The 115,343-nt window shown below is 47.3% G+C and carries 101 protein-coding genes, 6 tRNA genes and 1 riboswitch (2 of these 108 cut by a window edge); of the genes, 58 read left to right on the top strand and 49 right to left on the bottom strand.

Features of this window, described 5'->3' with window-relative positions; translation table 11 throughout:
* Window positions 1-447, bottom strand: the 5' end (the start) of a protein-coding gene (locus tag CIK99_RS00960; protein ID WP_094378847.1) for a PP2C family protein-serine/threonine phosphatase. The gene continues 723 nt to the left of window position 1, outside the view; the window shows 447 of its 1,170 coding nt (coding positions 1-447); its start codon is at window positions 445-447; its stop codon lies off the left edge, out of view.
* 328 nt (window positions 448-775) lie between these two features.
* Between CIK99_RS00960 and htpG the strand changes: the two genes are divergently transcribed.
* The 3 genes from htpG (at window position 776) to CIK99_RS00975 (ending at window position 3,195) form a co-directional block, all read left to right on the top strand.
* Entirely contained in the window at window positions 776-2,833 is a 2,058-nt protein-coding gene (gene htpG / locus CIK99_RS00965; RefSeq protein WP_094379077.1) for a molecular chaperone HtpG, read from the top strand.
* 173 nt (window positions 2,834-3,006) lie between these two features.
* Window positions 3,007-3,080: transfer RNA gene (locus tag CIK99_RS00970), tRNA-Arg, on the top strand.
* 41 nt (window positions 3,081-3,121) lie between these two features.
* Window positions 3,122-3,195: transfer RNA gene (locus CIK99_RS00975), tRNA-Arg, on the top strand.
* Between the two features lie 102 nt (window positions 3,196-3,297).
* On the opposite strand, the gene queF is transcribed toward CIK99_RS00975, so the two are convergent.
* From queF to CIK99_RS01010, 7 genes are all read right to left on the bottom strand, one after another.
* The gene (queF, locus tag CIK99_RS00980) at window positions 3,298-3,756 is read right to left on the bottom strand and encodes a preQ(1) synthase (RefSeq protein ID WP_094378849.1); all 459 of its coding nucleotides are present in this window, start codon (window positions 3,754-3,756) and stop codon (window positions 3,298-3,300) included.
* An 11-nt stretch (window positions 3,757-3,767) separates the two neighbouring features.
* Entirely contained in the window at window positions 3,768-4,463 is a 696-nt protein-coding gene (locus tag CIK99_RS00985; RefSeq protein ID WP_094378851.1) for a queuosine precursor transporter, read from the bottom strand.
* Between the two features lie 79 nt (window positions 4,464-4,542).
* The gene (locus CIK99_RS00990; RefSeq protein WP_094378853.1) at window positions 4,543-5,526 is read right to left on the bottom strand and encodes a calcium/sodium antiporter; all 984 of its coding nucleotides are present in this window, start codon (window positions 5,524-5,526) and stop codon (window positions 4,543-4,545) included.
* Window positions 5,527-5,531: 5 nt separating this feature from the next.
* Entirely contained in the window at window positions 5,532-6,104 is a 573-nt protein-coding gene (gene purN, locus CIK99_RS00995) for a phosphoribosylglycinamide formyltransferase (protein ID WP_094378856.1), read from the bottom strand.
* Window positions 6,097-6,525 carry an RNA-binding S4 domain-containing protein gene (locus tag CIK99_RS01000; protein WP_094378858.1) on the bottom strand — a complete coding sequence of 143 codons (429 nt, stop codon included), beginning with the start codon at window positions 6,523-6,525 and terminating at the stop codon, window positions 6,097-6,099. The genes purN and CIK99_RS01000 overlap by 8 nt, the downstream gene beginning before the upstream one ends.
* 77 nt (window positions 6,526-6,602) lie before the next feature.
* Complete coding sequence (pth, locus tag CIK99_RS01005) at window positions 6,603-7,172, bottom strand: aminoacyl-tRNA hydrolase (RefSeq protein WP_094378860.1); 570 nt, start codon at window positions 7,170-7,172, stop codon at window positions 6,603-6,605.
* Window positions 7,172-7,768, bottom strand: a complete 597-nt coding sequence (locus tag CIK99_RS01010) for a 50S ribosomal protein L25/general stress protein Ctc (RefSeq protein ID WP_094378862.1) — start codon at window positions 7,766-7,768, stop codon at window positions 7,172-7,174. Before CIK99_RS01010 ends, pth begins: the two co-directional genes overlap by 1 nt.
* A 232-nt stretch (window positions 7,769-8,000) precedes the next feature.
* On the opposite strand from CIK99_RS01010, the gene nusB reads away from it, so the two are divergent.
* The 6 genes from nusB (at window position 8,001) to CIK99_RS01040 (ending at window position 14,736) form a co-directional block, all read left to right on the top strand.
* Window positions 8,001-8,957, top strand: coding sequence for a transcription antitermination factor NusB (gene nusB / locus CIK99_RS01015; protein ID WP_094378864.1), 957 nt, complete (start codon window positions 8,001-8,003; stop codon window positions 8,955-8,957).
* 56 nt (window positions 8,958-9,013) lie between these two features.
* The gene (gene yajC / locus CIK99_RS01020; protein WP_094378866.1) at window positions 9,014-9,340 is read left to right on the top strand and encodes a preprotein translocase subunit YajC; all 327 of its coding nucleotides are present in this window, start codon (window positions 9,014-9,016) and stop codon (window positions 9,338-9,340) included.
* A gap of 85 nt (window positions 9,341-9,425) precedes the next feature.
* Window positions 9,426-10,331 (top strand): CdaR family protein, encoded by a 906-nt coding sequence (locus CIK99_RS01025; protein ID WP_254047676.1) that lies wholly within the window; start codon window positions 9,426-9,428, stop codon window positions 10,329-10,331.
* A gap of 4 nt (window positions 10,332-10,335) precedes the next feature.
* Window positions 10,336-10,920, top strand: a complete 585-nt coding sequence (coaE, locus tag CIK99_RS01030) for a dephospho-CoA kinase (protein WP_094378870.1) — start codon at window positions 10,336-10,338, stop codon at window positions 10,918-10,920.
* Window positions 10,921-10,936: 16 nt separating this feature from the next.
* Complete coding sequence (locus CIK99_RS01035; RefSeq protein ID WP_094378872.1) at window positions 10,937-11,380, top strand: DUF5606 domain-containing protein; 444 nt, start codon at window positions 10,937-10,939, stop codon at window positions 11,378-11,380.
* Window positions 11,377-14,736 (top strand): AAA domain-containing protein, encoded by a 3,360-nt coding sequence (locus CIK99_RS01040; RefSeq protein ID WP_094378875.1) that lies wholly within the window; start codon window positions 11,377-11,379, stop codon window positions 14,734-14,736. Before CIK99_RS01035 ends, CIK99_RS01040 begins: the two co-directional genes overlap by 4 nt.
* A 106-nt stretch (window positions 14,737-14,842) precedes the next feature.
* On the opposite strand, the gene CIK99_RS01045 is transcribed toward CIK99_RS01040, so the two are convergent.
* Window positions 14,843-15,316, bottom strand: coding sequence for a cytidine deaminase (locus CIK99_RS01045; protein ID WP_094378877.1), 474 nt, complete (start codon window positions 15,314-15,316; stop codon window positions 14,843-14,845).
* A gap of 88 nt (window positions 15,317-15,404) precedes the next feature.
* Between CIK99_RS01045 and CIK99_RS01050 the strand changes: the two genes are divergently transcribed.
* A complete protein-coding gene (locus CIK99_RS01050; protein WP_094378879.1) occupies window positions 15,405-16,310 on the top strand; it encodes a glucosaminidase domain-containing protein in 906 nt (301 codons plus the stop codon).
* Between the two features lie 34 nt (window positions 16,311-16,344).
* Here the strand turns inward: CIK99_RS01050 and CIK99_RS01055 are convergent, their stop codons facing one another.
* The 6 genes from CIK99_RS01055 to CIK99_RS01080 all read right to left on the bottom strand — a co-directional run bounded on the left by CIK99_RS01055 (window position 16,345) and on the right by CIK99_RS01080 (window position 22,784).
* Window positions 16,345-17,055 carry a LytTR family DNA-binding domain-containing protein gene (locus CIK99_RS01055; RefSeq protein WP_094378881.1) on the bottom strand — a complete coding sequence of 237 codons (711 nt, stop codon included), beginning with the start codon at window positions 17,053-17,055 and terminating at the stop codon, window positions 16,345-16,347.
* Window positions 17,030-18,082 (bottom strand): sensor histidine kinase, encoded by a 1,053-nt coding sequence (locus CIK99_RS01060; RefSeq protein WP_094378883.1) that lies wholly within the window; start codon window positions 18,080-18,082, stop codon window positions 17,030-17,032. Before CIK99_RS01060 ends, CIK99_RS01055 begins: the two co-directional genes overlap by 26 nt.
* A gap of 17 nt (window positions 18,083-18,099) precedes the next feature.
* Complete coding sequence (locus CIK99_RS01065; RefSeq protein ID WP_094378885.1) at window positions 18,100-19,338, bottom strand: ABC transporter permease; 1,239 nt, start codon at window positions 19,336-19,338, stop codon at window positions 18,100-18,102.
* 32 nt (window positions 19,339-19,370) lie between these two features.
* The gene (locus CIK99_RS01070; protein WP_094378887.1) at window positions 19,371-20,123 is read right to left on the bottom strand and encodes an ABC transporter ATP-binding protein; all 753 of its coding nucleotides are present in this window, start codon (window positions 20,121-20,123) and stop codon (window positions 19,371-19,373) included.
* A 33-nt stretch (window positions 20,124-20,156) separates the two neighbouring features.
* On the bottom strand, window positions 20,157-21,329 hold the full coding sequence (locus tag CIK99_RS01075; RefSeq protein WP_094378889.1) for an efflux RND transporter periplasmic adaptor subunit: 1,173 nt from the start codon (window positions 21,327-21,329) through the stop codon (window positions 20,157-20,159).
* A gap of 69 nt (window positions 21,330-21,398) precedes the next feature.
* Entirely contained in the window at window positions 21,399-22,784 is a 1,386-nt protein-coding gene (locus CIK99_RS01080) for a TolC family protein (protein WP_254047677.1), read from the bottom strand.
* Window positions 22,785-23,072: 288 nt separating this feature from the next.
* On the opposite strand from CIK99_RS01080, the gene CIK99_RS15095 reads away from it, so the two are divergent.
* Window positions 23,073-23,143 (top strand) — tRNA-Cys (locus CIK99_RS15095).
* 220 nt (window positions 23,144-23,363) lie between these two features.
* Here CIK99_RS15095 and CIK99_RS01090 read toward each other — a convergent pair.
* Window positions 23,364-25,679, bottom strand: coding sequence for a transglycosylase domain-containing protein (locus tag CIK99_RS01090; protein ID WP_094378893.1), 2,316 nt, complete (start codon window positions 25,677-25,679; stop codon window positions 23,364-23,366).
* 172 nt (window positions 25,680-25,851) lie between these two features.
* Between CIK99_RS01090 and pyrB the strand changes: the two genes are divergently transcribed.
* The 3 genes from pyrB to glyA all read left to right on the top strand — a co-directional run bounded on the left by pyrB (window position 25,852) and on the right by glyA (window position 28,643).
* Window positions 25,852-26,799, top strand: coding sequence for an aspartate carbamoyltransferase (gene pyrB / locus CIK99_RS01095; RefSeq protein WP_094378895.1), 948 nt, complete (start codon window positions 25,852-25,854; stop codon window positions 26,797-26,799).
* A gap of 9 nt (window positions 26,800-26,808) precedes the next feature.
* A complete protein-coding gene (pyrI, locus tag CIK99_RS01100) occupies window positions 26,809-27,267 on the top strand; it encodes an aspartate carbamoyltransferase regulatory subunit (RefSeq protein WP_094378897.1) in 459 nt (152 codons plus the stop codon).
* A 95-nt stretch (window positions 27,268-27,362) separates the two neighbouring features.
* Window positions 27,363-28,643 (top strand): serine hydroxymethyltransferase, encoded by a 1,281-nt coding sequence (gene glyA, locus CIK99_RS01105; protein WP_094378899.1) that lies wholly within the window; start codon window positions 27,363-27,365, stop codon window positions 28,641-28,643.
* 101 nt (window positions 28,644-28,744) lie between these two features.
* Here glyA and CIK99_RS01110 read toward each other — a convergent pair whose 3' ends face one another.
* Window positions 28,745-29,992: a DUF4861 domain-containing protein gene (locus CIK99_RS01110; protein WP_094378901.1), complete on the bottom strand. Its 1,248-nt coding sequence runs from the start codon at window positions 29,990-29,992 to the stop codon at window positions 28,745-28,747.
* Window positions 29,993-30,236: 244 nt separating this feature from the next.
* Between CIK99_RS01110 and CIK99_RS01115 the strand changes: the two genes are divergently transcribed.
* Complete coding sequence (locus CIK99_RS01115; protein ID WP_254047678.1) at window positions 30,237-31,028, top strand: gliding motility protein GldB; 792 nt, start codon at window positions 30,237-30,239, stop codon at window positions 31,026-31,028.
* Here CIK99_RS01115 and CIK99_RS01120 read toward each other — a convergent pair.
* The 3 genes from CIK99_RS01120 to CIK99_RS01130 are packed head-to-tail and all read right to left on the bottom strand — an operon-like array spanning window position 30,977 to window position 35,463.
* Complete coding sequence (locus CIK99_RS01120; protein ID WP_094378903.1) at window positions 30,977-31,930, bottom strand: TIGR01212 family radical SAM protein; 954 nt, start codon at window positions 31,928-31,930, stop codon at window positions 30,977-30,979. The two genes, CIK99_RS01115 and CIK99_RS01120, sit on opposite strands and share 52 nt — an antisense overlap.
* A 1-nt stretch (window position 31,931) precedes the next feature.
* Window positions 31,932-34,784 (bottom strand): excinuclease ABC subunit UvrA, encoded by a 2,853-nt coding sequence (uvrA, locus tag CIK99_RS01125; protein ID WP_094378905.1) that lies wholly within the window; start codon window positions 34,782-34,784, stop codon window positions 31,932-31,934.
* A 13-nt stretch (window positions 34,785-34,797) separates the two neighbouring features.
* Window positions 34,798-35,463 (bottom strand): gliding motility-associated C-terminal domain-containing protein, encoded by a 666-nt coding sequence (locus CIK99_RS01130; protein WP_254047679.1) that lies wholly within the window; start codon window positions 35,461-35,463, stop codon window positions 34,798-34,800.
* A gap of 94 nt (window positions 35,464-35,557) precedes the next feature.
* Between CIK99_RS01130 and CIK99_RS01135 the strand changes: the two genes are divergently transcribed.
* The 3 genes from CIK99_RS01135 to CIK99_RS01145 are packed head-to-tail and all read left to right on the top strand — an operon-like array spanning window position 35,558 to window position 39,050.
* Window positions 35,558-36,700 (top strand): peptidoglycan-binding protein LysM, encoded by a 1,143-nt coding sequence (locus CIK99_RS01135; protein WP_144007852.1) that lies wholly within the window; start codon window positions 35,558-35,560, stop codon window positions 36,698-36,700.
* 42 nt (window positions 36,701-36,742) lie between these two features.
* Window positions 36,743-37,498: a porin family protein gene (locus CIK99_RS01140; RefSeq protein ID WP_094378911.1), complete on the top strand. Its 756-nt coding sequence runs from the start codon at window positions 36,743-36,745 to the stop codon at window positions 37,496-37,498.
* 28 nt (window positions 37,499-37,526) lie between these two features.
* Window positions 37,527-39,050 carry a peptide MFS transporter gene (locus CIK99_RS01145; protein WP_094378913.1) on the top strand — a complete coding sequence of 508 codons (1,524 nt, stop codon included), beginning with the start codon at window positions 37,527-37,529 and terminating at the stop codon, window positions 39,048-39,050.
* Here CIK99_RS01145 and CIK99_RS15560 read toward each other — a convergent pair.
* The gene (locus tag CIK99_RS15560; protein ID WP_144007853.1) at window positions 39,019-39,225 is read right to left on the bottom strand and encodes a collagen-like protein; all 207 of its coding nucleotides are present in this window, start codon (window positions 39,223-39,225) and stop codon (window positions 39,019-39,021) included. The two genes, CIK99_RS01145 and CIK99_RS15560, sit on opposite strands and share 32 nt — an antisense overlap.
* A 7-nt stretch (window positions 39,226-39,232) precedes the next feature.
* Here CIK99_RS15560 and CIK99_RS01150 point away from each other — a divergent pair, with 7 nt between their 5' ends.
* The 4 genes from CIK99_RS01150 to CIK99_RS01165 all read left to right on the top strand — a co-directional run bounded on the left by CIK99_RS01150 (window position 39,233) and on the right by CIK99_RS01165 (window position 46,405).
* Complete coding sequence (locus CIK99_RS01150) at window positions 39,233-41,329, top strand: M3 family metallopeptidase (RefSeq protein WP_094378915.1); 2,097 nt, start codon at window positions 39,233-39,235, stop codon at window positions 41,327-41,329.
* Between the two features lie 330 nt (window positions 41,330-41,659).
* Window positions 41,660-43,018 carry an undecaprenyl-phosphate glucose phosphotransferase gene (locus tag CIK99_RS01155; protein ID WP_094378917.1) on the top strand — a complete coding sequence of 453 codons (1,359 nt, stop codon included), beginning with the start codon at window positions 41,660-41,662 and terminating at the stop codon, window positions 43,016-43,018.
* 144 nt (window positions 43,019-43,162) lie between these two features.
* On the top strand, window positions 43,163-45,661 hold the full coding sequence (locus CIK99_RS01160) for an LruC domain-containing protein (RefSeq protein ID WP_158215864.1): 2,499 nt from the start codon (window positions 43,163-43,165) through the stop codon (window positions 45,659-45,661).
* 531 nt (window positions 45,662-46,192) lie between these two features.
* Window positions 46,193-46,405 carry a hypothetical protein gene (locus CIK99_RS01165; protein WP_144007854.1) on the top strand — a complete coding sequence of 71 codons (213 nt, stop codon included), beginning with the start codon at window positions 46,193-46,195 and terminating at the stop codon, window positions 46,403-46,405.
* Between the two features lie 140 nt (window positions 46,406-46,545).
* Here CIK99_RS01165 and CIK99_RS01170 read toward each other — a convergent pair whose 3' ends face one another.
* Complete coding sequence (locus CIK99_RS01170; protein WP_158215865.1) at window positions 46,546-47,985, bottom strand: fimbrillin family protein; 1,440 nt, start codon at window positions 47,983-47,985, stop codon at window positions 46,546-46,548.
* An 8-nt stretch (window positions 47,986-47,993) separates the two neighbouring features.
* Window positions 47,994-48,371: a hypothetical protein gene (locus tag CIK99_RS01175; protein WP_094378925.1), complete on the bottom strand. Its 378-nt coding sequence runs from the start codon at window positions 48,369-48,371 to the stop codon at window positions 47,994-47,996.
* Window positions 48,372-48,923: 552 nt separating this feature from the next.
* On the opposite strand from CIK99_RS01175, the gene mobV reads away from it, so the two are divergent.
* Window positions 48,924-50,564 (top strand): MobV family relaxase, encoded by a 1,641-nt coding sequence (gene mobV, locus CIK99_RS01180; protein ID WP_094378927.1) that lies wholly within the window; start codon window positions 48,924-48,926, stop codon window positions 50,562-50,564.
* Here mobV and CIK99_RS01185 read toward each other — a convergent pair whose 3' ends face one another.
* The 12 genes from CIK99_RS01185 to CIK99_RS01240 all read right to left on the bottom strand — a co-directional run bounded on the left by CIK99_RS01185 (window position 50,565) and on the right by CIK99_RS01240 (window position 61,655).
* Window positions 50,565-51,425 carry a toprim domain-containing protein gene (locus tag CIK99_RS01185; RefSeq protein ID WP_094378929.1) on the bottom strand — a complete coding sequence of 287 codons (861 nt, stop codon included), beginning with the start codon at window positions 51,423-51,425 and terminating at the stop codon, window positions 50,565-50,567.
* A gap of 346 nt (window positions 51,426-51,771) precedes the next feature.
* A complete protein-coding gene (locus CIK99_RS01190; protein ID WP_094378931.1) occupies window positions 51,772-53,058 on the bottom strand; it encodes a DUF3987 domain-containing protein in 1,287 nt (428 codons plus the stop codon).
* A 192-nt stretch (window positions 53,059-53,250) separates the two neighbouring features.
* Window positions 53,251-53,583, bottom strand: coding sequence for a hypothetical protein (locus CIK99_RS01195; RefSeq protein WP_094378933.1), 333 nt, complete (start codon window positions 53,581-53,583; stop codon window positions 53,251-53,253).
* Entirely contained in the window at window positions 53,580-54,740 is a 1,161-nt protein-coding gene (locus CIK99_RS01200) for a site-specific integrase (RefSeq protein WP_094378935.1), read from the bottom strand. Before CIK99_RS01200 ends, CIK99_RS01195 begins: the two co-directional genes overlap by 4 nt.
* 2 nt (window positions 54,741-54,742) lie before the next feature.
* The gene (locus CIK99_RS01205) at window positions 54,743-55,009 is read right to left on the bottom strand and encodes a helix-turn-helix domain-containing protein (protein ID WP_144007856.1); all 267 of its coding nucleotides are present in this window, start codon (window positions 55,007-55,009) and stop codon (window positions 54,743-54,745) included.
* A 345-nt stretch (window positions 55,010-55,354) separates the two neighbouring features.
* Window positions 55,355-55,442 (bottom strand) — tRNA-Ser (locus CIK99_RS01210).
* Window positions 55,443-55,487: 45 nt separating this feature from the next.
* Window positions 55,488-56,075: a YigZ family protein gene (locus tag CIK99_RS01215; RefSeq protein WP_094378939.1), complete on the bottom strand. Its 588-nt coding sequence runs from the start codon at window positions 56,073-56,075 to the stop codon at window positions 55,488-55,490.
* 3 nt (window positions 56,076-56,078) lie between these two features.
* A complete protein-coding gene (locus tag CIK99_RS01220) occupies window positions 56,079-57,326 on the bottom strand; it encodes a DUF1015 domain-containing protein (protein ID WP_094378941.1) in 1,248 nt (415 codons plus the stop codon).
* A 3-nt stretch (window positions 57,327-57,329) separates the two neighbouring features.
* Window positions 57,330-58,244 (bottom strand): NAD(P)-dependent oxidoreductase, encoded by a 915-nt coding sequence (locus CIK99_RS01225; protein ID WP_094378943.1) that lies wholly within the window; start codon window positions 58,242-58,244, stop codon window positions 57,330-57,332.
* An 83-nt stretch (window positions 58,245-58,327) separates the two neighbouring features.
* Window positions 58,328-59,395, bottom strand: coding sequence for a 3-phosphoserine/phosphohydroxythreonine transaminase (serC, locus tag CIK99_RS01230; RefSeq protein WP_094378945.1), 1,068 nt, complete (start codon window positions 59,393-59,395; stop codon window positions 58,328-58,330).
* Window positions 59,396-59,531: 136 nt separating this feature from the next.
* The gene (locus CIK99_RS01235) at window positions 59,532-60,851 is read right to left on the bottom strand and encodes a DEAD/DEAH box helicase (RefSeq protein WP_094378947.1); all 1,320 of its coding nucleotides are present in this window, start codon (window positions 60,849-60,851) and stop codon (window positions 59,532-59,534) included.
* Complete coding sequence (locus CIK99_RS01240) at window positions 60,852-61,655, bottom strand: MBL fold metallo-hydrolase (protein ID WP_094378949.1); 804 nt, start codon at window positions 61,653-61,655, stop codon at window positions 60,852-60,854. It lies immediately after the preceding gene.
* A 100-nt stretch (window positions 61,656-61,755) separates the two neighbouring features.
* Between CIK99_RS01240 and CIK99_RS01245 the strand changes: the two genes are divergently transcribed.
* Window positions 61,756-62,202: a hypothetical protein gene (locus tag CIK99_RS01245; RefSeq protein WP_094378951.1), complete on the top strand. Its 447-nt coding sequence runs from the start codon at window positions 61,756-61,758 to the stop codon at window positions 62,200-62,202.
* Here the strand turns inward: CIK99_RS01245 and CIK99_RS01250 are convergent.
* Window positions 62,168-64,381 (bottom strand): BamA/TamA family outer membrane protein, encoded by a 2,214-nt coding sequence (locus CIK99_RS01250; protein WP_094378953.1) that lies wholly within the window; start codon window positions 64,379-64,381, stop codon window positions 62,168-62,170. The genes CIK99_RS01245 and CIK99_RS01250 overlap by 35 nt on opposite strands.
* An 86-nt stretch (window positions 64,382-64,467) precedes the next feature.
* Between CIK99_RS01250 and CIK99_RS01255 the strand changes: the two genes are divergently transcribed.
* Window positions 64,468-65,256, top strand: coding sequence for an RNA methyltransferase (locus CIK99_RS01255; RefSeq protein ID WP_094378955.1), 789 nt, complete (start codon window positions 64,468-64,470; stop codon window positions 65,254-65,256).
* Between the two features lie 16 nt (window positions 65,257-65,272).
* On the opposite strand, the gene hisB is transcribed toward CIK99_RS01255, so the two are convergent.
* Window positions 65,273-66,343 (bottom strand): bifunctional histidinol-phosphatase/imidazoleglycerol-phosphate dehydratase HisB, encoded by a 1,071-nt coding sequence (gene hisB / locus CIK99_RS01260; protein WP_094378957.1) that lies wholly within the window; start codon window positions 66,341-66,343, stop codon window positions 65,273-65,275.
* Window positions 66,344-66,345: 2 nt separating this feature from the next.
* Window positions 66,346-67,320, bottom strand: a complete 975-nt coding sequence (locus tag CIK99_RS01265; protein ID WP_094378959.1) for a hypothetical protein — start codon at window positions 67,318-67,320, stop codon at window positions 66,346-66,348.
* Window positions 67,321-67,400: 80 nt separating this feature from the next.
* On the opposite strand from CIK99_RS01265, the gene CIK99_RS01270 reads away from it, so the two are divergent.
* The 19 genes from CIK99_RS01270 to CIK99_RS15105 all read left to right on the top strand — a co-directional run bounded on the left by CIK99_RS01270 (window position 67,401) and on the right by CIK99_RS15105 (window position 84,040).
* The gene (locus tag CIK99_RS01270) at window positions 67,401-68,384 is read left to right on the top strand and encodes a Gfo/Idh/MocA family protein (protein WP_094378961.1); all 984 of its coding nucleotides are present in this window, start codon (window positions 67,401-67,403) and stop codon (window positions 68,382-68,384) included.
* Between the two features lie 18 nt (window positions 68,385-68,402).
* The gene (locus tag CIK99_RS01275) at window positions 68,403-69,497 is read left to right on the top strand and encodes a DUF4421 domain-containing protein (protein ID WP_094378963.1); all 1,095 of its coding nucleotides are present in this window, start codon (window positions 68,403-68,405) and stop codon (window positions 69,495-69,497) included.
* Window positions 69,494-70,357 (top strand): N-acetylmuramoyl-L-alanine amidase-like domain-containing protein, encoded by an 864-nt coding sequence (locus tag CIK99_RS01280; protein ID WP_094378965.1) that lies wholly within the window; start codon window positions 69,494-69,496, stop codon window positions 70,355-70,357. The genes CIK99_RS01275 and CIK99_RS01280 overlap by 4 nt, the downstream gene beginning before the upstream one ends.
* Window positions 70,358-70,401: 44 nt before the next feature.
* Complete coding sequence (locus tag CIK99_RS01285; RefSeq protein WP_094378967.1) at window positions 70,402-70,785, top strand: YkvA family protein; 384 nt, start codon at window positions 70,402-70,404, stop codon at window positions 70,783-70,785.
* Between the two features lie 4 nt (window positions 70,786-70,789).
* Complete coding sequence (gene yihA, locus CIK99_RS01290) at window positions 70,790-71,404, top strand: ribosome biogenesis GTP-binding protein YihA/YsxC (RefSeq protein WP_094378969.1); 615 nt, start codon at window positions 70,790-70,792, stop codon at window positions 71,402-71,404.
* The gene (gene abc-f / locus CIK99_RS01295; RefSeq protein WP_094378971.1) at window positions 71,405-73,192 is read left to right on the top strand and encodes a ribosomal protection-like ABC-F family protein; all 1,788 of its coding nucleotides are present in this window, start codon (window positions 71,405-71,407) and stop codon (window positions 73,190-73,192) included. It abuts the gene before it with no gap.
* 43 nt (window positions 73,193-73,235) lie between these two features.
* A complete protein-coding gene (gene recR, locus CIK99_RS01300; protein ID WP_094378973.1) occupies window positions 73,236-73,838 on the top strand; it encodes a recombination mediator RecR in 603 nt (200 codons plus the stop codon).
* Between the two features lie 10 nt (window positions 73,839-73,848).
* On the top strand, window positions 73,849-74,271 hold the full coding sequence (locus CIK99_RS01305; RefSeq protein WP_094378975.1) for a hypothetical protein: 423 nt from the start codon (window positions 73,849-73,851) through the stop codon (window positions 74,269-74,271).
* Window positions 74,268-75,455 carry a glycosyltransferase family 2 protein gene (locus CIK99_RS01310; protein ID WP_094378977.1) on the top strand — a complete coding sequence of 396 codons (1,188 nt, stop codon included), beginning with the start codon at window positions 74,268-74,270 and terminating at the stop codon, window positions 75,453-75,455. The genes CIK99_RS01305 and CIK99_RS01310 overlap by 4 nt, the downstream gene beginning before the upstream one ends.
* A complete protein-coding gene (locus CIK99_RS01315; RefSeq protein ID WP_094378979.1) occupies window positions 75,452-75,955 on the top strand; it encodes a GNAT family N-acetyltransferase in 504 nt (167 codons plus the stop codon). The genes CIK99_RS01310 and CIK99_RS01315 overlap by 4 nt, the downstream gene beginning before the upstream one ends.
* A gap of 73 nt (window positions 75,956-76,028) precedes the next feature.
* Window positions 76,029-76,105, top strand: a tRNA-Asp gene (locus tag CIK99_RS01320).
* A gap of 29 nt (window positions 76,106-76,134) precedes the next feature.
* Window positions 76,135-76,208: transfer RNA gene (locus CIK99_RS01325), tRNA-Asp, on the top strand.
* A gap of 262 nt (window positions 76,209-76,470) precedes the next feature.
* Window positions 76,471-77,739, top strand: coding sequence for a phosphoglycerate kinase (gene pgk / locus CIK99_RS01330; RefSeq protein WP_094378981.1), 1,269 nt, complete (start codon window positions 76,471-76,473; stop codon window positions 77,737-77,739).
* Window positions 77,740-77,875: 136 nt separating this feature from the next.
* Window positions 77,876-79,192 carry a serine--tRNA ligase gene (serS, locus tag CIK99_RS01335; RefSeq protein ID WP_094378983.1) on the top strand — a complete coding sequence of 439 codons (1,317 nt, stop codon included), beginning with the start codon at window positions 77,876-77,878 and terminating at the stop codon, window positions 79,190-79,192.
* A gap of 39 nt (window positions 79,193-79,231) precedes the next feature.
* Complete coding sequence (locus tag CIK99_RS01340) at window positions 79,232-81,607, top strand: bifunctional dihydroorotate dehydrogenase B NAD binding subunit/NADPH-dependent glutamate synthase (protein WP_094378985.1); 2,376 nt, start codon at window positions 79,232-79,234, stop codon at window positions 81,605-81,607.
* 63 nt (window positions 81,608-81,670) lie between these two features.
* The gene (locus tag CIK99_RS01345; protein ID WP_094378987.1) at window positions 81,671-82,039 is read left to right on the top strand and encodes a DMT family protein; all 369 of its coding nucleotides are present in this window, start codon (window positions 81,671-81,673) and stop codon (window positions 82,037-82,039) included.
* Window positions 82,036-82,779 carry a tRNA 2-thiocytidine biosynthesis TtcA family protein gene (locus CIK99_RS01350; protein WP_094378989.1) on the top strand — a complete coding sequence of 248 codons (744 nt, stop codon included), beginning with the start codon at window positions 82,036-82,038 and terminating at the stop codon, window positions 82,777-82,779. The genes CIK99_RS01345 and CIK99_RS01350 overlap by 4 nt, the downstream gene beginning before the upstream one ends.
* A 161-nt stretch (window positions 82,780-82,940) precedes the next feature.
* Window positions 82,941-83,867 carry a beta-1,6-N-acetylglucosaminyltransferase gene (locus tag CIK99_RS01355; RefSeq protein ID WP_094378991.1) on the top strand — a complete coding sequence of 309 codons (927 nt, stop codon included), beginning with the start codon at window positions 82,941-82,943 and terminating at the stop codon, window positions 83,865-83,867.
* Window positions 83,867-84,040 carry a hypothetical protein gene (locus tag CIK99_RS15105; RefSeq protein WP_158215866.1) on the top strand — a complete coding sequence of 58 codons (174 nt, stop codon included), beginning with the start codon at window positions 83,867-83,869 and terminating at the stop codon, window positions 84,038-84,040. The genes CIK99_RS01355 and CIK99_RS15105 overlap by 1 nt, the downstream gene beginning before the upstream one ends.
* A gap of 26 nt (window positions 84,041-84,066) precedes the next feature.
* On the opposite strand, the gene CIK99_RS01360 is transcribed toward CIK99_RS15105, so the two are convergent.
* From CIK99_RS01360 to CIK99_RS01390, 6 genes are all read right to left on the bottom strand, one after another.
* Window positions 84,067-85,047, bottom strand: a complete 981-nt coding sequence (locus CIK99_RS01360; protein WP_094378993.1) for a glycosyltransferase — start codon at window positions 85,045-85,047, stop codon at window positions 84,067-84,069.
* Window positions 85,048-85,053: 6 nt separating this feature from the next.
* Window positions 85,054-86,181 (bottom strand): glycosyltransferase family 4 protein, encoded by a 1,128-nt coding sequence (locus tag CIK99_RS01365; protein WP_094379083.1) that lies wholly within the window; start codon window positions 86,179-86,181, stop codon window positions 85,054-85,056.
* A gap of 14 nt (window positions 86,182-86,195) precedes the next feature.
* Window positions 86,196-87,242 carry a glycosyltransferase family 2 protein gene (locus CIK99_RS01370; RefSeq protein ID WP_094378995.1) on the bottom strand — a complete coding sequence of 349 codons (1,047 nt, stop codon included), beginning with the start codon at window positions 87,240-87,242 and terminating at the stop codon, window positions 86,196-86,198.
* Window positions 87,243-87,244: 2 nt separating this feature from the next.
* Window positions 87,245-88,264 (bottom strand): stealth family protein, encoded by a 1,020-nt coding sequence (locus tag CIK99_RS01375; protein ID WP_094378997.1) that lies wholly within the window; start codon window positions 88,262-88,264, stop codon window positions 87,245-87,247.
* Window positions 88,265-88,543: 279 nt separating this feature from the next.
* The gene (gene glf / locus CIK99_RS01385) at window positions 88,544-89,686 is read right to left on the bottom strand and encodes a UDP-galactopyranose mutase (RefSeq protein WP_094379002.1); all 1,143 of its coding nucleotides are present in this window, start codon (window positions 89,684-89,686) and stop codon (window positions 88,544-88,546) included.
* A gap of 18 nt (window positions 89,687-89,704) precedes the next feature.
* The gene (locus CIK99_RS01390; protein WP_094379004.1) at window positions 89,705-90,553 is read right to left on the bottom strand and encodes a glycosyltransferase family 2 protein; all 849 of its coding nucleotides are present in this window, start codon (window positions 90,551-90,553) and stop codon (window positions 89,705-89,707) included.
* Between the two features lie 138 nt (window positions 90,554-90,691).
* Window positions 90,692-90,791, top strand: a riboswitch (TPP riboswitch).
* Window positions 90,792-90,887: 96 nt separating this feature from the next.
* Between CIK99_RS01390 and CIK99_RS01395 the strand changes: the two genes are divergently transcribed.
* From CIK99_RS01395 to CIK99_RS01425, 7 genes are all read left to right on the top strand, one after another.
* On the top strand, window positions 90,888-91,664 hold the full coding sequence (locus CIK99_RS01395) for a thiazole synthase (protein WP_094379006.1): 777 nt from the start codon (window positions 90,888-90,890) through the stop codon (window positions 91,662-91,664).
* Window positions 91,665-91,723: 59 nt separating this feature from the next.
* Window positions 91,724-91,921 (top strand): sulfur carrier protein ThiS, encoded by a 198-nt coding sequence (gene thiS, locus CIK99_RS01400; RefSeq protein ID WP_094379008.1) that lies wholly within the window; start codon window positions 91,724-91,726, stop codon window positions 91,919-91,921.
* 97 nt (window positions 91,922-92,018) lie between these two features.
* Window positions 92,019-93,155, top strand: coding sequence for a 2-iminoacetate synthase ThiH (thiH, locus tag CIK99_RS01405; protein ID WP_094379010.1), 1,137 nt, complete (start codon window positions 92,019-92,021; stop codon window positions 93,153-93,155).
* Complete coding sequence (gene thiD, locus CIK99_RS01410) at window positions 93,131-93,955, top strand: bifunctional hydroxymethylpyrimidine kinase/phosphomethylpyrimidine kinase (RefSeq protein ID WP_094379012.1); 825 nt, start codon at window positions 93,131-93,133, stop codon at window positions 93,953-93,955. The genes thiH and thiD overlap by 25 nt, the downstream gene beginning before the upstream one ends.
* A complete protein-coding gene (locus CIK99_RS01415; RefSeq protein ID WP_094379014.1) occupies window positions 93,934-94,563 on the top strand; it encodes a thiamine phosphate synthase in 630 nt (209 codons plus the stop codon). Before thiD ends, CIK99_RS01415 begins: the two co-directional genes overlap by 22 nt.
* A complete protein-coding gene (gene thiC, locus CIK99_RS01420) occupies window positions 94,553-96,130 on the top strand; it encodes a phosphomethylpyrimidine synthase ThiC (protein ID WP_094379016.1) in 1,578 nt (525 codons plus the stop codon). Before CIK99_RS01415 ends, thiC begins: the two co-directional genes overlap by 11 nt.
* Window positions 96,127-96,657 carry a thiamine phosphate synthase gene (locus tag CIK99_RS01425; protein WP_094379018.1) on the top strand — a complete coding sequence of 177 codons (531 nt, stop codon included), beginning with the start codon at window positions 96,127-96,129 and terminating at the stop codon, window positions 96,655-96,657. The genes thiC and CIK99_RS01425 overlap by 4 nt, the downstream gene beginning before the upstream one ends.
* A 4-nt stretch (window positions 96,658-96,661) precedes the next feature.
* On the opposite strand, the gene CIK99_RS01430 is transcribed toward CIK99_RS01425, so the two are convergent.
* Window positions 96,662-97,522 carry a YitT family protein gene (locus CIK99_RS01430; RefSeq protein ID WP_158215867.1) on the bottom strand — a complete coding sequence of 287 codons (861 nt, stop codon included), beginning with the start codon at window positions 97,520-97,522 and terminating at the stop codon, window positions 96,662-96,664.
* Window positions 97,523-97,688: 166 nt separating this feature from the next.
* On the bottom strand, window positions 97,689-100,322 hold the full coding sequence (clpB, locus tag CIK99_RS01435; protein WP_371590809.1) for an ATP-dependent chaperone ClpB: 2,634 nt from the start codon (window positions 100,320-100,322) through the stop codon (window positions 97,689-97,691).
* Window positions 100,323-101,439: 1,117 nt separating this feature from the next.
* Here clpB and CIK99_RS01440 point away from each other — a divergent pair.
* From CIK99_RS01440 to CIK99_RS15850, 4 genes are all read left to right on the top strand, one after another.
* A complete protein-coding gene (locus CIK99_RS01440) occupies window positions 101,440-102,033 on the top strand; it encodes a LemA family protein (RefSeq protein ID WP_371590810.1) in 594 nt (197 codons plus the stop codon).
* A gap of 101 nt (window positions 102,034-102,134) precedes the next feature.
* The gene (locus CIK99_RS01445; protein ID WP_144007857.1) at window positions 102,135-103,013 is read left to right on the top strand and encodes a YgcG family protein; all 879 of its coding nucleotides are present in this window, start codon (window positions 102,135-102,137) and stop codon (window positions 103,011-103,013) included.
* Between the two features lie 65 nt (window positions 103,014-103,078).
* Window positions 103,079-104,725 (top strand): fumarate hydratase, encoded by a 1,647-nt coding sequence (locus CIK99_RS01450; protein ID WP_173805284.1) that lies wholly within the window; start codon window positions 103,079-103,081, stop codon window positions 104,723-104,725.
* Window positions 104,726-104,961: 236 nt separating this feature from the next.
* Window positions 104,962-105,090 (top strand): hypothetical protein, encoded by a 129-nt coding sequence (locus tag CIK99_RS15850; protein WP_256387379.1) that lies wholly within the window; start codon window positions 104,962-104,964, stop codon window positions 105,088-105,090.
* Window positions 105,091-105,209: 119 nt separating this feature from the next.
* Here the strand turns inward: CIK99_RS15850 and CIK99_RS01455 are convergent, their stop codons facing one another.
* From CIK99_RS01455 to hflX, 3 genes are all read right to left on the bottom strand, one after another.
* Window positions 105,210-108,116, bottom strand: a complete 2,907-nt coding sequence (locus CIK99_RS01455; protein WP_094379027.1) for a pitrilysin family protein — start codon at window positions 108,114-108,116, stop codon at window positions 105,210-105,212.
* Between the two features lie 101 nt (window positions 108,117-108,217).
* On the bottom strand, window positions 108,218-110,023 hold the full coding sequence (locus CIK99_RS01460) for a DUF4954 family protein (protein ID WP_094379029.1): 1,806 nt from the start codon (window positions 110,021-110,023) through the stop codon (window positions 108,218-108,220).
* A gap of 37 nt (window positions 110,024-110,060) precedes the next feature.
* Complete coding sequence (gene hflX, locus CIK99_RS01465) at window positions 110,061-111,311, bottom strand: GTPase HflX (RefSeq protein ID WP_094379031.1); 1,251 nt, start codon at window positions 111,309-111,311, stop codon at window positions 110,061-110,063.
* 139 nt (window positions 111,312-111,450) lie between these two features.
* Between hflX and CIK99_RS01470 the strand changes: the two genes are divergently transcribed.
* From CIK99_RS01470 to CIK99_RS01480, 3 genes are all read left to right on the top strand, one after another.
* Window positions 111,451-111,990, top strand: coding sequence for a hypothetical protein (locus CIK99_RS01470; protein WP_094379033.1), 540 nt, complete (start codon window positions 111,451-111,453; stop codon window positions 111,988-111,990).
* Between the two features lie 53 nt (window positions 111,991-112,043).
* Complete coding sequence (locus CIK99_RS01475) at window positions 112,044-113,660, top strand: ABC transporter ATP-binding protein (protein ID WP_094379035.1); 1,617 nt, start codon at window positions 112,044-112,046, stop codon at window positions 113,658-113,660.
* A gap of 107 nt (window positions 113,661-113,767) precedes the next feature.
* On the top strand, window positions 113,768-115,343 hold the 5' portion of the coding sequence (locus tag CIK99_RS01480; RefSeq protein WP_094379037.1) for a thiamine pyrophosphate-dependent enzyme. It continues 47 nt past the right edge of the window; 1,576 of the gene's 1,623 nt are visible here — the first part of the coding sequence; its start codon is at window positions 113,768-113,770; the stop codon falls past the right edge of the window.

A 115,343-nucleotide genomic window follows, 5' to 3' on the forward strand; every position in this document is an offset into this window, starting at 1 on the left:
AACGGCAAGGTCGCTCTTTATCGATACCAGTTGTGTGTGCTCCTGTTGCGATTTCCTGACGAACTCTATCTCCTCTATCGCCTTCTCAATGGTGCGTGAGAGGTCGTCAAGGTCGATGGGCTTGGTGGCGAAGTCGAACGCGCCGTTGTTCATGGCCGAGCGTATGTTGCCCATGTCGCCATAAGCAGATACCATGATGCACTTCAGTGCGGGGTTTCTCATCTCGTTGATCTTTGTGAGCAATGTGATTCCGTCCATCTCCGGCATGTTGATGTCGCTGAGGATAATGTCGAAATCCTTTTTCTCGAGCATCATCTTTAGAGCTTCGAGACCGTTGTGTGCAAAGCTGAATTCATATTCACCTTTCCTTATTTTCCTTCTGAAGTATTGCGTGAGTAGGATCTCCAAGTCGAGCTCGTCGTCAACGCTTAATATCTTTACTGCCATATTTCGAAGATTATTGTTACTATTCGAGTTGATATTTTTTTCTCTGCAAAGTTAATACATTTATTGTAATATGCAAAGAAAAGACGCAAAAAAATCTGTTTTGTATCAAAAAAACTCTAAATTTTCACTTTTGTATAGTTTTCAGCAAGCATTTGGTAATGAGAAGGGGAGTGATTGCGGTTATCAGACTGCCATTTTGTCAGTGATGATAGTCGTTAAACACATCTTCCTATCGTTTGGCATGATAGTTGCTATGGACGATATCGGAAGAGTAAGCACAGCCTTTCTCTTCCAGAAAACAAATAACAAATATAAAACAAATAAAGACATGCAAAAAGGAAATATTGGGGTTACTACAGAAAACATTTTCCCCGTAATAAAGAAATTCTTGTATTCCGACCATGAGATCTTCCTGCGTGAGATGATCTCGAATGCCGTAGATGCGACACAGAAGATGAAGACTCTCTCTGAGAGAGGTGACTTCAAAGGTGAACTTGGAGACCTTACCGTAAGGGTGAGCGTAGATAAGGAGGCAAAGACCATCACCATCAGCGACCGTGGTATCGGTATGACAGAAGAAGAGATCGACAAGTATATCAATCAGATAGCTTTCTCGGGAGTCAACGATTTCCTTGAGAAATATAAGGACAACGCGAACAATATCATAGGCCATTTCGGACTTGGCTTCTACTCGTCGTTTATGGTCAGCGATAAGGTGGAGATCATAACACGAAGCTATAAGGATGGTGCCAAGGCTGTGAAATGGAGCTGCGACGGCAGTCCGTCGTACGAGATAGACGGTGCAGAGAGGGATAGCCGCGGTTCGGATATCGTGCTCCACGTGTCGGACGACTGCAGCGAGTATCTTGAAAAGGCAACCATCGAGGGTTTGCTCAACAAATACTGCAAGTTTATGCCAGTGCCAGTGGCTTTCGGCAAGAAAACAGAATGGAAGGACGGTAAGCAGGTGGATACCGACGAGGATAATGTCATCAACAACGTAGAACCACTTTGGACCAAGACTCCGAGCACGCTGAATGACGAGGACTACAAGTCGTTCTATCGCACGCTCTACCCAATGCACGACGAGCCGATGTTCTGGATACACCTCAACGTGGATTATCCATTCAATCTTACGGGAATCCTTTATTTCCCACGTATTAAGTCAAATCTCGACTTGCAGCGCAACAAGATACAGCTCTACTGTAATCAGGTGTTTGTTACAGACCAGGTGGAAGGCATCGTGCCAGAGTTCCTCACACTGCTCCATGGCGTCATCGATTCACCAGACATCCCACTTAACGTAAGCCGTTCTTATCTCCAGAGTGACAGGGATGTGAAGAAGATCTCTACATATATCACAAAGAAAGTCAGCGACCGCCTGCAGAGCCTTTTCAAGGAAGACAGGAAAGGATTTGAGGAAAAATGGGACGATCTGAAACTCTTCATCAACTATGGTATGCTCAGCGACGAGTCGTTCTACGACCGTGCCAAAGACTATGCCCTCTTTAAGGATGTTGACGGAAAGTATTTCACCTACGATGAGTACCGCACTCTCATCAAAGAACAGCAGACAGACAAGGACGGACAGCTCGTATATCTTTATACGACAGACAGTGAGGAGCAGTATTCGTATATCGAAGCTGCAAAGGTGAAGGGCTACAGCATACTGCAGTTTGACGGACAGCTTGACACGCCGACAGTATCGATGTTTGAGCAGAAGTTTGAGAAGAGTCACTTCACACGTGTTGACGCTGACATCATCGACCGTCTTATACATAAGGAGGACGACACAAAGGAAACCCTCGACAACGACAAGAAAGACAATCTCATGACGGTGTTCAAGACACAGTTGCCAAAACTCGAGAAAGCTGAGATATATGTCGATGTAGAAGCAATGGGCGAGAGCCAGCAGCCGGTGGTCATCACCCAGAGTGAATATATGCGACGCATGAAGGATATGAGCAAGTATCAACAAGGTATGGGCTTCTATGCACAGATGCCTGACTCATACAGCCTAGTGCTTAACAGCGATCATCCACTGGTGAAGAAAGTGCTTGCCGATTGTGAGGAGAAAACCGCAGAAGCACTCAAGCCAATTGTCAGCGAAATACGTGGACAGGAAGCGAGACTTGCCGCACTCAACCAGGTACAAGACAAGAAGAAGCCTGAGGAAATAACAGAAGAAGAGAAAAAAGACTTGAGCAACACACAGAAGGCACTGCAGGATGAGAAAGACAAGAAACTCGATGTAATTAGTAAGTATGCCAAGGGAAATAGTATCGTACACCAACTTATCGACCTCGCACTGCTCCAGAATGGTATGCTGAAGGGAGCCGCTCTCGATGCCTTCCTCAAACGCTCAGTAGAACTCATAGAAAAGTAATTATTGACACATATTACTGCATAAATAGTGAATAAAACCGATAAAAAGGCTCGTTTTCTCATGGAAACGAGCCTTTTTTGGGGGTGTTTTAGAAAAAAGTGAGAAAAAAATTTGGTTGTTTCGAAAAAAGTCAGTACCTTTGCACCGCAATTAAGGAAAGAGGGACTTTCAACGGTTCCGTAGCTCAACTGAATAGAGCATCTGACTACGGATCAGAAGGTTGTGGGTTTGAATCCCGCCGGAATCACTTGAAGTGAACTCGAAGTACAAAAATTGACATTAAGGATTGGTTCCGTAGCTCAACTGAATAGAGCATCTGACTACGGATCAGAAGGTTGTGGGTTTGAATCCCGCCGGAATCACTTGATAAAGCCAAGAAGTCATTTTGACTTCTTGGCTTTTTGTTGTATCATTGTCAGAAACAAAAAGCTGCGATAGAGGGTTGTTTATCGCAGCTGACAGAATTATTCATGAATAGCCAAACGCTGGTTGGCGAGTGCCTCGTATTTCGTTCCGGGACGACCATAGTTAGCGTATGGATGGATGCTGATACCGCCTCGCGGGGTAAACAGTCCCACCACCTCGATATACTTCGGATCCATAAGGCGAATGAGGTCTTTCATTATGATGTTTACACAGTCCTCATGGAAGTCGCCATGATTACGAAAACTGAAGAGATAGAGTTTGAGACTTTTGCTCTCGACCATCTTGACGTCAGGGATATAACGGATGACTATTTCCGCAAAATCAGGCTGACCGGTAATGGGGCAGAGGGAGGTGAACTCTGGACAATTGAACTTTACCCAATAGTCGTTCTCCTGATGCTTGTTGATGAATGTCTCCAATACATCAGGTGCATAGTCCATGGAGTATTTAGTGTTGTTGCCTAAAGCATGTAGGTCTTCGTTTTTTCTTGTTTCCATATGAGTGGATATTATTCTTTGAATTCCTTGATCTTGAAAATGTTGTAGTCGATATTATCGTCGAACGTGTCCTCGTCCTCATGTCGCTTGGTGATGCGTACCACCTGAATAGTGATAGGGAGAGCAATGAGTTCGTACAATGTCTTTAGCACCACCTGTGAAAGCATGAGCACGGGAAGCTCGCTTCCAGGAATAACGCCCCAAAACGCGATAGGGAAGAAGATGAGCGAATCTGCCGTCTCGCCAAAAATGGTGCTGAGGATTGCACGACGCGAGAAATGCCTTCCTTCAGATGAGATCTTCATGCGACTCATGACATAGGCATTGATGAAAGAGCCAATGATGAAAGCAAGGAAAGAAGCAAACACGATGCGCGGGGCAAGTCCGAAGATAGCGTGGAAACCCTCTTCGTTGTCCCAATAAGGTGCTCCTGGGATGGCATCACACAAGGCGCCAAACATGACAAAGATGAAGTTCATGGCGAAGCCATACCAGATGAGCAGTCGTGTTTTGGAATAGCCCCATACCTCACATACACAGTCGTTAATGATGTATGAGACGGGGAAGACAAGCAGTCCGCCAGTGATGCTGATGGGACCGAAAGACATTTGCTTTGTTCCGAGTACGTTTGCCGTGATGAGGCAAACGCAGAAGAGCATGCCGAAAAGCATAAAAAGCACGCTCACTTGACGTTTTGTACTTTTCATTTTGTTGTTTTTTAAAGGAGGTTAGACAATGACTCCTATTAATGAATACTAAATATCTCCGAAGAGACTGATTAATTATTTATATGTTGCTAAGAAGATAAGCCATATATGTTGCGAAGCCGAGGGTAAGTATGCCACCTTCCCATCGTTCCACTGTGAGTTTAGTCTTGGAGAAGAGCCACAGCACAAGCATTGAGACAACCATGGTGAGGATGTCGATGATGTTGATGCCGTTGATCTGCATAGGGCAGATGACTGCCGTGGAGCCGAGAATGGCAAGGGTGTTGAACACGTTGCTGCCAATGACGTTGCCAATGGCTATGGCGGAGTTGCCTTTCTTTGCCGCCACCACACTGGTGGCTAACTCGGGAAGCGAGGTGCCTCCGGCCACGATGGTTAGACCTACTATGCTTTCGCTGATGCCGAGCGTCAGTGCCACGTAGGAGGCCGAGCTGACGAAGAGGTTGCTGCCGAAGATGAGCATTGCCAGTCCGCATATGAAGAAGGTGATGTTCTTCATGAGATCAAACAGGCTATTGTCTCTTGACTGTAGCTGACTGTCTTCGTGTTGTGTGGCAGTCTTGGCTTTGTTCTTGCGTGCCATGCGTAGGGTATAGTTCATGAAATACATGAACACGGCGAGGAGCACGATGCCGTCGAGACGGCTGATGCTATTTCCCGATAGTGATATGGCGGGACGGTCTATGCAGAGCACGAGCAACATTATGGCAGCAACGATAGCCCAGACCATATCTTTGTTCACGGTGACGCGTGTCACATTTATGGGTGCTACCATGGCGGTGACGCCAACGATGAGCAGTACATTGAAGATATTGCTGCCGACTACGTTGCCGACAGCCATATCGGGAGTGCCGTTGAGTGCCGACATTAGGCTGACGAAGAACTCTGGTGCCGATGTACCAGCAGCCACGATGGTGAGTCCAATGACTATCTCGGGTATGTTCATCCTTCTTGCGAGTGCCGAGGCACCGGCTGTCAGTCTGTCTGCTCCGTAAAGCACGATAGATATACCTATTATTATATATAATGAGTTGAGTAGCATGGATACTATGATTGTTGGTTAATGACACGTGAGATGATAGTGGGGAAATGTTCTTTCTCCAAGGCATGTACCTTTTCGGCAATGTCGTCAGGGGTATCATCGGGCGAGAGGGCGGTGGTTGCTTGGAAGATAATCTCTCCATCGTCGCACTGTTGGCTGACATAGTGAATGGTAATGCCTGTGACAGTATCGCTGGCTGCTTTTACGGCCTCGTGTACGTGCCTGCCATACATGCCCTTGCCACCATATTTCGGCAATAACGAAGGGTGGATGTTGACGATGCGACGCGGAAAGGCGTTGATGAGCCACGAGGGAACCATCAGCAGAAAGCCAGCGAGGACGATGAAGTCGATGTCGTAACGGCGTAGCAAAGCCATCATGGTGTATTCGTCGTTAAAGTCGGATTTTGTTACCACATGGCATGGGATGCCAAGGAGTTTGGCGCGTGTCACTACAAAAGCATCTGCCTTGTTGCAAACGAGCAGTGCCACCTTTGCTGACAAGTCGGTGAGGAAGTGGCGGGAGATATTCTCGAAGTTGCTCCCGCTGCCAGAGGCAAAGATTGCGATATTAGTCATCGTCGTCCTCCCAATCGTCAAAGTCGAAGCCCTCCATGGCAGGATCGATGAATGCGTCGAGTGAGCGGCGTTCCTTCTTAGTGGGTCTGCCAGTGCCTCGTGCCCTGTCAACAAATCCGCTTATCCGGTTCATCTCGAGCAGTTCATACTGGTCGGGAGTGGTGACATTCTCATAGATCTCAGGCAACAGTTTGGCTCCCACTCTCATCTCGATGGCTTTAAGAACCTTGAAAGAGTAGGTGACGGGAGGTTTTCTTACTGCCACCACCTCGCCCACCTTCACAGGGCGTGATGGCTTGGCATTGACCCCTTGTATGGTGACGCGTCCGTTCTTGCATGCGTCAGCAGCTATGGAACGTGTCTTGAAGATTCGTGCAGCCCAGAGCCACTTGTCTATTCTTGCTTCGTTGTTGTCTGCCATAAAAATATTTTTCAAGTTATGAATGTGCTTTACCCCTATACGGTCAGTTTTCTCTCTTGCTGTCAGAATATGTTGAGCTATTTTTTCTTGTTGAATGCATTCATGGTGAAATCGACACCCGAGAGCACAAAGCTCCTGATAATGTCGCATGCTGTGTCGAACTTTGGTTCGAGAACTTTCATCTCTTCCTCGTTGTATTTCCCCAACACCCATTGTATTTGCATGCCCCTTTCAAACTCGTTGCCAATGCCTACGCGAAGACGGCTGTAGCGGTCGGTGCCCAACACTGACTGGATATGCCCCAGTCCGTTATGTCCTGCATTACTTCCTGAAGCCTTCAGTCGTAGTGTGCCAAGAGGGAGGGCGAGGTCATCGACGATGACGAGTAGTCGCTTTATGTCGATATTTTCCTTGTTCATCCAGTATCGTACGGCATTACCGCTAAGGTTCATATACGTGCTTGGCTTGAGCAGTATAACCTTACGTCCCTTTATGGATGTCTCAGCGACAAAGCCATAGCGCTTGTCGTCGAAAACAATATTGGACGCTTCTGCAAAAGCGTCCAATATCATAAAACCTGTATTGTGACGGGTCATATCGTATTCATCGCCGATATTGCCCAATCCCACAATCAAGAACTTGTCCATTACTGAGCTGCAGCAGCGGCGGCAGAACGAGATGCACGTGTAGCCTTCACAGAGCATACAACAACGTCGGCCGGTGTGGAAAGAGTAAGACCCTCGAAGCTCAGCTCGCCCACCTTGATGCTCTTGCCGAGCTGGAGGTTGGTGACGTCTATGTCGAGGTGCTCAGGGATAGACTTGTAAGGAGCAGTAACGTTGATCTTGCGGATAGAGAGGTTGATACGACCACCGTCGCGAACACCCTGTGCGAGACCATTGAGCCTAACAGGAATACCGATGGTGATAGGCTTCACCTCGTTAACCTCATAGAAGTCAACATGGAGGAGGGCGTCAGTTACCGGGTGGAACTGGAGTTCCTTCATCACTGCTACATGCTGCTCGCCATCGATGTCGAGGTTGACAACATAGATATGAGGAGTGTAAACCACCTTGCGGAGCTCGCTCATTGGGCAAACGAAAGACATTGCCACTGGATGTCCGTTCTCGTCCTTCTTCTCACCGTAGATGTTACATGGGATAAGACCCTGCTTGCGCATCATCTTTGAGGCTTTCTTGCCAAGGTCGTTGCGCTTCTGACCTGATACGTTAATTTCTTTCATTTTAAATGATAATTGTGTTACTCTAAATTAAGTGTTTTTTCTTGTTGCCTAATTCACCATCACACGAAATAAAATCCCGATGTGCTTGAAAAAGCGGTGCAAAGGTACTCATTTTTCTTCATTCTGGCAAGTAAAACATAAAAAAATGCAATATTTCTGCATAATATTTGCTTAATAAGGGAAAAATGCCTAAATTTGCACCACGAAAAAAAGAAAGATACAAAAAAACAGTATGATTAATCGAGAATTGATAAGAGTAAAGATAGTGCAGCTTACTTATGCTTACTATCAGAACGGAAACAACAATATCGACGCTGCTGAGAAGGAGCTGTTGTTTAGCCTTTCGAAGGCTTATGACCTTTATAATTATATGCTGTCGCTTATGGTGGCAGTGACAAAGGAGGCCAAGGAATACTGGAACGTGATGGAGAGAAAAGCCCGTCGAGAGGGCTTTGACCGACCTTCGTCGAAGTTTGCAGACAACCGTTTTGTGCTGCAGCTGGAAAACAATCGTATGCTCAACGAATTCCTGGAAAGCAAGAAAATGTCGTGGGATAACCATGCAGACTTTGTCAAACGCCTGTACGGACGCATTCGCGAGGCTCAGTTCTACAAGGACTATCTCGACAACCGTGAGGACAATTATGAGTGTGACAAGGAAATATGGCGTAAGATATACAAAGCCTTTATCAAAGACAACGACGAGATAGACGAGATGATAGAGGACGAGAGCCTATATTGGAATGACGACAAGGAAATTGTTGACACCTTTGTCATAAAGACCATAAAGCGGTTTGAGGAGAAAAACGGAGCAAAACAGCCACTTTTGCCTGAGTATGATAGTGATGACGATCGCGATTTCGCAAGAAAACTCTTCCGTGCCTCCATTCTCCGTGCCGACGAGTACCAAAGATACATGAATGAAGCGTCGCGCAACTGGGATTTCAGTCGTTTGGCATTCATGGACGTTATACTCATGCAGATTGCTATAGCCGAGATGATGACTTTCCCCAATATCCCCATTAACGTCACCATTAATGAGTTTGTAGAACTTGCCAAGCTCTATAGCACATCTCGTAGCGGAGGATATGTCAACGGCATGCTTGATGCCATAGCACATAACCTTATAGAAAGTGGTCGCATGATAAAAGCTATGCCACAGCAGAGGGATGAAGAGGAGATGCAATGAAGCGTCACACCTATTTTAATATAAAAGAAAACAAAATATAAAATAATTACGGTAATATGACAGTATTGGTTTTGGCCGCACAGGCTGGCGGCGCAAATGGTGGCGGCATGAGCATGCTGCTGATGATGGTGGCCCTCTTTGCCATCATGTGGTTTTTCATGATTCGTCCACAACAAAAAAAACAGAAAGAGATACAGAAGTTCCAAAACTCGCTTGCCGAGGGAATGTCGGTGGTCACTGGAGGTGGCATATATGGCACCGTGAAAAGGGTTGACATAGCCACTGGCATTGTCGATGTGGAAATCGCCAAGGGCGTGACAATACGCGTCGACAAGGGATACGTGTTTAAGGATGCTTCCGCTAACCAACCAGGAGCGAAATAATACGTTGATGAGTATAGGGCACACTATATCCCGAAAGGTCAGGGATTTCCTATTCGCTGCAGTGAATGGGGAATTTCTGATTTTTTTGTTCTTTTTCGCACTCGCAGGTGTCTTTTGGCTCCTCATGTCGCTCAACGAGACATTAGAAAGAGAGATAAAGGTACCAGTGAGACTGGTTAATGTGCCCGATAATGTGGTGCTTATGAGCAACGAGACTGACACGGTGAAGCTGACCTTGCGCGACAAGGGACTGGTGCTCGCAGGATATGTCTATGGTGACGGATTGAAGCCTATTAATCTCAATTTCAAGGCTTATGCCAAAGACTCGGCTGGCTATGTCGCGCTGCCTATGGCAGAGATCAACCGTTTGCTGTATCTTCAGCTCTCAGCATCTACTAAGATCGTACAGACCAAGGGCGACAAGTATGAGATTTACTACAACTACGGACTATCGAAAAAGGTTCCTGTGAAGTGGAAAGGAACTGTAGAACCCGAACACCTCTATTTCATCTCAAACGTGGATTACAGTCCTGACAGCGTCACCGTATATGCCTCGGCTAAGCTCCTTGAGACAATAACCGAAGCCCATACGGAAGATCTCTCAATCAGCAATTTCCGAGATACACTAACTGTTGGAACTCGCATAACCAAGATGAGAGGAGTGAAATTCATTCCAGAGAAAGTAAACGTGAGGTTTATGACTGATGTGCTCACAGAAGAAAGTATACACGACATACCGATCGAGGGTATTAATGTGCCAAACGGTAAAGTGCTTCGCACCTTCCCTGCAAAGGTGAACGTTAGGTTTGTCACTGGTGTTAGCCAATTCAGGAAACTCACAAAAGAAGACTTCAAAGTCGTGGCTGACTATGACGAGATAGCAGACGGTAAAAAAGAGAAATGTACCGTACAGCTGCGTTTAGTCCCACATGGGGTGTCGAGGGCGACGCTCAACGTACAACAAGTGGATTACCTCATAGAAGAAGATTAAGCAGATGACAGATTATCCAAAACAAAAACCTGCCTCGGTGGCAATAACCGGCGGCATAGGAAGCGGGAAAAGCTATGTCTGCAGTAAGCTGAGACTGAGGGGTATTGACATATACGATTGCGATTCACACGCCAAGACCATCATCGCCACCTCAAACAAGATACGACAGAGGCTGACAAAACTAATAGGGAAAGACACGTTCCTTCCTGACGGGAGGATGAACAAGGCATCGGTGGCAAACTTCCTATTAGCTTCGAAAGAGAATAACGATGCCATAAACGCAATTGTGCATCCCGCAGTGGCTGAAGACTTCTTGACGTCAGATGTCAGATGGATGGAGTGCGCAATTCTTTATGAATCAGGATTCGACCGGCTCGTGGAGAAAATAATCGCCGTAGTAGCACCCGAAGAGGTGCGCGAGGAGAGGATTATGCTACGTGACGGAGTCAGCCGTGACAAAGCTCGCGACTGGATAGAGAGGCAGATGCCGCAACAAGAAGTGGCAGAAAGAGCCGACTATACGATAGTCAACGATGGCCTACAAGATGTGGACCATCAAATAAACGAAATATTAAAAGTACTTTTATAAACTTATATAAACAACAATGTTACAGACAATTTTAGCCATTTCCGGTAAGCCCGGACTCTACAAATTGGTTTCAAGAGCCAAGAACAGCTTGATAGTGGAAATACTTGACGAAACACACCGTCGTTTGCCAGCATTCGCTGCTGACAGGATAACGTCACTTGCTGACATAGCGATGTACACCGACGGTGATGATGTGCCACTCGGAAAGGTTCTCGAGAACATGAAGCAGTTGGAAGAATCCAAAGAGGCATCGATAAACTATAAGAAAGCCTCTGGTGACGAACTTCGCGAATATTTCGCTAAGGTATTACCCAATTTCGACCGCGAGCGTGTGCATGTCAGCGACATAAAGAAACTCATTCAGTGGTATAATATTCTCGTGAATAACGGAGTGACCGACTTTGAGAACGAGATGCAGCCTACTCCAGGTGACAACATCGACGATCGTCAGGAGGCGTGAGCGGGAAGTTTGGATATACAGCCGAAGAATATTTCGGCATGATTGGCGATGCCGTCGAGAGGCTTGACACCTCCTCGACGGCATCGTTGCGCTCTTTCTATGCCTCTATAGACAAGGTTGCAAGACTCGCGGTGACACAACGTGTGGCCGACTACGACATCGCCTTTGCCGCAGGTACATTCGCAAAGGCAGACTATTTAACAAAACAACTGTCCATTGACCGTTTCGTATATCGTGACTTCAACGAGGCACGAAATATCATACGTCATATAGATAGATATACAGATGAACTGCAACATCTTTGGGCGCATGATGCAAAGGCAGTGGCAATGTTTGTAAGTGCTATTTACAATGGCGCCGAGATACCCGAAAACCTAATGCGTAGCTTTCCTGTTTCTCCACGGAGACGGGAACAACAGAAACTGCTTGCCACTAAGATGCGTGTCGCTGTCGTTGGAGTAAAAGATGACGTTATTGTCGCAACCTTAGAAACGACGGGCGAAGAGGTGAGCGTGATATGTCGCGAGACACAACGCTACCTGCTGAAATTGGTGAGCGAGGGAAACCAAATGAACCTTGTGTTGCCACGACGGTCAAGACAAAGGGACGATGCACTGGAGGCAGAACACATCATACTTCATCCCGATCTTCTCGTCAATGTCACCACCATTGCTTCTTGCTTCGAAGACTATGCCACCGACGCCCGTATCTTCTATTTTAACAAGATAAAACCATCGCAAAACACAATACACACACTGCTCGGTAATTTCGCCGGTATGATGCTTGATGACACTATACACCATATAGACACCACATATGCAAAGAGTATCTTGCGCTTCTGTCGCGACAACGCACTTGCTGTGGTCCAATGTGCATCAGCTCTCGGTACAGACTTTCATACTCAGGCACAGAAGCAACTAAGACATATCAAGTACGTGATAGACAAGGTGATGCCTGCAGAGGTGAATGGATTCGACTCACGACAGGTGATCCTTGAACCCTCGTTCGTCTGTGAGATGCTCGGCGTTCAAGGACGTATGGATATGCTACAGATAGACTTTCGGGTTCTGGTAGAGCAAAAGGCTGGAAAAGGCGTCTTTGGCTATGGAGACCATCCCGGCGAACCACCAAGACAAAAGACCAAACACTACGTCCAGCTATTGCTCTATATGGCAGTGCTGCATTACAGTTATAATATCCCACAAACCGACATATTCTCATTCCTGCTCTATTCAAGATATGACAAGAGCCTTCTCCAACTTGGTGCAGCACCTGCACTGCTGCAAGACGCCATACGCATACGTAACCAGATAGCGTGGAGCGAGTATTACCTCGCAGATGGCGGTTTCGACATCTACGAATGTCTCTCTTCTTCCAGCATCCAGCCTCATGCTACGGCAAAGAAATTCTATGACACATATATAGCCCCTGCCCTCGACGAGATAACAGATCCTATAAGGAAGGCGTCACCCGAGCTGAAAGCTTATTTCAAGTGTTTCATGACATTTGTTCAGAAGGAGAGCGTACTTTCACGTACCGGCACTGTAACACGCGACGATGACGGATCTGCGCAGCTATGGCTACTGTCTGCTGAGGAAAAGGCGGAAGTAGGTAATATTTTTTATAAACTAATACTTGATGCACATAGCTGTGAGACAAATAGTTATGGGGCGGTGGAATATGTCACACTACGCTTTCCTGAAGACAACAGACAAGACACTTACACCTCTTCGTTCCGCAACGGCGATATGGTCATCTTTTATCCTTATCCAAAGAAAGCCATGCCCGACGCCCGACGCACAATGGTGTTCAGAGCCAATATCATTGACATCTCGCTCGAAGGCATTCGTCTCGGACTGCTCGACCCGCAGACTCATCCAGATGTCTTCCTCAACCGCTACAACTCACTATGGGCTGTGGAATATGGAGCAGGAGAGATATCCTCAGGAGGACTTTATGTGGTTCTTCATTCGCTGCTCTCAACCACAGACAGCCGTTGTCGTCTTCTCCTTTCGCAACGCCGACCCATCATAGATACGTCGGTAAGTCTTATTGGTGATTATGGTGACTTTAACACGCTTGTATTACGAGCTATGCAGGCACGTGACATGTTTCTCGTCATCGGTCCTCCGGGTACGGGCAAGACCTCTTTTGCTATGCTCAACATACTGCGCGAGGAACTACTTTACGAGACATCGTCAGTGTTGTTATTGTCATACACCAACCGTGCAGTAGATGAGATGTGTGGTAAACTTGTTGAACAGGGTATCGACTTCTTGCGGATAGGCAATAAGATGGCTTGTGATCCAGCGTACAGAGAATATATGATCGACGAGAAAGTCTCGTCATGCAGCCGTCTTGACGATATCGTTGAATTGGTGATCAAAGCAAGAGTGGTATGCGCCACGGTGTCAACGCTTAACTCTCATCAGGAACTACTCTCCATGCGCCATTTCTCGCTAGCTATCGTTGATGAAGCGTCACAGATACTTGAACCGCATATCGTTGGTTTGCTGGCGGCATGCTGCACGGAAGATGGCGAGGAATCAATAGGACGTTTCGTGCTTATCGGCGACCATAAGCAGCTACCGGCCGTGGTGCTGCAAAGCAAGGAAGAGACCATCGTTACTAACCCGCTGCTTACCGCACTCGACATACGTGACTGCCGCCACTCCTTGTTCCAAAGGCTGTTACGACGCTATGTCTCGTGTCCCGATGTCACAGCCATGCTTACTCGTCAGGGACGTATGCATCGCGACATAGCAGAATTTCCCAGCAAATGTTTCTACTCTGGACTTCTTCAACCCGTACCACTTAGCCATCAGTTGCGGGAACTACCTTATCCAGATGAAGAGGCAGACCCATGGACAAAGCTATTGCTGAAGAGTAGGGTAGTGTTTGTCAATGCTCCCTTACCAAAGAGTTCACCTTCCGATAAGGTAAATACCGTCGAGGCTGATATCATTGCAGAGATGACGGTTGCCGTATATCATCTTTCACCCGATACCTTCTCGTCGAAGACCACTGTAGGTGTGATTGTACCATATCGCAACCAAATAGCTACAGTGCGAAACGCCATAGACCGTCATGGTATATCTGAGCTCCATGATATCACCATTGATACAGTAGAGCGTTATCAAGGTAGCCAGCGAGATGTCATCATCTATGGCTTTACTGTACAGCATCGCTATCAGCTCGAGTTCCTTACTGCCAACGACTTTGTCGAAGATGGTGTCATCATTGATCCGAAGCTCAATGTGGCCATGACTCGTGCACGTGAGCATCTCGTTCTTGTTGGTCATGCTCCTTTACTCATAAATGATGAAGTGTTTGCAAGGCTAATACAGCAATTGTAAGTTTCGCCACGGAAACGTGGCGGAACTCCCGGAACTGCCGGTTTCTCCGGAATTTCCAGGAATTCCGGTTTTTCTTGATTTTCCAGAAATTCCGGAACTTTTGACATCACATAAAACTCTCAAACGAGAGAGGCATGAGGCAGGTGATACCTTCTATTATATAAGTGTGGGCAGAGCCGTAGAGTAGGATGCGGAGAGGAATACGGTATCGAGTCTCAGTCTCTATCATTGCTTGACGGCACATACCACACGGACTGATAGGCTCGGTGGTGAAACCATTTGAGTCGCGTGCAGCAATGGCGATGGAGGTGACTGCGATGTCAGGGTGGCTGGCACCTGCAGCAAATAAGGCAGAACGCTCGGCACACATGGTGACTCCAAAGGCTGCGTTCTCTTGGTTACAGCCGACAATGATGCTTCCGTCAACAAGTCTCACAGCAGCACCTACATTAAAACGAGAATATGGTGCGTATGACTTGTCGGTTTGCCTCATGGCATGCTCAATAAGTTCACGGTCAGCAACCGATAATTCGCTTATCTGCGCCACCTGAATAGTAGTTGAAATAGTCTTGGTTTCCATAATAATCCTAATTTTCTTGCAAAATTAATAAAAAAGTTCATTATCCTCATATTTTTTCATTATTTTTGCACACAAAAAGTATATCCGAATGAAAAATCATGTTTTACTGCTGTTTCTCATTATCCATTCTGCTGTTTATGGACAGATGAAATGGAACTCAGCATATCAGCAATATATAGACCAATACAAGGATCTCGCCATCGAACAGATGAAGCGCTACGGCATTCCTGCGAGCATCACGTTAGCCCAAGGCGTGTTTGAGTCTGGAGCGGGGAGAAGTGCTTTGGCAAAGAATGGCAATAATCACTTTGGTATAAAGTGTCACGGATGGCAAGGACGCAAGCAATATGCTGACGACGATGCCCGGAACGAGTGTTTCCGGGCATACGAGACGGTGTATGATAGCTTTGAGGACCATTCACGTTTTCTTGCCAACAGTAAGCGTTATAGTCCACTTTTCCGTCTGAAGACAACAGACTATCATGGATGGGCGCGTGGACTGAAGGAATGTGGCTATGCCACCAATCCTCGTTATGCCGACAAACTCATAGACCTCATTGAACTCTATAAGCTCAATAAATACGATCATGCGCGTAGCTACGACCATTTCATGGCTTCAAAGTCGAAAGACAAGGCCATCGTCGGGCAGTTACATCCCATTTACAAGTTCAATGAGAACTACTTCTTAAAGGCTCGTAGTGGAGATACCTTTGTCACGATAGGCAAGGAAGTGGGTATCAGCGGTCATCGACTGGCCAAATATAACGAGCGTAGCTTCAACGACCGTCTTGTTGAGGGCGATATTGTATATCTGAAGAAAAAAGCAAAACGTGCGCCAAAGAACTACAAGGATCGTTTGCACTATGTGCGTGCAGGAGAGTCGATGTACTCCATCTCTCAACTCTATGGCATTCGTCTGAAGTATCTCTATAAACTTAATAATATGAGACCCGATGATAACATTACGGTAGGTGACGGCTTGCGTCTGAGATAATGTTGTACTTTTGGATATGGCGTCTGAGGTAGGATTATGTCAACGTGAAACGTTCGAGAATCTCGTTGATATTGTCCTTGTAGCTATCGGATATAGGTATATATGTATCGCCAAATACGAAGCGCATGCGGTCGATGAGACGCACTTTTGACGTGTGTACAATAAACGACCTATGGGTACGTATGAACTCTGGACGAGGCAAGTAATCCTCAAGCGTTTTCATGTTCATCAGCGACATTATTTTCTCGCCGTTTTCGAGATAAATTCTCACATAGTCTTTCAGACCCTCAATATACAGAATGTCGTCGAAGCTAATCTTTACCAGTTTGTAGTCGCTCTTTACAAACATGAACCGATTTTGTTGGTAGTTGTCAATCTTAGTAATGCGGTTGAACCAGTCGAGTGCTTTTTGTGCCACTTTGATAAAACTCTCGTAGCTTATGGGTTTCAGCAGATAGCCCAGGGCGTCATTCTCATAGCCTTCGAGAGCATATTCGCTGAAGGCGGTGGTGAAGACGATTCGTGTTTCCTTCGGCAGCAGTTTGGCAAATTCCAGTCCGCTGAGTTCAGGCATCTGTATGTCGAGGAATAATACATCGACGGGCGTTTCTCTCAAGGCTTTGATGGCACTGATGGCACTATTGTATCCTCCTGTAAGGTTGAGGAAGGGCGTACGGTTAACGTAGCTTGTCAGTAGTTCTACGGCGAGTGGTTCGTCGTCAATTATTGCACAGTTTAGTGTCATGGATAATTATTGTTGATAAATATTCGTTATTTGTTGTTTCACGTTTCCATTCATATTTGCCGGGGTAGATCAGCTCAAGTCGTCGTTTCACCTGTCGCAGACCTATTCCATGTCCGCTATTGTCAGACTTAGGTTTGGGGTAGTTGCTGTTACGTATGGTACATGCAATATGCTTGTTATCAGCTTCTATATGAATAAGGATAAAGCTGGGCTCTGTGGTACTCACTCCGTGTTTGAATGCGTTTTCCACGAGCGAAATGAATATCATTGGCGCAATATTCGCCTGACTGTTGGGTGCGATGTCAGTTGTGAAGCTCACTCTTACATTCTTTGCCAGTCTGATGCGCATTAGGCTGACATAGTCGTCGAGAAATTTCACCTCGTCAGTGAGGCTGATGAAAGGCCGTTCGTTGTCATAGAGAACATGTCGCAGTATTCGGCTCAGTTCGTCGATAGCTTTTTGCGCTCTCGACGCGTCGATAGCAGTGAGTGCATAGATATTGTTAAGCGTATTGAGCAGGAAGTGAGGGTTGATCTGTGCCCTAAGGTTTTTCAGTTCCGCCACGGTTTTCGCCTGTTCTGCCTCCTTTCGTTCGTCCTCGGCCTTGTGTAGTTGTTTTCCCAAGCAGATGGCTGTTGACATAACTGCAGACATCACGAGGTTTATCACGTCTTTGACAATAAATACCAGCGACGAGGGTCTGTCGTGAGTCTTAGGTGGATTTCCGTGTGCTATGCCGAAGAAGCTCATGCAATGCGTTATCCACAGTTGTATTGCGAAGCTCAGCGTAAGTATGATGGCAACGTTGTACACGAAGAACAACGACCGTTTTCCGCCGAAATAGTATTTTGGCACGAGGACAAAGTAGTTGACGTAAAACACAATAACCAATGTTGTCTGTGCTACGCTGAAGAACAAGTATCGTGTGATATTGAAATCACCTGCTCGTCCTGACATCATCATTGGCGTGAGGAAAATAATCACCCACGCCATGAGATGCAGTGCAAATTCAATTTTCTTATTCATATATCAATGCTTCATTCCTATTCATATCTCAATGCCTCTATAGGATCCAACTGAGCTGCTTTTTTTGCGGGATACCATCCGAAAAAGACACCTGTGAGCGTACATACGGCGAAGCTCATAAGTATCGTCCATCCCTCGATGACGATAGGCCAGTGTGCAGCTGATTTTATCAGATATGACGCTCCGATGCCGAGCATCACTCCTATGATTCCACCTGTGACGCTGAGCATAATGGCTTCAATGAGGAATTGGTTGAGGATGTCAATTCCCCTTGCTCCCACACTCATTCGGAGTCCGATCTCACGTGTACGTTCGGTGACGCTTACATACATGATATTCATGATGCCAATGCCGCCCACCACGAGCGAGATGCCTGCCACGCATCCGAGAAGAATGGTAAGCATGTCTGTGGTGGAAGTCATCATCGACGACAGTTCCTCTTGTGAGCGAATGTTGAAGTCATCCTCGTCAGCGATGGTGGTCTCCGTCGCGTCGCACAGTTTGTGGTTACGTCGCAGTATGGTTGTAATCTGATCCGTTGCTTTCTCGGTCACTCCCTCAGTAATGGCGGAGCACTGTATGCCGCCGAGATATGTCTGTGCGAGAATACGTTTCATTACCGACGTGTATGGAGCCAATACGAGGTCGTCTTGGTCCATGCCCATGGAGTTGTAGCCCTTTTTCTTCAGCACTCCGATCACGCGGAATGGTATGCTGTTGAATCTCACTGTTTTTCCTATAGGGTCTCCTCCGTTGGGGAAAAGGTTATCTACGACGGTCTGTCCGAGTATGCACTCCTTCGCGCTTGCCTTGATATCTGCGTCGGTAAACATATCGCCGTCAGCCACGCTTATCTGACGTATCTCCATGTAGTCTTGGTTGACGCCGTAGATGGTAGAGGGGGCGTTCTCGTTGCCGTATATGAACTGTCCACTTTTGTTCACCACGGGACTGATAGCTTTGATATACGTACACTCGTCCTTGATGCTCTCGTAGTCGTTCATCTTCAGCGTCTCCATCGAGGATGCGTCTTGCCTTACGCCTCCACGCCTGTCAGCTCCCGGTCCAATCATTATCATGTTAGAGCCCATCTCCGCAATGTTTGCCTGTATGCTTTTCTTCGTGCCTTGTCCCACTGCAAGCATAGTGATGACCGAAGCGATGCCGATGATGATACCGAGTGCAGTCAGGAACGAGCGTGTCTTGTTGGCAGCGATGGCTCTTACGGCTATTTTAAATAAATTTGAGTAGTTCATAATTATCTTCCTTGAGTTATGTTCATGCTCTGCTATTCGTCGGTAGATGCGGGTAGTGCAGCAAGTCCCTCTGCAGCAGTGAGTATATTGTTGTTCACCTCGTCGCTAATCACCTTGCCGTCGCGCAGCATGATATTACGGCTCGAGTAGCTGGCGATGTCGGGGTTGTGGGTCACGAAGATGATGGTGCGTCCTTCGGCATGTAGTTTCTGGAAGAGCACAAGAATCTCAAACGATGTACGAGTGTCGAGATTACCTGTAGCCTCGTCAGCGAGGATCACAGCAGGGTTGTTCACCAGTGCACGTGCTATGGCCACACGCTGCATCTGTCCGCCCGACATCTGGTTAGACTTATGATAGAGACGGTCTCCCAGTCCCACTGCCTTCAAGGCTTCAATGGCCCTTTGGTGGCGTTCTTCCGCACTGACACTCGAGTTGTACATCAGTGGCAGTTCCACGTTCTCCACGCTGGTTGTTTTTGCCAGAAGGTTATAGTTTTGGAAGATGAATCCGATTTTCCTGTTTCTCAGTACAGCTCTTTGTGAGCGCGACATAGTCCTTACAGGAACTCCGTCGAGGATATATTCCCCGCTCGAAGGAGTATCGAGACATCCCAATTGGTTGAGTAGGGTTGATTTTCCCGAACCCGACTTACCCATGATGGTGACAAACTCACCCTCGTGTATTTTGAACGATACGCCCCTGAGGGCATGGACAGTCTCCTCTCCCACAATGAAGTCCCGTCTGACGTTCTGCAGTTCTATTACAACTTTCTTTTCTGTCATAATTCACTATGTGTTATGTGAGATGGATGATGTCTATTTCTTCTTTCCCGGAGGGCCAGGAGCGAACGGCGAGCGTTCCTGTGTCTCAGGCATTCCTGCAGGAGCCAAGTTTATCTCTTGTATTCCTGTAATCACAGTCATTCCCTCGTTGATGCCCGAGATAATTTCCGTATTGATGCCATCGGTCATACCAATCTGTACTGCATGAGCCTTGATAGTGTTGTTTTCCATGGTCCATACTTTGTTTTTCCCTTTGATATCCACAATTTTCATCTTGCCAACGGTCCCTTGGGTTGGAGTGAATCTAAGTGCTTTGCTTGGTACGCTCAGTACTCCCTGTCGTTCTGCGGTGAAGATGGTGACGTTAGCCGTAAGACCTGGCTTTAGCTTAAGGTCGTTGTTTGGTGCGCTGATCACCACCTCGTAAGTCACCACATTGTTTGTCGTAGTAGCTTCCTGTCTCACTTGCGTCACCTCTCCCTCAAACTTGTCGTTAGGATATGCATCCACAGTGAACGTCACCCTTTCTCCTTCTCTTACATCGCCGATGTCAGCCTCATCCACATCGGCAATCACACGCATGTCGGTGAGATTTTTGGCAATTGTGAAGAGCTCAGGGGTGTTGAAGCTGGCAGCTACTGTCTGTCCCTCTTCCACTGCCTTCGACAGTACCACTCCATCTATGGGCGATGTGATGGTTGCATATCCGAGGTTTGTCTGTGCCTTTGTTACCGACTCCTTGGAGGTAGCCACTTGCTGTCGAGCTTTTTCGTACGATAGTCGTGCAGTCTCGAAGTCGTCGGTGCTGACGAGCCCCTTAGAGTATAGCGTCTGGTATCTGCGGAAGTTGTCGTTTTCGTATTTGAGAGTGCTCTGTGCGCTTGCCAGATTAGCCTTTGCAGTATTGAGCTCGCTGATGAGGTTAGTCTTGTCGAGCTCAGCTATCACCTGTCCTTTTTTCACCACGCTGTTGTAATCCACAAAGAGCTTGCTGACGATACCCGACACCTGTGTACCCACAGTGACCGATGTCACAGGTTCTATAGTACCAGTAGCGGTAACGCTGTTTTGGATGTTTGTCTTGGTTGCTTTGTCGGTGTTGAACTCAATTTCGCGTTCTTTCTTGTCACCAGAGAGCATCCACCATGCTATGGCTGCAATAGCTATTGCTCCAGCCACGAACCATATTTTGCTAATTTTCTTCATATTGTATTTTTTTAATTTCGTAATTATTTTATAAGTATATATGGAGTTAATTATTCAACTCCCGTAAGCCTACAATTCCCCTTCTTCTCCATTGTAGAACTTCAGCATCTGAATATCGAGAATAGTCATATACTTGCTTTGCAGTTTGTTTTGCTGAGCGTTGACAAGATTGTTTTTGCCTGTCATCAGTTCCACTATGTTTTTCAGTCCCAACCTAAACTGTTCGCTCAGTAGGTCATAGCTTGTCTGCATGCTTTCCACGCTTGCAGTGGCGGCGATGAATTTCTGTTGGTTGGTGTTTGCGTCAATCCAGTATCCCTCGATGGTAGAGTATAGGGTCTTCCGTTTGTTCTGCAGGTCGAGTTCCGCGTTTATCACGTTTAGCTGCGCTTTGTTTACGTTGGTCTTCGTGCTGCGGTTGTCGAATAGAGGAAGACTGACAGATAGTCCAGCCATGCCGTCGAAGTTAGTCTTCATCTGTTTTCCCCAATCGTTAGAGTTCATCGACGTGGTGCTTGTTCCGAGACTTGCGTTGAGGCTTATCTGTGGCAATTTCCCTGCTTTTGCAATCTTCACTCCCAATTTTTGGTTTTCTATGGCGAGCAGTCCGCTGGCTATCTCCGGTCGTGTGGCGAGTGCGTTGTCATACACGGTCTGCAGTGAAGGTATGACCTGTAGTGCACTCTCGTCGCTTTCTTCGGTCACATACACGTCAAACTCCACGTTGGCGTCGAGTTCTAATATCTGTCTGAGCTGAGTCTTGGCTTTATCCACCTGTGCCTGTGCGCTAACGATATTATATTCGTCCTGTTTGGTCTGGGCGGTAAGTTGTGCGAGGTCGGCTTTCGACATCTTTCCCACCTCCACCATCTCGCGTCCTCTTTCCTCGTTTTTCTTGCTTGTCTCAAGAGTCTGTTGGTTAACCTTTATCGCTTCGTTGAGGTAAAGAATCTGTACGTAGAGGTCAGCGATCTGTTCTTTCAGGGCATTGGCGTTTGTGGCAGAGTCGAGTTCCGCCTTTTCCAGTGTCATCCGATTTTGTTTTATGGTGTTTCTGTTTCGGTTACCATTCCACAGTGTCCATTGGCTGCTGATCGAGTAACTGCCGTTGTAATACGTCTTGTTGACGTTGTTCACTACGGTACCGTTGGTCACGGTGCTCATACCGCTGTTCATCCATGGTTTCCATCCCACCGACTGGTTGGTCGATGCAGACAGTGTAGGGAGTAGTGCCGCCTTCGACTGCATTACGTCCTCCTGTGCAGAAAGGATACTAACCTGATTTTTCTTCAGGCTGATATTGTTTTCCATTGCGTGACGAATGCAGTCCTTTAATGTCCACACCTTCACGCCCTCGGCAGCTTCGTTAGCCAACCTGGCCTCTGCTGTCTCCTCTGCGCTGATTGTTGCAGGAGGCAACAGTATTGACATGATGATAAGATATTTTATATTCATACTTGATATTTGTTTGTCGCTGCAAAATTCGGAATAAATCGTGAAAAAAACAAATATAATAGATGGTTTCTTTAAGTTAGTAGAGATAATACCCCTTTTTTCTCCTATCTATTTCTTCTCGTTCACGTTTGTTAACTATGATTCTTACCATATCTTCATTTAACTGAAGAGCCTTTACATATATAATAAGGTGTAAGGAGGAAAAAACTCATGATGCGAAAAAAAGTGTAGAAAAAATTTGGTGGAATGAAAAAAATATAGTACCTTTGCACTCGCAAACAAGAACAAGGTACCTTGGCCGATCGGTTAGGTAACGGTCTGCAAAACCGTGTAGAGCAGTTCGACTCTGCTAGGTACCTCGAAATATTAGGAGTTAACCCGCAAGATTTTCTTGTGGGTTTTTTGTATATATAGATATAAAGCGTGCTATGATTCTTCTTGCTGCATTCAAGGTGATGCCATTACTCAACAGCTGTTTCCTTGCTGCCAACGTGACTATAGTAAACCTTTTATTCTTATAAAAAAAGAGAAGCTGCTTTCCCTGAAAAAACAGTGTGAAGCAGCTTCTCCTATAAGTCATCATTCATACACCTCTTCGATGTCGTTGTAGTCGATGGCGTCGAAGTCTGACTGCTCGCAGGGATTATATCCCTCGGGCAAGTCGAAGATAGCGTTTTCGTTGTATCCGAGTCTGCTGTCATTATACACCTTCCTCATGTAATATGCCCAGATGGGCAATGCCATGGTGGCACCCTGTCCCATCTGCATGGAGTCGAAATGAATGTCACGGTCGTCTCCACCGACCCATACACCGCTGACAAGTGTAGGTGTGACGCCCATGAACCATGCGTCGCTATTATTGTTGGTGGTGCCGGTCTTTGCAGCTATCTCACCCTTGAAGTTATGGCGGAAACGCAGACGTCCGGCTGTACCTCCGTCCACGACACCCTTTAGCATGTATAGCATCTTGTTAGCGCTTTCCTCGCTTATCACCTCATTCATTCTTGGCTGGAATTGGGCGATGACATTTCCGTCGTTGTCCTCAATCTTAGTGACGAAGAGTGGGGCAGTGCGAATGCCATGATTGGCGAAGGTGGTATATGCACTCACCATCTCGGCTACAGTGAGGTCGCAAGGACCGAGACAGAGCGACATGGAGGGATGTATGTCAGGACTATTGAAGCCATATTCCCTGAGCAGTGTGACGAAAGCCTGCGGACTGAGCTTGCTCATTAGGTAGGCGGTTATCCAGTTGTTAGACTGCGCCAGTCCCCATTTCAGAGTGACGTTCTCGCCGTATCTTCTTCTGCTGGAGTTGCGTGGAGTCCATCGTTGTCCTGCCACGATATATGTCTGTTGCACATTTGGCGCAAGGTCGCATGGCGAGAATCCGTTTTCCATGGCAAGAGAATAGAGGAATGGTTTGATGGTCGAACCCACCTGTCGTCGTCCCTCCACACACATGTCGTAATTAAAATGCACGAAATTCATGCCTCCCACGTATGCCTTCACTGCTCCGTTCTGTGGTGACATGCTCATGAATCCGCATCTAAGGAACGACTTGTAGTATTTTATCGAGTCAATGGGACTCATGGTTGTGTCCACCTCACCGTGATAAGTGAAGATGCTCATCTTAGTCGGCGTGTTAAACGCCTTGTGTATCTCGTCGTACGACGCGCCGGCCTCTTTCATTAGACGGTAGCGTTCACTCTGTTTTACCGAGCGTCCCATGATGTCGTTATACTGACGGGCTGTAAGACGACCGGAGTAAGGAGCATTAGACTTCCCGCGGTTTTCCGTGTTGAAAGCTGGTTGCAGGAATTTCACCACATGTTCGTAGCATGCCTCTTCGGCATAGCGTTGCATGCGCGAGTCTATGGTGGTATAAACTTTCAGTCCGTCGGTATATACATTATAGGGTTGTCCGTCTTTCTTTTTGTTTTTGTTACACCAGCCATAGAGTGGGTCGTTTATCCAGTTGATAGAGTCTTGTACATATTTGGCCATGTTCCACTTTGGATAGTTAGACTTCTCAGGATATTTTGCCATCATATATCTCCGCAGGAAGTCGCGGAAGTAAGCAGCAATGCCGTCCTTATGGTCAGCTACGTGGAAGTTAAGGTTCAAGGGCTGAGCGGAGTATTTTGAGTATTCGTATTCCGACAGGTATCCAGCCTTAAGCATCTGTTGCAGCACCACGTTGCGTCTGTCCCGACAACGTTCTGGATGTCTCACTGGGTTGAAGTATGACGGGTTCTTGCAGAGTCCAATGAGTGTGGCAGACTCAGTGACGGATAGATCCTTTGGCTCTTTCCCGAAATAAGTGTTTGCCGCCGTCTTTATTCCCACTGCATTATGCAGGAAGTCGAAATAGTTGAGATACATGGCAATGATCTCGTCTTTGGTGTAGTTTTTCTCCAACTGTACGGCAATCACCCATTCAATGGGTTTTTGCAGCGCACGTTCAGTGACACTTGCCGCCTTTCCAGAGTAGAGCTGTTTGGCCAGCTGTTGGGTGATGGTAGAACCGCCGCCAGCATTTTTCTGTCCGAGTATGCCACGTTTTATGATGGCACGTGCGAGCGCCTTGAAGTCTATGCCAGAGTGCTCGTGGAATCTGACGTCCTCAGTAGCGACGAGAGCCTTGATGAGAGATGGTGCGAGTTGGTCATAGTCAACACACACACGGTTCTCTTTGTTGTAGTTCCATGTGCCCATGAGTTTCCCGTCTGATGAATACACCTGAGTGGCGAATCTGTTAATGGGATTCTGCAGGTCCTCGATGGGAGGCATGTAACCTATCCATCCCTCTGCAATGGCATATACCGCACCGGCAATAGCTGTCACCGTCACTATCAGCAATACCCACAGGAAGTGAACTATTTTTCTATCCATTTTTTGTTATTTCTGTTGTTTTGAGTGTATTTTTATTGAAAAGACAGTGCAAAAATACTCGTTTTTGTTCATATACCGAAAAAATATCGATATTTTCTCTGATTTTTTTGTGATAAATGGGAAAATATGTGTACCTTAGCGGTCGAAAAAGAACAAAACATAAAAAATCGTGATGGAAAAGCATAATTTTGTCACTATTGCCAATCTCACTCGTGAGAAGATTTTGTACATGATTGAGATGGCACAGGAGTTTGAGAAGCACCCTAACAGGGAACTGCTGAAAGGGAAGGTTGTCGCCACGCTCTTCTTTGAGCCATCGACACGCACCCGACTGAGTTTCGAAACCGCAGCCAATCGTCTTGGCGCACGCGTCATCGGTTTTGCCGACCCGAAGATTACCAGCGGGACGAAGGGAGAGACACTGAAGGACACTATCCTCATGGTCTCGAACTATGCCGATGTGATAGTGATGAGACACCACATAGAAGGTGCGGCCCAGTATGCCTCTGAGGTAGCACCAGTACCCATTGTCAATGCAGGAGACGGAGCTCACCAGCATCCTTCCCAGTGCATGCTCGACCTTTATTCGATATACAAGACACAGGGCACACTCGACAATCTCAACATCTACCTTGTCGGCGACCTTAAATACGGTCGTACTGTTCACTCGCTCATCATGGCGATGAGGCATTTTAATCCCACATTCCATTTCGTGGCACCAAAGGAGCTCTCCATGCCCAACGAGTACAAGATCTACTGCCGTGAGCATGGTATAAAGTTCCAGGAACATACGGCATTCAACGAGAAGGTGATTGCGGATGCCGACATATTATATATGACTCGTGTGCAAAAAGAGAGGTTCTCCGATCTCATGGAATACGAACGCGTGAAGGATGTGTATATCCTCAGACGCGACATGCTGTCGTCGGCGAAGCCCAACATGAAGATTCTTCACCCTCTGCCACGTGTCAACGAGATAGCCTACGACGTGGATAACGACCCGCACGCATATTACATCCAGCAGGCTGGCAATGGACTATTTGCCCGTCAGGCTATCTTCTGTGATGTTCTCGGCATCTCAATAGACGATGTGCGTAATGACAATACAATAATTAATTAAGTTGAGAATATGGCTAAGAACGAAATCATGGTGACGGCCATCGAAAACGGAACCGTCATCGACCACATACCTACAGAAAAGACTTTTGAGGTTGCCACGCTGCTTAATCTTGAGTCTCTCTCCACACCGGTCACCATTGGGTATAACTACCGCTCTAAGAAAATCGGAAGGAAAGGCATCATTAAAGTTGCCGATAAGTTCTTCACCGACGAGGAGATATCACGGCTCTCCGTGGTGGCGCCTAACGTGGTGCTCAATGTCATCAACGACTATGAGGTGGTGGAGAAGAAGACCGTCACTACACCTGACGAGTTACGTGGAATAGTAAAATGTAACAATCCCAAGTGCATCACCAACAACGAACCCATGGATACCCTCTTCCACGTTGTTGACAAGGAACATGGCGTACTGAGGTGTCATTACTGCGAGAAAGAGCAGGACATCAATAAAGTAAAGTTGACGAATTGAATTCAGTTGACGAGTTGAACAAAAAAGTTGCCAATTAACCGGTAACAAGTTAACTTTTTAAAGTAAAATTCATAATTATCACATATTTATTAAAAATGAAAAGAGATCAACAGATTTTTGACCTTATTGAGCGTGAGCACCAGCGCCAGTTGAAAGGCATCGAGCTCATCGCATCTGAAAACTTTGTCAGCGACCAGGTAATGGAGGCCATGGGCTCATACCTTACCAACAAGTATGCTGAGGGTTATCCTGGAAAACGCTATTATGGAGGCTGCCAGGTGGTGGACGAAGTAGAACAACTTGCCATCGACAGAGTGTGCAAACTCTTTGGCGCCGAGTATGCCAACGTACAGCCACACTCTGGAGCTCAGGCTAATGCAGCCGTACTGCTCGCAGTGCTTCAGCCTGGTGACACCTTCATGGGGCTTAACCTCGCACATGGCGGTCACCTTTCTCATGGTTCGGCTGTCAACACTTCGGGTATTCTTTATCGTCCCGTGGGCTACGACCTCAACAAGGAGACAGGTCGTGTAGATTACGACGAGATGGAACGTCTTGCCATCGAGAACAAACCAAAACTCATCATTGGTGGAGGTTCAGCCTATAGTCGCGAATGGGACTACAAGCGCATGCGTGAGATAGCCGACAAGGTAGGTGCGTTGCTGATGATAGATATGGCCCATCCTGCAGGACTCATCGCAGCTGGACTGCTCGACAACCCTGTAAAATATGCTCATATCGTCACCTCAACCACACACAAGACACTTCGTGGTCCGCGTGGAGGTATCATCCTTATGGGTAAGGATTTCGAGAACCCATGGGGATTGAAGACTCCAAAGGGTGTGACAAAGATGATGAGTCAGCTGCTCAACTCTGCCGTTTTCCCTGGACAGCAAGGTGGTCCGCTGGAGCATGTCATCGCCGCCAAGGCCGTTGCCTTCGGTGAGGCTTTGCAACCAGAGTTCAAGGAGTGGGCTCTTCAGGTGAAGAAGAATGCTGCTGTTCTCGCCGACGAACTCGTTAAGCGTGGTTTCACCATCGTCAGTGGAGGTACCGACAACCACTCTATGCTCGTCGATCTCCGTTCTAAGTATCCTGATCTTACAGGTAAGGTGGCAGAGAACGCTCTCGTGGCAGCCGACATTACTGTCAACAAGAACATGGTTCCTTTCGACTCACGTTCAGCCTTCCAGACCAGCGGTATCCGTCTTGGTACTCCTGCCATCACCACTCGTGGTGCTAAGGAAGACCTCATGGTACTCATCGCCGAACTTATCGAGGAGGTGCTCAATGATCCTGAGAACGAAGAGACAATAGCTCGTGTTCGTGCTAAGGTGAATGAGACAATGAAAGACTATCCTCTCTTCGCTTACTAAATAGAGAAAAGATTATCAGCCAATTGCAGGGCCTTCATATCTTGTATATATTCCCTACAATTGGCTGATTTTTTTTCGTCTTTCTTTGCTGCTACCAGGTCTTACATATACATATCCTTTACTTCAATTTTCACTTTGTCTTCAAGGCGTTTCCTCCATTGTTTCAGATAGTTGAAGAAATCAGAAGCATTGTGATATGAGCCGTCGAAAGTCTCGTTGTCTGAAGCGAATGTGATGGCATAGTGTATGGCAGCTTCGGTTGGAGCCACTACATAAGGGTAATTGTCTTTGTTTGCTGGCAACACCTCGACAACATTTTTTGCGGGAATACAGATGCCCAGTCCCACCGTCTCGCGCTTATGTCCAGCAGAGTCCTTTTCCGATACTGGCCAGTCAGTGCCCCAGCATCCTCTAAGTCCCTTGTTGCAGTATTCTTCTGAGTTTTTCACGTTGATGATACCAGTGGCGAGATGTAGTCCGTCTGTCTTTCCTTTCAGTTTCATATCCACCATACAATCTCTTCGTCCAGCGTAGAGTGTGTAGATAGTGGTCATATCTACACGCTGTTCCTGTTTGCACTTCTCGGGGTAGTATGGGTTCCATCCCTTGTCTTCCACCTTGACGATGGTGCGCAATGGACCGGCCGACATTACCGACAGTGTTCGCTTGTTGACGTCGAGTAGCATCTGTGGTTTGCCGTCAGCCCATCCTCTCAGTGCGCCCAGTCCAAAGGTCTGTCCCACCCAGAGCACGTCATCTCCATATCCGTCAGCTTTCTGTTTCGCGTCGGGATAGAACTGTGTATCTTTGAGTTCAAGTCCTTTACGGTATTTTCCATAGATGTCCACCGTCTGTCTCTCGTCGAAATATATACGGTAAGCCACCATTTCGTTTTCGAATGCTGGTCCGTGGTGATGCAGCATCCAGTAAGGGTTTGTACCGTTTTCTACTGTCAGGCTGCTGATGTAAAGGTCTTGTTTGTTGTTGCTTTTTACCTTTTTGTTTGTCATCATCATCTGTGCATACACCTTCGGTTCAGCCGCTTTGTCGGCATAGTGTTTGAAGAGTGTGACATTGAAAGTCTTTTTCTCTTTTTTCTCTAATGAGGTGAGGAAGCAGAGTTGGTCGTTGATGCCATTGCCGTCGGTGTCGTCGAGTTGACAGTCGATGGTCACGCCGTTACAGCTCACCACAGCCGACAGATATTCATGTCTTTCGTCGATATCTATCACTATGGGTTCAGATATGCGTGAGAAGTTTGAGGGGTTGGTCACAGTGACCTGTTTTCCCTGTGCTACCATTGTCAGCGAGGCCGACGCAGCGATAATAATTGATAGTAGTCGTTTCATTGTTGTTGTTGTTTGTATATAATTTATATTTGTTCCCGTTTTCGTTATCGTTCCCGTTTTCGTTATCGTTCCCGTTATCTTTTTCGTTTCTGCAAAATTACACAAAACTATGTAATGTGAGCAATAAAATTATATTAAAGGTGCAAAAAGTTAATTAAAATGCGGAAAAATTTAAATTATTTATGATTTTCCTTGGTTGATATTAAGATTTTTAGTATATTTGCACAAAATTTAAACATAGCAAGTGCATAAGATATACATATTTTTGTTTATGCTGATGGTGGCGTGTGTGGGATGCGAGTTGCATCTCAAGCCAAACGACACCCACGATGAGGACAGCGAGGTGTGTCTTCATCGCTATGATCGTATCCAGAGTCTTTATCTTACCACGGGCGACTATTCAGCCCTTCAGCAGATGAATCTCGTCTATCCCATGCAGACCCGTACTCTCATAGAGGACGTGCTGAAGTTGGGCAGGGTGAACGAGAGCGACATAAATACCAAGTTTCTGAATTTCTATCAAGACACCGTGCTTCAAGCTCTCATCAACGAGGTGGAGCAACAATATGCCAATGTTGACGATATCAACAAAGACCTTCACCGTTCGTTCGATAGGCTCAGGCAATATCTTCCCACCATTAGCTTTCCCATGGTCTATTCCCAGATAGGAGCCCTTGACCAAAGCATCGTGGTGGGCGACAACACGATAGGCGTGTGTCTCGACAAGTATTTGGGACGCGACTATCCTCTTTATCAGAAATATTATCCAGCCGACCAGCGCAAGACGATGACCAGGAGCATGATTGTGCCCGACTGTCTTGTGTTTTATATCCTCAGCTATTATCCCATACCCAATGATGTCGATAATTGGCAGACGGTATGCGACTTTCATATAGCAAAGATACAATGGTTGGTGAACAAGGTGGTAGGAAGGACTGTGTTCAAGACGGCCTATGTCAATACTGTTGCGAAGTATATGAAGAATCACAAGGATCGTGACATTGCCAGACTGTTAGAGACGAAGAGGCTGCCCTGACGCCTTCCTTCGCGTTTCATCTTGTTGACTATGAGGTTAGTCAGTTCGTAGTTTTTCAGTCCCCATTTAGGTGCTATGAGCATCTCTTTAGGCGACTGTGATGCAAACCTCTCCACCACCATGTCCTCGCTGAGATGTTCGAGGTATCTCACTATCAGTTCGCTGTATTCTTCAGGAGAGTAGAGGTGGAATGGATTTTCGGCATACATCTGTGCCAGTCGTGTCCCTCTGATGATCTGCATCTGGTGTATCTTCAGCACATCGAGTCCGAGTTCCGACATTATTGTGGCCTGTCTCACGCTCTCCTCAGCATCTTCCCCAGGTAAGCCCAGTATGACGTGTCCCCCTATGACTATACCCCTTCCCTTGGTTCTTTCGACAGCATCCCTTACGCACTGAAAGTCGTGTCCTCTTCTGATTAGTCTGAGCGTATCGTCGTTGGCTGTCTCTATGCCGTATTCCAGTGTAACCATTGTCTGCCGTGCAAGCTGCGTGAGATAGTCAAGCAGCGTGTCGTCTATGCAGTCGGGACGGGTGCCGATGACCAGTCCCACTACGTCCTCCACGTCGAGAGCTTCTTCGTAGAGACTTTTCAGATGGTCGAGGGTAGAGTAGGTGTTGGTGAAAGCCTGGAAGTATGCCATGTACCTCATCTCTGGATATTTCCTTCTGAAGAACTCTTTTCCTTCCACTAACTGCTGTTTCACGCTTTTCTCGCGTTGACAATATGAGGGATTAAACGAGTCGTTGTTGCAGTATATACATCCACCAGTGCCCAGTCTGCCGTCGCGGTTGGGACACGTGAATCCCGCATCCACCGATATCTTCTGTACCTTATATGGGAAGCGTTGTCTCAACCATGTCCCATAATCGTTATAAGGCATTGATACACTGTAGTTCATCTTATTCCTGCTTTAGTGACGGTTTGCTGTTCTGCAGCTCCTGTGCAAGGAAACGCCACGTGTGTCCTTTAGCCTTTTTTACGATCTCCTCGGGAGTACCTGTGGCCATGACCATGCCGCCCCCTCTACCGCCTTCAGGTCCCATGTCGATGATATAGTCGGCGAGTTTTATTACGTCGAGATTATGTTCGATTATCACCACCGTATTGTCTCTGTCAACGAGTTTTTGTATTACGTCCATTAGTATCCTAATGTCCTCGAAGTGCAGTCCCGTGGTTGGTTCGTCGAGGATGTACAGCGTCTTTCCTGTGTCACGTTTGCTTAGTTCGGTGGCGAGTTTCACTCTTTGGCATTCGCCTCCCGAGAGTGTTGTCGATGGTTGTCCGAGTTTGATGTATCCCAATCCCACGTCTTGTATAGTCTTTATTTTTCTTAGTATGTCGGGCACGTTTTCGAAGAACTCCACCGCCTGGTTTATTGTCATGTCGAGAATGTCGGCGATGCTCTTTCCCTTATATCTCACCTCGAGTGTCTCTCGGTTGTATCGTTTACCGTGACATTCCTCGCATGGCACCATCACATCGGGCAGGAAGTTCATCTCTATGGTCTTGTATCCGTTACCACCGCATGCTTCGCATCGTCCACCCTTAACGTTGAACGAGAAACGTCCCGGTTTATATCCTCTTATCTTCGCTTCTGGTAGTCCGACGAAGAGCGAGCGTATGTCGCTAAATACGCCAGTGTATGTGGCGGGATTTGAGCGTGGGGTACGTCCTATGGGACTCTGGTCCACGTTCACCACCTTGTCGATGTTCTCCATACCTTCCACCGCGGCATATTTCATGGGTTTCTTCAGCGACCTGTAGAAGTGTTGGCTCAGCAATGGTTGCAGCGTCTCGTTGACGAGTGTTGACTTTCCCGAACCGCTCACTCCGGTCACAACGATGAGTGTTCCGAGCGGGAATTCCACATCTACGTTCTTGAGGTTGTTGCCTTCCGCTCCAATTATCCTTATCATCTTACCATTGCCTTTCCTGCGTCTTTCAGGCAGAGGTATTGTCATGGTGCCGTTGAGATACTTGCTTGTGATGGTGTCCTCTTTCAGCATGTCGTTTGGCGTGCCTTGGAACACCACTTCGCCTCCCTTGCGTCCTGCCTTAGGGCCTATGTCAATGATATAGTCGGCGCTGGTCATCATATCCTTGTCGTGTTCCACCACTATCACTGTGTTGCCTATGTCGCGCAGTTCCTTGAGCGAATTGATGAGTCGTTCGTTGTCTCTCTGGTGCAGTCCTATACTTGGTTCGTCAAGTATGTAGAGCACGTTGACCAGTTGGCTGCCTATCTGTGTGGCGAGTCTTATTCGCTGGTTCTCGCCTCCCGAGAGTGTTGCTGACTGTCGGTTGAGTGATAGATAGTCGAGTCCCACTTCGAGCAGGAAGTCGAGACGTGTCTTCATCTCCTTGATTATCTCGTGCGCTATCTGTCTCTGCTTGTCGTCGAGATGAGTTTCCGCCTCTTCGAGCCATTCCCTCAGTTCGGCTATGTCCATTGTTGAGAGTTGGCTGATGTTCTTGTCCCATATCCTGTATGCTAAAGCCTCTTTGTTAAGTCTTTCGCCGTTGCACTCAGGACAAATGGCAGTTGTCATAAACTGTTCCGACCATTTCTGTGCCGTAGCCGAATCGTCGGTCTCAAGCACGTTTTTCAGATATTTCACCACTCCGTCGAAAGCCACGAAGAAGTCGCTCGAGGTGTGTACGAGTTCCTTGTCGATGCGCACGTTTTCGAGTGTACCATAGAGGATCTCGTCCATGGCATCGGTGGGTATGTCCTCTACAGGAGTCTTAATGTCGAGGTCATATTTTTTCAGTATGGCTGTTATCTGCCAGAATATCATCTGGCTTTTATATTTTCCGAGTGGCAATATTGCTCCGTTATAAATGCTGGCCTTCCTGTCGGGAATAATCTTTTCGAGCGACAGCACGTTGATGTTTCCTAATCCTTTGCATCTCGGACAAGCTCCTTGTGGCGAGTTGAACGAGAACTTGTTGGGAGCCGGGTCGCCATACGACATGCCAGTAGTGGGACACATCAGGTGGCGTGAGTAGTGTTTTGTCGTGTCGGTGTCCTTGTCGAGTATCATTATCAGTCCGTCGCCCGCTCTCATGGCCACCTTCACGCTGTTTTTCAGCCGCTCATTGTCCTTGTCGCTGACGGCGAGCTTGTCAATGACTATCTCTATGTCGTGGTTTTTGTACCTGTCCACCTTCATCCCCTCTGTTATCTCGCATATCTTACCGTCTATGCGTGCGTTGAGATACCCTTTTCGTCTCATCTGTTCGAAGAGTTCGCGGTAGTGTCCCTTTCTGTTTTTCACTACCGGTGCGAGAATGAACACCCTATGTCCGGTATATCTCTCGTGGATCATTTCCACCACTTTCTCTTCTGTATATTTCACCATCTCCTCACCGGTCTCGTAGCTGTATGCCTTTCCTGCCCTTGCGAAGAGGAGACGTAGGAAGTCGTAAATCTCCGTTGTGGTGCCCACGGTGGAGCGCGGGTTTTTGTTTGTTGTCTTCTGTTCGATGCTTATCACCGGACTGAGTCCCGTAATCTTGTCCACGTCGGGTCGTTCCATTCCTCCGAGAAAGTTACGTGCGTATGCCGAAAAGGTCTCGATGTAGCGTCGTTGTCCTTCGGCATATATGGTGTCGAAGGCGAGCGACGACTTTCCCGACCCTGACAATCCTGTTATCACGGTAAGAGTGTTGCGTGGTATTTCCACGTCGATATTCTTCAGGTTGTGGACCCTTGCTCCCCAAACATTTATTTTTTCGTCTTCCCTGCTCATTCTGTTTTTTATACTATTGTTCCAAGAGGTATTTCCTCAATACGTTGACGTCTTTTTTAATATCATAGTTGATGCCGTCGGCACCCTTTGCCTTCACGAGCACGTAGTAAGTTCCGTCCTTGACGTCCTTTCCGTTCCATGTCCCATCCCATCCTCCGTTGATGTCGGTCCAGTCGTATATCTTCTGTCCCCATCGGTTGAAGATATAGGCATGGAACTCTACTATGCTTTTATGGTTTTCCTTTGCCTTGTAGATGTCGTTCACCCCGTCGCCGTTGGGCGAGAAGGCGTTGGGCATCTCGAGTATGCTGTTGGTAATCGATATGGAGAACGTCGCCGTCAGTTCAGCTTCGTCATATCCCGCTATCGTGACGTATAGCTCCACCTGTGTCATTCCCGACTGTTTGAATTCGTAAGTGGTCGTTTCTTCGTATCTCGTCATGAAAGGCTTCTCCTCTCCCTCTCTTGTAAACCTCCACTCGTAGCCTACGTCACCTTCTGTCTCGGTGGGGTTGGCGGCGAACCTTACTGTCAGCGGTGCCTGTGCGTCGGCTATCATATCGGTGCTCTCCATCTCCTCTCCGTCGATGGTGTAATAAGCCGTCGGATTGAAGTCAGCGAGTACAATTAATGGCCAAAAACAGGCGATTATGAGTGTAAATAATAGCTTTTTTCTCATTTTTATATAAATTTATGTGCAAAATTAGTGAATAAAGTTGATTTATCCGCGCTTTTTTGGTAATTTTGTACGCGATATTTTGAAATTTATGATTATGAAATCGATTTTTAGACATATTTCACTACTTTTTGTGGCATTTCTCGTGTCGTCAACCCATGTGGATGCCAAGAGCGAGGAGGGTGGAAAGGTGTCAGTGGGAGTGATGCTCCCGCTGCACGACTTCAATGGCGACGGGCGCCGTATGGTGGAGTATTATCGTGGTGTGCTCATGGCATGCGACAGTCTCCGGCATAATGGTGTGTCGGTCGATGTGCACGCATGGAATGTGGCAGAGGAGGACGACATCACTAAGACCCTAAAGGAAAAGGATGCCGCCAAGTGTGACCTCATCATAGGTCCCCTCTATTCGCGACAGGTGAAACCCTTGGCCGACTTTGCAGCCAAGCACGACATCAAGGTGCTCATTCCTTTCTCTATCAAGACCGACGAGGTGGAACGTAACCAGCATCTTTTCCAAGTGTATCAGTCGCCTGAGCTGTTCAATACCCTCGTCATAGAACGTTTCCTTGAGCGCTATAAGGGTCATCATGTCATCTTTGTCGATTGCAACGACTCCACCAGTCGCAAGGGCATCTTCACTTTCGGACTGCGTCGCCGTCTTGAGGCTATGGGCTTGCAGTATTCCATCACTAATGTTAAGTCGGGCGAAGAGTATTTCCAGAAGGCTTTCAGTCGCACGCAGCCCAACGTGGTTGTTCTCAACACTGGTCGTTCGCCTGAACTCAACCTCGTTTTTGCCAAGCTCGACAATCTAAACATGAACTATCCCAACCTGAAGATAAAAATGTTTGGATATACCGAATGGATGATGTACACCAAGTACAATATCGACCATTATTACAAATATCAGGTCACAATACCCGCAGCCTATCACTACAACGTGCTCTCCTCGAGGACGGCGCGTTTCCAGCAAAAATACCGTTGGAACTTCCATGCAGACATGATACAGGCTCTGCCACGCTTCGCCATCACTGGTTTCGACCAGGCGTTTTTCTTCATCCGTGGACTTTATCTTTATGGTGGCGGATTTACGGGTGCGCGCGGTTCAGTGGGTTACACGCCTATACAAAGCCCGCTGTGCTTCGAACGCAAAGCCATAGGCGGAGGATATCAGAACAAGAGTATCGTCTTTGTGCAGTATGACGAGGGTCACCGGGTGGAGACCATCCAGTTCTGACACACTGACACATTATTATATATATAAACAACATATCAAAATATGCGAAGAATAATTCTTGGACTGATGCTGATGTTGCCCTATGTGGCGTACTCCCAGATAGGCGACTATCGCACCGACCTCGCCGTCGGAGTCAACGGAGGATACACCATGAGCAACGTGGGTTTTAGTCCCAATGTCCCGCAGTCACAGCTCGGCGGCATCACTGCGGGATTTACCATGAGATACACATGCGAGAAATACTTCAAGAGCATCTGCGCTATCGTGGCCGAGGTTAACCTCACACAGATGGGATGGAAGGAGAAAATCATTGATGCCGACAACTCACCCGTCATCAACGCCGTCAGCGGTGAGGCAGAACAGTACCAACGCCAGCTCACTTACATCCAAATACCATTTATGGCACGCATGGGATGGGGTAGGGAGCGCAAGGGCTTCCAGGCGTTCTTTCAACTCGGTCCGCAGGTGGGTTTTTTCCTTAGCGACAAGACCACTACCAACTTCGAGTGGGAAGACCGTAACATTGCCGACCGTGTGGGTGTGCAGCAGTATGCTTACCAGGACACGATGAGCGTGAAGAACAAGTTCGATTACGGAATAGCTGTAGGTGCAGGTCTCGAGTTCTCCCGTCCCAAGATAGGACACTTCCTCCTCGAAGCACGCTATTACTATGGTCTTGGCAATATCTTCGGAAACTCAAAAGCCGACACCTTCGGCAAGAGCAACAACGGAAGCATGATGGTCAAGGTCAGCTACCTCTTCGACATCATTCGCACACGGAATCAGAAAATCAAATAATATCTAATCACTTAAAATATCTAAAATTATGTTTGAAGGACAACCCAAAGGACTTTTCGCGTTGGCACTAGCCAACACGGGCGAGCGCTTCGGTTACTACACCATGCTCGCAGTATTCGCTCTCTTCCTGAGAGCTAACTTCGGCCTTGCCCCAGGCACGGCTGGCTTTATCTACAGCAGCTTCTTGATGCTGGTTTATTTCCTGCCACTCTTCGGCGGAATGATGGCTGACAAGTACGGCTTCGGTAAGATGGTCACCATCGGCATCCTCATCATGTTTGCAGGCTATCTGCTCCTCGCCGTACCCCTCGGTGGCGACATCATGGCTCTTATCACCATGATCGCCGCATTGGTAATGATTGGCATAGGAACAGGTCTTTTCAAGGGCAACCTCCAAGTGATGGTGGGCGACCTCTACAATGCTCCTGAGTATGCCGACAAGCGCGACTCTGGTTTCTCCATCTTCTACATGGCTATCAACATCGGCGCGCTCTTTGCACCTACAGCAGCGGTGAAGATTATGGAATGGGCACAGGCTAACCTCGGTGTGTCGGTCAACGACTCTTACCATTTTGCCTTTGCAGTAGCATGCGCATCGCTTATCCTCTCCATCGCGATCTATTACCTCACCCGTTCCACCTTCCGTCATGTGGAGGGAGGAAAGCAGGCTAACGGCAAAGACGACAACAATGCGGCACCAGCCGAGGAATTGTCGCCAGCAGATACCAAGGCTCGCATCGTAGCTCTCTGTCTCGTCTTCGCTGTGGTGATATTCTTCTGGATGGCATTCCACCAGAACGGACTAACACTCACTTACTTCGCCAATGAGTTTACCGTAAAGAGCGTCGAGGGCGTACAGAGCATGGCGTTCGACGTGTTCAACCTCGTGGCAGTGATCATCATCGTCTATGCCCTCTTCTCGCTCTTCCAGAGCAAGACTGGCAGGGGAAAGGCTATTGCTGGTATCGTGCTCGCAGCGTGTGCGGGATTCCTCGCATGGCGTTACACCAATGTTGAGGGTTCGATGGACATCTCCGCTCCAATCTTCCAACAGTTTAACCCGTTCTATGTCGTGGCTCTCACTCCTGTCAGCCTTGCCATCTTCGGCGCATTGGCACGTAAGGGTAAGGAACCGTCGGCTCCACGTAAGATAGCTTATGGTATGCTCGTGGCTGCAGTAGGCTTCGGCGTGATGGCATTCTTCTCTATGGGACTCCCATCGCCTGACGAGCAGGCTGCTGCTGGCGACAATGCCACCTTCGTTTCTGCCAACTGTCTCATCTCTACCTATCTCGTGCTCACCTTCGCCGAACTCCTCCTCTCGCCTATGGGCATCTCGTTTGTGTCAAAGGTGGCTCCTCCAAAGTATAAGGGAATGATGATGGGAGGATGGTTTGTGGCTACCGCCGTCGGAAACTTCCTCGTTAGCGTGGGCGGATTCCTCTGGGGCTCATTACCTCTCTGGAGCGTATGGGCAGTATTCATTGTCCTCTGCCTCCTATCCGCCGCATTCATGTTTATCATGATGAAACGTCTTGAGAAGGTATGTTGATTCTGTTGACTAAAGAATAAAAGATTTTCCACGGGGATAAAAGGATATTTCCGGTCTTTCCGGAATCTCCGGAATTTCCGGGATTTCCAGGATTTCCGGGTGATCCGGGTGATCCGGGTAATCCAGTATATCCGGTTTTTCCGGTCTTTCCGGAATCTCCGGTTTTTAATATCATTATTATTATGAAAAAGATGATTATCACTACTTGCGCCGCAGCTATAGTCTGCGGCACTGCAATGGCAAAAGGCGGTAACCCGTTCTTTTCCAAATATACCACGCCGTTTGGCATACCTCCATTCGAACAGATCAAGGTGGAACACTACAAACCGGCCTTTATGAAGGGCATGGAGGAACAGAAAAAGGAGATAGAGGCCATTGTCAACAACAAGAAACCAGCCACCTTCGACAATACCATAGCAGCACTCGACCGCTCGGGCAAACTGCTCAACAAGGTTGCGGGAGTGTTCTACGGACAGAACAGTGCCAACACCTCCGACTCACTGCAGGCCGTCAGCCGGGAGATATCTCCTCTCCTTTCGAGCCATAGCGACGACATCATCATGAATGCCGCTCTCTTCAAACGAGTGAAGTATGTCTATGACCACCAGTCGGAGATGAAGCTTGATGCAGAACAGAAGAAACTTCTCGAGGAGACATATAAGGACTTCGTGCGTAGTGGTGCCAACCTCGACGCTGACAAGCAGGAACAGCTCCGCAAACTCAATGCAGAGATCTCTATGCTGCAACTCACCTTCGGACAGAACATGCTTGCCGAGACCAACGCATTCCGTCTTGTGCTCGACAAGAAAGAACAGCTCGCCGGACTGCCATCCACTCTCATAGCTAACGCTGCCGAGACAGCCACTGAGATGGGACTCGACGGTAAGTGGGTGTTCACACTCCATAACCCAAGCGTGATGCCATTCCTGCAGTATTCTGACTGCCGTGAACTGCGCGAACGCATGTACAAGGGGTATATCAGCCGAGGATGCCGTGGTGGTGCAAACGACAACCGCGACGTGGTGAAACGACTTGTTAAAGCCCGCCTCGAGAAAGCTCGCCTCATGGGCTTCCCCAACTATGCCGCCATGGCTCTCGACACCCGTATGGCAAAGACACCGAAAGACGTCTATGAACTTCTCGATCAGGTGTGGACACCTGCCCTTGCCAAGGCAAAGGAGGAACTCGCCGACGTGGAGGCGGAGATGGCGAAGGACGGACGTGACTTTGTGTCTGAGGGATGGGACTGGCGTTACTATGCCGACCGTGCCAAGCGCGCCAAGTATAGCTTCGACGAGAATGAGCTCCGTCCGTATCTCAAACTCGAGAACGTGCGTGACGGCCTCTTCTACTGCGCCAACAAACTCTATGGCATCACGCTGAAACCTCTCTCAAATGTGCCTCTGCCTCATCCAGACGCACAGGCATTTGAGGTGTTCGACCGCGACGGCAGTCGTCTTGCCATACTCTTCATGGACTTCTTCCCCCGTGCTTCAAAGCGTGGAGGAGCATGGTGTGGCACATATCGCGACCAGACATACGAGAACGGCAAGAAGGTCATCCCCATCGTTACCGTGGTGTGTAATTTCTCCAAGCCAGCTGCTGGCGAACCGGCTCTGCTCAACGCCGATGAGACAAGCACCATGTTCCACGAGTTTGGTCATGCCCTTCACCAGTTCTTCCAGAATGTCCACTATCAGGGCGTGTCTAACGTGCCACGCGACTTTGTGGAGCTACCCTCTCAGGTCAACGAGCATTGGGCTTTCGCTCCCGAGGTGCTGAAGGTGTATGCCAAGCATTACAAGACTGGCGAGGTGATGCCGCAGTCGCTTGTGGAGAAACTCGACCGCAGCAGCAAATACGGACAGGGATTTGCCTCTACCGAATATCTTGCAGCCTCGCTGCTCGACATGGATTTCCACGTGCTCGAAAACATCCCCGACGACTTCGACGTGATGGAGTTTGAGCGTAAGACACTCGTCGATAGAGGTTTGCTCAACCAAATTCCCTCACGCTATCGTACTACGTATTTCAACCATACTATGGGTGGTGGATATACCGCAGGTTACTATAGCTATATCTGGGCAGAGGTGCTTGAGGCTGACGCCTTCAACGCTTATCAAGAGACAGGCGACATCTTCAATCAAGAGGTGGCTGCCAAGTTCCGTAAGCACATTCTCACCCCTGGTGGCATCAATGATGCCATGGACATGTATGTCAATTTCCGTGGCAAGAAGCCAAGTATTGAGCCTCTGCTCAAAAATCGTGGTTTGAAATAATTTTTTTCACACTTCACCATTGGGAGTGAAGGGCGTCACCCCGAGTTATGACGCCTTTCACTCCTGTTTTTTTTCTTTATAATAATATCTGTAGAAAAATATACAATTATTGAGATATTTGTTACCATGTAACCGGTAACAAGTTAACAAAACACAAAGAAGTACAATAGTTTTCTACAAAATAGCCAAAAATGACCATCGTTTATGCAATATAATATGCAAATGTGTAAAAAAGAAGAAAAAATGTTTGGTCAATTCGAGAAAATGTCGTAACTTCGCACCGGGAAACTCAAAAAAAGAAAGATTATCCAGAAACTATTCTTATTTGATATGATGAAACCTACTGCATTGGTGATCGGCATCGACCTCGTGTTGGTGAATGCTTTGTACATGTTGTTCTACTTGTTAGGATGGCATGACGGGTCTGAGACATTGTGGTATTTGGTGAATGTGTTCTACCTCGTTATAGTACTCACATTCATACCTTTTGCACAAGACAAGTTTATCCGCGTGGATCAGATACTGGGACGCGTGCTCAAATCGTCGGTCATGTATTTCTTCCTACTCGTCACATTTGTCATTGTCGATGAGCAACTTGAACTACATCCTCTCAACCTGCTTAGGGAATATGTAATAAGCACAATAGTGGTGTTCTACGGACGATTTATGGCAAGGGAAATATTAAAACACCTGCGCTCAAAAGGAAAGAATACACGAACGGTAGTATTCCTCGGTGCAGGACACAATCTCGCCTATCTCTATCAGATCATGATGGGTGAACTCAGCACAGGATATCGCGTGTTGGGATATTTTGCCGATGCTGACTCCAAACACCTTCCTGACGGCATCACCCGTCTTGGTAATGTAAAAGACGTGTTTGCGTGGCTTGAACACAACCGTGTGGATCAGATTTACTGCAACCTCCCGTCAAGCCGTTCGGTGGAGATTGTCAATGTCATTAACTTCTGTGAACGACATTTCGTAAGGTTCTTCTCTGTGCCCAACGTGCGAAACTATGTACATCGACACATGGCCGTGAAGATGATGGACGACATGCCCGTACTTACCATACGTCAGGAACCTCTCAGTAAACTCAGTAACCGCGTCCTGAAACGTTCGTTCGACATCCTTGTCAGCGGACTGTTTATCGTCACCTGTTTCTGGTGGATATGCGGCATAGTGGCAATAATCACAAAGATTACCATGCCCGGACCGCTCTTCTTCAGACAAAAGCGCAACGGCCTGCTCGGCGAGGAGTTTACCTGTCTGAAGTTCCGCTCGATGAAGGTGAATGCCGATGCCGACAAGCTACAGGCAACCAAGGACGACCCACGCAAGACCAAGTGGGGAAACATAATGCGCAAGACGAGTATCGACGAACTGCCACAGTTTCTCAACGTGCTGATGGGTTCAATGTCGGTGGTAGGTCCAAGACCACACATGGTGAAACACACCGAAGAATACTCAGCGCTGATAGACAAATACATGGTGCGCCACTGGGTGAAACCCGGCATCACGGGATGGGCACAAGTGAGGGGTGCTCGTGGTGAGACACAGGAGCTATGGCAGATGGAAGACAGAATTAAGAAAGACGTCTGGTATGTGGAGAATTGGACTATATGGCTCGACGTACGCATCATGTACCTCACTGTCCGCAATGCCCTTCTCGGCGACAAACAGGCATACTAAGCCCGAAGTGCCGATTGGTCCTGTTTGCGTGTTGACATGTTGACTCAGTTGAAATGTCTTCGTGTTGACAAGATAGTTACCCGTTAACCGGTAACAAGTTAACTTTTTTTGAATTTTCAAACTAACATTTCCAAGAATATGAATATGGGACCATTTATAAAAAAAACGATTAAGATAACCGCAGCAGTTTGCGCATTCTTTACGCTAAATGCGTGTCATGAAAGAATAGATTTATTTCAAGGACAAGAAACAAAACCTGGAGACAACCCATTCGGTGAAGTGCCACTTGACTTCGACTGGAGCCTGTCGCAGGATGTGGAACTGACTCTGACAACCGATGTCACCACACGTGTCTTCATATATGAAGATGCTGATCTCACTACGCTCATGTGTTCGATGATACTCGAGGCCGAAAAGCCAGAGACCATCAACCTCACCACACTCAACTCAATCGACAAGCTTTATCTTGCCTATCTCGACAGCGAAGGCAATACCGTTAAGCGCATCATCGACGTGACGCAGCAGCAACTACGCACACGTGCCTTCGGCATCTATGGAGCCTTAACAGGTGCTGCTGAGACACTGCCCTCGACAGAGGGAAACAAGCACTTGGTGTTCTCGCCAAACAACTCAGTCTATGGTACAGTACTCTTTGAGGATATGTATCCACAACTGGGCGACTACGACATGAATGACTTTGTCATCGGATACAAGAAACAATATGGTAAGGACGACTACACGGAGACATTGCAGATAACCATGCAGATACGTGCCATCGGTGGTACACTGCCATTCGTACCTGGAGTGGAAGTCAAGGGCGTTGACGTTGACGGACTCGACGTCAGCTGGACCTCTTCCGACCCACGTCTCTCCGTAGAGGAAGCATCTGAAAATGATGCCTCTGGCACTCCTGTATTCCGCATCAATGGCGTACAGGAACTCAAAGGCAACAACAAATACTTCAACGTCAGCCTTCCCTGTGTGGAACAAGACCAGCTTCCTTACGTCACCATCACCCTCTCGCGCGCCATCGACAACAACTGTCAGCTCGACATAAGGGACAAGGATCTCAACTTCTTTATCTACAACACCAAGTCTAAGGTAGAGATACATGAGAAGAACACCGAGGTGACCCGCTTCGCTTCCAACAGCGACGAGAAGGAGTTCCATCAGAATGGCCTTGTGTGGGCTTTCCGCGTAGAAGGATATATGCCTCATACTCTTGAGAGCGAAAAGATTGATAAGGTGTTCCCGAATGTCACCGGCTGGATGCAAAGTGGTGGTACCGCTCATAACGAATGGGTGAAAGACTTTGACTCCGACAGGGTAGTGGATTATGCCCAGGGCTCTGGTGCTGGTTCAGGCTCTTCTACCGGCTCGCAAGCACCTTATATCAACATCAAGCAGTCGGTGGTGGAAGCTCCTGCAGCAGGTGGCAGGGTGGAAGTGCCGCTTGACGCTAACTGCGACTTTGACGTATCCTTTGGCGAGAAGGGTTGGATATACGACTTCTCCAAGGAAGCAGGCAAACTCGTGCTCTACGTTTATAACAACTACAACGGAGCTGACAAGAGTGCCATAGTCACCCTTACCCCTACTACCGACATTACCAAGAAGTTCTCCTTCACTATAAACCAGAAGGCCGAAGCGTATGAAGGTGTCACCATCGATGCGAGAAGTCCGTTTACCACCAACATGAAAAAACTCGTGGAAGCTAATGGTGGCGTAGCTGACGACATTAAGAAGGTGAAGATAATAGGACATAGCGACAAATATAAGGGATGCCTTCCAAAAGACCTACCAGTCAATGTTATAAGGATAGGTGGTAATGAAAGAAACTTACCACATAATGTATATATGGAATGGGACGCGTCGTCAGGCACCATCATCGTATCCACACCAGGATCTGTGGTCAGTTCGGGAAACGAGTGTGGTAAAATGTTCAATAATCTCAATGGCTTGGAGGAGGTTGACTTGTCGGGATTCGATATCTCAAGATGCACAAAGATGAATACAATGTTCTTTGGCTGTCCAAAGCTGAAGCATGTTGACCTCACTCCGCTCAACACATCGAATGTGACCACGATGTTTGGACTGTTTCAAATGTGTACCGGTCTGGAGTCGGTCAACATGAAGGGTATCAACACTTCTAAGGTCACTAGCATGGATAGCATGTTCGACAGATGCAGTTCGCTGAAGTCGGCAGATCTCAGCTTGTTGAACACAGAGAATGTCACAACATTCAGACGAATGTTCTGGAATTGCAATTCTCTTGAACACGTGAATTTGTACTGCCCCAAGACTTCTTTGACGGGTGAAGGCATGAAAGAGATGTTTGTCAACTGCTATGAACTGCAAGACATAGACATGTCGCAGTTAGACTTCAATACGATTATTGAATTCAGAGCTATATTCAGCGGTTGCAGAAGTCTTAAGAATCTCGTGTTAGGCTCTCCTGCTTTTGTACTGCCTGAAACATGCTTGTTGAATACGATGTTTAAGGACGCTGCTACAACATCGAAGAGTACATTGATTAAGTGTTCGCGTGGCACATACGACTATATCCAACAAGTGATAAGGAATAATAAAGCTGGCGACAGCAAAGTCTTCTTGACCCAGTACTGCTCGTTCAGCATCTATTGATGATGCCACAGCCCAGCGAGTCACAGCTCGTCTGGATTACTTAACTTACGACCAAAATTTTGCTACCACGCGAGGAATTTATTTTTTCCTCGCGTGGTAGCAAAATTTTTATCCTACAGTCATCCGTTTTCCTTTTGCTTTCTTCATTGGCTCACGTAGGTATCTGCAAGAGCCAATGAAGGCAATTTATTGAAATCTCTCAGTGATAATATGTTATGAATATAAAGTGCTTATAATCAGGTACGAAAAAAGGGAATCGACAAGATTCCCTTTAAGTCATTAAGCGGAGAGTGAGGGATTGTATTATTACGCCCTCATATTCTCTTATAACTTATTGAGAATCAACACTATGTATCTATTATATTACGAAGTGTCAATCATTTGCTCTAACAATTATATAGTTTTATTGCTTGCAAAGTTAAGAAGAAATATCGAAACTTCCAAATATTTACGCTACTTTTTTGGGGGGCATTTCGTTTTTCTCGATTTTTGTTGTACCTTTGCAGCAAAGTAACAAAAACGATAATGCTTATGGTTCAAACACTTACAGAGGAGCAGATAAATCTGCTGAAGAACACTACGATGAAGACGGGCGCGAACGTCTGGGATTACATTCAAGAGCAGTCCGAGGACGACCGACCTTGGGTAATCGCTGGGACACTCTCCCTTATGAAGAAGGGTTGTGGACTGTCGAAATTGGAGATAAACTGGGAAGCCCGAAACATTCGGTACGCAGAGAAATAAATAAAACGAGCCATCCTGAATCGTTAGGATGGCTCGTTTTATTTATGATTATCCAATTTTTTATTGACCATTACAAAAAAAGGGGATGCCGCTGCACCCCCTGAAATCCCGAAGGATTGGTTATGATGAAACAAAAAAGATTATTCACAGACCGCGCGCACCGAGTACCCATAGTACCGGCCGTGGCGGTTCACGATCTGTTTCCCAGAATATAAGTACAAGCGCCACGCGTAGGAGGAGTCGTGCCACGAAGCCGACCAGTAGTAGCCCTTCGAGCCTACGTAGTCCACGGACAAATTGTTGCAGAAACCAGAGGCGGGAAAGAACACCGAGTTCCCGTTGGTTTTTGAGGTGAAGACCCTTCCTGCCACCCCTGTTCCGTTATAGTCATCCGTCCAAGTGACATTGCAGTTATCAATCAGTTCCAGAAATTCGTCTTTGGTCGGCATCCTCCAGTTACCACCGAGATTAACGTGTGCCGCATCCTGTGCAAGCGTAAGGTCAGCGGAAATCGAAGCTGCTTTATAACTTCCAGATTCAAAATCCCTAACACAACTTTCGACCTGTTCAGCGGTATACCCAGTGGTCTCACCCCATGCGAAGTACAGTCCATAATCCCAAGGATTGCTCGCCCCGACGTTGCACGTCGCCCATTTCAACCCTGACGGTAATCCTAAGTCAACATATTCGTAACCATTGGATGGATTATAACAATTAATACTTAGTGTATATGTATAGCCGCTTCCTTTCTCTATGGTAAATGCTTCCGACAAACTATAGGTATAGTGTTTTTCCTCGCCGTTATAATCAACAAGAACATCAAATATCTCTGTCTCGGCTGCGATAGTCTGCGGGATTACGATTATCTTATTGGTGGCTCCTGACACATCAAGCGTGGCACCGCCATCGATAGATGTGTTTGACGTTATCGTCATCGCATTTGATGTGGATGTGGAGGCGTTGCCCGACGTGGACCATATTCCATTGCTGTATCTTCCTGACTGCTTAACCCCGTAGAATGACACGGACTTTAGGGTGAATGCCTCCGTTCCGGTATTCTTTATTTTGAAGGAAATTGAGGCACAAGCGTGGGAAAAGGGAAGAGTAACTGTACGCTCGTAGTCGCCGGCAACATCCTTCACCTCAGCGACACAGAAGTCCACTTGTTTCGTGATGTCCGTCGGTATGGTGAGGGCATACGTCGGTGAACCCGTTGATGATGTTGTAGAGTTCAAAATTATATTACTATTTCCACACGGATAGTATGCGTAGAAGCTGCACTTTTTGCCACTACCCGGCCAGAAATATTCCGTTGTGGCATTGTTCGAGATTTTCTTGTTCAGGAAGTAGTTTCCAAATGCCGCCGACGAAGCAGTGGCTGAAGAAGAATACACGGAACAAGAAAGTCCGAAGGACGTCATCGACGTGGTGAAGGAAGCACGTGTGTCTGTTTGGATGTCCTCGCCACAGAAGGACATCATCACGGAAGAACCTGGAACGACTGTGTTGTCGGCGTCACTACAAGACATGGCTGTCAGCATGGCGACAAGCATACAGAATTTGGATATTTTTTTCTTCATATACATTATTATTTTGGTGTTGGTGACGGAGAATATGACCGAGGAGGGATAGGCTGAGATGGTGTCGCCAACGCCTTCAATCCTTGCCCGAATTTGATGAACTCTTCAGCCGGTCCCTCGATCCTGAAAAGGAAGTGTTCTTTGGACTTCGAGGTAATTTGAATTTTGAAATTTGAACCAAGTTTTCCTCTAACGTTTTCGAGGTCCTCAAAGGCACTGGATTTGTGGGTGAATGCCATTATCCAGTTCGCTGGATTTTCTGTGCTTTCGATTAGACCGAAATCCTTGTCGAGGGAGAACCCCTTGGTCTCCATCACCTCGAGGACAGCGGCCTGAATTTTCAGTTTTTCGCTGCCTCTCATTGTCTGTAGTTTTTGTACATTCATATTGTTCTATTTTTATTAAAAATTTTCCGTGCAAAAATATAATAAAAAAAAGGAATGGAAGAATAAAAAAAATAAAAAGTCATATATTAACAATTTTACGACTTTTTCGGTCGAATTTTCGTTTATTTCTCTTGGCGTATAGGGGGAGGGCTATTAATATTCCGCTCGCTCCACATTTCGGCACGAGGTGCAGCCCTCTTTTACCGCTCCACTTCGTTGCGTTCTGCGGTGCTGGTCGCTATGGGGAAGCCCCCTATACCCCTGCTATTTTTTTTCTCCTTTCCCCAGCCCCAGAAGCACCCCTTAAGTCGTTAAAACGTTAATATACGATTTTTTATTTTTTAGAGGTGGCGGAATTGCCGAATTTTTCCTAACTTCGCAGCAGCTTTCCGAACGTGCCGCAAGGGGTTATTTTTTTTAAATATCCAAAACCCAATATGGGTATTTAAAATTTGACCTCTTATCGAGTTCATATTAAATACCCCCTTGGGCCCTACGGGAACGAGCAGCAAGCTGCAATAGAAAAAAGAACAATAAAAAGAAGAAAAAAAGATGGCAAAGAAAGGATCAATTCACATGCAGCCGACAAAGGCAATGTCGGCGGCGCAGAGCAACGAAAACGAACGTCGAGGATGGGACGAAGAACGCTACGAAAAAACGACAGACTATAGTGGCAAACCGTGCTACTATGATTGGTACCGGCGGCACTTGAACTTTGAAATCGTCAAGGGGAAGATATGCCCGATGTTGTCGCAAGGGACTCCATTACATGAAAGGCTCGAAAATAGATTACAAGAATTGGGGTTCCGATATTTTCGAAAAGATTCTCCAAATGCACCGAACATTTGCCTTGATTTTGTTGTGGGTGGTGACCAAGAAAGATTACGAGAGATGGCGTTCGGAAATCAGTCCGTAATATTCGGTGGAACCGATGAAAGAAATGCCTCAATTTCTCGATGCCAGGAGATAGAAAGCTGGGCAATGGATACCTACCAATGGTTCGCCAATAAATACGGTGAGGAAAACATTGTCGGATTTAATGTTCATCTTGATGAGACGACCCCCCATGCACACATCCAAGTTGTGCCCGTGGGCATAGTGCAGAAGCGTGGAAGAGTAAAGGCGGGGGAAGAGAGAAAAACAAAGGAGGCGGTGAGCTATTATGACGTGGTCGGGAGAACTCCGAAAGAACGTGCTGCATTTTTCCAAAATCTCCACACTGAATATCATCTGCAGATTGGGTACAAATATGGACTTGAACGAGGGACTTCATATGATGAGCTGTCACCAGAGGAGCAGGCCTTAAGTAAACATCGTACTGGTGCTGAATACGTTATCTTTAAGGAGACCATGAAAAAAGTAAAGGAGGCAAGGAAAGAGCTTAGCAATATCGAAAGCCAGATGAAAATCGCGGAGAAAAAGCTTAAAGGACTCTCGACGATGTTACAGAACCTCGAAGGGCAAAGAGATAATCTCGAAGCACAGATAGCTGCCCTCGAAGATGAATATTCGGAAAGCAACGGACAGCTCGAACAGAAACGCTCAGAGCTGATGGCAGAACTGGCAGAGATAGAGTCGAAAATAGCCGACAAGACAAAGAAACGTGAGGAAGCGGAGAGAGACCTCTTCAGCCTTCAGGAAAAGGGGAAAAAACTCGCATTCACGAACGAAGACTTGAGGAAACATATTTCGGCTTTATCCTCGAAAGCTGAGAGCATTTTCCATAAAACGAACTCCATAATTGAGAAGACGAGGGAAGACATAAAAAAAATGGATAAGGCAGGTGAACTTCGGATGGCCGACAAGCACATCGAGGCTCGAGATGCTGTTATTTTTCGTCGGTGGCCAGCAGCAAAAGAGGCGGTGGCGGCCATATTCCACTTGGGGAGTTCGCCGACACAGAAGGACTTCACACCGCAGCAGGCTCTAAGCATAGAGAAGGCTATCGCTTCAGCTGGAGGAGAAAGAACCGATGCCGCTACGGATCTTCTTTCCCTGGCAGAGAAAGACTTCCATAGACAGGGGACACCACCAGGTTGGGTGGATGGTGCTGCGCGAGAGGTGATGGCCATCGCACGAGGCACCCATCAACGACTAAATGCTCTCCTCCGCAGACAATCGCAGGATGCTGGCGGTGGTCCGAGCTACATAACTGACCTTACAGACTGGGCAGGAAATCAGATAAAGAGGTGATTAAAGCCCTGCACGATAATTACATAGGTAGTCGTTCACATCCTTGGCAGGAGCGAACCTACCCCTGATATCTATGGCTGACGGCAGCACATCAAGTATCCTCTTCGTTGCCTCGTCACCACCCTTGTCATTGTCAAGGCAGAGGAAAACCTTGTTATCTGTCAGTTTTAATGTTTCTATTGCTGCATCCACATTGACGATGCTATTGAGCGTGAGGTAGTTATGTCGCACTTCGCCGCACAACGTGGCAAAAGACAACATATCAAAAAAGCCTTCAAAAACGACCGTAGGAGCATTTTCTATATTGTGGTGGGTTGTTATCCACTTTGGATGAGTTGAACCTTTATACGAGCAGCTACGCAGCTCATAGCCGCCTTTGTCGTTACCATAGGCCAGAGCGTATAGGTATTTGCCATCCTCCCTAACTTCAAAGCCGTAATGAGCCTCACGAAGGAATTGCTTGGCTATCGTTATATTGATGCAACGATTGTGGAGGTAGGCATACAAGCCCTTTGACTGAAGCGGCATCACTTCAATAAATGCGAAGCCATTTCCCTTTTCCTTTGACCCGCAGAATATTTTTTGCTGGTCAAAAGGAGAGAGATTGGCGTTTCCCAATTCCTCCAACACCCTTCGCACATCATTTGTACCTAAACATCGCATCACCATATCGATTATGCTGCCATGTTCACCTGTCACATGGTCTTTCCATCCTCTACCATTTGGTGTAACGGTCAGAGAAGGATGCTTGTCTTCCCTCCATGGGGCACGACACAGATAGCCTTCAGCAGTCTTCCTTACCACCCGATTCCCAAGGTAGTCAAGGCACGTGTATTTTTCCTTTATTTCCTTGATATTCATCTTGTCTATTTTTGTAAAGAAATAATTGTTAATTTCTATTTAACGCAAACACATATAAGGGTGGTTGTAGGTTGTACCTCCGAAACCCCAGTGTTTATGCGGCTTTCAGAAGATTTCGACTACAACCAAATTAATTTGTAAAGATTTTTTTAGTTGTAGTTCAAATCTCTGTAACTCTTTGAATATTAGAGACTTTATTAAGGTACAACCTACAACTACGCCTATAATGTGTTTTTTAGTTAATTTATTTAACATAATTAATATTCATTTAGTTAATATATATGTAAGAAATAGAGAATATTCTCTCTGGGAAAACCCTTTATTGGATTCTCCCAGAGCTACATTTTCATTTCTTCCTCAATTCACCCAAAACTTTAGAAATATATTGTTGAGTAGGTTTGCCTCCCAAAGCTGACGACAGTAAAGAACGGTTTATTTTGTCTAAACCAATACCATTACATTCACAATTTGCAGCCAAAGCCAATATAGCTTCCCTCGTCGAGATGGGTTTCTTTCTCTGTTCATCTATTATTCTTTGGGCAATGCAGGAATTGCGAAAGAGATGCTCTACGACCCTGCTGGAATATTCTACCGTCTCGTTCCGGATAAGCTCTCTCGGAGCATAGCCTTCGGCAAGAGCATTTAGGGCATGGAAAATAGCGGCAAGGCGGCGAATTACATACCCCTGCTTCATAATGGTCTCAGACAGTTCATCTTCTCCGTCTTCTTCTAATATGTCGCGAAGGCGACGGTACTCGTCGTCCAGTTGCCTCACGAATCCCACATCTTCGAAACTAAGTAGGATGTTCTCCAACTGTGATGATGTTGCACGATCGACCAAATCTTCCCATTCCTGGTCTGGTTTGGTGTCCCTATCATCGATGAGCGCACAATCTTGATTGGGCAGCCAAAACAACCAACGAGAGAAGAAGCCGTTGTGTTCCTGACCAGCAAATAATTCAGGAATCCTTTTCTTTTGGATTCCCCCAAGAATTGTAAGAAAAGGTTCGTCGATAATTAAAGGCAGTTCGAGCCTTACACGACCGACACGTAGAGTCGATAAAGCGTCAAATAACGTAAGGAAATCGCTAATGATATTTCCATCGGAATACTTCTTCGCGTTTCCGCCAAAGAAATTCAACAATTCGTCCTGATGCATAAGAGTACCGACAGGAAAATTCCGAACATTATATAAAACTCTGTACAAGTTCTCAATCGTCTCATTGCTCACAATCATTTGTTTGTCATACTCCGGCAAATCTTCTTCCTTAGCCTTAGCGACCTTAAATTTGCAAACAAAATCGTCATAATTACGCTTCTCCATCCGACTTACAGGCTTCATACAGTAGTTGATGGTCGGAGTTTTCGCTCCACTGGCGACACCGACTATTGCGGAAAATAAATTACAACGATTACGGTATGCCCCATCGGATACTGTTACCTTTTTACCAAGCAAAGCTCCCAATATAGTCACGACCTCGCCGAATACGAAATTGGTTGGGGCTCTAAGAACACCTGCTGTATGTTCGATATACTTTCGTATTCGAGGATTAATACCATCCATCGGAATTTCGTCAACTATTTTTGCCTTATAATTCGAGTTTGCGAACTCTATAATTTTTTCGATATTCATAATTTCTATCCATTAATAAGTTAATTTTTTGCTGAAAAATTTGCTGGATTCGGAAATTATTCGTAACTTTGCCCCGGTGTGAGAAAGTTAACGCGGTTTTCCCGAAACATCAAAGAAGTTTCCGAACCCATACCCCAGGCATTATCGCTTGGGGCTTTCTTTTTTAGGGAGGTTTGAAAATTGTTACCATAACTATATTTTTATCTGATTACACTTTTCCACATTATTGACAATGTCTCTTAACGAGTCCTTCAGTTTTCCCAATTGCTCTTCGTCGAGGATATGACGACCGCCTACAAAGGGGCCGAGAGCGAGGACGATCCTCTCTGCCAGCACTTCACGGTTATGCAGGCTGCCTGGCTGTCCGCCGATGCCGTAACCCGGTGTTTTCTCGGACATTTCTATATACTCGTTGAACGAATCCTCCAGCCACTTTATGCCCGTATGCAGCCCTTTATTTGTGGCGTGTTCCGTAGCGAAGTCCAGAACTTCGTTCCACTTTTCTTTAATTTGTAAGTTTGTCATACTAACCTCCCCTCGATTTTTGTAACTTCAGAAAGAACTGTTTTCGGAAGCATTTTTGCGTAAATTTTCTCAGTCATCTTTATGCTGCTATGTCCGCAAATTTTCGATACAATTTCTATTTTAACACCGGAATTAAGCAACAATGTTGCGCCTGTATGACGCGCCCAATGCGTTGTGATTGGTTTGTTTATTCCAGCCGCTGCTGCCACCTCTTTCAGGTATTCATTGTACTTAACATTGCTGATTAGAGGTAACTTGCCATTATACTTTTCCAGTATTTCTATTGACGGTGATAGAAGAGGAATAGTGTACTCTATTTTAGTTTTTCCACGTCGCCCGAAATAGACCTTATTATCATCTACTTCTTTTATCTTTTTTGAGTCGAAGGATTTCAGGTCGTGATACGACAAACACGTAAAGACCTGAAATACAAAGATATCACGCACACGCTCCAAACGTGTATCGGGCATAGTGGCTCCACGTAATTGTTGAAACTCCTCTGGAGTAAGATATTTCTCTATTCCATCGTAGTCGTCACCTTTTTCTATCTTCACACGATCATATGGGTTTACCTTTATAAGTCCCTCCTTTTGAGCATCCAAAATAAACGAATTGAGGAACCGATGGTAGTTGTTCCAACGGCTCTTCGCTTTCATATTTTTTTTCTTTAGAAAACGATCAAGTTCCATTACTTTAGAATCCGTCATGTCATAGAATGTCTTAATTTTCCCATATTCCTTAAGGAATCGGAAAAAACGGTTATAACGTTCTTGGCTGTCTTTAGCCTTACCGTATTTTCGTATCTTCATTCTTTCCTCGCAGAAATCAAGAAAAGAGACGTTTGGTTTCCGTTTCGCTTCCAACCTCGGAAAAATGGCATCAATATCGATGTAACCATCCTTATACATTTCGTAAATGATCTCACGAATATCAACAAGGTACTGGTCAAGTTGTTTGTTGATAATCATAGAATCGACACGATTAACCACACGACCATGTTTCCATTCCTTTTCGAACACCCGAATACGAGTGCTATGATATTTTGTCTTCCTTCGATAATAGATGCGAATTTCAATGACCGCATCTTTTTCGTCAGAAGCCTCATTATATCGATTCCAAACGAAACCAACGATAGGAGAATCAACTGAAGTTTTCATAATTATTTTACATAATTTTCGAATAGTCCGCTTTTTTTGAAAAAAACACGTCCCTGATTTTTATTTCCCACCTTTTTATGTGGAAATTTATCTTTCATTGACCGTAAATAATTTGGTGTTACACCAAGTATGTGAGCTGCCTCCTGACTGGTAACATAATCGTCATCCTCCTCCCTTGAAATTGGAGTACTATTTAGACGTTCTATCACTATCTCGGCAGTTTTCTCAGCAATCATCAATGTGAGTCGCTCCATTTCATCTTTCTTCATTGTCATATTCATTGAGGTTAAAAATTTTGCGCAAAGAAACATACTTTTTGGCAAATGAGCAAAAAAAACAATTAAAAAGTCGTATATTAACAATTTTACGACCCTTTTTGCAAAATCAAGCATGAAAAACTGTTTTATTTGAACTTTTTCGTCCAAAAATGAACTCTAACAAGTCTATAATAATATATTTTTACTTAATGATGCATTATCTTCACTCATCTTGATTACTACTCAGAGATGCATTAATTCTCAAAATCTCTCATTCTCAAAGTGTTACAACTATAACAAGTTGATAATCAGATACAAAAAATGGGAATCTGACTGATTCCCATTAAGCTATTTTCGCGGAGAGTGAGGGATTCAAACCCCCGATACCCGAAGAGGGTATACCGGATTTCGAGTCCAGCGCGATCGTTCACTCTGCCAACTCTCCTTTATTTCGGCTGCAAAGGTACAAAGAAATTTGCAAACCGCCAAATTATTCGAACGATAATTTAGATAATTTTGCTTTTAATGCCTCTGATTGTGACTTGCGAATGGCTAATCGTATCTCACAGGTGTTGTCGAAGGTTTGGGAGACAATGCGCGGCTGCATGTCTTTCACGATGCGCATCACGTCGTTCATCATGGGGTAGGTGAATGTGTAGGTGATAATGTCCTCCACCAGACGCTCTTCTATGACGGCATCGTCTATGGCAGCAGACGCTGCCTCGCGATATGCCACAATAAGTCCGCTCGTACCAAGGAGAACCCCGCCGAAATATCGTATCACGACGACGAGAATATTGGTGAGTTCACGACTGTTGATCTGTCCAAGGATGGGCTTGCCTGCTGTGCTGCTTGGTTCGCCGTCGTCGTTGGCCCTGAAGTCCTTCTTCTCTGGACCTAACATATATGCCCAGCATACATGACGTGCGTCGTAGTATTTCTTGCGGTACATGGCCACGAGATCCTTCACGTCGTCGGTGGTATCTACATGATGGGCAAAGGCGAGGAACTTACTTCGCTTTTCAGTGATGTAGCCCTCGCCTGTTTTCTTTTCGGATATTGTCTTATACGAATCCAATGCTTAACTCAATTTATGAATTACCAGTCCTGAGCGTAGCTTAGGCTCAAACCATGTGGCCTTCGGTGGCATGATCTTGCCACTATCTGCAATATCCATGATCTGTTGCATGGACACTGGGTAGAGAGCCAGGGCGGCACGCATCTCGCCACTGTCAACGCGACGTTTCAACTCGGCAAGTCCGCGAAGACCGCCAACGAAATCTATGCGCTGGCTGGAACGGAGATCTTTTATGTCGAGTATCTCGTCGAGGATGAGACGGCTGGAGATGTCAACGTCAAGTACTCCAATGGGGTCGTTATTGTCGTATGTACCTTGCTTTGCCTTGAGGCTGTACCAATGGCCGTCGAGATAGAGTGAGAACTCGTGTAGCTCGGCGGGTTTGAAGATGTCGGTACCTTTGTCTTCTACACAGAAGTTGGCTGAGAGCTTGTCGAGGAACTCTTCAGAGGAGAGCCCGTTAAGGTCTTTCACCACACGGTTGTAGTCGAGGATGGTAAGCTGTGAGGCCTGGAAGCAGACTGCCATGAAGTAGTTGTACTCCTCGTCGCCACGATGATTGGGGTTGAGTTTTGCCTTCTCTGCACCCACGAGAGCTGCTGCTGCCGAACGGTGATGACCGTCGGCGATATAGAGGGCTGGCATCTTTGCGAACTCTGCGGTGATCGTGGCAATGTCAGCATCGTCAGAGACTACCCAGAACTGATGTTCGAAGCCGTCAACCGGTGCTATGAAGCTGTATTCTGGTTCGGTGGCGGCATAACGGCGGATGAGGGTGTCGAGGACGTCGTTGTCGGGATAGGCGAAGAAGACAGGTTCGATGTTTGCGTTGTTCACGCGGACATGTTTCATTCGGTCTTCTTCCTTGTCGCGACGGGTGAGCTCGTGCTTCTTGATAGTGCCGTTCATATAGTCATCGACAAATGCTCCAACGACGAGTCCGTACTGTGTCTTCCCGTTCATGGTCTGAGCGTAGATGTAGTACTGTTCCTTGGAGTCTTGTACCAGCCATCCCTTGTCTTGGAACTTCTGGAAATTCTCCGCAGCCTTCTCATAGACGCGCTGGTCGTACTCACTTGTTCCTACAGGAAAATCAATCTCAGGCTTAATGATGTGGTAGAGACTCTTCTCGTTGTCGCCTGCCTCCGCCCTTGCCTCCTCGGAGTCGAGGACGTCGTATGGGCGTGACTCCACTTCCTCCACGTACTGTTTTGGAGGACGAATACCCTTGAATGGTTTAATTATTGCCATAAATTAGTTCACCTTGAATTTTGTGCAACCGTCCTTGAAGAAGGCGTTGATTTGGCAGGCAGCTGCAATGCCGGCATTGATGTTGGCTTCGGCTGTCTGTGCGCCCATTTTTTTCGGTGTGCTGAAATAGCGTCCCTCAAACTTAGCGAACTCCTCGTCGGCGTCGGGCTTGATGTCGGTGACGTATTTCAGGTCAGTGCGCTCTGTCATAAGCTGGATGAGTTCTGGCTCATTGATCACTTCCTTACGTGCGGTGTTTACAAGCACGCCACCTTTCTTCATCTTGCCTACAAGAGCTGCGTTGATGCTCTGCTTTGTTTCTGGTGTGGCAGGGATATGCAGTGAAACCACGTCGCAGGTCTCGAAGAGAGCGTCCTGGTTGTCAACGGCTTTTACTCCTGCAGCCTCGATGACTTCCTTTGGACAGAATGCGTCGTAAGCATATACTTCCATGCCAAAGCCTGCAGCTATGCGTGCCACGTTGCGACCTACATTACCAAAGGCGAGGATTCCGAGTTTCTTGCCCATGAGCTCTGAGCCAGCTTTGCCGTTGAAGAAGTTACGTACGGCAAAGACGAGCATGCCAAAGACCAGTTCAGCTACGGCGTTAGAGTTCTGTCCGGGAGTGTTTTCTGCCACTACATCGTGTGCTGTGGCAGCAGCGAGGTCGATATTGTCGTATCCGGCACCAGCGCGAACCACAATCTTGAGTTGCTTGGCTGCATCAAGAACCTCAGCGTCAACCTTATCGGAACGGATGATCATGGCATCTACATCCTTCACTGCATCGAGGAGCTGTTGCTTCTCGGTATATTTCTCAAGCAGGACGAGCTGGTTGCCTGCTCCTTCTATCTCTTTCTTTATGCCTTCTACCGCTGCTGCTGCAAAAGGCTTTTCTGTTGCTACTAATACTTTCATACTATATATTTATATTAGAAAAAAGGAATTAGGAATGAGAAATTGACCGCAAACAGTCATTTCATCCCTAATTCCTAATTATATTAATTTTTGGCTTCAAATTCTTTCATGCATGCCACGAGAGCGTTGACACCTTCGATGGTCTGTGCGTTGTAGCAGCTGGCGCGGAAACCGCCTACGCTACGGTGACCCTTAATGCCGACCATACCGCGCTCTGTAGCGAAGTCGAAGAAGTCTTTCTCGAGTTCCTTATACTCATCGTTCATCACGAAGCAGATGTTCATCAGCGAACGGTCTTCCTCAGCCACAGTACCACGGAAGAGCTTGTTGCGGTCGATCTCGCCATAGACAATCTCAGCGCGCTGGCGTGCGAGCTTGTCCATTGCCTCGACACCACCGTTAGCCTTAATCCAGCGGAGGTTTTCTAGCATACAGTAGATTGGCACAACAGGAGGAGTGTTGAACATTGAACCCTTATCTACGTGTGTGCGATAGTCGAGCATGGTTGGTATTTCGCGTGGAGCCTTGCCGAGAGCGTCGTCCTTTACGATGACGAAAGTGACACCAGCCATGGAGAGGTTCTTCTGGGCACCGCCATAGATGCACTGATATTTGCTGACGTCAACCGGACGACTCATGATGTCAGATGACATGTCGGCAATCATTGGTACGTTGACGTCGAGCTCTTTGCGTATCTCGGTACCGTAGATAGTATTGTTGGTGGTTATATGCAGGTAGTCAACATCGTCGGGGCATGACCAGCCCTTTGGAATGAAGGTGTAGTTGGCGTCGGCAGACGAAGCCACCTCGACAACTTCGCCGAAAAGCTTTGCCTCCTTGATGGCCTTCTTTGCCCATACTCCGGTGTTGAGGTAAGCAGCCTTTTTAATAAGGAAGTTGTATGGAATCATACAGAATTCAAGCGAGGCACCTCCACCGAGGAATATTACAGAGTAGCCTTCTGGAATCTGAAGCAATTCCTTCATGAGAGCTACTGTCTCATCTACTACTGGTTGGAAATTCTTTGCACGGTGGCTGATTTCCATCAGTGAAAGACCTGATCCTTGAAAGTCCAGACACTGCTTGGCGGTGTTTTCAATGACCTCGCGAGGTAACATTGAGGGACCTGCATTAAAGTTGTACTTCTTCATTTTGATTGTCTATTAAATAATTGATTATAGTGTTCTTGTTATCTTATTGTTTTTATAAACGGCGGCAAAGGTACATTAAGTTTACGAAACTGCCAAATATTTTAGCAGAAATTTACCGAAAAACGTATTTTTCTTGCTATTTGACAGCTTCTACTACTGTTTTTAGGCCTTTTATCTTTTCTCCACGTACATTTTGCAATACCTCTTTGAGCTTATGTCGGGCTATGGCCGCATATGCGAAACGGTCGTTGACGTCGATGCGTCCTATCTCGTCGCCCTTGAGGTGTCCTTTCTTGCAGAGGAATCCGAGTATGTCGCCACGGCTTATCTTGTCTTTCTTTCCCTTACCTATATATATAGTAGCCATGCGTGGTGGCGCAGGTGATGGCAGATGGTCGGGGATGACGTAGGGGGTGATATCGCCTTCGACATATTCGGGCATGTGTTCATCGGGGCCGAGGACAAAAAACGTGCGTCCGCGGGCTTCCCATCGTGCGGTGCGTCCTACGCGGTGAATGTATCCGTCTTCGCTGAGGGGAAGATGATAGTGGATGATATTGTCGATGTCGGGAATATCGAGTCCTCGAGAAGCAAGGTCGGTGCTGACGAGGATGTTTGAGGATCCATTACTAAACTTGTAGATGGCATCCTCGCGCTGTTTCTGTTCGAGACCTCCGTGGAACAGGCTTACGGCAAAGCCCTCGCGCAGCAAAAAGTCTGCTGTTCGTTCCACTCCATCTCGATAGTTGAGGAAGACGATGCTGCTGGCTTCACCGAAGGAGCGTAACAGGCGGGATAGCTCGGCAAGTTTGTCCTTCATCTCGCTTCTCACCTCATATATGGTGACGCGTTCGGGCACTTGTGCTGAGGTGTCGAGGAAGTCGATGTGGCGGGCATGTTCGAGGCTGATGAAATGAGGTATCTCTTCCGCATCGGTGGCAGAGAGCAGTACCCGTCGGTCGAGACCAGGTAGGAGTTTGACGAGACGTGCCATCTCGTCGTGGAATCCCATCTCAAGACATTTGTCAAACTCGTCGATGACGAGCATCCTGACGGAGTAGGGCGAGATATTGCCTTTCTGCAGATGGTCGATGAGACGTCCTGGTGTGCCGAAGACGACGTGTGGCAAGACCTGCTTAAGTGTCTTGTGTTCCTCCATGGCCGGTCGTCCGCCATAGCAGCTGGCTGCCCTCACTCCGCATCCCATGGATTTTAGCACGTTTGCCGACTGGAGGGCGAGTTCGCGTCCAGGCACGACGACGAGCACCTGTGTCCTGTCTGTCGTTTCATCGACGAGATGAGCTGTGGGTAGGAGATAGGCGAGGGTTTTTCCCGAGCCTGTTGGCGAGAGTATCACCACGTCGTCTGTAGAGCCGAGTATGGTGACGCATGCTTTTTTCTGCATGTCGTTGAGCTCTTCGATATGGAGCTTTTGGAGTACTTTGTCTATATCCATTTACTTAAGTTCAAAAATCCCTGTCGGCGTCTTTCTTTTCAGTATCTCGAGCATGAAGTCTTTTCCTGCCACGATACCGCTGTTGCGAAGAATGGCCTCTACGGTTTTCCTTGCCAGTTCGGGATGGTTGTTTTCTTCACTAAGATGGCACAGCCACACGTGTCTCAGGCCAGGTGTGGCGTTCTCCACAAGGGATTCTCCGCACTGTCGGTTGCTGAGGTGTCCACGGGTTCCGAGGATGCGGCTTTTGAGATAGTCCGGATAAGGTCCGTTTTTGAGCATCTCCTCATCGTGGTTGGCCTCGATGACGAGATAGTTGGCCTTGTTGATAAATGGCTTTATCTCGTCGGTGACAACGCCCACATCGGTGACGATGCAGAAAGCCACGCCTTGACATTCCACTAAGTATCCCACACAGTCGGTGCTGTCGTGTGGTACGTTGAAGGGGGTGATTTTGAATTCCCCGATGTTGATGGTCTTGCCTTTTTCGATGCAGTGAGCGTTGCGCGCTTCAATCTTTTTGGTCACACAATAGTTCTTGAATATGCCGTCGTGGACCTCGCGTGTGGTATATACCGGCACGTCGAGTTCCCTGCTTAGGCTTCCGACCGACTTGACATGGTCAGCGTGGTCGTGAGTGATGATGACGTGCTTCACCTGCTGCATGTGGATATGGTAGTCGCGCATCGCCTTTTTCAGCGACCTTATGCCGACACCTGCGTCGATGAGCAATCCATCATTGTCTGTATAGAGTAGATAGCAGTTTCCGCTGCTTCCACTCGCAAAAGAAATGAATTTCAGCATTATTTGTTATTATTTTGTGCAAAAGTAAGAAAAAATTGCGTTACTGCCAAATGATTTTGTTATCTTTGCGCCGTTTTTTAATAATTAATAGTGATTTTCTATGCAAAAACGTGTTTTTTATATCATTTTTACGCTTGCTACATTGCTGTTGACGGCTTGTGGCAGTGAAACAAAAGAAGAGCGTGAGGTGATGACTGTGGCAAGGGATTTTGCTGAAGCGTATTTTAACTACGACTTCGATAAGGCGTCAAAGTTGTTGACAGACGACAGCAGGAAATGGCTCAATTTCGAGGCGTCGAACCTAACGGAAGATGACATGGTAACTCTTCGCAATGACGGTCAGGGCGCTGAGGTGGACGTGGATAATCCGATAATATCGGGCGACGGAGCCACAGTAGGCATAAAGGTGAGCCACTTCCATGTGACCGACTCGCTTGCGGGTGGCGGACACTTGGAAGAGGAGGCAACCTTTGCAGTGGGTCTGCAAAGGCAGGCTGACGGACGATGGAAGGTCAGAATGGAAGGCCCACTGCGAAGTGGAAGGTGAAGTCGCGACTGAAGTTCGGACTTGTGATTGGGTAGTGTTTCCCTCCGTCGGCCTCGTAGGCGGGATTGACTGCTTTCATGCCCATGTCGAAGCGCAGGATGAAGTAGTCGAAATTGAGTCGGAAGCCGAGTCCGTAGCCCACGGCGATCTGTTTCCAGAACTCGTCAAACTTGAACTGTCCTCCTGGCTGATCGTCGTAGTTGCGAAGAGTCCAGATATTGCCAGCGTCGACAAATAGCGCTCCCGTGAGTTTCCAGAACAGCGGAGCCCGGTATTCGAAGTTGATGTCGAGTTTCATGTCTCCGGTCTGGTTGATGAAGTCGATCTGTCCGTTATGTCCCTTAAACTTTCCCGGTCCTAACTCTCTCACCGACCATCCTCTCACGCTGTTGGCTCCACCTGAGAAGTATCGTTTCTCAAACGGAAGGATAGTGCTGTTGCCGTAAGGATAGGCGATACCGAATCCTAAGTGCATGACAAGCTGATGGTTGTCGTCGAAGAGGATGTTGCGTGTGAGGTCGATGTCGGCCTTGGCATACTGTGCGTATGCGATGTCAAACACCTTATACTGTCCGTTGTTGTTTTTCGAGAAGTTGAATATGCCGGAGCACAGGCCGAGTAAGTTGCCCGATGTCTCCACGTTGGCCTTTATGGCGTAGATACCATTATTGTAAGAATAGCCGAATCCGAACTTCATGATAAGGAGGTTCTCGTAGTTATACCGTAGGATGGCGTTTTTGTTGTTGTCGTCCTCGAGATAGTCCTTGCGGAACGTGTCAGATATCCATGGCATAAAGAGATAGTTGATGTCGAGAATATCTAATTGGTATCTGTCGTGATGACCGGCATTTGCCCATTTGTATTTCCATGCCATGGATAGCACTCGCCGGTGGTATTCTGGGCGGTTCTGCATGTCGTACATCACTGACACTTCTGACTGTGTGTTGCTTAAGGAGGTGAACTTATGGAGTCCGAAGGGGGCAATGATTCGTGGGAATGAAAGACTTGCCTCAACGCTGTATTCTATGAAGTCCTGATTGCTGTAGCCCTCAAGTCCGGTGATGGCCTCGTATGCCCCTCTCAGCTGAATGCTCAGTACCTCAGATCCACGGAAGAGGTTGCGGTTCTGATATGTAAGCGCCATAGCTGCACCGAGGTCGCCAGCGGTATTGGTGCCTTCAGGTTCGAAGCTGATGGAATTGGGTTTGTTTGGTGTGAGCTGTATATTACAGTCGAGAGTGTGTAAGCTGTCGTTGTCGTGAAAGTTGATATTAGTGTATTTCACGGCCTGCAGTCGTCCGAATCGGTTGTATGTGTTTCGGAGGTCGGAAGCAGAGTAGGGCTGTCCTTGACGGATCAGCGTGTTGGCACGCATGACTGAAGGACGAAGATGGAGCTGCGAGTCGTCGGGATTGCCGCTTGTGTATGTCACCTTGCCGATGTCATATCGGGGGTGGTCGGCAATGGAGTCGTGGTTGAGCACATACTGGTGTAGTACCATGGCTACGTCGATGTCTCGGCTGTCGGCAATATTTTCCGCCTGGAAGGTGATATAATCTTTATGGAAACGGTAGTAGCCATTGTCGGTCAGCGCGTTGACAATTCGCTTGCGCTCTTCGTCGAGCTTGTTTGCATCAAACTGCATACCCTCGCTAAGCAGGCTGTGGGTGTCGTCGCCGATGATGTGAGCTATGGCAGTGTCGCGTATGTCTCGTCTTATCAGCCTTATATGGTATGGAAGTCCTGGATGAAGCGTATAGGTGACATTAACCTTTTTCTTTCCCTTTGTCTTAGTAGTGGCGTCAACGTATGCCATTAAGTAACCTTTGTTGCATAGAGCCAACCTTAGGTCTTCGCACGTACGGGCTGTGGCAGTAGAGTCAAATATCACCGGAGCCTCGCCCATGGACTTCAGCGTGCGGTTGATCCATTTTGACGTGTCACGTCCTGAGAGCGAGTAGGTGTGCAGAGGAATCTTCACAGCAGAGAACCATTGTGAGTTGCTTTTCTGTCTGACATACCCTTTCAGTTGTGAGGTGTTGATGTCGGGATAGGTACCGTCAGTCTTCATTTCCACTTTATTGAGCAGAAATGAACCGTCATCGACATACTTCGTGGAAGAGCATGAAGCCACCATGAAGGCACAAGATATGATATAAAAATACTTTTTCAAATGCATTATTTCACAAAATTGTTGCAAAGTTAAAACATTATTTGTAACTTTGCTGCTGTTTTTATGAACTTTTTGCAAAAAATATACGATTTATGATAAGTAAGAACATGATAAAGGAGGTTAGGGCGCTGGAAATGAAGAAAAACAGGAAGCGCACCTCGCTCTTTGTGGCTGAAGGTCCAAAGGTGGTGGGCGACATGTTAGGACGCTTCGGTCTCCATGCCCTCATTGCTACCGATGAGTGGCGTGACGGCCATGGCGGTGAGATTCAAAAAATGGGTGATGCAACGCGATGGACCGATGACGCATGGGGTGTGGTGCCTGTGAGCGACGACGAGCTAAGGCGTGTTAGCTTCCTCATGCATCCGCAGCAGGTGGTGGCCTTGTTCAAGATACCTGAAGAAAACGGTATGACAGCTATCGACCCCCTGAAGGAACTGGTCGTTGCCCTCGATGGAGTGCAAGACCCTGGCAACCTCGGTACGATAATAAGGATAGCCGACTGGTTTGGCATTAGACATGTGATATGCAGTCAGGAGACCGCCGACGCCTATAACCCGAAGGTGGTTCAGGCCACGATGGGAAGTCTTGCAAGTGTCAGTGTACATTATGTCAACCTTGAATCATATCTCGTCTCTCAGCCAAAAGACGTGAAGATTTATGGTACGCTTCTTGACGGACAAGACATCTATGAAACTCGCTTGTCTGCTGCAGGCATAATAGTAATGGGCAACGAGGGCAACGGCCTCACAGAAGCCGTCCGCCGTCTCGTCACCCATAGGCTGTTGATTCCCGATTTTAATCCCGATAAACGAGCCGAGAGTCTTAACGTGGCCATCGCCACGAGCATCGTCTGTTCGGAATTCAGGAGAAGAGGGTAGGCCTTTGCCGATGTGTCTATAGCGTGCCCTTTGTGCTCGGCAGTTCGTAGTGATAGATGTCGCGACGTACTGCCATTTTCAGGCTCCTTGCCAGTGCCTTGAAGATGCCTTCTATCTTGTGATGCTCGTTTTGTCCTTCTGCCTTGATATTGAGGTTCATGCGAGCAGCATCGCTAAGACTCTTGAAGAAATGGAGGAACATCTCGGTGGGCATCTCGCCGATGCGTTCGCGACGGAAATCGGCATCCCATACCAACCATGGCCGTCCTCCAAAGTCGAGTGCCACCGAACAGAGACAGTCGTCCATGGGCAAGCAGTAGCCATAACGCTCAATGCCTCGTTTGTCGCCCAAAGCCTTTAATAAACACTCGCCGAGAGCGAGGGCCGTGTCTTCGATGGTGTGGTGTTCATCCACATGTAGGTCGCCTTTGGTGTTGATTGTAAGATCGATCATGCCATGCTTGCCAATCTGCTCGAGCATGTGATCAAAGAAACCAAGACCGGTAGAGATGTCGCAACGTCCCGTGCCGTCAAGATTTGCAGCCACGTGGATATCGGTCTCTTTTGTGGTGCGTGTCACTTCAGCCCTGCGTTCTCCTGCAAAGAGCAGTTCGGTAATCTTGTCCCAGTCCATGCCGTCTTTCCCGAGAATGAGCGCTTTGCATCCAATGTTTTCCGCAAACTGACGGTCGGTCTCCCGGTCGCCGATGACAAAGCTATTAGCGATATCGTATTCGGGATTGTTGAGATATTTTGTGACAAGTCCGGTGTTTGGCTTCCTCGTGGGAGCATTGTCCTCGGGGAAGTGGCGGTCTATGAGTATCTCGTCGAACGTAATGCCCTCTCCTTCGAGAGTCTGTAGTATAAAGTTATGTACAGGCCAGAAGGTGTCTTCTGGAAAAGAGTCAGTGCCAAGTCCATCTTGATTTGACACCATGACAAATTCGAAGTCGAGTTTAGCACGTATGAATCCCAAGTTGCGGAACATGCCCTTGGTGAACTTTAGTTTGTCGAAGGAGTCGATCTGTTCGTCGGCGGGTTCCTCGATAAGAGTACCGTCGCGGTCGATAAATAATAAACGTTTCATTATCAGATATTTTGTATTTCTTTATTAAATTTATTCTTTTCGTTTTCCTGTGTCTCGATAGAACCGTAGATATAATACGTGATGAAGAAGACAACACTTCTCGTCATCACTTCTACAAAGCCGGCAAAAGCCATGGCAATGGCCGTAAGGGGAACTATATAGGAAGGCATGCCGAGAGGGTCGCCAAAGAGCAGTCCGAGGTTGGCTTGGAAGTTGGCTATTGCCACAACGATAGCTGGCAAGCAGATGACGGCCGACACGAGAGAAATGACCAATGTGGCCATTATTAACGATGTGATGATTATTCCAAGATGGCGGAATCCATCACGATAACTGCTCCATGCCGAAGGCCAGAACTTCGCATTTGGTGTAAGGATATATTTCATAACGACATGGAATAGTGGAGCGGCGAATACGAGTGTTATGAAGAATGCCGCCATGTTGGAGGCATAAGATGAGATTAGAGTCTCGCCTCCCATTTTGTTGATGCCTACAGTGATGCCATAGACGATAGCGGTCACGATGATAGCCATTATATCCGCGAGTAAGAGAGTGCCAAGGAATGCCTTTATGGTACGCCATGCCCATTGTCGCGAGAACTCTATGAGTCGTTTAGGTATCGGTATGACTCCTGTATCTTTATGTTCGGCTAAGAGGCGGAACATGCAAGAGTAAGTGGCAGACTCCATCAGTCCTCCTACGATGAAGGCGAGCAGGGAGACAGCGAACACAACCATATAGTTGTCGAACAAGAGAGGCATGCTGTCTGGATTGACGAGGGCAGTGAGGTTAAGCCGAGGATATTGTATCACGGCAATAGTGCCAAGAATGCTAACGCAAACGGCAAACAGCGTCGCAGGAAGCCATGAAGCCTTGACTATGCGACGGAAGTTAGATAAGTACAGTTGGCAGCCTTTTCTGACGCAAGAACGCGAGCTGCGGACCCTAAAAAGGGCATCTTTACTGGTTTTTTCCATTTTTTTATGCATTTATTTTCTTTCGGAGTTGCAAAGATAATAATTTTTTGTTATCTTTGCCAACAATATTAATACTTATTATGAAAATATTGAAATGGGGCTTCATCGGATGTGGTGAAGTGACAGAAAAAAAGAGCGGTCCGGCGTTTAGTGAAGTACCCGGTTCCACGGTAGAGGCAGTGATGAGCCGAAGCGAGAAAAACGCACGCCGATATGCCGAAAAACACGGTATCGGGAAGTGGTACACCGACGCACAGGAGATAATCGACGACCCGGACATCAATGCCATATATATTGCGACGCCTCCGTCGAGTCATGCCACCTTTGCTATCATGGCTATGAAGGCGGGCAAACCAGTGTATGTGGAGAAACCACTGGCAGCGAACTACGAGGACTGCTCACGTATCAACAGGGTGAGCGAGGAGACCCGTGTGCCTTGTTTCGTGGCATACTATCGCCGATATTTGCCGTATTTCCAGAAGGTGAAACAGATTATCACCGATGGGACTATTGGCAACGTGATGAATGTGCAGATACGTTTTGCCGTTCCTCCGCGCGATCTGGACTATTCACATCCAGAGAATCTTCCCTGGAGACTGCAGCCTGACATTGCCGGAGGCGGATATTTCTACGACCTCGCCCCGCACCAGCTCGACCTGCTGCAGGATATGTTTGGAGTGATAGTGGATGCTGACGGGATATGCGCTAATCGCGCGGGATTATATAATGTGGAAGACTCTGTAAGCGCATGCTTCAGATTTGAGAGTGGACTGCCCGGGAGTGGCTCGTGGTGTTTCGTGGCGCATGAGTCGGCCAAGGAAGACCGCATAGAGGTGATAGGCGACAAAGGACAGTTGAGCTTCTCGGTGTTCAACTACGACCCGATATGTCTTCATACTCTCGAAGGGAAGCAAAGCCTTGTTGTACCCAATCCTCCTTATGTTCAGTATCCTCTGATAAAGAGTGTGATAGAACATCTTCAGGGCCTTGGCGTTTGCTCGTGTACAAGTATCTCTGCTACACCAGTTAACTGGGTTATGGATCGTATTCTCGGAAAGTTCTGATAGAAAGCCATTGAAACAATGATAAAGGAGATATACATTGCAGTAAAGAGGATGGTGATGACAGTCTTATTCATGGCTGTGGTCGCTGTGAATGCTGTAGCCGATGAAGAAAAGGAGAATGCCTTTGGCACAATAAAGCGTACCGTCAGAGTTTTCGGCGCCATCGATACTGCATATATTGAACCCCAGCATTATAACTACGCGTTTATGCTACAGACGACATATAACGTGGACCTCTATTGGCTGAGGAGCAGCAACGGACAGAGCGTGATGCTTTCGCCTGACAGGGCTCTTCGACTCGGACCCTATTTCGGATGGCGCTGGCTCTTCTTAGGATACACATTCGAACTGAAGAATATTGGCGTTAAGGACAATAAGCTCAAGAAGGAGTTCGCGCTCAGTCTGTACAGTTCGCAGATAGGCGTCGATCTCTTTTATCGCCGAACTGGCAACGACTATAAGATCAGAAAGGCAGATTTTGGAGAAAACGTGGATGTGAGTAGGTTGAAGAACGTGGATTTCGGCGGATTGAACGCAGGTATCACCGGACTGAATCTCTATTATATATTCAATCATAACCGTTTCTCTTATCCGGCAGCTTTCTCACAAAGCACGATACAGAAGGTGAGTTGCGGATCATGGATGGCGGGAGTGGGATATACACGACAGAGTCTTGATCTGGACCATGATAAACTACAAAAGGTGGTGGAGACAGCCTGCCAGAACCAACAGGTGAAGATAGACAGCAGTTTGATGTTCAACAGCGTGAAGTTCTACGACCTGAATATCTCAGCAGGATATGCGTATAACTGGGTGTTTGCCAAAAACTGCCTGCTTAGCTCGAGTCTCTCGGCCGCCTTAGCATACAAGAAGTCGATAGGAGATGTTGGACCAGACGAAACCAATAACTTCACGTTCAAGAACTTCGATATCGACGGGATAATGCGTGTGGGATTCATATACAATAACATGAGATGGTACACTGGAGGCAACGTGATACTTCATAGTTATAACTATCACAAGTCGAGATTCCAGACAAATAATATCTTCGGCAGTCTTAACGTGTTCTTAGGATTGAACTTCGGCTTGAAAAAAGGGTATAGAAAGAAATGAGAATTATATTAAAGATAATATGTCTCTTCGCGGGACTTTCATGTGCAGGACACGCCAAGGCATTCAGCGTGATAGATACCGACGCTGACAGCATCTTCGTGGAAAAAGTTCTGAAACAAGCAAAGTCTTTGGCAAAAGGCGAGAACAAGACACTGTTTTTTGCCCGGAAGCTAATAGGCAGACCTTATGTGGCACACACACTTGAAGTGGCTGACCCAGAGTGTCTCGTCGTGAATACACGACAGCTCGACTGTACCACACTTGTGGAAAATGCCACCGCACTCACCTTGTGCGCTTCACGAGGAAAATGCCGATATGGCGACTACAAGAAGATGCTCTTGGCCTTGCGCTACCGCGATGGAGTGATGGCAGGATATGCGAGTCGCCTTCATTATTTCTCAGAGTGGATTGAAGACAACACAAGACGAGGAATGGTGGAAGAAAGACAAAGCAGTCAAACACCATTCACCCACGTGCAGAAGATACGCCTCGGATTCATGAGCGACAATCCCGAGAAATATGATATGCTCAGACGACACCCTGAAATGATAGAGGAGATAAGACGACAGGAACAGAGAATGGAGGGCATGGAACGCAGATACATACCCAAGACACAGCTCTACGACACGCCAGCTCTGAGAAAGGCTGTTGCCGATGGGGATATCATCGCCATTACCACCAATAAAAAGGGACTCGACATAGCCCATGTGGGTATAGCGGTATGGAAACGCGACGGCCTATACCTGCTCAATGCCTCTATGATATATAAGAAGGTAGTGGAAGACAGTAGGACGTTGGCTGAATATATGAAAGGGCGGAAGACGTTTACCGGGATAAGAGTAATACGGATAAGAAGTTGAACAAATAAATCACTTAAGTATATAATTTAATAAATTGAAGAAATATGGAATTACCTGATTTTATGAGTTATGCCAACAAGTTTTCAGCAAGTGACTTCGTTGACAAGATTTCGAAAATTGCCAAAAGGGCAGGTGCAAAACTGGTTTATGCAGCGTTGATTCTTTACTACACGCTGCAAAGTGAAAAGGTGTCGAAGGCAGACAAGGCTCTCATCATAGGCGCTCTTGGATATTTGATAAGTCCACTCGACGCCATTCCAGATGCTATTCCTATTGTAGGACTGACCGACGACGTAGGAGTACTGATCTATGTACTTCGCAAGGTGTGGGTAAACGTTGAACCTGAGATAAAAGACAGGGCTAAGGAAAGACTGACCAAATGGTTTGACGAAGACGAAATGAAGGAAATAGACGACCTGGGACTTTAAGCTTATGGAAATAAAAACTGCAGAATTTGTCATCTCGGCACCAACGTTCACCATGTGTCCCGATGACAATAAGCCTGAGTATGCTTTTATAGGAAGGTCTAATGTGGGCAAGTCGAGCCTCATCAACATGCTATGCCGAAACAAGAAGTTGGCAAAGACCTCGGCTACACCCGGAAAGACACTGCTCATCAACCACTTTATCATCAACAAAGAGTGGTATCTCGTCGATCTACCTGGTTATGGTTACGCCAAACGCTCCAAGACAGAGATAGCCAAACTCGACCAAATGATTCGTGGATATATATTGCAACGACAGCAGTTGGTGAATGTGTTTGTGTTGGTGGACGTGAGACTCGAACCACAAAACATTGATATAGAATTTATCAACTGGCTGGGTCAAAGTAGCATACCGTTCACTATAGTGTTTACGAAGGCAGACAAGTTGCCCGTGACCCGGGTACAGTCGAATGTGGCCGCGTATAAGCGGAAGCTGTCAGAGACATGGGAAGAGATGCCGCCAATGTTTATTACGTCGAGTGAGAAACGCGACGGACGCGATGAACTGCTCGATTATATCGATTCAATAAACAAACAGCTCAAGGAGGCTGACAAGGAATAGATGGGTACAGAGACTCCAATGTTAGAGGTCAGAAACCTCACAAAGTCGTTTGGTTCGCTGGTGCTGTTTGAGAATATCTGTTTCAGCGTGGCTCAAGGACAGAAGGTGGGACTGATAGCCAAGAACGGAACCGGCAAGTCAACGCTTCTCTCCATCATCGCAGGACATGAAGGAGCAGACAGAGGTAGCGTGGTATTTCGTCGCGATGTAAAAGTGGGATTTCTCGAACAGTCACCTCGCTTCGATCCGGAAGAGTCGGTGCTTGACGCTTGTTTCAACCACAAAGGAGAAGAGGAAAAGGTGCTGAAGGCAAAACAGGTGCTAACACAGCTGAAGATCAATGACCTCTTGCAACCCATGGGACAACTCAGTGGTGGACAACAGAAGCGTGTGGCACTTGCCAATGCCTTGATAAACGAGCCCGACATACTCATTCTCGACGAACCCACCAACCATCTCGACCTCGAGATGATTGAATGGCTCGAGGACTTCTTGTCCAGAGGACGAAAGACGCTCCTCATGGTAACCCACGACCGTTTCTTTCTCGATAGGGTATGCTCGGTGATCATTGAACTCGACGACCGTCAGACATACACCTATCGAGGCAATTTCTCATATTATCTGGAGAAACGCCAGGAGCGTATCGACGCACGACGTGCAGAGATAGCAAGAGCCAATAACCTCTATCGTACTGAGCTTGAATGGATGAGGCGACAGCCACAGGCACGAGGACATAAGGCACGCTATCGCGAGGAAGCGTTCTACGAACTGGAAAAGGTGGCAAAGCAAAGGATGGAAGAGAGGCAGATGAGACTGAAGTCGTCGAACGTGTATATTGGTAGTAAGATTTTTGAATGTCAGTATATCACAAAAGTCTTCGACGACAAGAAGGTGATAATGCGCGACTTCTACTATAACTTCAACCGTTTCGAGAAGATGGGCATAGTTGGCAATAACGGTACGGGAAAGTCAACTTTCGTGAAGATGCTGCTCGGAGAACTGCACCCCGACAACGGAAAAATAGTAGTGGGAGAGACAGTGCGTTTTGGCTATTTCTCGCAGGAAGGACTGAAGTTTAACGATACACAAAAGGTGATTGATGTGATTACAGACATTGCCGACTATGTGGATCTCGGCAATGGCAAGCATCTTTCCGCATCGCAACTTCTACAGCATTTCCTCTTCACTCCAGAACAGCAGTATAATTATGTAAGCAAACTCAGCGGAGGAGAGAAACGAAAACTTTATCTCTGTACCGTGTTGATGCGAAATCCCAACTTCCTCGTACTTGACGAACCCACCAACGACCTTGACATCACCACACTAAGCATACTTGAGGAGTATTTGCAGGACTTCCCGGGATGTGTGATAGTGGTGAGCCACGACCGTTTCTTTATGGACCGTGTGGTAGATCATCTACTCGTGTTCAAGGGCGACGGAGTGATCAACGACTTCCCAGGAAACTACAGCCAGTACAGGGAGTGGTCAGCATTGCAGTCGAAGGAGACGGAGAAGGCTAAAGACAATGAATCCAAAGAGAAGAAAACAGCAGCTTCGTACCGTAACGATACTCGTAGGAAACTGTCGTTCAAAGAGAAAAGGGAGTTTGAACAGCTTGAGAAAGAAATAGCCTCGCTCGAGGCAGAGCGGAAGACACTCGAGGAACAACTGTGCAGCGGAACACTATCAGTGGATGAACTGACAGAGAAAAGCCGACGATTGCCAATGCTCAAGGAAGAACTCGAAGAGAAAGAGATGAGATGGCTTGAACTGAGCGAGTTCGCTTGATACCTTAATAAGGGATAATCATGTGTAATATAATCAAAAGTTAATGGACAAGTACCCTTCACAACTATTGGAAAAGGCAGTGAACGAGATATCGCGACTCCCAGGTATAGGGCGCAAGACGGCATTGCGTCTTTCACTGCATTTGTTACGTCAGGAGACTGCAACTGTTGACACGCTGTGTAATGCCCTCTACAACCTGAGACACGACGTGAAATATTGCAGTGTGTGTCATAACATCAGCGACGACGACGTGTGTCCAATATGCCAGGATAAGCGTCGAGACAACACTATCTTGTGTGTAGTAGAAAACGTTCAGGACGTGATGGCGATAGAAAACACACAGCAATATGCAGGACTGTATCATGTTTTAGGCGGAATAATATCGCCAATGGATGGCGTAGGACCGTCAGACCTCAATATCGACTCGTTAGTAAGCAGAGTGGAAGAAGGTGAGGTAAAAGAAGTGATACTCGCCTTGTCGTCAACTATGGAAGGCGACACCACGAATTTCTATCTTTCCCGAAGACTGCAAAAGACAGGAGTGAAGGTGACGGTAATAGCAAGAGGCATCTCGGTGGGAAATGAACTCGAATATACCGACGAGGTGACACTCGGCCGTTCAATCATTAATCGTACACCTATTTAATATATATAAGATGAGAAATACTTCAAACAAACTAAAGACACTATATGCCGCGTCGATAGCGGTGGCGATAGCCATTACAGCAGTCTATGAGGCAAACGTGCTCGCTGCTGGAGACAAGGCAGGCGACGACGTGCTGGAATACTATTGTACCACGATGATGGAACTGTTGACAATAATACTCATACCTCTCGCACTGCGATTGTTCAAGTTCGACAAAGTGAGGAATAAACTGATAAAGGGTGGGGAAGAGACGCTGTTGAAGATGGCATCGCTGCGTATGGCACTCATCGCCTTGCCGATGATAGTCAACACGACGCTATACTATCTCTTTATGTCAACTACCTTCGGATATATGTCAATAATATGCCTCATTTGTATGGCTTTCATCTATCCAAGTGAGAACCGTTGCAAATCGGAAATAGCAGACGAATGAAAAAGTTAACAGTAATCATAGTAAACTATAACGTCTGCCACTTCTTGTTGCAGTGCATAGACAGTCTCGACAAAGCCCTAAAAGATATTGAGGCTGAGATAGTCGTCGTGGACAACCACTCGCGCGACAATTCGGTGGCGGCCTTACATAAGCATTATCCCCATGTGAGAGTGGTAGAGAATCTTCATAATGTGGGATTCTCAAAGGCAAACAATATTGCCATAAGACAGACAACAGGCGAGTATGTATTGCTGCTCAATCCAGATACCATTGTGGCAGAAAACGCAATAAGTGATGTGATAGACTTTCTCGATGCACATCCTGACAGTGGTGCCTTAGGAGTGATGATGCTTAATGCAGACGGAACCTTGGCTCCCGAGTCACGCCGGGGAGTGCCATCGCCACTAATTTCGTTCTACAAACTAAGTGGACTGTGCGACATGTTTCCGCATAACAGACGGCTGGGACGATATTATTTAGGCTACCTTCCATGGGATAGTCCACAGAAGATAGAGATAGTGAGCGGAGCCTTCTGTATGCTCAGAAGAAGCGCACTTGACAATGTAGGACTCCTCGATGAGGACTTCTTTATGTATGGCGAGGATATAGACCTCTCGTATCGTTTGCTCCTCGGAGGATATGTCAACTGGTATTTCCCGACACAGATATTGCATTATAAGGGAGAGAGCACCCACAAGTCGTCGTTCAGGTATGTACACGTATTCTATAATGCTATGCTGATTTTTTTCCGAAAGCATTACAGTCATCTTGGCATGCTCATCACGCTGCCTATTAAGATGGCGATATGGGTGAAGGCACTGTTGGCTCTTGTTACTATGGTCACCACACGCATGCGTCGGTCTCTTGGTTTTGCCGTTGTGCGCAACATTGCCATGACAGGCGACTTTGTTTTCATTGGCTTGAAAACGATGACTGATGCCTGCCGAGACATCAGCAGGAAGCACGGACTCAATGCCATATATCTTGATAAGGCTGACCCTATATATATTAATAAGGTGTTAGAGAAGACCAAAAACAAAACCACACTCGTGTTTGACCCACAGTCAATCAGCTATCGAGAGATGCTAAGCTTGATGAGACAGATGAAGAACAAAAAGGTAAACATTGGCACTTACCAATACCTCACAGGAAGTATAATAACACATAGCGAGATAATACAATGACAGAAGTAAGACTGAGAGCTATAGAGCCAGAAGACCTCGACGAGATATATAACATAGAAAACCAATTGGAGATGTGGACCGTGGGTTATAGCAATGCCCCTTATTCACGCTATCTGCTGCACGACTACATCGCAAATACCACAAGCGATATCTATGCCGAACGACAGCTGAGGCTGATGGTGGAAAACGAAAAAGGCGAGATAGTGGGCATTGCCGACCTCAACGATTTCGAACCACGACACAACCGGGCGGAAATGGGTATTGTGGTAAAAAAAGATGAACGTGGAAAGGGATATGCACGGGCAATGGTAGAAAAATTACTGGAATATGCCCGGACAGTGATACATCTTCATCAGGTATATGTAGTGATTTCTGAAAGCAATGAGTCGGCCTTGCATCTCTTTAGGGAAATGGGCTTTTATGACAAAAATGTACTCGAAGATTGGATTTTTGACGGACAAAAATATAGGAATGCTGTCTTTTTGCACTTTTTTTTGTAAATTCTTGCCAAAAAATTTGGTGGTATCAAAAAATAGTCGTACCTTTGCACCCGCAAATAAGGAACAACACATTGGTGCGTTAGTTCAGTTGGTTAGAATACATGCCTGTCACGCATGGGGTCACGGGTTCGAGTCCCGTACGCACCGCCACTGAAATTCCTTACATTAGCAACCAACAAGGTGCGTTAGTTCAGTTGGTTAGAATACATGCCTGTCACGCATGGGGTCACGGGTTCGAGTCCCGTACGCACCGCAAAAGAGGAACGGAACAACACCGCTCCTCTTTTTTATTTTCGCTTATCTCATACCACATTATTTTTATTTCTCCATAACCACTTTTCCACTATTGCAAAGCCAATATTGCAATATGATAACAAAATAGCGAAAAATTGAAAAAAAAGTTGCTGATATTTCGTTATTTAAATAAAAATGATTAACTTTGCGCTCGCATAAAGCATAAATGCCTTATGCACAAAAAGATTATATCATATTTAAATATTTAAATAAAAGAAATTATGACTATCGATCAATTCAACTTTGCCGGTAAGAAGGCAATCGTACGTGTGGACTTTAACGTGCCACTTGACGAGAATGGTAATGTTACAGACGAGACCCGTATCAAGGGTGCTCTGCCAACACTGAAAAAGGTGCTCGCTGATGGTGGCGCTCTTATCATGATGAGCCACATGGGCAAGCCAAAGGGCAAGGTGAAGAAGGAACTCTCACTTTCACAGATTGTTAAGAATGTAGGCGAAAACCTCGGCGTTGAGGTTAAGTTTGCCGGTGACTGCGCCAACGCTGACGCTGAGGTTGCAGCTCTTCAGCCAGGCGAGGCTCTGCTGCTCGAGAACCTCCGTTTCTATCCAGAAGAAGAGGGCAAACCAGTAGGCGTGGAAAAGGGTACACCTGAGTATGACGAGGCAAAGAAAGAGATGAAGAGTCGTCAGAAGGACTTCGCCAAGAAGCTCGCTTCATACGCTGACTGCTATGTGATGGACGCTTTCGGTACTGCACACCGCAAGCACGCATCAACAGCTGTTATCGCCGACTACTTCGATGCCGACAACAAGATGCTCGGTTATCTTATGGAGAAGGAAGTGAACGCTGTTGACAATGTCCTCAATAACATTAAGCGTCCGTTCGTTGCCATCATGGGTGGTTCGAAGGTTTCTTCTAAGATCGGCATCATCGAAAATCTCCTCGGCAAGGTTGACAAGCTCATCCTCTGTGGTGGTATGACATACACATTCGCTAAGGCACATGGTGGCGAGATCGGCGACTCTATCGTAGAGCTCGACAAGCTTGATGTAGCACTCGGCGTGGAGAAGATGGCTGCTGAGAAGGGCGTGGAGCTCGTGCTCGGTACCGACTCTGTTTGCTGCACAGGCTACGACTTCAAGACTTTCTCTGTAAAGGAAGGCGCAAAGATCCAGGTGTTCCCGTCAAACGCTATCGAAGCAGGTTGGGACGGTCTTGACGCAGGTCCTGAGAGCCGCGCTAAGTTTGCTGCCGCTATCGAGGGCGCAAAGACTATCCTTTGGAACGGTCCTGCAGGATGCTTCGAGTGCGAGGACTTCACAGCAGGTTCACGTGCTGTAGGTGAGGCTATTGCCAAGGCAACAGCAGAAGGTGCATTCTCGCTCATCGGTGGTGGCGACTCTGTAGCTTGTGTAAACAAGTTCGGACTCGCTGACAAGGTGTCCTACATCTCTACCGGTGGTGGTGCTCTCCTTGAGGCCATCGAGGGCAAGGTTCTCCCAGGTATAGCTGCAATCAAGGGATAATATCCTACTGACAAATAACAAAAACGCATTGTTTTGACGACAATGCGTTTTTTTTTATGTTTTTCTTTCGTTAAATCATTTTTTTTGCTTACTTTTGCACCATTATAGAAGAACATAAACGAAAAAGATAATAATTATGCTTACACTGAAACTCATTACTGAGGACACAGACCGCGTGATACGTGGTCTCGAAAAGAAACACTTTGCAGGAGCAAAGGAAGCCATTGATAATGTACTCGCCATTGACAAGCGCCGTCGCGAGTCGCAGCAGATGCTCGACAAGACCAAGCAGGAAGCAAAGCAGATGGCAGCCAAGATCGGTGGACTGATGAAGGAAGGAAAGAAAGAGGAAGCAGAGGAAATAAAGAAACAGGTCGCTGAACTGAAACAGCAAGACAAGGCTTGTCAGGAAGCTATGGACAATGCCGAGAAAGAATTGCGCGACTTGCTCTGTACAATACCTAATATTCCATACGACAATGTGCCAGAAGGAAGTTCGGCAGAAGACAACCATGTGGTGAAGAGCAACCTCAAGGAGTGTGACGGTACGGATACTGTAGGCAATTGGGCTATCAATCCAGAGAATAAGGATGCCAAACTTCCCCATTGGGAACTGGCAAAGAAATATAACCTCATAGATTTCGACCTTGGAGTGAAGATTACAGGAGCAGGATTCCCTGTTTATGTGGGTCTTGGTGCACGTTTGCAACGGGCTCTTATCAATTTCTTCCTCGATGAGGCACGCGCATCGGGATATACTGAGATAATGCCGCCGACGGTGGTGAACCAGGCTTCAGGCTATGGTACAGGACAGTTGCCAGACAAGGAAGGTCAGATGTATCATTGTGAGGTTGACGACCTCTATCTCATACCAACAGCCGAGGTGCCGGTGACAAATATTTATCGTGACGTTATCATTGACGAGAAAGATCTCCCAATAAAGAATTGCGCTTACACACAATGCTTCCGTCGCGAGGCAGGAAGCTATGGCAAGGACGTGAGAGGACTTAACCGTCTCCATGAGTTCTCGAAGATAGAGATTGTGAGAATCGACAAGCCCGAACACTCAGAGGAGTCGCACAAAGAGATGTTGGCTCATGTGGAGGGACTGCTGAAGAAACTGGAATTGCCTTATCGCATACTGTTGCTTTGTGGTGGTGACCAGTCGTTTACCTCTGCCATCTGCTATGATTTTGAAGTGTATTCTGAGGCACAGGGACGCTGGCTCGAAGTGTCGTCTGTCAGCAATTTCGATACATACCAGGCAAATCGTCTGAAATGTCGTTATCGTCATACAGAAGACAAGAAGATAGAACTCTGTCACACCCTCAACGGTTCAGCCCTCGCTTTGCCACGCATCGTAGCTGCAATACTTGAGGACAACCAGACTCCAGAAGGCATACGAGTGCCAAAGGCACTTGTTCCATACATGGGTTGTGACATGATAAAATAAAGAAAAAGAAGCAATTACTCCAAACTGATAAACAAACAAATGAATAAGATCGTCAGAAAACATCAATTCTCTGAGAAAGTTTTTCTCTTTGAAGTTGAGGCTCCGCTAATAGCCAAGAGCCGCAAGGCAGGAAACTTTGTTATAGTGCGTGTGGGTAACAAGGGTGAGCGCATGCCGTTGACCATTGCTGATGCCGACACTGAGAAAGGCACTATCACGATAGTTGTGCAGCGTGTGGGATTATCGTCTCAAAAACTGTGTTCGCTTGAAGAAGGCGATTACATCACCGATGTGGTAGGTCCTTTAGGTAATCCAACACATATCGAAAATTTCGGAACAGTGATTTGTGCAGGAGGTGGAGTAGGAGTGGCTCCTATGCTGCCCATCATGCGTGCGCTGAAGGCAGCTGGCAACCGTGTACTCTCTGTAATAGCAGGCCGCTCGCGCGATCTTATCATTCTTGAAGATGAAGTCCGCGAGAGTAGCGACGAACTGATCATCATGACCGACGATGGTTCTTATGGTGAAAAAGGAGTGGTCACTGTTGGTATCGAGAAGTTTATCAATCAGGAACATATAGACCGAGTATTTGCTATTGGTCCTCCAATAATGATGAAGTTCAGCTGTCTGCTGACACAGAAATATAACATTCCAACAGATGTGTCGCTGAATACTATCATGGTTGACGGAACGGGTATGTGCGGCGCATGCCGTCTGACAATAGGCGGAAAGACAAAGTTCGTGTGCATTGACGGACCAGAATTTGACGGAGCTCTCGTTGACTGGGATGAGATGTTCAAGCGCATGGGCACATTCAAGCGCGAGGAACAGGAAGAGATGGCACACTATAACGAACATCTTAGCGGCATTGAGGTAAAGGATGCGCCGGCTGACGATCAATTGCCTGATGCGACAGCTGCCGCTGCTACTTCAGCATCTGCTGAAACAGAAGAGCCGATAGAGAGCTTGACAGACAGAAATGCGGAATGGCGTAAGGAAGTACGTGCGGCGATGAAACCAAAGGAGCGTACTGCCATCAAGCGTGTGGTAATGCCAGAGCTTGACCCAGTATATCGTGCTACAACACGAACAGAGGAAGTGAACAAGGGACTTACTCTTGAGCAGGCTATGACAGAGGCAAAACGCTGTCTTGACTGCGCTAAACCATCTTGTGTTGAAGGTTGTCCTGTAAACATCAACATACCTTCGTTCATAAAGAATATCGAACGTGGAAACATCCTTGGAGCTGCAAAGGTGTTGAAGCAGACTTCGGCACTGCCTGCTGTATGCGGACGTGTTTGTCCTCAGGAGAAGCAGTGTGAGAGTCGATGCATCCACCTGAAGATGAACGAGCCAGCTGTAGCCATTGGTTATCTGGAGCGTTTCGCTGCTGATTATGAGCGAGAGAGCGGACAGATGTCATTGCCAGAGATAGCTCCTGCTAATGGCATAAAGGTGGCTGTGGTAGGTTCTGGTCCTTCGGGTCTCAGCTTTGCTGGTGATATGGTGAAGATGGGATATGAGGTGCATGTGTTTGAGGCACTCCATGAGATTGGAGGAGTGTTGAAATATGGTATTCCTGAATTCCGTCTGCCAAACAAGATCGTGGATGTGGAGATAGACAACTTGAAGAAAATGGGAGTTCATTTCCAGACAGACTGCATCGTAGGCAAGACAATAACCGTAGAACAACTTGAAGCAGAGGGCTTTAAGGGAATCTTTGTAGGTTCGGGAGCTGGTCTTCCTAACTTTATGAATATTCCTGGTGAAAACGCCATCAATATTCTCTCGTCTAACGAGTATCTGACTCGTGTGAACCTGATGGATGCAGCAAATCCGACAACCGACACACCAATGAATCTCGGAAAGCGAGTAATGGTAGTCGGTGGAGGCAATACGGCCATGGACTCTTGTCGTACGGCAAAGCGTCTTGGTGCAGAGGTAACACTGGTGTATCGTCGTTCAGAGTCGGAGATGCCAGCACGTCTTGAGGAAGTGAAACACGCTAAAGAGGAAGGCATCAACTTCCTTTGCTTGCACAATCCTATAGAGTATAAGGCTGACGAGAACGGAGCTGTGTGTCAGGCCGTGCTCCAGGTGATGGAATTAGGAGAGCCCGATGCCAGCGGTCGTCGCAGTCCTGTGCCAGTAGAGGGCAAGACCGTGACAATGGATGTTGACCAGGTAGTGGTGGCAGTAGGCGTTTCACCTAATCCGCTTGTGCCGAAATCTATTGAAGGTCTTGAACTTGGCCGCAAGAACACTATCGCCGTCAACGACGATATGCAGAGCTCGCGTTCTACGGTATTTGCCGGAGGCGATATAGTACGTGGCGGAGCTACCGTGATTCTTGCCATGGGCGATGGACGTCGTGCTGCAGCAGCCATGGACAAGAAACTGAAGTCCGAAGACTGACATCCCTGAATGAAGATTGACATATCTTAAAGAAACATTAAAGACAAAGTCAAGGATTAAGTCATGAACGGACTTTATACAATAATGTTGCTCATACTAAGCAATGTGTTTATGACACTTGCTTGGTATGGGCATCTAAAACTCCAAGAGACGGGTGTTGCTTCAAAATGGCCGCTCATAGGAGTGATAGCATTCTCGTGGGGAATTGCGTTTTTCGAATATTGCTGTCAAGTGCCAGCCAACCGTCTTGGTTTTGAAGGAAATGGAGGACCTTTCAACCTCGTGCAACTAAAGGTGATACAAGAGTGCGTCAGTCTCGGCGTGTTTGCTGTGATTGCCAATATCATGTTCCAAGGCCAAAACCTTCATTGGAATCATATCTTAGCGTTCTTTTTCATCATCTGCGCTGTTTACTTAGTGTTTATGAAATGATGACAGACAGCGGGGAAAAGGAAAGACAACGTGTGTGGCATCGTCTTGATAAGGCTTTCAAGAAGGCCATGGGACGTTTTTCTGTCATTGACGATGGCGACAAGATACTCGTGGGATTGTCGGGAGGCAAAGACTCGCTCCTTCTGCTTGAGATGCTTGCCAAACGCAGTAAAATAATAAAACCAAGGTTTGAGGTCGAGGCAATACACGTCAGAATGGCGAATGTGAAATATGAGACATCCACAGCTTATCTCGAACGGTTCTGCAGCAATCTGGGAGTAAGGCTGCATATTGTCACCACTTCGTTTGACGAGACCGTACCCACCCACAAACCCAAGTGTTTTCTTTGTTCGTGGTATCGCAGAAAGGAGATGTTTAATCTTGCCCAACAACTCAGGTGTAACAAGATTGCCCTCGGACATCATAACGACGACATCATCCATACTGCACTGATGAACACCATCTTCCAAGGTCATTTCTCGACAATGCCTGTCGTGTTGAAGATGAAAAAGATGCCTCTTACCATCATCCGTCCGCTTTGCTATTGCGAAGAGAACGATATAAGGGCTTATGCAGAACTCTCTGACTATGAGAAACAAGTAAAACTATGCCCATACGAGCACGACTCACATCGCACGTCTATCCGCCTCCTTTACGACCAATTAGAAAAGATGGCACCAGAAGTACGGTATTCAATATGGAATGCTTTGGAGACAGAAGGTAAACTTGTTGAAGAATAAGTCGGATTTCATCTTAAGAGAAGAAAGGTCTGTTTGAGTTAATTAAACTTAAATATCAGTCCTATTGGACATCTTTCTGTAGAATAATAATTATATTTGCGTTATAAACGAGAAAGACGACCTAACGATGAACAATAATAATTAAAGATTAAGGAACGAATATGGCAACAAACAGACATGCATACCTGATAATGGCGCACAATGAATGGGAGCTGCTCAACACACTGCTCTCACTCATCGACGACCCACGCAACGACATCTTCCTGCATATCGACAAGAAAGTGAAGAAAATGCCGGATTTGTATCAACCGAAGTATTCCAAGCTGTATTTCACTCCCAAGCGATATGACGTGAGATGGGGAGACGTGGGGCAGGTGCATTCGGAGATGCACTTGTTCCGAACTGCCTACGAGCATGGGCCATACCAGTATTACCATAAGCTCTCGGGAGTGGATTTGCCTATCAAGACCCAGGACTACATTCATGACTTCTTTGACAAGCACAACGGCAAGGAGTTTATCGGATTCTTCACCCTCACCGACTTTATCAAGGGCGACATCGAGCGCAAGAGAAGACGATATTATTTCCTTATGCGCTGGAACTACCGAACTCCTTTCGTGGCGAAATGGAAGGTGACGCTTGCGAAGATAGTGCGCCATACGGCACTGAAGATACAAGACATTCTGCATGTTGACAGAGGCAACGAACTGACATTCAGGACAGGTCATAACTGGGTGTCGCTCACGGGAGATGCCGTTAAGTATCTGCTCGACCAAGAAGACTTCATCAACCGCCGCTTCGCTCACACGACATGTGGCGACGAGATGTACAAGCACTCCATACTCATCTCTAATCCCGAAATCCGCGAGCGCATCTACGACCTCGACGACGGCATTCACAGTTGCATGCGCTTCATCGACTTCAACCGTGCCTCCGACGAACAGAAGAAAAAAGGCGAGCCCTACAACTGGCAGGACGGTGATGCCGAGGAGCTCCTCAAGTCGGAATATCTATTCGCCAGGAAGTTCTCAAGCAAGTATCCAGGGGTGATAAAGGAGATAGAAACATACCTATTGAATCAGCAATAATGGCAAATACCATAGCTCTTTATACCACATTACATGGCTCTTTACTGACAGAGAAATCAAAGCCTGTATCACGACTGTTCCATAGCTTGTGTCACGACCGTACCACACCATGTGTCACGACTGTACCACAGCTATGGAACAACTGTGTCACACGAGTATTCAGTTTGCGTTAGAATAGGCATTTTTTGTCTTTTGGTGATTAGTATTTCTTTGAAGCAAGTAGATGTCGGAATAAGATATAGAGGCGAGGGAAGAACTTAAATGGTTTTAAGTTATTTGGTATATATTTAGATTCTACTATATTAAGCAGTCGAATCAGGCTGTCAGTGATTGCTTTTCTATTAAAGAATATTCGGTTGTAGTGAATAGTGTACCATAAGACGATGTTAATATTTGTGCAAACGTTGTCAATGAGTTTTCTTTTTGTGGCTCCATTGGTATGTTTTGCAACTTTGGCAACAATGTTTATCGATTGACAACCCAACAATAGCTTTTCTGTTGACATATTTGCGACACACGAGGTATCGTTATGGCGATAGAGATAGTAAAGAATATTGGTGTTGAAAAAAGTCTTACATAACAGTATTGCCTGTGTGATGAAAGCCCAATCTTCCATAAAAGATACTTTTGGAGGGAATGTCAGTTTGTTTTCAACTATCAATTTTCGAGACAAAAGATAGCCCCAGCAATATCCTTCCTTCAGCTTCGTCACCTTTATAATGGCATCTTCTCCGCTCATACATTCCACAGAAGCATCCTTTGCATCTTTCTTTTGATAATCCTTGTATTCAGCCTCTTGCGGCACCTCCACATGTGTTCCCTTGACAATATCTGCCTTGTTGTCAATCGCAATCTTAAGCATGTCACAGAGACTTCCCTCAACAAGCATATCATCGGCATCAACAAAGGTGATATAGTCGCCCGATGCTTTTTCGATAGCATTGTTTCGTGCGCATGCCACACCTTGGTTCTCTTGTTTGACAACGTGGATATTGTCGTGATTCTTGGCATATTCAGATACAATTGTATAACCATTGTCCTTACTGCCGTCATCTATAACAATCACTTCATAGACAGCTTTGTCAAGACGTTGCGCAATGATACTGTCAAGACATTGGGCGATATACTTTTCGCAGTTGTAGAGCGGTATGATTATTGAAAGAAGGATATGCTTTTCCATAATATTCTATATTTCAGTTATTACTTTTTCCATTTGATATTTCCATGACAGATGTTCCACGGTCCTTCTGATGTCAGCGGGATCGATGTTACGAGTGTCAATATAATTAATTATCTCTTTTACATTGATTGGAGATTCATCGGCTGGAGCTTTGATGATATATGGCATATTCTCGAAGTCGGAGTCATTCTCAGAGTAGATAAACGATATGCCACGTGCGGCATATTCACGGTTTTTCAATGTTTTTATCTCAGTTATGCCGCTTCTGTGGCGACCAAGACTGCCTATGGCAAACACGCATTGATTGAACACCTCATCGAGTTTGTCGCCAAAAAGTTTGCCGTGATTTATGATATATTTCTCTATGCCATATTTTCTTGCCATCTGCTCAACCGTAAGATAACCATTGCTGGTCGTTCCGCGGTCATCCTCCCAGCCAACAACGTGGAAATACACCTTCCTGCCATTAGGATTGCTCTTGTAATACTCTCCAAGACCCGCTACAAGTCGGTCAAAGCCGTGCCAATAATGAATTTCCGCTACGGCAATAAGATGAATGTCCTGCAGCTTCTTGGGATTATGAAGAGGAATGCTGTCCAGGTCGATACCATTGCTTATGCAGATGGTGCGTTGGCCAAAAATGATCTCCATATTTGAGAACGTCACGATAGCCTCCATCTTGGCGGCAAGCGCCCTTCTGAACATCATATCGATATAAAGCGGAATCTTGTATTTCAGAGGATAACCCTTGAACTCCTGGTCGTAGGGATAAGTGGGTATTTCGGTCACGCACTTAATCCCATGCTTCTTTAGTTTCCCGAACAAACACACAAGCACGGGACTTGCATTCATAAAACTGCGGGCATAAACCATTTCGATACCGTTATCCACGCAATATCTGCAGATGCACCCAAGGTCAATTCTCGACTTTATGGCAGCCAAATTACCTATACCATAATCCTGAATGACCCTATCGTCAACATATCTGCAACGATGTCCTCGAGAGTCAAAGTCGTAGTAGCAGAGATGAACTTCATGTCCATTCTGTCTCAACCCTTTCACCTGATAATGGATCTTCTTGCTTATGCCGCTCTCGTCTGAGAATCCGTGATATACAAGGAATAGTATTTTCATCTTGAACATTAATGCTATTTATTTGAAAGATGTAGTTTGTCTGCCCATAAAGCTGAATATAGGAAAAAACAATTTATATAGAAAATTTTTCTTCTCATAAAACCATTATTCAATATAAAGTCAGTCAACGGAGGCAAAGTGAACAAACTAAGAATAAATAAAAACACTCTATATTTCCTAACAAGAAACTTTATAAGCGAATGTCTGATATGTTTCAGTCTTTCTTCTATGTAGAGCTCATTTTTTAAATTGGCTCTGTTCTTAACGAACATGTTATAAGCAAAATAGTATGTGTTAACGATAATTGCAGTTTTCCCAACGCAAAGTTTCTCATTTAGATTAGATATAAAGAAGTCGAGAGCGAAAAGATAGTCGTCAATTGATTTGGATAGTTTCTCAATCGACTGCTTACGAATAATACCATTTAGATTATCCCGATAAAAATATGTACACTGCGACACTACATATACTTTGTTCACATGAGAAAACAACTGATAGTTTAGCACAATATCCTCAAAATACCTGCCAACGGGAAATCTTAGGTTATGTATGGAAAATAATTTCCGTTTTATTAGATTATTCCAAGCCGACTTGTTTTCCATTTTCCCAAAACACAACAAATCAATGTATTTTAATATCTCATTATTGTGGATGTTCATTTGTGGTTTGTTAATTCTTTCATTAAAGAAATTACCAACAACCATATCTATATCTCTTTTTTTCTCAACTCCTTCCATTAGGAGTTCTATACTATTGGGATAAATATAATCGTCAGAATCCAAAAAATACAAATATTCACCTGTGGCGATGCTGATACCTGTATTTCTGGCTGAAGAAAGGCCTTTGTTTTCTTTATGCCGATGAGTGATGAAAGTCATTTCACCTTTGTAATTCCCGATAATATCGTTCACAATATCCATCGACTTGTCGGGTGTGCAATCATCGACTATTATGCACTCTATCTTCGAATGGTCATAAGTCTGGCTTATGACAGAATTCAGACATTCCGCCACATATTTCTCTACATTGTAGATAGGTATGATAATCGATATTTCTTTCATCTTTATATTTCAAAAATTGACTTGTCTGGCAATAGCGAATCCAATGCTTCATTTATACGAGGCTTAATCTCCATGAAGTCGGTATTCGAAAGCAAAGGATTGTCGTTAATTGATATTATATCATATTTCTGTTGGATAATTGAGGTTATTATCTCATCACGGTTGCTTAATGAAGGAGAAAACAGTTTTCGTCGTTTCATCTTATTATAAGGAGCGAACTTGTTTTCTGCCAACTGCCAATAGCGTACAAGCCATTGGTTGACATCTGTGTTTTGTCGAAATTTGTTATGACAATGCTCGTTAAGATAATCGTGGTAGTGATGCCACACTTCATCGAAAGTACTTTTGAGGAAAGACTGTGCAGAGTGATACATATTGAATCCTGTAAAGAAATGCTGGTTGGCTTTCAATAAAGCTTGCATCATACCATGAATTCCTAAGTAAGGCCCATACCATCTGTACAGGTTTCCTCTTGTTACATTTCGTTTCCTAAAATGAGCATTAATAAGGCCTAACTGTGTAAATTCAATATGTTGGATTGCCGTGTCATTAGGAACATAAATGCTCAAAAGTGTTTGCTGGAGTGAAGAATCACAAGGAAGCCCATGACGGAAAAAGTCTGTAGGCTTTAATGGATGAATAGGGAAAATGTCGTCATTCAGATAAATGAAATGCTCGCTAAGTTCTTCTATTCTATGCAAATTGAGTTCTATTGTATTACTATTAAACGTAGGGAGGTATTCCTTGGGAATATAGTCGGAATGGTTGACAAGCCTTAGCTTTTCACAATTCACATTGAGCCATTGAGGCTTTTGTCCACAAGTGATGAGAAAAACACGATTCACCCAAGGCCAGAATTTCTCTATGCCACGGAAGATGTATTGCAGGTTGTCCCAATCACGATAGCGTGAATCAGATTTGTCGGCAGACTTCACTTCACTATACTGGTCTTTCAACTTCTGCCATTCAAGGTCGTTGCCGTCAACCCAAGGGATTACTACATCTATTTTATAGTTATTCATATCTTCTGTCTTATAAGTTTATTTAAGTTAATTTTCATCCACAGGACAATCTTTCAGTATTCCCAAGTCAATTTCCAAAAACCTTAATCCTACATGATATCTGTCTGCAATCTTTAGTAACCTCTTTACAGTGCTGTCTTTCAACCCGTTGTGCAATAGATACATTGTCACGTCATCGGATGTAACGTTGATTCCGACGGATGTCACGACAACACCAAACATTGGTGCCAATTTCTCGTTTGAACAGCATGCAATGTGAATCATTGTATTGTCCTCAATTTAAATATCCAATATTTTCTCAACTATCGGAGCCATATCGTAGTACTTGTATTCCGCAAGGCGGCCTCCGAAGATAACGTCTGGCTCTTGGTCTGCCAATGCCTTATAACTGGCATAGAGTTGCATATTCTTATCGTCGTTCACAGGATAGTATGGCTCCAGTCCTTCGTGCCATTCCTGCGGATATTCCTTGGTGACCACGGTCTTGGGAATGTCATAGACCTTGTCGCCAAACATCTCGAAATGCTTGTGTTCGATGGTGCGGGTGTAAGCCACTTCCTTGTCGGTATAGTTCACCACTGCATTGCCCTGAAAGTTAGGACAGTCGAGTGTCTCGTGTTCGAAGCGTAGGCTGCGGTAGTCGAGGCGGCCGTAGCGATAGTCATAGAACTGGTCAATCTTTGCAGTGAAGACGAGTTTGTCTGCTATTTCCCTCCATCGGTGTATGTTAGCTTCGGGACAGAGGTCGTTTGGCTTGAAGAAGTCGATGCCGGTAAGAATGTCGCATCCTTTTAGCAGTCCGTCGATCAGTTTGTTGTATCCGCCGATGGGAATGCCCTGATATGTGTCGTTGAAGTAGTTGTTGTCATAAACGAATCTCACGGGCAGTCGCTTGATGATGAATGCGGGCAGCTCTGTGCAAGGGCGGCCCCACTGCTTCTCGGTATATTCCTTGATGAGCACCTCGTAGATGTCCTTTCCCACGAGCATGAGAGCCTGTTCTTCAAGATTTTGTGGCTGTCGGCCGTTGAGTCTTTCTCTCATTTCCTGTTTCTGCTCCTCTATGATGCGTCGTGCCTCGTCTGGTGTGGTAATGTTCCACATCCGTGCGAAGGTGTTCATGTTGAAGGGCAGGTTATAGAGTCTGCCGTGGTATTTGGCGAGTGGTGAGTTGGTGTATCTGTTGAATGGTACGATGGAGTTGACGAAGTCCCACACCTTCTTGTTTGAGGTATGGAATATATGTGCACCATATTTATGTACGTTGATGCCCTCAATATTCTCGCAGTAGATATTTCCGCCGGTATGCTGTCGGCGGTCGATGACGAGGCATTTCTTGCCTTGGGTTGTCATGCGCCATGCCATCATTGCCCCGTAGAGTCCTGCTCCTACTATAAGGTAGTCGTATTTGTTCTCCATCATTTGTTTACAGGTTTTTGTTTATTGTTTTATGATATTCTCCTCAGCATCGTCGTAATGGTCTGTTTTGAAGAATATGCGGCTGATGCCTTTCAGTTGCACCTTTGCCCTATAGGTAAGGTTTTGTATGAGTGAGCCGTTGCCGAGAGTTCCGTAACCGGTGACAGGCCGTGCCTTCCGGTTGTGGACGAAGGCTATGCGACCGTATTTCTTGAGTGAGAGAGCGAGCGAGCCGTCCTCGCCTCGACGGATGTCAGTGCGGATTTTTTCCTTTCGCGCGAAGTCGGCGTTAAAGGCGAATACCATGCCTCGAATACACAGCTCAGGCCGTTTGAAGTGTTGTATCCAAAGGAAAGTGTCGCGCACAAACTCAAAACACGTCAACGACAATGCTGAGTGATGCTTGTCGGGATAATAGCTCCAGAAACTTCCTACGCATGAAACGCCTGGTTTTATGAGCGTTTGCATCATGGTGTCAACATAGAGTGGGGGATAGAACGTGTCGGCATCAATAAAGAAATGGTATTTCCCTTTTGAATTATCCAAGCCGCATTGCCGGGCGAACCCTGGACTCTTCTTTGTCTCGTTGAAATATCTCACACCAAGAGCCTTATACACCTCTTCGGTATTGTCGGATGAGCTGTTGTTTACTCCAAGTATCTCAATGGGATATTTTGTTTTCAGTTCGCTCAGCGACCACAGACAGGCGGCGAGTCGTTGTCCTTCGTTATAAGCAATGACCACCACCGACACAAGCGGTTGGTCTGATTGCAACAACTGTAGTCGCTCGCGTATTTCGCTGATGGTGCTCCGAGGCACATCGTCGAAGGGCTTGTTGTATATAGATAGATATTTTTTATACCATGCCATAGGTTGTATTCTGTATAACTTTCAGCTAAACTGCCACATTAATTTCTGCAAAGTTAATGCAAAATGAAGAAAAATCAAAAGAAAAGTCAGAAAAGTTTTGGTAATTAATTATTTTTTAATACCTTTGCTGCCGAAAAGAGATAAAACGAGGGGTGCTTGTGCTATTGCCAGGCTGAGATTATACCCATAGAACCTGATACGGACAATGCCGACGCAGGGAAAGTGTTATCTGTGGCATCAAGTCATCATCTTGTTTCATTCTCGTCATAGCAAAAAAAACAAGGCGACAATATATATCGTCATAGTATATATAAATTAAACAAGGTAAGCAATAATGGAAAAACTTGTAATCGCAGGCAAAGAGTTTGCCTCAAGACTATTTCTCGGCACCGGTAAGTTTGGTGACAACGAGACCATGAGTAAGGCCATAACAGCGTCAGGCACAGAGATGGTGACGATGGCCATGAAACGTATTGAATTGGGCAATGACGACGACGACATGATGAAACATATCGCCAAACCAGGCATCCAGCTTCTGCCAAACACTTCTGGCACACGCAATGCCGAAGAGGCTGTGTTTGCCGCCAAGATGGCACGCGAGGCCTTTGGCACCAACTGGTTAAAGTTAGAGATACATCCCGACCCACGCTATCTGTTGCCCGACCCGATAGAGACGCTCAAAGCGACTGAGATGCTGGTGAAGGAAGGCTTTGTGGTGCTGCCTTATTGTCAGGCAGATCCAGTGCTCTGTAAGCGACTGGCAGAAGCCGGTGCTGCCACCGTCATGCCTCTTGCCGCTCCCATCGGCACCAACAAGGGACTTCGCACCATCGACTTCCTCAATATCATCATCGAGGAGGCTACCGTTCCTGTCGTGGTGGATGCAGGCATAGGCTCTCCGAGCGATGCCGCCAAGGCTATGGAGATAGGAGCCGACGCTTGTCTGGTCAATACCGCAATATCTGTGGCTGGCGATCCCGTAGCCATGGCCATGGCGTTTAAGAAGGCAGTGGAGTGTGGACGTGAGGCTTACGAGGCAGGACTTGCCGTTCAGGCTGCATCGTTCGAGGCTGAAGCCAGCTCGCCGTTGACTGCATTTTTAAATCAATGACACATTTTTTCTGATATTCCTCAGAAACTTAAATCAATGACACAACCAAAGATACAAAGATGAAAGTAAGAATAAACAATAACGAAGTGGAGACACAGGCAACCACCGTGGCCGAACTTGCACAGGAGCAGAAACTGCCCGAGAAGGGAGTGGCTGTGGCTATAAGCAACGAGATGGTTCCTCGTACCGAGTGGGCTCAGCGTGCCTTGAAAGAGGGTGACGACATCGTTATTTTAAAGGCATTTTGCGGAGGATAATAAACAATTCTTTCGGAAATGGGAAGTAAAGAAGTTAAGGAAGCATTTCATATAATTGAATAAATTATACCTCAAAGGCTTGATAAAATAATTGACAATGTTTTACGACGAAATACAAAAATACGATTGGGACGAGACGACCCTTCAGATAATGTCAAAGACCGATGCCGACGTGCGTCGGGCCTTAGGCAAACAACGTCTCACCATCGACGACTTCATGGCACTTGTCTCGCCTGCCGCCGAGAAATATATCGAACCGATGGCACGTCTTAGCCAACGCATCACACGCGAACGCTTCGGCAAGACCATCAATATGTTTATACCTATTTATATTGCAAACTCGTGCTCCAACTCGTGTGTCTATTGCGGTTTCCACGTACAGAACCCAATGGCACGCACCATACTCACAGAAGAAGAGATCGTAAGAGAATATGAGGCGATAAAGAAGCTCGGACAGTTTGACAATCTGCTCGTCCTCACCGGCGAGAATAAAGTGCTCACAGGCGTGAAATACATAGCGAAAGCCCTCGACCTCGCAAAGCCTTATTTCAACAACCTGCAAATCGAGGTAATGCCGCTCGATACCGAGGAGTACGCCGAACTGCGTAATCATGGACTCAACGGAGTAATCTGTTTTCAAGAGACTTACAACGAGAAGCGATATAAGGTGTATCATCCACGCGGACCAAAGTCTGACTACAAGTGGCGAATAAACGGCTACGACCGTATGGGTATGGCTGGAGTTCACAAGATAGGCATGGGAGCCTTGATAGGACTAGAGGACTGGCGCACCGAGGTGGTGATGTTAGCACGCCATCTGCGCTATCTTGAGAAGACATACTGGCGTACTCAATACTCAGTCAACTTCCCTCGCATGAGAGTGGCAGAGAACGGCGGTTTCCAACCCAATGTGGAAATGTCCGACCGCGAGCTGGCGCAGGTGACCTTCGCCATGCGCATCTTCGACCACGATGTAGATATCTCCTATTCAACACGCGAGACAGCCGAAGTGAGAAATAATATGGCAACGCTTGGCGTGACCACCATGTCGGCTGAGAGCCATACTGATCCGGGAGGCTATTGCTGTCATCCCGACTCGTTGGCGCAGTTTGAAATCAGCGACCCACGCACAGCCAAGCAGGTGGATGCCGACCTCAGAGCGTTAGGCATGGAACCGGTTTGGAAAAATTGGGACAGAAGTTTTGACCGATGGGACGTTATTTCACAACACTGACCATTGCCGGAAGCGACTCGTCGGGTGGGGCAGGCATTCAGGCAGACATAAAGACTATGTCGGCCCTCGGGTGTTATGCCGCCTCGGCCATCACCGCCATCACGGTGCAGAACACTACCGGTGTCAGCGCCGTACATGCCGTGCCGCCAGAAATAGTAGCAGGGCAGATAGATGCCGTGATGGACGATATCCGCCCATTGGCTGTAAAGGTGGGCATGGTAAACGACACGACCACCATCCACGCCATTGCCGACACACTCAGGCGTCACGAGCTGAAGCATCTCGTTGTTGACCCCGTGATGGTGGCGACAAGCGGATCACGACTGATGGAAGACGACGCCGTGGCTACGTTTTGTAGTGAATTGCTGCCCTTGGCTACATTGCTCACGCCCAATATCCCCGAAGCTGAGGTGCTTTCAGGCATAAAAATCACCGACAAGACCACGATGGACGAGGCAGGACGGAAAATACTGACATTAGGTTGCCGTGCTGTGCTCATTAAGGGCGGACATTTCGACGGGACTAAGACAGACCGCCTGTATGGCGACGTAGAACGCGAATATGTGTCGGATAATGTTGCCACACGCAACACCCATGGCACAGGCTGCACGCTCTCCTCAGCCATCACCGCACTGCTTGCCTTAGGGTTGCCTGTAGAGGAGGCAATAGGCAAGGCGAAACAATGGCTCACCGAAGCTCTCCGCTATGGAGCCGACGTGGAGATAGGCAAAGGTCATGGACCGGTAAATCATTTCTATAACCCACAAAAGATGAAGATATGCGAGCAATACAATTCATAACCCACGAGACAGACACCATCAGCTACGTAGAAGGTGCTCGTCTGGCATTAGAAGGCGGATGTCGCTGGGTGCAGCTGAGGATGAAAGATGCCTCAGACGACGAGGTAAGGAAAGCCGCCGCCGAGATTCTCCCTATGTGTAAGTCGCACGATGCGGTATTCCTGCTCGACGACCGCGTATATCTTGTTAAGGAAGTGGGAGCCGACGGCGTACATCTCGGCAAGAACGACATGCCAGTGGATGAAGCCCGACGAGTGTTGGGCGAGGAATATATAATAGGTGGAACGGCAAACACTTTTGACGACATCAAGCGACTGTGGCAACAAGGAGCCGACTATATAGGCTGCGGCCCGTACCGTTACACCACCACAAAGAAAAACCTTGCTCCAGTACTCGGCATCGACGGCTATCGCTCCATAATGCAACGCATGGAAGAGGCAGGCATCAACCTCCCAGTTGTGGCCATCGGAGGCATCACGGCAGAGGATATAGACGAAATCCTCGCTACGGGCGTGAAAGGCATAGCCGTCAGCGGAACCATACTGAGGGCAGAAGATCCGAAAGAAGAAATGTGTAAACTTATAAATAACCAACAGAATGAACAATAACATAAAAATAACTTATCCCAGTTCGGAAAAGGTCTATATGAATGGAGTCATCCATCCCGAACTGAAGGTGGGCATGCGCAAGGTGACGCTTACGCCTACGGTGACAATAGAAAAGGGCGAGAAGCATTTCAGCGACAATGCCCCAGTGTATATCTACGACACCAGTGGTCCTTACAGCGACCCTGCTGTAGATATCGACCTTGAGAAAGGACTGCCGAAGCTCCGTCAGCCATGGATAGCCAAGCGACAGCCAGGAGAGACGCAAATGGCTTTGGCAAAGAAAGGCATCATCACCGAAGAGATGGAGTATGTTGCCATACGAGAGAACATGAACTGCCGCGAACTGGGCATCGAGACACATATCACACCCGAGTTTGTGCGCCAGAAGGTGGCTGAGGGACGCGCCGTCATCCCCGCAAACATCAATCACCCCGAAGCAGAGCCGATGATCATCGGTACCGACTTCCTCGTGAAGATCAATACCAACATCGGCAACTCGCATCTCAACTCCAGCATCGAGGAGGAAGTGGAGAAGGCCGTATGGAGCTGCAAGTGGGGAGGCGACACGCTGATGGATCTCTCAACGGGCAAGAACATACACGAGACACGCGAATGGATACTTCGCAACTGTCCTGTTCCCGTAGGCACAGTGCCAATGTATCAGGCTTTCGAAAAGGTGAACGGAAAGGCAGAAGACCTCACTTGGGAAATCTTCCGCGACACCTTGATAGAGCAGTGTGAGCAGGGCGTAGATTACTTCACCATCCACTGTGGCATACGACTGAAGAACGTGCCACTGTCGCAAGGCCGACTCACTGGCATGGTGAGTCGCGGCGGTTCGATCATCTCGAAGTGGTGTATGGTTCATCAGCAGGAGAGCTTCCTCTACGACCATTTCGACGATATCTGCGACATCTGCGCAAAGTATGACGTGGCTATCTCCCTCGGCGATGGTCTTCGTCCTGGCTCGACATACGACGCCAACGATGCAGCCCAGTTTGCCGAACTCGACACCATGGGCGAACTCGTCGAGCGTGCATGGGAAAAGAATGTGCAGGCGTTTATCGAAGGTCCTGGCCATGTGCCCATGCAGAAGATACGTGCCAATATGGATCGTCAGATAGAGAAGTGCCATGGCGCTCCATTCTACACGCTCGGTCCGCTCGTCACCGACATCGCCCCTGCCTACGACCACATCACCTCAGCCATCGGTGCGGCGATGATAGGATGGTATGGCACAGCCATGCTATGTTATGTCACGCCGAAGGAGCATCTCGCCTTGCCAAACAAGGACGACGTGCGTGCCGGTGTGGTGACATACAAGATTGCCGCTCATGCAGCTGACATAGCCAAGGGACATCCTGGAGCAACTGTTCGCGACAATGCCCTGTCGAAGGCTCGTTATGAGTTCAGGTGGAAAGACCAGTTCAACCTTGCCCTCGACCCCGAGAAGGCGCTCGAGTATTATAAGACATCGAACAAGACAGAAGGAGAGTTCTGTACGATGTGCGGCCCTAACTTCTGTGCCGCCCGTATCAGTCATTCACTGAAAGATTGTGACAAATGAAGACAATAGCCATCACTTTGCCCTCGTTCATTGCGGACGAGGGCAAATTGATTAACCGCCTTTTCGAGGAAGGCTATTGGCGTGTACACATACGCAAGCCGGATGCCACAGCCGACCAGCACAGGAGGCTGATAGAACAGATTGATCCCCGCTGGCATCAGTCGCTCTCGCTCCACGACCATCACGAGGTGGCGTTGGAGTACGGATGCGGCATACACCTCAATGCGCGCCATCCTGAGCCTCCTTCATGTTGCAGTGCGACGCTGTCAGCCTCTTGTCACTCGTTTGCCGAGGTCGTGAAGATGAAGCGAGTGTGCCAGTATGTGTTTCTCAGTCCCATCTTCGACAGTATCTCGAAGCAAGGCTATCGCTCCGCCTTCAGCGAGGAAGAAATAAGAGATGCCGCCAAGAGCGGTATCATCGACGAGCGAGTGATAGCCCTTGGCGGCATCTCTTTCAGTAAGTTGCAGTTAGTCAGCGACTACGGGTTTGGCGGAGCAGCCATGTTAGGTGAGGTCTGGCGTTAGGAATTTATTTTATCTTATCGAATCCCTCACCAAACACACCTTGGCAGAACGACTGCGACACCATGGCGTTGGGATCGATGCGCTTTATGGTGTTGAACACCTCCTGAGACTCATATTTCCTTGTAAGGATAATGAGCAGTTTTACGTCGCTCTTCTTAAACCATCCCATGCCCTGTATCACTGTCACACCACGGTGCATCCGCTTGTTGACGATGTCGGCTATCTCGTCATATTTCTTCGATATGATAAGGAACTGCACCGTCTGCCTTGTACCGTTTATCACATAGTCGCACACGTAGGCGGCGACGAAAGTGAAGCACAGACCATAAACCACAAGTTCAGTACTGTGGAATAGGAAATATGATGACGAAATGATACACATGTCTATCATCTGCATGGCGCGTCCGAAACTCATTCTCGTGTATTTTCCTAAAAGCGCCACGAGGATGTCGGTGCCACCCGTTGAACCATTATGGGAGAAGACGATGCCCAGTCCAGCACCGCCCATCATGCCTCCTATGAGCACATGCATAAACTTATCCTCGCCAGCCGTGATGATGGGATTGGCGATGAATAGGGGGCGGAGAGCGTCGATGAAGAACGACATGATGGTCACGCCGACGATGGTGCGTATGACAAACTGCTTCGATAGAGCCTTGTAGGCGAGAATGAGCAGAGCCACGTTCATGATCCAGAGCATGATGCCCGGTGGCAGGTTGAAGGCATAGTAGAGCAGCGAGCTCACACCTGTCATTCCTCCCATCACGACCCTTTCAGGCAGGATGAACGCATTGAATCCGATGGCATAAAGTAATATGCCCAATGAAATGAAGAAATAGTCCTTTACGGTCTGTTTCCTTTTCATTTTTTTACGCAGCGTTTTTTCTTCTTCTGTATAGATGTGTTCCATAATAGTTATTTTGGGTGCAAATGTACATAAAGTTTAAGATACTGCCAAATTTTTTTGAAATAATTTAGGTGGGCTTGTCAAAAACCCACCTAAATCTGCATTCTCTCACATTGTATAATGACTAATTACGGAACACGAGTTGCTCGCCGACGGCGTCTATTGTGATAGGCTTCTCGCGCGACACTTCCTCGGAGAGTATCTTTCGCGAGAGTTCGTTGAGCACGCAGCGCTGTATGGCTCGTTTCACGGGTCGTGCTCCAAACTCGGGATCGAAACCTTCTTGTGCAAGGATATCTACGGCTGCATCGGTGATGTTGAGTTCGAATCCCTGTGGCTCGAGCATCCTCTTCACGGCGTTCATCTGCAGGCGCACCACGTTGGCTATCTCGTCTTTTCTCAGTGGCAGGAACATGATCGTCTCGTCGATTCTGTTGAGGAATTCCGGACGTATGGTCTGCTTGAGCATGTCGAGGATCTTGTTCTTAAGCGTGATGATAAAGCCTTCGTCGAGCGTGTTGCCGAGTGTCTCGGTTTTTCTTCTTATCTCGTCGTTTATCATCTGACTGCCGAGGTTAGAGGTCATGATGATGATCGTGTTCTTGAAGTTCACCGTGCGGCCTTTGTTGTCGGTTAGACGTCCGTCGTCGAGCACCTGGAGCAGTATGTTGAACACGTCGGGATGAGCCTTCTCAATCTCGTCGAACAGCACCACGGAGTAAGGCTTGCGTCTCACTGCCTCGGTGAGCTGTCCGCCCTCGTCGTAGCCTACATATCCCGGAGGCGCTCCAATGAGTCTTGACACGCTGAATTTCTCCTGATACTCGCTCATGTCGATACGTGTCATCATCGTCTCGTCGTTGAAGAGGTATTCGGCCAATGCCTTTGCCAGTTCGGTCTTTCCCACGCCAGTGGTGCCGAGGAAGATGAACGAGGCTATGGGGCGTTTCGGGTCTTGCAGTCCAGCACGGCTGCGGCGTACGGCGTCGCTGACGGCCGAGATGGCTTCTTCCTGTCCTATCACCCGCTTGTGCAGTTCCTCTTCCAAGTGCAGCAGTTTCTCGCGTTCGCTCTGCAGCATCCTCGTCACTGGTATTCCCGTCCATCGGCTCACCACTTCCGCGATGTCGTCTTCAGTCACCTCCTCGCGCACCATAGCTTCAGCGCCCTGTGCGTTTTTCAGTTGTTGCTGAATATGTTTGATGTCGTCTTCCAGCATTTTCAGTTTGCTGTAGCGTATTTCAGCCACCCTTTCGTAGTTGCCCTCACGCTCAGCCCTTTCCGCTTCGAGCTTCAGGTTTTCCATCTGCTGTTTGTCGTCCTGAATACGGTTTACGAGAGCCTTTTCTCCTTCCCATTTGGCGCGGAAGGCTTTCTCTTTGTCTCTCAGTTCGGCTATGTCCTTGTCGAGTTGCGCGAGCTTGCCTTCAGACGACGATTCCTCGTCCTTGTTTCTCGCCTGTTCGTTTTTGATGGCTTCGCGTTCTATTTCGAGTTGCTTCAGCCGTCGTGTTATCTCGTCGAGCTCTTCAGGCACCGAGTCGCGTTCCATACGCAGTTTTGCGGCAGCCTCGTCCATGAGGTCGATGGCCTTGTCGGGCAGGAATCTGTCGGAGATGTATCGTTCAGACAGTTTCACGGCAGCTATGCAGGCGTCGTCCTGGATACGCACCTTGTGGTGGTTTTCGTATCTTTCCTTCAGACCTCTTAATATTGATATTGCGCTGAGTTCGTCAGGTTCGTCCACCATTACCGTCTGGAAGCGTCGTTCCAGTGCTTTGTCTTTCTCGAAATACTTCTGGTACTCGTTGAGAGTGGTCGCTCCGATGCTGCGCAGTTCGCCTCGCGCCAGTGCTGGTTTGAGAATGTTGGCAGCGTCCATAGCACCTTCTCCGCCACCTGCTCCCACCAGTGTGTGAATCTCGTCGATGAAGAGAATGATGCGTCCGTCGCTCTTCGTCACCTCGTTAATCACCGATTTCAGTCGTTCCTCAAACTCACCTTTATATTTCGCACCAGCCACGAGTGCACCCATGTCGAGCGAGTATAACTGCTTGTCTTTGAGGTTCTCGGGAACGTCGCCCCTGACTATTCGTTCAGCCAATCCCTCCACGATGGCAGTCTTTCCCGTGCCTGGTTCGCCTATGAGGATAGGGTTGTTTTTTGTGCGTCGGCTCAGAATCTGCAACACACGCCTAATCTCGTCGTCACGTCCTATCACCGGGTCGAGTTTTCCGTTGCGCGCTTCCTCAACAAGGTTTTTGGCGTATTTGGCAAGGCTCTGATAGTTGTCGTCGGCCGACTGCGACTCTACCTTCTGACCTTGTCGGAGTTCGTTGATGGCCTTTCTCATCTCCTTCTCCGAGCATCCTGCGTCCTTAAGGATGCGGCTTGCGGTAGAGTTCGACGCGACTATGGCGAGCAATATCGGTTCGACGCTGACAAACTGGTCGCCCATCTTCTGTGCCGTCTCCACGGCGCGTTGCAGCGTCTGGTTGGTGTCGGCCGAGAGGTAAGGCTGTCCGCCCTGCACTCGTGGCAGATGGCTTATCTCCGAGTCTATCAGCATCTCCACCTGACGGCTGTTGACTCCGAGCTTTTGGAAAATGAAGTTGCTCACATCCTTAGCCTTGGTCATTATTGCCTTGAGCAGGTGGACAGGTTCTATAGACTGTTGTCCTGAACTCTGTGCCAGGTTCACCGCCTCTTGTACGGTCTCCTGTGCTTTGATTGTAAATTTGTCTAATGTCATATTCATTACTCCTTTCTTTAAGTTCTTTTAATCGTTTCTGCTCATTTTCCCGCAACCCTTGTGCCAAGTTCCTCTTCTGTGTCAAAATGGCATCTGTATCAGTAAAAACAGCATCTGAATCGGTCAAAATGGCACTTTTATCAGTCAAAATGGCACTTTTATCAGTCAAAATGGCATATTGATATCTTTTGTCGGGTAATCGTTTCCTCCTGTCTATATATCCCCAAAATATGCTTTTGCAAGGTAGTTTAAGTTTAAGTTTAAGTTTCTTATTTGCTCAACTCCATTAAGGAAGTTAAAGAAGTTAAGGACAATAGTCTTTTCGCTTCATCTTTCTGCAAAGGTAAGCATATTATTCGAAAAACTCAACGTTTTTGTGGTTTTTTTTTCGAAATCGATGCAATTTCTTTTCATAATATGACATTCGTAGTGAAAAGTTTATTGACCCGATGGAATGAATCAACGAGTCGTATTCATGACAAGACAATATGTCACCCTCACATTACTCCGGACCCCATTGTAGATACCTGTAACCCTCATCGCAGATATTTGCATAGACCAAGTCAGGTATCTTCGTTTGAGGTCGTGGTTTTGTGAAAAGACACACTTTTTGAGTAAAAAAAACAGTTAAACAGTTAAACAGTTATTTTTTAAAGTCACCCTCGTTTCCCTATTTTAATTTTATATTATATATATATATAAATATATATATATAATATAAGTATAATTTTGAAAAAAGGGTATAGCTTAAAATAAAACTGTTTAACTGTTTAACTGTTTAAGTGTATGTGTTTCGTTTAAACAGTTAAACAGTTAAACAGTATGATTTCAGACCGTGAAATATTTCTCTAACTGGAGAGATTTTTCGGGGTAGTTATAGCGTTTATAATACACATGATAATTTAAAAATATGTTAAGAAAAATGTCTTATTTTGCGAACCACTTGTATATGTGAAAAAAATATACTATCTTTGCAGATGATAAGTGGAGAACGGAGCAACTCGTCATTCGTAAAACCTATGGGACAAAACGAGATATGTGATGATAAAAAATGTGAAATGCTTGCACGGATAAAATATATTTGCTAATTTTGCAGTCAATAATAACATAAAGAGGAAACAATATGAACATCAAGAAACATCTTACCTGGATTATTCCAGTTGCAATCGTGGTAATAATAATCATGTGGGCGGCAGGCGGCTATAACGGCATGGTGGCGCTCGATGAAGGAGTACAGAACAAGTGGGCTGACGTGGAGACTCAGTATCAGCGCAGAGCCGACCTCATACCAAACCTTGTCAGCACCGTCAAAGGATATGCCGCTCACGAGAGCGAGACACTCGAAAGCGTGGTGAAGGCACGTTCGGAGGCCACATCGGTAAAGGTGGATCCAGAGAATATCACGCCAGAGAAACTTGCCGAATACCAAAAGGCACAGTCGGGCGTATCGCAGGCTCTCGGTCGTCTGATGGTGGTAGTGGAGAAATATCCCGACCTGAAGGCAAACCAGAACTTCCTCGAACTGCAGTCGCAGCTTGAAGGCACTGAAAACCGCATAAACACAGCGCGTCGCGACTTCAACGAGGCAGCCAAGGGCTACAACACCACCATCCGCCGTTTCCCGAAGAATATACTTGCCGGTATGTTCGGATTCGAGAAAAAAGCCTATTTCGAGGCTGAACAGGGCGCGGAAAAAGCTCCGAAGGTTGAATTCTAATGTGATTCTCTTCTGCATAGTAGAGTGATTCTCTTCTGCATAGTAGAGTGATTCTCTTCTGCATAGTAGAATGATTCTATGTTGCGTAGTAGAGCAAAAAAGTGACGATATTGAAATTGGAAATAAGAAGAACTTTAGTAGCCTTTATGGCCTTGCTGCTGATGGCTGTAGCCGCCGTGGGCAAGGAATACAGGGTGGAGGATGTGCCGAATGTCCAGCTGATGGACTCGAGGCAGAGGGTGAGCGATCCGGAAGGACTGCTTACGGTTCAGGCTCGCGACACTATCAACACGATGCTTGCCCGCCTCAAACAGACTACCGGCATTGAGGTGGCAGTGGTGATGTTGCCGTCGATAGGCGAAGCCGACATAGTGGAATATGGTACCACGCTATTGCGTATGTGGGGCATAGGCAGCAAGAAGACCAATTCGGGCATGCTGATTCTCTATGTGGAAGACATCCACCGCATACGCTTCGAAAACGGCTATGGCATAGAAGGGACGATGACCGACGCCATGAGCAAGCGAATACAGATGCGCTATATGGTGCCACGCTTTAAGGAAGGCGACCGCGACGGAGGCATGGTGGCTGGAGTGAAAGCCGTGACCAAGGTGCTCGACGGAAGCATGAAGCCAGAAGAGAGCGAAGAGGAGGAGGAGTTTCCGTGGTATGCCGCCGTGATCATGGTTTCGGTGATGGTGGGCACATTCCTTTTCCTCATTTGGCTCATCGACTATGTCAGTCGCCGTTGTCCTCATTGTAAAAAGACTGCTCTGAAGAAGATGTCGTCGAACGTGATAAAGCGAGGAAACAGAACCTACCGGCGCGACACGTTTATATGTCGTAATTGCGGTAAGGTGGTGACAAAAGACCACGACATAACGCCAAATAACAACAACGACCTCACGAACGGCATGATAATCGGCTCGATGCTCGGCGGCGGCAGTTCGGGCGGCGGCGGTTCGACATCGGGCTGGTAGAGGAGAAAAGATGAAAAAGCGGAAATCATAAAAATACAAACATATTTATATATTATAAAACCAATATGGCAAACATTCCAGAATTCAAGTATGCCCCAATGTTTCAGTTGGGAGAAGACACGACAGAATACCGCCTTGTATCGAAGGAAGGCGTGTCAACAGGAGAGTTTGAAGGAAAGACAATCCTGAAGGTATCAAAGGAGGCTCTTACGCTGCTTGCACAGCAGGCATTCCACGACGTGGAGTTCATGCTGCGCCGTGAGCACAACGAGCAGGTGGCAAAGATACTGTCTGACCCCGAGGCATCGGAGAACGACAAATACGTGGCACTGCAGTTCCTTCGCAATGCCGAGACAGCATGCAAGGGCATCCTGCCTTTCTGCCAAGACACAGGTACGGCTATCATCCACGGCGAGAAAGGTCAGCGCGTATGGACCGACTTCGAGGACGAAGAAGCTCTCTCGCTCGGCGTATATAACACCTACACACAGGACAACCTGCGCTATTCGCAGAACGCTCCGCTAAATATGTACGACGAGGTTAATACACGCTGCAATCTCCCTGCACAGATAGACATCGAGGCAGTGGAAGGAGACGAGTATCGCTTCGTGATGGTGGCCAAGGGCGGCGGCTCTGCTAACAAGACCTATTTCTATCCGATGACAAAGGCCACGATACAGAATGAAGGCACACTGTTGCCGTTCCTTGTGGAGGAGATGAAGCACCTCGGCACGGCGGCTTGTCCTCCTTATCATATCGCATTCGTTATTGGCGGCACCTCGGCAGAGAAGAACCTCCTCACCGTGAAACTCGCCTCGATAAAGTACTACGACAACCTGCCAACCACTGGCGACGAGACAGGCCGCGCATTCCGCGACATCGACCTTGAAGAGAAGTTGCTGAAGGAGGCACACAAGATTGGCCTCGGCGCACAGTTTGGAGGAAAATATCTTGCACACGACATCCGTGTGATCCGTCTGCCACGCCACGGCGCCAGCTGTCCTATAGGTATGGGCGTGAGCTGCTCTGCCGACCGCAACATCAAAGCAAAGATCAACAAGGACGGAATATGGCTCGAGAAGATGGACTCAAACCCAACGGAGCTCATTCCAGAAGAACTGCGTAATCCGGGCGAGGGAACCAAGGGCATAGAGATCGACCTCGATAAGGGTATCGACGCCGTAAGGGCAGAGCTGACGAAGTATCCTGTCAGCACCCGCGTCAACCTGAAGGGAACGATCATCGTGGCTCGCGACATTGCACACGCAAAGCTCAAGGCACGTCTTGATGCAGGCGAGGAGATGCCACAGTATTTCAAGGATCATCCTATACTCTATGCCGGACCGGCAAAGACACCGGAAGGCTATCCTTGCGGTTCGATGGGTCCGACAACGGCCAACCGTATGGATCCATACGTGGATGAGTTCCAGGCCAACGGCGCTTCACTCGTGATGATAGCCAAGGGCAATCGTGGCGACTGTGTGACAGAGGCATGCAAGAAGCATGGAGGCTTCTATCTCGGCACTATTGGTGGCGTGGCTGCCGTTCTCTCGCAGAGTTCTATCAAGAGCATCGAGTGTGTAGAGTATCCTGAGTTGGGCATGGAGGCAATATGGAAGATCACAGTAGAGGACTTCCCGGCATTCATTCTCGTGGACGACAAGGGCAACGACTTCTTCAAGCAGCTCAAGCCCTGCGCTTGCTGCAAATAGAACATTTGATTAACATAAGAGAGCCAGGGCTTGTTTGCTCTGGCTTTTTTTGTTCGAAATAATAATGAAATCTTTGGCAAAAAATGGGAAATAGTTGCGATTTTGTTATTTTTTCCTTTTTTGGCTTGTTTTTTTCTCATTTTGTCTTGTCGTTTTGTTATAAAAACATTACCTTTGCATCAGAAAACAGAAAATAATAATTCACATCAATAGTAACAATTTAAAATTTTAAGATTATGAAAGAGAATGAGAAGAAAGTCCTCGACGAGGAAGTACTCGACGAAGTATCAGGTGGTGTTAACTCAAGAAGAACTCCATACAAAAATGATTGGGGAATAGGCAATTCTAATCCTGTTAGGGCTTGAGCTTAGAAGAGAAGAAAAAATAAATCCACTAAGCGGCGATAAAAAAATGCCGGTGCATGACCAACGATGGTTGCACCGGTATTTTTTTTGTATATGGAGTCAGGAAAAGTCTGTATGGTTTAATATCCGAAGATGTCCTTCGACGTGAGACGTCTTACTTCTCCAGTCTTTTCAAGCGACTTTATGTCGAGCTCATCCTCATTGCCGAGAACGATTCTCGTGCGCGGTTTGCCTACGACGTTAGCCTTTTCGTAATCAACGATATCCTTCATCGTGAGCGACGGGAGCTGTTCATACACCTTGCGTGTGAGGTTTTCCTCTACGCCCAGGCGCTGCATGTTCAAGTAGTTCTTCAGCACTCCAGCCCTTGTCACTCTCAGACTCTCGATGCTCTTCTTGAGGTTTTGCTTTGCGATGTTGAATGCGCCCTCAGCTTGAGGAATGGTGTCGATGATTTCGCGGAAGGTGTTGATGCAATCCATCATCTTGTCGTTCTGAGTGATGATGAAGGTGCGGAACGTCTCAGGGTTGCCTTTTTTCGACGGCATGTAATAGTATGCGCCTGACGAGTAGCACAGTCCGCGGGCCTCGCGCAGTTCCTGGAAGACGATAGAGTTCATGCCTCCACCGAAATACTCGTTGAAGAGTTGCATCTTTGCCGTCTCGTCGATGTTCCACTGCTTGCCAGTGTTAGAGAATTCGGCCATATAGATATTCTTCGCGTCGTAAGGAGCTATGAGGTTAGTGTTGGTGGTGATGGTCTGCAGGGTGTAAGGCTTGCCTTGTGGCACGTCGGCGAGTTTCTTCTGTGTCTTGTGTTCCTTGGCGAGAAGGGCAAGCAGCTCCTTCTGGGAATAAGGACCGAAGTAGAGTACCTGGTGCTTCATGCCGTTTAGTCCCTTGAGCATGTCGGGCAGAGCCTGTGGGTCGGCATTCTTCAGTTCGTCGATGCTCAGTGTGTTGGTCACAGGATTGTATTCGCCGTATTTAGCGTAATCCTGAAGCGCCATGAAGCAGCTCTTTTGGTCGGTCTTTGCGTCGTTGCGGGTCTTTTCGAGCAGACTTACGCAGTTGTCGTACGACTCACGGTCTGCCTTGGCGTTTTGCAGGAAGTCTTCGAGCAGTCTGAGAGCCTGAGGCATATTCTCGCTAAGTCCCGAGAGACTTATAGTCATCTGGTCGTCATTCACGTCGATGGAGTAAGAGCAAGCGAGCTTATAGAACTCTTTGTTTATCTCTGCCGACGTCTTCTTGTCAGTGCCTATATAATAAAGGTATTGTGGCACGAGATCGAGGCCGCGCACGTCTTCTGTTCCGAAATCGTAGCAGAACATGAGTTCAAACAGTCCGTCGCTGGTGTTCTGCTTGTAGATGACGGGCAGTCCCTGGCGCGTCTTGGTCACGGTGACGTCTTTCTTCAGGTCGAGGAAGACAGGCTGTATGGGTTTGGCTTCGCTTGAGGCGATGTCCTTGAGGAACTGGCTTGTCTTGTCGCGGTTGGCAGGGATGGGAGTGATCTGCGGTTTGTCTATCTTTGCCAATGTGGTGTCCACGCCCTGACGTTTATATACGCAAGCGTAGTTGTCGGTAAAGTGGCGATTGATGAAGTCAACCATCTGCTGTTTTGTGATGCCGTTGATACGGTCTATGGTGTTTACTGCCACGTCCCAGTTGCGTCCGCTGACAAACGACTCAACAAACTTGTCAGCCCTGCTTTGGTTAGAGAGCAACGACATGTAATATTCAAGTTTCATATTGTTCTTTACAGAGGGAAGTAGGTCGTCGTCAAACTCGCCGCGTTTCATTTTCTCTATCTCTTCGAGAATGAGAGCTTTGACGTCTTCGAGTTTCTGTCCAGCCACTGGCAATCCCAAGATGATATATGCAGAGTAGTCGGTCTGCGTGTAAGGGAAAGTCTGTATGGCCTGCACCTTCATGGGCTGTTCGAGGTCGAGTTCCATCACTCCAGCCTTTCCGTTGCACATCATTCGTGCCAGCACGTTGAGCGTGTCGGTGGAGAGTTCTTTCTCGCCTGCGAATCTCCAACCGAGCATGACGTTTTCAGCCTCTTGTCCTACTACGGCAGAGTCTTTATGTGCCGTCAGCGGCTTGAGTGCGGGAAACTCAGGGCGTGAAAGGTTGTTGTTAGGCTGCCAGTTGCCGAGATAGTTGTCGATGAGAGCTATGGTAGCGTCGGGGTCGAAGTCGCCCGACATGCAGATGGCGATATTGTTAGGCACATAGTATCGTTTGTAGTAGTTTTTGATATTCACTATCGACGGGTTTTTCAGGTGTTCCTGTGTGCCGAGAGTGGTCTGTGTGCCGTAAGGGTGAGTGGGGAAGAGGATTTTTGCCATTGCGTTGATACTTTTCTCCATGTCTCTCACGAGCGACATGTTATACTCCTCATACACCGTCTCGAGTTCGGTGTGGAATCCTCGTATGACGGCATTCTGGAAGCGGTCGCTTTGTATTCTTAGCCAGTTTTCCACTTCGTTTGAAGGGATGTCCTCGGTATAGCAAGTCACGTCGTTTGACGTGTAGGCGTTAGTACCTTGTGCGCCGATGCTTGCCATGAGTTTGTCGTATTCGTTAGGTATGTTGTATTGTGCGGCGAGCTGCGATACTGAGTCGATGCCGTGATACAGCTCCTTTCTCAGCGAAGGGTCAGTTACTTTTCTGTAAGCCTCGAAGCGGTCTTCTATCTCCTTGAGCAGCGGTGCTTCTTTCTCATAGTCTGAAGTGCCGAAATGCGTTGTTCCCTTAAACATGAGATGTTCGAAATAGTGTGCGAGTCCTGTTGTCTCGGCAGGATCGTTTCGGCTACCTGTGCGTACGGCGATATAAGTCTGTATGCGAGGTTTTTCTTTGTTTACGGTGAGATACACCTTCAGTCCGTTGTCGAGGGTGTAGAGCCGTGAGTTCATCAGGTCGCCCTTGACGGTCTGATACTTGTATTCCTTTGCGCCAGCGTTTAGTGCCAAGGCGATAGCGAGGAATACGGTTAGAAATACATTCTTTTTCATATAATCATTTTTTATTTGAGAATCATAGAGTGTCGATGAGTCGTAAAGTATTGCTTTGTTTGAATTATATAATTGTTTAAAAAATAAATTCTTATAGTATTTTACTTTAACGATTCCAAGAAGTCGTTGAGCTGTTGTTCAGCGACGTCGCCCATGGCAAATTCCTTCTCTGCGTCGGCGGCGATGCGTTTTATCCATGTCTCGTGTGCCACGTTGCCGTTATCCACTATCGAAGCGATGTCGTCCTCGGTGATATTGTCCATATTATAATATGTAAGGGCAAGGCTGTAGGCGTAGTTCCAGACATATTCGCTGTAGTTGTTGTGTATATGATGCAGTCGCTGATCGACAGACTTGATGTCGGTGGTTACACCCTCGAGGATGTCGTCAGTAAGCTGTTCTATTTCCGACTTTGGGGCAAGCAGTCCGCTGAGGTCGAGCCATTCGCCAGTGCCGGTTGTGGACGAAGGCAGATGGAAGCATGTTTCGTCCATTGTCTCTCCGAGAAACATCCTTATGGCCATGTCGTAGTAGCCTATGCCACGCTGGGCTGAGGAATACTTTATGGTGCATCCGTCGAGCAGTATCTCGTCGCCGTCGGTGTTGTCAATGGCGTTGGTGAGAGATTTTTTTCCCTCTACGACATGTTGAATGACGAATGGGTTGAGCCATTTTGAGTTTACCACACTGCTGCGTCCGTTTGCAGGCCGTTTGTCGCGTCGTGGCCATTTCGTGATGTCGCGGTAGGTGCCCACGGTGGCGAGGTTACATCCTGGTACGAGCCATGTCGTAGCTCCGTCGGCAATGACATACGAGAAGGGGAAGTCGGTGGAGTGGGGATGCGACTGAATCTTTCCCATACACATGGAGAAAGCTCCAATCTGAGCCGGCATGAGTATATGTGCGCCGCTGGCCGTCTTCGATCCTCGCTGCAGCGAACCGTAGTGTATTGGTCCCATCTTGTAGGCATGGTTGCTGAAGTTTGTGGCAGAGCCAGCGTTATAGAACGATGTCTCCACGCCTATCAGCAGCGACGCCTTGTGGTGGCTCACCGAGAATGGTCCGCAGAAGGCTGCACAAGCCTCTCCGTTGTCCATATACGAATTGGCGAAGAAGATGCTGCTTTCGGCAGAGAATCCACGACCTACATGACATGCCTCGCCCACGAAGCAGTTGTCAATCTTCGCTCCGTCGAGCACCGATGCTCCAGCCATGACGACACTGTTTTTGCATATCACGTCGTGTCCTATGAAGACGCTTGCCTCGGTCATTCCCTTGAGTGTGGTCTCGCTGATGCACGATGCGCCGTTTATCTCGCAGTCGTCGTCTATCCACGTGTTGTTTATCTCGCGAGTATTGGTGATTTTCGCCCTGTAGCCAATTAGTCCTTTGCTGCTTTTCCTGTTGCTGACGTAGTCGTTGACCATAGTATGCAGACGTTCCCAAAGAGGGCGGTTGTCGGCAGCCATCATCATCAGTGCCGCCATCTGCGAAGTCAGTCCGTCGTAGATGATGACGTTAGCATCGCCAGCCTCGTTGAGCACAGCCACCTTGTTGCCTTGTCCGAATGTTGTCTCGTCGTCGGCGGTGATCACTCCCACGTTAGATATCACACATTCGTCGCTTATCTCATAGTTGTTGATATAGTTGCCTACGTTTTCTATGAGGCAGTTGTCGCCCACGGTGGTGTTGCGCAGGGTGGCGTTGTAGATGCCCGCATGTCGAGAAAAGCCCTGTTCGAGCGTGACGGCTTTCTCAAACAGTCCGAGTGTCACTTCGCCGTAGAACGCCACGTTGTGTATGTATTCTGGCGAGAAATCCTCGTCAACGGTGATGTCTGCCCAGTCTTCTGCAAAGCAGCCGTTACACTTTAGGACATTAATTTCTTCAACAGTTAAACTTCTCATTGTTCGTATTTTATGTAATGATATCGTTGAAGCGATGTCATTGTTCGAAATTATCGTATAAAAAGTCGTTGTAAGGGTATTTCTGTACGTGAAGCTCCTTCACCTTTTTATATAGTATGTCGCGCAGTTCGTCGATATTCTCCTTCTCGCGTGCGGATATGAAGAGGCAGTTGTCGTTCATTCTCGCCATCCATGTGCGTTTAAGGTCGTCGAGCGTGGCGTTTTCTTTTGTGGCAGGAGTGAGGTCGTCGGGTTCTTTCTCTATCCATGTGTAGGCGTCGATTTTGTTGAATATCAGCATCGACGGTTTGTCGGCGCATCCTAAGTCGGCAAGTGTCTTATCGACCACCTTTATCTGGTCTTCGAAGTCGGGGTGAGAGATATCCACCACATGTAGCAGCAGGTCGGCTTCCCTCACCTCGTCGAGTGTCGATTTAAAGGAATCGACGAGGTCGGTGGGCAGTTTGCGTATGAATCCCACGGTGTCGGCGAGGAGGAACGGAAGATTGTCGATCACCATTTTTCTCACGGTGGTGTCGAGTGTGGCGAAGAGTTTGTTTTCGGCAAACACGTCGCTTTTGGCCAGCAGGTTCATCATGGTCGATTTTCCCACGTTGGTATATCCCACGAGTGCCACACGAATCAGCCTGCCGCGGTTTTTCCGTTGTGTGGTCTTCTGTTTGTCAATCTCCAGTAGTCGCTGTTTGAGCAGCGTGATGCGTTGGAGGATGATACGGCGGTCCATCTCGAGCTGTGTCTCGCCCGGTCCGCGCAGTCCCACGCTTCCCTTTCCGCCGCCGCTACCCGAGCCGCCTCCTTGTCGTTCGAGGTGAGTCCAGAGTCGTTGCAGTCGTGGCAGCATATAGCGGTGCTGTGCCAGTTCTACTTGTGTCTTTGCTTCGGCCGTCTGTGCTCTCATGGCAAAGATGTCGAGTATGAGCGATGTCCGGTCGAGGATTTTCACCTTCAGTGCCTTTTCGATGTTGCGTATCTGTTTTGCCGACAGTTCGTCGTCGAAGATGACCATTCCCACTTCGCGTTCTGCGTCTTCCTCATCGTTGATAAAGCGTCTTATTTCTTCGAGTTTGCCTTGTCCGACATAAGTCACGGAACTGGGTCCGTTGAGCCGTTGAGTAAATCGTTTTACGGTGACTGCACCGGCTGTGTCGGCAAGAAACTCCAATTCGTCGAGATATTCCTTTGTCTTGGCTTCGTCCTGTTCTTTGGTTATCAATCCCACGAGGACAGCCGTCTCTGCTTTTGCTTCTGAAATAACAAATTCCTTCATTCGGTATTACTAATCGATTAAATAACGGTGCAAAAATACAACTATTTTGTGATAATTCCAAAAAAACATTCCAAAAAGTTTGGAAGAATAAAATAAAAGAGCTATCTTCGCACCCGATATGCGGAAAGTAGTCAGCTATATGGCAAAAATATACACGATGATGACTTTGTTTTTTGTTGTGTCGTGTACAAACGAGGAAGAGACATTCTTCTTCGATGACGAAGGTGTGCCGCAAGCTACTTCTCAGCAAAGAATCAACGAAGAGCAGTTTCTTGCCATGGTTGATGGCAACGGCTGGGTGGAGACCGCCACCCACGAGATCTATTCCAACGGCGACTATGACCGTCGCGACTATTGGGAGGGGATGGAAGGCGTAGGCGGCATCTCGCGCTATTCGCTCAGGGGCGACTCTATCTCGGAATACATTTTCATGCAACACACGTCTATGCTTGGGCATAACACCCGGGCGATGCGTTATGATCCGTCAACCAACACTGTGTATTCTGGCGACAAGATGGTATTGAGGATTATCTCTGTCAACAACGGGTGGATGCAGGCCATAAAGTTGGGCGGCATGTCGTTTAAGCAACGCTCGCAGTCAAAGGGTCTATATTTCTTCGTCACACTCAGGAAGATGTCTGACGACGAGAAAGAAGATATTGAAAGGTTTAATAGATGAAAAACAACGATCACTTGCTTTCGGCCGTTGTTGCGATAGACTGAAGTGGACAAATGAGATATGTGAAATGGTTTGCCTCACAGACGAGTGGCTTGAAAGCCAATATGGCGGTAAGGATAGTGGCTGGAGTGGCGCAGGTGGGCTGTGGCTTGCTTTTGGTTGTGCTGTGCCGCCACTTCATCGACCGTGGCATATGGCAGGCGGGCGTGGTAAAGGAGATAATGGCCATCTTTGCCGTCCTTGTCGTGTCGATCCTATTGCGACAGGCTGTGTATTATCTGCAGAACGACGCCGAGGTGAGGCAGCAGAACACTATTCGTTCGCGTCTTTATGGCATACTGCTCGGCAGAAGACTGTTTGACAAGCGGGAGAGGATGCATTCCGGCGACATCAGCCAGAGGTTGGAGCGAGATATTCAGGCAGTGTCGCAAGTGACCACCGACGTGGTGCCTCGCATGGCAGTGACCGTCGTTCAGCTCATCGGTGCGTTTCTTCTGTTGCATGCTATGGACAAGGTGCTGGCATGGTCGCTGCTGCTGCTCACGCCGTTTGTTGCCGTTTGCGCCAAATACCTCTCACACCGGTTGCGGCAGATGACCTTAGACATAAGAAGTAAGGAGAGCAGCATACAGATGCTCATACAGGAGACGATGGAAAACGAGACGGCAATAAAGTCGATGGAGAGTGCGCCATGGCTCGGCAAGCGGCTCGCCAGTCTGCATGCCGACCTCGGACGACTGATAAGGCGGCGCACCCGTTTCACCATGCTCTCTCGCCTCCTTTTAGCATCGACGTTCGGATTAGGATATATGGGAGCATTTGTGTATGGAGGATTGCAGCTGCGCGACGGACTGATCTCCTTTGGCGTGATGACGGCATTCCTGCAACTGGTGAGTCAGATACAGTCGCCAGTGCTCGCCATGCTGAACATGATACCGCAGATCATCCATGCTACGGCAAGCATCGACCGCATACGCGAAATTGAGACCATGCCCATGGAGAACGAAACAGAAAAGACCACGGCATTGCAAGGACCTATAGGGATAAGGGTCGAACATGCCTACTATAGATATAAGGACAACGGGAAGACGGTGCTCGAGGATTTCTCCTACTGCTTCACGCCAGGCTCCTCAACCGCGATAATGGGCGACTCGGGACGCGGAAAGACCACAGTCCTCCGCCTGCTCTCGGCAGTGGCCATGCCCGACGCTGGCAGTGTTTACATCTACGACGGCGAAGGACATAAACTCTCAGGAGCGACCATGCGCCACTATATAACATATATTCCGCAAGGCAACACGATGATGAGCGGAACGATACGCGAAAACATGCTCCTCGCCAATCCCGACGCCACACGCCAACAGATGGAAGAAGCCCTTTACACGGCGGCGGCCGACTTTGTAGAGAAGATGCCGCAGGGCATCGACACGCAGATAGGCGAGCATGCCACACTTCTCAGCGAGGGACAGGCACAACGCCTTGCCATAGCGCGAGGATTGCTCCACGGCGGCGAGGTGATGCTGCTTGACGAGATCAGCTCCTCGCTCGACGAAGCCACCGAGGCGACGCTCATCAGCCGCCTCTTCAGCCGTCACAGCGAAAAGACCATCATCTTTGTCACTCACCGCAAGGCGACGGCAGAGAAATGCGACCGAGTGATTAGGATATGAATCGACATTCTCAAATATCCATGTCTCCCTTAACTTCCCAAATCATCAGAACAATTTAGAATATAATAATACAACCTAATATTTGATAATCCAAAATCGAAAAGCAAATGGAAAAAAGACTTCTTCTCGGCGACGAGGCAATAGCTTTAGGCGCAATCCATGCCGGACTAAGCGGCGTGTATGCCTATCCAGGAACACCCTCAACCGAGATTACCGAATTTATCCAGAATGACCCGATAGCAAGGCAAAGGGGCATTCACTCGCGCTGGTGTACTAACGAGAAGACGGCCATGGAGGCTGCCCTCGGCATGTCGTATGCGGGTAAACGTGCGTTGGTGTGCATGAAACATGTAGGCATGAACGTCTGTGCCGACGCATTCATCAACAGTGCCATCACCGGTGTGCAGGGCGGACTCGTTGTGCTTGCCGCCGACGACCCCTCGATGCACTCAAGCCAGAACGAACAAGACTCACGCTTCTATGGCAAGTTTGCCTTGCTTCCCGTATTTGAACCGTCAAACCAGCAGGAGGCTTACGACATGATGGCGGCAGCCTTCGACTATTCGGAAAAGATCAAGGAGCCTGTGCTACTCCGCGTGGTGACACGACTGGCTCACTCACGAGCTGGAGTCATGGTGGGAGAGCCGCGCGAGGAGAATGCAATCAATATCTCTACCGACGCATGGGTGCTCTTGCCTGGCATAGCAAGGAAGAAATATGACGCTCTCATCGTGAAACAAGACGAGATGCTTATGGCAAGCAACATGTCATGCTTCAACCGCAGCGAATATGGCGACAGCGACAAGAAGGAAGAGAAGACCGGTATCGTGGCTTGTGGCATAGGCTACAACTACGTGAAAGAGGCTCTCGCACAACTGCCCGAAGAGCGCCGCGCACTGTATAATATAGAAAAGGTGTCGCAGTATCCTCTGCCACAGCCGCGCATAGAGATGCTCGCCAAGGAAAGCGGACGACTGCTCGTGGTGGAAGACGGACAGCCAGTGGTGGAAGAGCTCGTCAAGGGCATGCTCGGTGCAGGATATAACGTCTGCGGCCGACTCACAGGCACACTGCCTCGTACCGGAGAACTCACTCCCGACTGTGTGGCAGCGGCACTCGGTGTCGAGGCTCCCGAGATTCTGCCTCAGGCAAAGAACCTCGCCGCCCGTCCGCCACAGCTCTGTCAGGGTTGCGGCCACCGCGACGTCTATGCAGCACTCAACAAGGTGGCAGAAGAATATCCCGACCACCGCATCTTTGGCGACATCGGCTGCTACACCCTCGGCGCACTGCCTCCATTCAAGGCTCTGTCAAGCTGCGTGGATATGGGAGCGTCGATCACCATGGCGAAGGGAGCTGCTGATGCAGGACTCTTCCCGGCTATTGCCGTCATCGGCGACTCCACCTTCACCCACTCGGGAATGACCGGACTGCTCGATGCCGTCAACGACAAGTCGAACATCACGGTCATCATCTCCGACAACCTCACCACTGGCATGACTGGCGGACAAGACTCTGCTGGCACTAACAAGTTTGAGGCCATCTGTATCGGACTGGGTGTTGAGCCAGAACATGTTCGCGTAGTGGTGCCGTTGCCAAAGAACATGGAGGAAATCACACGCACCATCCGCGAAGAGATAGAATACAACGGAGTATCAGTCATCATCCCACGACGCGAGTGCA

Source organism: Prevotella sp. P5-92 (assembly GCF_002251245.1).
Lineage (GTDB): Bacteria > Bacteroidota > Bacteroidia > Bacteroidales > Bacteroidaceae > Prevotella.

Bases quoted from the DNA above. Each gene is read 5' to 3' on its own strand.
- htpG (WP_094379077.1), top strand. From the start codon at position 776: ATGCAAAAAGGAAATATTGGGGTTACTACAGAAAACATTTTCCCCGTA.
- queF (WP_094378849.1), bottom strand. From the start codon at position 3,756: ATGGAAACAAGAAAAAACGAAGACCTACATGCTTTAGGCAACAACACT.
- CIK99_RS00985 (WP_094378851.1), bottom strand. From the start codon at position 4,463: ATGAAAAGTACAAAACGTCAAGTGAGCGTGCTTTTTATGCTTTTCGGC.
- CIK99_RS00990 (WP_094378853.1), bottom strand. From the start codon at position 5,526: ATGCTACTCAACTCATTATATATAATAATAGGTATATCTATCGTGCTT.
- purN (WP_094378856.1), bottom strand. From the start codon at position 6,104: ATGACTAATATCGCAATCTTTGCCTCTGGCAGCGGGAGCAACTTCGAG.
- CIK99_RS01000 (WP_094378858.1), bottom strand. From the start codon at position 6,525: ATGGCAGACAACAACGAAGCAAGAATAGACAAGTGGCTCTGGGCTGCA.
- pth (WP_094378860.1), bottom strand. From the start codon at position 7,172: ATGGACAAGTTCTTGATTGTGGGATTGGGCAATATCGGCGATGAATAC.
- CIK99_RS01010 (WP_094378862.1), bottom strand. From the start codon at position 7,768: ATGAAAGAAATTAACGTATCAGGTCAGAAGCGCAACGACCTTGGCAAG.
- nusB (WP_094378864.1), top strand. From the start codon at position 8,001: ATGATTAATCGAGAATTGATAAGAGTAAAGATAGTGCAGCTTACTTAT.
- yajC (WP_094378866.1), top strand. From the start codon at position 9,014: ATGACAGTATTGGTTTTGGCCGCACAGGCTGGCGGCGCAAATGGTGGC.
- coaE (WP_094378870.1), top strand. From the start codon at position 10,336: ATGACAGATTATCCAAAACAAAAACCTGCCTCGGTGGCAATAACCGGC.
- CIK99_RS01035 (WP_094378872.1), top strand. From the start codon at position 10,937: ATGTTACAGACAATTTTAGCCATTTCCGGTAAGCCCGGACTCTACAAA.
- CIK99_RS01045 (WP_094378877.1), bottom strand. From the start codon at position 15,316: ATGGAAACCAAGACTATTTCAACTACTATTCAGGTGGCGCAGATAAGC.
- CIK99_RS01050 (WP_094378879.1), top strand. From the start codon at position 15,405: ATGAAAAATCATGTTTTACTGCTGTTTCTCATTATCCATTCTGCTGTT.
- CIK99_RS01055 (WP_094378881.1), bottom strand. From the start codon at position 17,055: ATGACACTAAACTGTGCAATAATTGACGACGAACCACTCGCCGTAGAA.
- CIK99_RS01060 (WP_094378883.1), bottom strand. From the start codon at position 18,082: ATGAATAAGAAAATTGAATTTGCACTGCATCTCATGGCGTGGGTGATT.
- CIK99_RS01065 (WP_094378885.1), bottom strand. From the start codon at position 19,338: ATGAACTACTCAAATTTATTTAAAATAGCCGTAAGAGCCATCGCTGCC.
- CIK99_RS01070 (WP_094378887.1), bottom strand. From the start codon at position 20,123: ATGACAGAAAAGAAAGTTGTAATAGAACTGCAGAACGTCAGACGGGAC.
- CIK99_RS01075 (WP_094378889.1), bottom strand. From the start codon at position 21,329: ATGAAGAAAATTAGCAAAATATGGTTCGTGGCTGGAGCAATAGCTATT.
- CIK99_RS01080 (WP_254047677.1), bottom strand. From the start codon at position 22,784: ATGAATATAAAATATCTTATCATCATGTCAATACTGTTGCCTCCTGCA.
- CIK99_RS01090 (WP_094378893.1), bottom strand. From the start codon at position 25,679: ATGGATAGAAAAATAGTTCACTTCCTGTGGGTATTGCTGATAGTGACG.
- pyrB (WP_094378895.1), top strand. From the start codon at position 25,852: ATGGAAAAGCATAATTTTGTCACTATTGCCAATCTCACTCGTGAGAAG.
- pyrI (WP_094378897.1), top strand. From the start codon at position 26,809: ATGGCTAAGAACGAAATCATGGTGACGGCCATCGAAAACGGAACCGTC.
- glyA (WP_094378899.1), top strand. From the start codon at position 27,363: ATGAAAAGAGATCAACAGATTTTTGACCTTATTGAGCGTGAGCACCAG.
- CIK99_RS01110 (WP_094378901.1), bottom strand. From the start codon at position 29,992: ATGAAACGACTACTATCAATTATTATCGCTGCGTCGGCCTCGCTGACA.
- CIK99_RS01120 (WP_094378903.1), bottom strand. From the start codon at position 31,930: ATGAACTACAGTGTATCAATGCCTTATAACGATTATGGGACATGGTTG.
- uvrA (WP_094378905.1), bottom strand. From the start codon at position 34,784: ATGAGCAGGGAAGACGAAAAAATAAATGTTTGGGGAGCAAGGGTCCAC.
- CIK99_RS01130 (WP_254047679.1), bottom strand. From the start codon at position 35,463: ATGAGAAAAAAGCTATTATTTACACTCATAATCGCCTGTTTTTGGCCA.
- CIK99_RS01135 (WP_144007852.1), top strand. From the start codon at position 35,558: ATGAAATCGATTTTTAGACATATTTCACTACTTTTTGTGGCATTTCTC.
- CIK99_RS01140 (WP_094378911.1), top strand. From the start codon at position 36,743: ATGCGAAGAATAATTCTTGGACTGATGCTGATGTTGCCCTATGTGGCG.
- CIK99_RS01145 (WP_094378913.1), top strand. From the start codon at position 37,527: ATGTTTGAAGGACAACCCAAAGGACTTTTCGCGTTGGCACTAGCCAAC.
- CIK99_RS15560 (WP_144007853.1), bottom strand. From the start codon at position 39,225: ATGATATTAAAAACCGGAGATTCCGGAAAGACCGGAAAAACCGGATAT.
- CIK99_RS01150 (WP_094378915.1), top strand. From the start codon at position 39,233: ATGAAAAAGATGATTATCACTACTTGCGCCGCAGCTATAGTCTGCGGC.
- CIK99_RS01155 (WP_094378917.1), top strand. From the start codon at position 41,660: ATGATGAAACCTACTGCATTGGTGATCGGCATCGACCTCGTGTTGGTG.
- CIK99_RS01160 (WP_158215864.1), top strand. From the start codon at position 43,163: ATGGGACCATTTATAAAAAAAACGATTAAGATAACCGCAGCAGTTTGC.
- CIK99_RS01165 (WP_144007854.1), top strand. From the start codon at position 46,193: ATGGTTCAAACACTTACAGAGGAGCAGATAAATCTGCTGAAGAACACT.
- CIK99_RS01170 (WP_158215865.1), bottom strand. From the start codon at position 47,985: ATGAAGAAAAAAATATCCAAATTCTGTATGCTTGTCGCCATGCTGACA.
- CIK99_RS01175 (WP_094378925.1), bottom strand. From the start codon at position 48,371: ATGAATGTACAAAAACTACAGACAATGAGAGGCAGCGAAAAACTGAAA.
- mobV (WP_094378927.1), top strand. From the start codon at position 48,924: ATGGCAAAGAAAGGATCAATTCACATGCAGCCGACAAAGGCAATGTCG.
- CIK99_RS01185 (WP_094378929.1), bottom strand. From the start codon at position 51,425: ATGAATATCAAGGAAATAAAGGAAAAATACACGTGCCTTGACTACCTT.
- CIK99_RS01190 (WP_094378931.1), bottom strand. From the start codon at position 53,058: ATGAATATCGAAAAAATTATAGAGTTCGCAAACTCGAATTATAAGGCA.
- CIK99_RS01195 (WP_094378933.1), bottom strand. From the start codon at position 53,583: ATGACAAACTTACAAATTAAAGAAAAGTGGAACGAAGTTCTGGACTTC.
- CIK99_RS01200 (WP_094378935.1), bottom strand. From the start codon at position 54,740: ATGAAAACTTCAGTTGATTCTCCTATCGTTGGTTTCGTTTGGAATCGA.
- CIK99_RS01205 (WP_144007856.1), bottom strand. From the start codon at position 55,009: ATGAAGAAAGATGAAATGGAGCGACTCACATTGATGATTGCTGAGAAA.
- CIK99_RS01220 (WP_094378941.1), bottom strand. From the start codon at position 57,326: ATGGCAATAATTAAACCATTCAAGGGTATTCGTCCTCCAAAACAGTAC.
- CIK99_RS01225 (WP_094378943.1), bottom strand. From the start codon at position 58,244: ATGAAAGTATTAGTAGCAACAGAAAAGCCTTTTGCAGCAGCAGCGGTA.
- serC (WP_094378945.1), bottom strand. From the start codon at position 59,395: ATGAAGAAGTACAACTTTAATGCAGGTCCCTCAATGTTACCTCGCGAG.
- CIK99_RS01235 (WP_094378947.1), bottom strand. From the start codon at position 60,851: ATGGATATAGACAAAGTACTCCAAAAGCTCCATATCGAAGAGCTCAAC.
- CIK99_RS01240 (WP_094378949.1), bottom strand. From the start codon at position 61,655: ATGCTGAAATTCATTTCTTTTGCGAGTGGAAGCAGCGGAAACTGCTAT.
- CIK99_RS01245 (WP_094378951.1), top strand. From the start codon at position 61,756: ATGCAAAAACGTGTTTTTTATATCATTTTTACGCTTGCTACATTGCTG.
- CIK99_RS01250 (WP_094378953.1), bottom strand. From the start codon at position 64,381: ATGCATTTGAAAAAGTATTTTTATATCATATCTTGTGCCTTCATGGTG.
- CIK99_RS01255 (WP_094378955.1), top strand. From the start codon at position 64,468: ATGATAAGTAAGAACATGATAAAGGAGGTTAGGGCGCTGGAAATGAAG.
- hisB (WP_094378957.1), bottom strand. From the start codon at position 66,343: ATGAAACGTTTATTATTTATCGACCGCGACGGTACTCTTATCGAGGAA.
- CIK99_RS01265 (WP_094378959.1), bottom strand. From the start codon at position 67,320: ATGGAAAAAACCAGTAAAGATGCCCTTTTTAGGGTCCGCAGCTCGCGT.
- CIK99_RS01270 (WP_094378961.1), top strand. From the start codon at position 67,401: ATGAAAATATTGAAATGGGGCTTCATCGGATGTGGTGAAGTGACAGAA.
- CIK99_RS01275 (WP_094378963.1), top strand. From the start codon at position 68,403: ATGATAAAGGAGATATACATTGCAGTAAAGAGGATGGTGATGACAGTC.
- CIK99_RS01280 (WP_094378965.1), top strand. From the start codon at position 69,494: ATGAGAATTATATTAAAGATAATATGTCTCTTCGCGGGACTTTCATGT.
- CIK99_RS01285 (WP_094378967.1), top strand. From the start codon at position 70,402: ATGGAATTACCTGATTTTATGAGTTATGCCAACAAGTTTTCAGCAAGT.
- yihA (WP_094378969.1), top strand. From the start codon at position 70,790: ATGGAAATAAAAACTGCAGAATTTGTCATCTCGGCACCAACGTTCACC.
- abc-f (WP_094378971.1), top strand. From the start codon at position 71,405: ATGGGTACAGAGACTCCAATGTTAGAGGTCAGAAACCTCACAAAGTCG.
- recR (WP_094378973.1), top strand. From the start codon at position 73,236: ATGGACAAGTACCCTTCACAACTATTGGAAAAGGCAGTGAACGAGATA.
- CIK99_RS01305 (WP_094378975.1), top strand. From the start codon at position 73,849: ATGAGAAATACTTCAAACAAACTAAAGACACTATATGCCGCGTCGATA.
- CIK99_RS01310 (WP_094378977.1), top strand. From the start codon at position 74,268: ATGAAAAAGTTAACAGTAATCATAGTAAACTATAACGTCTGCCACTTC.
- CIK99_RS01315 (WP_094378979.1), top strand. From the start codon at position 75,452: ATGACAGAAGTAAGACTGAGAGCTATAGAGCCAGAAGACCTCGACGAG.
- pgk (WP_094378981.1), top strand. From the start codon at position 76,471: ATGACTATCGATCAATTCAACTTTGCCGGTAAGAAGGCAATCGTACGT.
- serS (WP_094378983.1), top strand. From the start codon at position 77,876: ATGCTTACACTGAAACTCATTACTGAGGACACAGACCGCGTGATACGT.
- CIK99_RS01340 (WP_094378985.1), top strand. From the start codon at position 79,232: ATGAATAAGATCGTCAGAAAACATCAATTCTCTGAGAAAGTTTTTCTC.
- CIK99_RS01345 (WP_094378987.1), top strand. From the start codon at position 81,671: ATGAACGGACTTTATACAATAATGTTGCTCATACTAAGCAATGTGTTT.
- CIK99_RS01350 (WP_094378989.1), top strand. From the start codon at position 82,036: ATGATGACAGACAGCGGGGAAAAGGAAAGACAACGTGTGTGGCATCGT.
- CIK99_RS01355 (WP_094378991.1), top strand. From the start codon at position 82,941: ATGGCAACAAACAGACATGCATACCTGATAATGGCGCACAATGAATGG.
- CIK99_RS15105 (WP_158215866.1), top strand. From the start codon at position 83,867: ATGGCAAATACCATAGCTCTTTATACCACATTACATGGCTCTTTACTG.
- CIK99_RS01360 (WP_094378993.1), bottom strand. From the start codon at position 85,047: ATGGAAAAGCATATCCTTCTTTCAATAATCATACCGCTCTACAACTGC.
- CIK99_RS01365 (WP_094379083.1), bottom strand. From the start codon at position 86,181: ATGAAAATACTATTCCTTGTATATCACGGATTCTCAGACGAGAGCGGC.
- CIK99_RS01370 (WP_094378995.1), bottom strand. From the start codon at position 87,242: ATGAAAGAAATATCGATTATCATACCTATCTACAATGTAGAGAAATAT.
- CIK99_RS01375 (WP_094378997.1), bottom strand. From the start codon at position 88,264: ATGAATAACTATAAAATAGATGTAGTAATCCCTTGGGTTGACGGCAAC.
- glf (WP_094379002.1), bottom strand. From the start codon at position 89,686: ATGATGGAGAACAAATACGACTACCTTATAGTAGGAGCAGGACTCTAC.
- CIK99_RS01390 (WP_094379004.1), bottom strand. From the start codon at position 90,553: ATGGCATGGTATAAAAAATATCTATCTATATACAACAAGCCCTTCGAC.
- CIK99_RS01395 (WP_094379006.1), top strand. From the start codon at position 90,888: ATGGAAAAACTTGTAATCGCAGGCAAAGAGTTTGCCTCAAGACTATTT.
- thiS (WP_094379008.1), top strand. From the start codon at position 91,724: ATGAAAGTAAGAATAAACAATAACGAAGTGGAGACACAGGCAACCACC.
- thiH (WP_094379010.1), top strand. From the start codon at position 92,019: ATGTTTTACGACGAAATACAAAAATACGATTGGGACGAGACGACCCTT.
- thiD (WP_094379012.1), top strand. From the start codon at position 93,131: ATGGGACGTTATTTCACAACACTGACCATTGCCGGAAGCGACTCGTCG.
- CIK99_RS01415 (WP_094379014.1), top strand. From the start codon at position 93,934: ATGCGAGCAATACAATTCATAACCCACGAGACAGACACCATCAGCTAC.
- thiC (WP_094379016.1), top strand. From the start codon at position 94,553: ATGAACAATAACATAAAAATAACTTATCCCAGTTCGGAAAAGGTCTAT.
- CIK99_RS01425 (WP_094379018.1), top strand. From the start codon at position 96,127: ATGAAGACAATAGCCATCACTTTGCCCTCGTTCATTGCGGACGAGGGC.
- CIK99_RS01430 (WP_158215867.1), bottom strand. From the start codon at position 97,522: ATGAAAAGGAAACAGACCGTAAAGGACTATTTCTTCATTTCATTGGGC.
- clpB (WP_371590809.1), bottom strand. From the start codon at position 100,322: ATGAATATGACATTAGACAAATTTACAATCAAAGCACAGGAGACCGTA.
- CIK99_RS01440 (WP_371590810.1), top strand. From the start codon at position 101,440: ATGAACATCAAGAAACATCTTACCTGGATTATTCCAGTTGCAATCGTG.
- CIK99_RS01450 (WP_173805284.1), top strand. From the start codon at position 103,079: ATGGCAAACATTCCAGAATTCAAGTATGCCCCAATGTTTCAGTTGGGA.
- CIK99_RS15850 (WP_256387379.1), top strand. From the start codon at position 104,962: ATGAAAGAGAATGAGAAGAAAGTCCTCGACGAGGAAGTACTCGACGAA.
- CIK99_RS01455 (WP_094379027.1), bottom strand. From the start codon at position 108,116: ATGAAAAAGAATGTATTTCTAACCGTATTCCTCGCTATCGCCTTGGCA.
- CIK99_RS01460 (WP_094379029.1), bottom strand. From the start codon at position 110,023: ATGAGAAGTTTAACTGTTGAAGAAATTAATGTCCTAAAGTGTAACGGC.
- hflX (WP_094379031.1), bottom strand. From the start codon at position 111,311: ATGAAGGAATTTGTTATTTCAGAAGCAAAAGCAGAGACGGCTGTCCTC.
- CIK99_RS01470 (WP_094379033.1), top strand. From the start codon at position 111,451: ATGGCAAAAATATACACGATGATGACTTTGTTTTTTGTTGTGTCGTGT.
- CIK99_RS01475 (WP_094379035.1), top strand. From the start codon at position 112,044: ATGAGATATGTGAAATGGTTTGCCTCACAGACGAGTGGCTTGAAAGCC.